This is a genomic window from Dactylosporangium sp. NPDC000244, assembly GCF_040300725.1.
Lineage (GTDB): Bacteria > Actinomycetota > Actinomycetes > Mycobacteriales > Micromonosporaceae > Dactylosporangium.
Genome location: NZ_JBEPEH010000004.1, coordinates 275055 through 387777, shown reverse-complemented (window position 1 = coordinate 387777; position 112723 = coordinate 275055). Strand labels below are relative to the sequence as shown.

Below are 112723 nucleotides of genomic sequence, written 5' to 3'. Positions count from 1 at the left end.
CGCAGGCCAGCCCGACCAGATAGACCAGCAGCGCGCCGCCCCGGCGTTCACCGGCCGGTCTCGTCGGTGCAGCATGCGCCGGTGCGGCCGGGACTGCATAGCCGCTGGCGAGCGTGGCGCCGATGAAGGCGCCGGTCGATGTCCTGGCGACTACAAGATGCGGCGATCGACCTGTTCAACCTTGACGGCTACGCGGGCACCACCTCCACGGCCATCGCCGAACGCGCCGGTGGAGCTCCCGTTGACGACCATTGGCTTTACTGCTTTACTACGCCATTAGTAAAGCCAGGGAGGTCCTTTGTTCCACTTCCGGCTCGACACCGGCTCCGGCATACCGCCGTATCTGCAGCTGGTCCAGCAGGTCCAGCAGGCAGTCCTGCTGGGTTTCCTTCAACCCGGCGACCGCCTGCCCCTGATCCGAGAGGTTGTCGAGTCCCTCGCCATCAACCCGAACACCGTGGCGAAGGCATACCGCCAGCTGGAGCAGGAGAATCTCGTCACCGGCCGGCCGGGCCACGGCACCTTCGTCAACGACACCCTGCCGGCTGCGGTGCCCCCGGCCACCTACACCTCGCTGCGACACGGCCTGCAAACCTGGCTGCGCCGTGCGTACGCCGCCGGGCTCGACGATCACACGATCGCCGCGCTCTTCTCCAGCGTCCACCACCAGACGAGGACGGCGACGGAGACGGCATGACGATCCAGCCCGCGCTGCGTACCCGGAACGTCGGCAAGCGCTACCGCAAGGCCTGGGCCTTGCGCAACTGCACGCTGGAACTGCCGCCCGGTAGTGTCACCGCACTCGTCGGCCCGAACGGCGCCGGCAAGACCACCTTGCTGCGAATGTCGGTCGGTCTGCTCACGCCGACGGTGGGATCGGTCGAGGTGTTCGGCGAATCGCCCGCCACGAACAGCGTGCAGGCCTTGACCCGCATCGGCTTCCTTGCGCAGGACCACCCGCTCTACCGCCAGTTCACCGTAGCGGACCTGCTGCGCTTCGGCCGCTCGTGCAACGTGCGCTTCGACCACGAACTGGCCGCACGGCGCCTGACCCAGCTGGGCATTTCGCTGGACGCCCGCGCCGGCGCGCTCTCCGGAGGGCAGCAGTCCCAGGTGGCGCTCGCGCTGGCGCTGGCCAAGCGACCCAATCTGCTGGTGCTCGACGAGCCGATGTCCAGTCTGGATCCCTTGGCGCGGCAGGAGTTCCAGCAGACCCTTATGAGCGCGGTCGCCGACGGCGAACTGACCGTGTTGTTCTCCTCCCACGCCGTCCACGAGCTCGAACGGGTCTGCGACCACCTCGTAGTAATCAACCACGGCCAGGTCATGCTCAGCGGCGACATCGACACGCTGCTCGCCGAGCACCGCCTGCTCGTTGGTCCGCGGGTCAAGACAGACCCCCGTGGCTCCCGGTCCGTGGTCGAGGTCAAGCACAGCGACAGACACACCACCATGCTGGTACGCCAAGCAGCGGCGCCGATCATGCCGGGTTGGCAGGCAAACCCCGTCGGGCTGGAAGAGCTGGTCCTGGCCTACCTGCGCCGACCCGTCGACGCCGAGGCCGCCGAGTCCCAGGAGGAGACGGCATGACGTGGATGATGTGGCGCCAGCATCGCACCGAGGCCCTAGCCCTGACGATCTTCGTCGGCGTCATCGCCGTGGCGCTCTTCGTACTCGGCCGGCCGATGCACGCCCTGTTCCCGCTGGGCTCGGCGCACTGCCTGGTACCACCGCTGGACCAGGCCTGCCGCTCCGCGCTGGTTCGGCTCCAGCAGGACTACGGCTACACCACCACTGTGCTGATTTTGCTCAACTTCGCGCCGTACGCGATCGGCGGATTCCTCGGCGCGCCGCTGCTCGCCCGTGAACTGGAGGCGGGCACCTGGCAGCTGGTCTGGACTCAGGCAGTGCCCCGCAGGCGCTGGCTGGCCGTCAAGATCGTGGTGCTCGGCACCGTCAGCGTCCTTCTCGCCGCAGGCCTGTCCGCAGTGATCGCCTGGTATCGGCGACCGCTTGATCTGCTGGGCGGCGGGTTGGACATCACCGCCTTCGATCTCACCGGCATCACGCCCATGGCGTACACACTGTTTGCGTTTGCGCTGGGTGTCGTGGCCGGAGCGGTGCTGCGCCGCAGTCTGCCGGCGGCCGCCGGGGCGCTCGTGTCCTTCCTGGCGGTGCGCGTCACCGTCGCCGGCTGGATCCGTCCGCACTTCGTCATGCCGGTCACCCGCATCGAGGCGTTCGTGCCAGGGTCCGGCGACATCACCGACGGCACGTCCAACGCGCGGGACATGATCCTGGACCAAGGGTTCGTCGACGCCGACGGCCGGCGCATCACCGGACTCGGCGCCGTCATCATGGAGGGCAAGGCTCGTGAAGGGGGCGGCGACCCCACCATCTACCTCCACGACCACGGTATCCAGCATTGGGTCGTCTACCAGCCCATGGAGCGATACTGGACCTTCCAGCTCATCGAGACCGTCATCTTCGTCGGGCTGGCCGTGCTATTGCTGGCGCTGGTCTTCCGGCGGATCCGGCGTCCCGCGTTCTGACCCAGAAGGACTGACGCGACCGTCAATCGGCGCGAGCCACCAGACCAGCTGTCCCGTCGCGTTGATCCGGGACTAACTCAACGTCCGCTATGCAGCAGACAACGCGCTCCCAGCTCTCCGTGGATCGTCAACATGGGTGAGCGGATGGCTGGTTCGGCGGCCAGGCAAGACCGGCGTCCAGGGTGGCCGAAACGCACGAACGTCGAGACCGGCCAGATGCCGCCATCCAGTCAAGAAGCATCCTGGAGTTCGTCCCGAACTCAGCCAGCGTCCCGACCAGCAACCGGTGGGTGGCCCTGGAGTTCCCGGGTGCCACCCTTCAGATTTCCTGAACTCTCGCAGGTCGGTCGAGTGGGCGTTCACGCGCGCCGGGGCCGGCGACGACCGCGGCCGCGACTCGGACTTCGTGCCGTTCACGGATGCGGGCGGGCCGGCCGTGTTCGGGGTCTCCGACGTGATCGTGGTCGCCGGGGGCGGGTCCGTCGTGCTCGACGCGGGGCTGTACCGGCGCCCGGTGCTCGCCGTGACCGGCGTGAATGTGGCCGGCGTCGGCGGGACCGGGCTGGCCCTGGTGGGCGTCGGCTTTGTGCTGGTTCGGGCCGCGCGGCGGCGGGCCTGATCCTTCCGGGCGAACGCGTCCGGGGACACTTGCGGCATCCGCGGCGGACGACGACCGCCGCGGATGCCATGATGTCTCGCGAAGGTCCGGACACCCTAGGAAGGGGCCGCGGTCGGATGGCGCGGTTCGAGGCGGTGACATCGGTCGACGGGCTCCGGGCGGCGGTTGCGCTCTCCGGGGAGTGTGACCTGTCGGCCCGTGAGGAGTGCACGGCGGCCCTCATGACGGCGGTGGACACATCGCCGCAGGTCGTGGTGGACCTGGGCGGGCTCACGTTCCTGGACTCCAGCGGCGTGCACTCGCTGGTGACCGCCTTCCGGGCGGCCCAGGACCGCGGCGGGCGGCTCAGCGTCGTCGGCGCGGCCGGGATGGTCGCGCACGTCCTGGAGATCACCGGCGTCGGCGGGCTGCTGAGCCCCGACGGCGACGGGGACGGTGCCCGCGATGGTTGAGCATCCGGCCCTTCCCGGCGAGTCGATCGCCTACCAGCTGGTGTCCGACCTGGCCGCCGTCCGCGCGTTCGTGACCGCCCGCGCGCTCGCGCTCGGGCTGTCCCGCGACCGGGCCGACCTGCTGACGCTCGCCGTGAACGAGCTGGCGACGAACACGCTGCAGTACACCGAGGAGGGCGGCGAGGTCCAGCTGTGGTCCGAGTCCGGGCAGGTCTTCTGCGACGTGCTCGACCAGGGACCGGTGCTGCACTTCGGCGCGGCCATGCCCGCGGCCGACGCTATGCGCGGGCGCGGCCTGGCGATCGTGGCGATGGTGTGCGACCACGTGGCCGGCTTCGCGGGCGCCCGGGGCTCGATCGTGCGGCTCCGCCTGGGGATCGGCTAGGGATCGGCTAGCACCTGCACCGCCAGGGTGCACGTGTCGTCGTCCGGGCTCGGGCGGCACAGCAGCTTGCGCAGGCCCGGCAGCGGGTCGGTGACACCCGGCTCGGTCGCCGCCGACAGGGCCGCCTTCACCCAGTCCAGGTGCGTGCCCACCTCCATCGTCCGCCGCTCGACCAGCCCGTCGGTGTAGAGCAGCACCACGTCGCCCGGCTCCAGCGCGGTCCGCACCGCCGGGTAGCCGGCGTCCGCCGCCGCCCCGAGCAGCAGCCCCGGCGTCAGCGGCAGCTCGGCGGCCGTCCCGCCCCGCGCCAGCAGCGGCGGCCTATGCCCGGCCCGGGCCCAGGTGAGCCGGCGGCCGGCGGCGTCGTAGACGCCCACGACCGCGGTGCCGGTGATGCCGAGCTGCACGCAGAGCCGGTTCATGTGGCCCAGCAGCGTCCCCGGCTCGCGGATGCCGATGGACAGCCACGCGACGAGGGCGAAGCGCAGGTGCGCCATGCCGTTGGCGGCCTCGAGGCCGTGCCCGGAGACGTCGCCGACGGCGAGCACGACCGAGCCGTCGGCGAGGGTCTGCGCGTGGTACCAGTCCCCGCCGACCCGCAGCGCGCTCTCGGCGGGCAGGTAGCCGACCGTGGCCCGCAGCCCGTTGAGCGGGAACGGCTCGCGCGGCACCGGCTGGATGAGCTGCTGCAGCTGCGCCGCGAGGCGGTGCTCGGCCAGGGCCGTCATCTCGCGCGTGTGCAGTTGGTCGCTGAGCCGCTCGATGGCGCTGCGGGACCGCTCGCGCGCGGTCACGTCCTGCACGACGGCATAGATCTTCAGCGGCGCCCCGCCGGCGTCGCGGGCCAGGTCGGACAGGACGCGCAGGTGCTTGACGGCGTCCCCGACCTGGAAGCGCACGGTGACGTCGGCCGTCGCGCCGGCGCCCGGGCGCGTGGGGGAGCCGCTGTCGAGGGTCTGCCACGACAGCTGGGCGAGCGGACGGTCCTCGGGCACGACGGCCGCGGACTGCTCGGCGAGCGGCATCGGGCCCAGGGCCGGGTCGCGCTCGAAGATGCGGTACAGCCCCGGCGACCATTCCATCTGCCCGGTGACGAGGTCGTACTCCGACCAGCCGAGACTGCCCAGCGACTCGGTCCGGTCCAGGCGGCGCCGCGCCTCGTCGACGCGCTCCCACCACACGAGCAGCCCGCCGAGCACCGGGTGCGCGCTGATCACGAAGCTCGAGTCGGTGGCCACGCCCGCGGAGTGCTGCGCGAAGCGGAAGTCGTCCAGCGCGGCCGGGGCGCCCGTGCGCAGCACCCGCAGGTAGAGCGCCCACAGCGGGCCGCCGGCGACCGTCGGGTACAGCTGCGTGATCGACCGCCCGACGCGTGCGGCTCCGAGGCCGTAGAGGTCGGCGCCCGCGCCGCTGGTGGCCGCGACGAGGAAGTCCGACACCTCGCCCGCGGCGTCGTGGACGGGGCGCAGCCAGGTGCAGCCGGCTGGTACGACAGCCAGGATCTCCCGCACGACCGCCGTGATCGCGTCGGCGTCGTCTGCCATGCCCGCAGCCTATCGGCACCGGGCGATCGCGGCGGCTGTGCGGTGGTCAGGAGGCCGAGCAGGTGGGCGTCAGGGTGCCGGCGGTGCCGGTGCCCTGGATGCCGAACTCGGTGTACTGGCCCGCGTTCACGTGCCCGTTGTAGGAGACGTTGCTCCAGGTGTTGCCGGAGCGGGTCACGTTCCAGGTGCTGGTGACGGTGGTGCCGCTGGGCAGCGTGAGCCCGACGGCCCAGCTGTTGATGGCGGCCGCTCCGGCGGTGACGCGGACGGTGACGACGAACCCGCCCTGCCACTGGTTGACCGACGTGGTCGCGGTGCAGCCGCCGGTGCCGCCGCCCGGGCTGGAGGGCGACACGGACGGCGAGGCCGAGGAGCCGGACGGACGCGGCGAGGCCGACGAGGACGAGGGCCGGGGCGTGGTGCCCTGGGTGTTGAGGCCCATGAACTCGATCGCCATCGCGGCCTGCCCGGCCAGCGGCAGGGAGTGCCCGACGCCGCTGACGCTGATGCCCTCGACCGGCGGCGCGACGCTCGCGCTGCCGTAGCGGGTGCGGGTCCAGCCCGAGCGCGGGGTGTCCGTCAGCGCCGGCGTCTGGCTGACGCCGAGCACGTTCGTCCACTGCTTGATCTCCTCGCCGAAGTTCGGGTAGGCGAGGGTAGTGTCGGTCGTGCCGTGCCACAGCTGCATCCGCGGGCGGGGGCCCGAGTAGCCCGGGTAGGCGGCCCGGACCATGTCGCCCCACTGCTGCGGCGTGTAGATGCGCTGGCCGCCGGAGCACTGGCTGTTCCACGACGAGCCGTCGGTGGTGGCGAAGCAGCCGAACGGCACGCCCATGAACGCGGCGCCGGCCTTGAACACGTCCGGGTAGTCGCCGAGCAGGACGTTGGTCATCATCGCGCCGGAGGAGGCGCCGGTGACGTAGACCTTGTTCGGGTCGCCGTTGTAGTGCTGCTCGGTGTAGGTGACCATCGACATGATGCCGACCGGGTCGCTCCCGCCGCCCCGGGTGAGCGCCTGCGGCGACGAGACGTCGAAGCAGGCCCCGCTGCGGGTGGCCGACGGATACACGACGATGAAGCCGTACTGCGCGGCCAGCGACGCGAACTCGGTGCCGGAGTAGAACGCCGGGCCCGAGCCGGTGCAGTAGTGCACGGCCACCAGGATCGGCGGCTTCGCCTGCACGTTGTCGGGCACGAAGATGTGCATCCGCAGCCCGCTGGGGTTGGTGCCGAAGTTCGTCACCTCGGTCAGCGTCGCGGCCTGCGCGGGCTGGGCGAGCACGAAGACGCCGGCGAGGGCCATGGCGATGCCGGCGGCGACGGCGAGCAGACGGCGCATGTCAGCTCCCCGAGCAGGTGGGGGAGAGGGTGCCGGCGGTGCCGGTGCCCTGGATGCCGAACTCGGTGTACTGGCCCGCGTTCACGTGCCCGTTGTAGGAGACGTTGCTCCAGGTGTTGCCGGAGCGGGTCACGTTCCAGGTGCTGGTGACGGTGGTGCCGCTGGGCAGCGTGAGCCCGACGGCCCAGCTGTTGATGGCGGCCGCTCCGGCGGTGACGCGGACGGTGACGACGAACCCGCCCTGCCACTGGTTGACCGACGTGGTGGCCGTGCAGCCGTTGCCGCCGCCACCGCCGGGGTTCGACGGCGACACAGACGGCGACACGGACGGCGACGGCGAGGTGCTGCGCGACGGCGACGTGCTGACCGGCGGCGGCGAGGACGTGCCGCCGGCGTTGAGGGCGTCCAATGTGGACGTGTACGACGCCTTCTTGTTGCCGTTGTTGTCGAACAGCAGGGGCGTGTCGCCGCTGCGCCACGAGTCGCTGTCGCGGATGCCCCACACGGTGATGCCGGTGCAGCGGGACACGGCCAGGCAGGCCTTCACGACGCTGGCGTAGGAGCTGGCCTGCGCGGTGCCGGAGCCGGCGATGTCCAGCTCGGTGATCTGCACGTCGACGCCGAGGTTGGCGAAGCGCTGCAGGTTGGCCTGGTAGTCCGACGGCAGCGGGGAGCCGGAGTTGATGTGCGACTGGAAGCCGACGCAGTCGATCGGCACGCCGCGGGCCTTGAAGTCCTGCACCATCGCGTAGACCGCGTTGCTCTTCGCGTTCTGCCCGTCGGTGTTGTAGTCGTTGTAGCACAGCTTCGCGCCCGGGTCGGCGGCCCGCGCGGTGCGGAAGGCGACCTCGATCCAGTCGTTGCCGGTGCGCTGCAGGTTCGAGTCGCGCCGCCCGCCGCCGCTGCCGTCGGCGAAGGCCTCGTTCACCACGTCCCAGGCGTAGATCTTGCCCTGGTAGTGGGTGGCGACGTTGGTGATGTGGTTGACCATCGCGTTGCGCAGCGCGGTGCCGGACATGTTCTGCGCCCACGACGGCTGCTGCGAGTGCCAGGCGAGGGCGTGCCCGCGCATCCGCTGCCCGTGCGCGTTCGCGTGCGCCACGATCTGGTCGGCGCTGCCGTAGCTGAACTGCCCCTGGGTGGGCTCGGTCGCGTCCCACTTCATCTCGTTCTCGGGCGTGATCATGTTGAACTCGCGGTCGAGAATGCCGCTGTAGGTGGCGTCGCTGAGCTTGTAGGCGGCGACGGCGGTGCCGAAGTACCGCCCCTTGTCCGCGGCCGAGGCGCCCAGGGTCGTGGCGGCCTGGGCACTGCTCGCGAGGCCCACGACGACGGCGATCGCGGCCGCGCCGGCCAGTGCGATCGCGCCCCCGGTCCTTGCTCTGTTCATAGCGGGAGTCCTCCGAAACGTATTCTTTCCCGCTGATTCGCGGGCGCTTCCAGCGTTCCCGGAAATGCGCGGAAAAGATACGCTACGGAGGGTCTCACCAGGTTGAACGAGGTATCGAAAACGCAATTGATGAAACTTACAACGGCAAATGTTTCAGCCTTTTACTGAACCCGTTAAGCCGCCCACGATGCGCCGTTCCGCGAACACGAAGAAGCCGATTGCCGGGATCATCGAGGCGGCGGTGTACGCCAGGATGCGCGCGGTGTCCTGGGAGTACTGCGTCTGGAACGCCGCGACCCCCAGCGGCAGCGTGAAGTCCGTCGGATCCGACAGCACGAGCATCGGCAGCAGGTACGCGTTCCAGCTCGTCACGAACGCGAGGATGGCGACGGTGGTCAGCGCCGGCCGGCTCAGCGGCAGCAGGATCCGCCAGAAGAAGCCCAGCCGGCCGGCCCCGTCCATGGCCGCCGCGTCCTCGAGCTCGCCCGGGATCGCGTGCATGAACGGGCGCAGGATCACGATGGTGATCGGCAGCGAGAACGCCGCCTCCGGCAGGGCCACGCCGAGCGGGTGCTCGAGCAGGCCGAGCTGGCGCAGCAGGAGATACAGCGGGAGGGCCGCGGCCGTCACCGGGAACAGCAGCCCGATGGTGAACAGCGTGTACAGGCCTTCGCGGCCCTTGAACGTGTACCGCGACAGGGCGAACGCCGCCATCGCGCCGGTGGCGACCGCGAGCCCGGTGGCGATGACGGCGATGAACGCGCTGTTGCCCATGGCCCGCCAGAAGACCGCCGAGGACAGCACGTCGGTGAAGTTGGTCAGCACCCAGGGGTGCGGCCAGCCGGCCGGGGAGGTGTTGATCTGGGCGTTGGTGCGGAAGCCGCCGAGGATGGTGAACAGCAGCGGGACCACGGTGACGCCGACGACGACCAACGCCACCAGGTAGATGAGCGTGCGCTTGGCCATGCCGTTCACTCCACGATGCGGGTCAGGGCGCCCTCGGTGTCGCGGCGCAGGGCGAAGCGCTGGTAGATCAGCGCGAAGACGAAGCACACCGCGAAGAGCACGACCGCGACCGCGCTGCCGTAGCCGAACTCGTAGCGGCTGAAGCCGTGGTCGAGCAGATAGGTGGCCATCGTGCTGGAGGCGTTCGCGGGGCCGCCCAGCGTCATGATCCAGACGAGGTCGAACAGCTGCAGCGAGCCGATGATGGACAGGAAGATCCAGATCCGGATCGTCGGGCCGAGCAGCGGCAGCACGATGCTGCGCGTGGTCTGCCAGGCGGTGGCCCCGTCGGTCGAGGCGGCCTCGCGCAGCTCCGGCGGGATGCTCTGCAGGCCGGCCAGCAGCAGGATGATGCCGAAGCCCAGGTACTTCCACGTGATCACGACGAACAGCGTGTAGAGCACCAGGTCGCCGTCGGCGAGCCAGTCCTGGATGACCCCGCCGAGCCCGGCCGCCTTGAAGATCTGGTCGACCAGCCCGTCCGGCTGCAGCATGAGCAGCCACACCACGGCGGTGATGGCCTCGGAGAGCACGTACGGCGCGAACACGATGAGCCGCAGCGCCGCCCGGCCCTTGATCCTGCCGTTGAGCAGCAGCGCGATGCCGATCGACAGCGGCAGCTGGATGACCACCGACAGCACCGCGATGACGATGTTGTGCAGCAGGGAGTGCAGGAAGACCTCGTCTTCCAGCACCCGCGAGTAGTTGCCCAGCCCGAACCACGTGCGCGGGCTGAAGCCGGTCCACTTGTAGAAGCTGTAGTAGACGGCCGCCGCGATCGGCAGCAGCACGAATCCGACGAACAGCACCAGCGCCGGGGTCAGCAGCAGCGCGAGCTCGAGCCGCTTGGCCCGGCGCCCGCCCGGCCGGCGGGCCGGTCGCGACGCTGCGCGACCGGCCCTGGCCGGTGGTGCCGCCGCCACGGCGATACCACCCGATTGCGTCACTTGTTCGCGACCGCCTTGGTGAAGGCGTCGACGATGCCCTGCGGCGAGCCCTTGCCGGCGAAGAAGTCCGCGACCGCGTCGTTCAACGCCTGGCCCACGCTCGTCGGCAGCGCCTGGTCGAAATACACCTGGATGTACGGCGCCGAGTTGAGGTACTCCTGCACCGTCTTGAGCGACGGGTCCTGGATCGCCGAGATGGCCTTCGGGTTCGACGGCAGCGTCGCGGTGTTCGTCTGCACCAGCTTCGTCTGCACGTCGGTGCTGGCGATGTACTTGAGGAAGTCCGCGCACGCCGGCCCGGCCTTCACCGCGCAGGAGAAGCCGTCGCCGCCGCCGAGCGCGGTGCCCGGCGTGCCCTTGCCGCCCTCGATGGTCGGGAACGGGAACCAGCTGAGCTTCGAGGCGAACTGCTTGTCCTCGGTCAGCGGGATCATCGTCGGCAGCTCCCAGTCGCCCTGCAGCTCCATCGCGGCCTTGCCGTTGGCGACGAGGCCCGCCGAGCTGCCCGCGCCCTGCTGGGCCGGGGTGCCCAGGAACGCGTTCTGGAACGGGTTGGTGGCCAGGAACGCCTTGAGGTCCTCGCCGGCCTTGACCCAGCACGGGTCGTCCATCTTGAGGTTCTTCACCGTGGCCTTGACGGTGTCGGTGGAGCACTCGCGGATGGCGAAGTACGACCACCAGAACGCGTCCGGCCACTTGTCCTTGCTGCCGATCGAGATCGGCGTGATGTTCTTGGCCTTGAGCTTGGCGACCGCGTCGTTGAGCTCGGTCATCGTCTTCGGCGGCGCGGCGATGCCGGCCTGCTCGAAGAGGTCCTTGCGATACCAGAAGCCCACGACGTGCAGGTCGTAGGGAATGCCGTACTGCTTGCCCTCGACCTGCCAGCCGGTCGCGGCCTGGCCGAGCTCGCCGATCCACGGCTTGACCTGCTCGGTCATGTCCATGATCTTGCCGGACTCGACCTGCGTGGCCAGGGCGCCGCCGCCCCACTGCTGGAAGATGCTGGGCGGGTTCGGTGACTGCAGCGCCACCGAGATCTTCGTCTTCAGCGCTTCGTTCTGGGCCGGCTCGACCTTGAACGTCACGTTGGGGTGGTCCTTGTGGTATTGGTCGGCGACTGACTGCCAGACGCCGAGCGCCGGGTCCTGCTGGCCGTTGTGCCACCAGGTGAGCGTTACCGGAGCGTTGGCATCGGCCGGCGTGTCGCTGCTGTCGTCTCCGCAGGCGGTCAGGGAGGGGAGCGCCATCGACAGTGCGACGGCGATCGCGGCCAGCCTCCGTGGGGTGCTCAGGCGGACGTTCAAAGTGATCATCTCCTGACGGGGGCAGGGGCGAGCTACAGGGCTCGGCCCTCGATGACCGCAGAGTCTGCGCCTTGGTTACGAACGTTGTCAATCGTTGTCGATAACGTTATCGGACGTTATTGTGCCCTCGTGAAACCCAGTTCCCGAGTCACGATCCGTGACGTGGCGGCCACCGCCGGCGTCTCGGTCGCGACGGTGTCCAAGGTCCTCAACGCCCGCTACGGGGTGTCCGCGGCGACCAGCGCGCACGTCCAGGCGGTCATCCGCGAGCTGGGCTACGAGGCCAGCCTGGTCGCGCAGAGCCTGCGCAACCACAAGACCAACGTGATCGGCATCCTCGTGGCCGACCTCGAGCCGTTCTCCACGGAGCTGCTCAAGGGCGCCGCCAAGGCGATCAAGGGCACCGGGTACGAGCTGGTCGTGTACTCGGCCGGCGGGCGCACGGTCGATCACGCCGGATGGGAGCAGCGGTACCTTTCACGCCTGTCCGGCACCCTGGTCGACGGCGCCATCCTGGTCACCCCGACCGTGGTCGAGGTCGAGTTCGGGCAGGCCGTGGTCGCCGTCGACCCGCACACCGGGCCGACCGGGCTGCCGACCGTGGACTCGGACAACCTCGCCGGGGCCCGGATGGGCGTGCGGCACCTGGTCGAGCTCGGGCACCGGCGCATCGCCCTCATCGGCGGCCGCGAGGACCTCGAGTCCGCCAAGCTGCGCGAGCAGGGCTACCGCGAGGAGCTCGCCGCGGCCGGCATCGAGCCCGGCCCGGGGCTCATCCAGCCCGGCAACTACGACGCCGACGACTCCGCGGCCGCGGCCCGGCGGCTGCTGGAGCGCCCGGACCGCCCGACGGCGCTCTTCGCCGCGAACGACACCTCGGCCATCGCGGCCATCGAGGTCGCGGTCGCGATGGGGCTGCGGGTGCCGGAGGACCTCTCGGTGGTCGGCTTCGACAACGTGCCCGAGGCCGCCCTGGCCACCCCGCCCCTGACCACGGTGGAGCAGCCCATCCACGAGATGGGGCACCGGGCGATCGACCTGCTGATCCAGCTCATGAACGGCGAGCCCGTGGACAACACCCACGTCCGGCTGGCCACGCGACTCGTGGTGCGCCAGTCCACCGCGGCCTTGGAAACGGAGCGACGAGCGTGACAGAAGCTTTTCGGGACGCCGGTGAGCCGGTCGCCGTGCGCGTGGCCGACCTCATGGCGCGGATGTCCCTGCGCGAGAAGGTGGCGCAGATGTACGGGGCCTGGCTCAACGTCGACGACACGGCCGGTGAGGTCGCCCCGCACCAGAACGACCAGGCCCCCGACCCCATCGACTGGACCGAGCTGGTCCGCCACGGGCTCGGCCAGGTGACCCGGCTCTACGGCTCCGCCCCGATCGAGCCCGAGGCCGGCGCGCGGCGCGTCGCCGACCTGCAACGGCAGATCATCGCGGGCGGCCGCTTCGGCATCCCGGCGATCGTGCACGAGGAGTGCCTGACCGGCCTGGCCGCCTGGCGGGCGCCGATCTTCCCGTCGCCGCTGGCCTGGGGCGCGAGCTTCGACCCGGGGCTGGTCGAGGCGATGGGCGCGCACATCGGGGCCACCATGCGCCGGCTCGGCATCCACCAGGGCCTCGCCCCGGTCCTCGACGTGGCCCGCGACCTGCGCTGGGGCCGCGTCGAGGAGACCATCGGCGAGGATCCGCACCTTGTCGGCACCATCGGCGCGGCCTACGTGCGCGGGCTGCAGTCCGCCGGGATCGTGGCCACCCTCAAGCACTTCATCGGCTACTCCGCCTCCCGCGCCGGGCGCAACCTCGCCCCGGTGTCGATCGGCCCCCGTGAGCTCGCCGACGTGCTGCTGCCCCCGTTCGAGATGGCGCTGCGGGCCGGGGCCCGCTCGGTGATGAACAACTACACCGACGTCGACGGGGTGCCGGTCGCCGCGGATCCGGCGCTGCTCACCGAGCTGCTGCGCGATCGTCTGGGCTTCGACGGTACCGTCGTGTCGGACTACTTCGCGATCGCGTTCCTCGAGTCGCTGCACGGCGTCGCGGCCGACCGGGCCGAGGCCGCCGCCGCCGCGCTGCGGGCCGGCATCGACGTGGAGCTGCCCGGCGTGAACTGCTACGGCGGCCCCCTGCTCAAGGCCCTCGAAGCCGGCGACGTCGGCGAGGCGCTCATCGATCGCGCGGTCGAGCGGATCCTGCGGCAGAAGTGCGAGCTCGGCCTGCTCGACGCGGACTTCGCGGCCGAGCCCGCCTACCTCGCCGCACCGTCCCCATTGGACGATGCCGAGGGCCGCGACATCGCACGGCGCCTCGCCGAGCGCTCGATCGTGCTGCTGCACAACGACTCCGGCGCCCTGCCGCTGGCGCCCGGCACCCGCCTGGCCGTCGTCGGCCCCGGCGCGCACCGCCCCGACGCGCTGTTCGGCTGCTACTCGTTCCCGCGCCACGTGGGCACCCACCACGAGGGCCTGGAGCTCGGCGTCGAGGCACCGTCCATCGTGGACGCGCTCGGGCTCGGCTTCCCGGTGTCGTACGCGCAGGGCTGCCCCGTCCTCGGCGGCACCGACGAGGACATCGCCGCCGCGGCCGCCACCGCCGCCGGGGCCGACGTGTGCGTGGCCGTGCTCGGCGACCTCGCCGGGCTGTTCGGCACCGGCACCTCGGGCGAGGGCTGCGACGCCCGCGACCTGAGGCTGCCGGGCCGCCAGGAGGAGCTGCTCGAGGCGCTGCTGGCCACCGGCACCCCGGTCGTGCTCGTCGTGCTGGCCGGGCGCCCCTACGAGCTGTCCCGCCAGATCGACCGGCTCGCCGCCGCGGTGTGCACGTTCTTCCCGGGCGAGGAGGGCGCCGGCGCGCTCGCCGGTGTCCTCAGCGGCCGCGTGAACCCGTCGGGCCGGCTCCCGGTCGGCTTCCCTGGCGCCGGCGCGTCCCAGCCCACCACCTACCTCGCCGCGCCCCTGGGCCGGCGCAGCGAGGTGTCGACCGTGGACCCGAGCCAGCTCTTCCCGTTCGGCCACGGCCTGGCCTACGCCGACGCGGAGTGGGGCGTGGTGTCGCTGCACTCGCCGGACGGGTGGGCCACCGACGGGGAGATCGAGCTGACGGTGCCGCTGCACAACCCGGCCGCGCGCGAGGTCAGCACCGTCGTGCAGGTCTACGCCCACGACCCCGTGGCCCAGGTCGCCCGCCCGGTGCGCCTGCTGCTCGCGGCCCCGCGGGTGGACCTCGCGCCCGGCGAGTCGCGCACGCTGGTGGTGACCCTGCACGCGGACCTGCTGTCCTACACCGGCCGCGACGGGCGGCGCATCGTCGATCCGGGCGACATCGAGCTGCTCGTCGCCCGCTCCAGCGCCGATGTCCACACGGCCGTCCGCGTCCCGGTCGTCGGCCCGGCCCGCGAGGTCGGCGCGGCGCGGCGCCTGCATCCGGACTGCACCCTGCTGTCCTGAGCACCTGGCCCGGCCCCGCTCACTCGCATCGGGTGAGTGGGGCCGGGCCGGGAGCGGCCGAGGATCGGGTGAGGAGGTGCGAGATGTGCCGATGGCTCGCGTATTCCGGCTCGCCGATCGCGCTCGAGGAGCTGCTCTACAAGCCTGAGCACTCGCTCATCGACCAGAGCATGCACTCCCGGCTGGGGGTCGGCACCACCAACGGCGACGGGTTCGGCGTCGGCTGGTACACGCCGGGCGCCGAGGCCGAACCGACGCTGTTCCGCGGGACCGGGCCGGCGTGGGGCGACGACAACCTGCGCGAGCTGGCGCGCTCGGTGCGCAGCGGGCTGTTCCTGGCCCACATCCGGGCGAGCACCGGCACCCCGGTGCAGCAGACGAACTGCCATCCGTTCCGCCACGGCCGCTGGCTGTGGCTGCACAACGGGCGCATCCGCGGCTACACCGAGCTCAAGCGCACCCTCACGCTCGCCGTCGAGCCCACGCTGTACCCGTACATCGGCGGCTCGACCGACTCCGAGCTCATGTTCTACCTGGCGCTGACGTTCGGCCTGGCCCGCGACCCGGTCGGCGCGGTGGAGCGGATGGTCGCCTTCATCGAGGACGAGGGCGTGCGGCAGGGCATCGAGCACCCGGTGCAGATGACGGTCGCCACCACCGACGGCGAGGGCCTCTGGGCCTTCCGGTACTCCACCGAGCACGACAGCCGCTCGCTGTACTGCAGCACCGAGCTCGACACGCTGCGCACCATGTACCCGGAGAACCCGGTGCTGCAGCAGGTGGAGGAGCGCACCCGGATCGTGGTGTCGGAGCCGCTGGGCGGCCTGGTCGGCGCCTGGCAGCCGGTCGCCGAGTCCAGCTACGAGCTCGTGACGCCGGACGGCAACGCCGTCGGCTCCTTCCACCCCGACCGCGACCGCGCCCGGGACCGGCGCCGCGACATGCAAGCCGCGAGCGGATGAGCGCCCGCCCGGCTCCGCGGCCGGGGGCCTGAGCCGGGCGGGCGCATCCGATCGATCGCCGCGAGCGCGGTGACCGTGTACCGCCCCGTCAGACCGCGCGGGCGACCGCGATCGTGGCCGACAGGCGCGCGCCGGCCTCGTAGAACATGTACTCCACCCCGCCGTCGGTGCCGAACGACGGGGCCGCGCTGCGCCCGTTGTCCGGTGCCCCCGACAGCGCGGGGTGGAACACGCCCAGGTGCACCTCGCGGTCGAAGGCGTTGCCGACCTCGGTGATGAACTGGTTCCCGCCGTTGCCGTGGTACACGACGTACGCGGTGCCATTGCGCTTGAGCAGGTGCGCGCCCGAGATGTCGGTCTGGCCGTCCGGGCCGGGGTACACCAGCGGGGTCGGATCGAACTGCCAGCTCTTGGCGTCCGAGGACCAGCCCCAGAAGATCTTGCGGGTGCCGCTCGTGACGCCCATGAACAGCATGACGTACTTGTTGCCCAGGCCCGTGACGGTGTGCTCGAAGACGCGGGCGTAGGAGGTCTCGGTCGTGCCGGGCACCATCGATGTGCTCAGTACCACGCCGAAGTAGGTGTAGTGGATGCCGTCGGTCGACCAGGCCATCCGGGTCGTGTTGTTCTCGCCGTGGAAGTAACAGTAGAACTTGCTGTTCGACGCGCTCCACAGCACGTGCGGCGACGACACATGGCTTACCGAGTAGTACGGCGACCAGGTGTTGCTGATGATCGGGTTGGCCGCGTACTCGGTGAACGGGCCGCTCAGCGAGTTGCCGTAGGCCAGGCAGATCCCGCCCGGCTTCTCGTGCGGCGCGTAGTAGAGGTAGTAGCGGCCGAGGCCGCCGCTGATCTTGTCGTAGACGCCCCGGATGCACGGGAAGATCAGCTCGTTGGTGGGGTTGTAGCGCAGTGCCGACTTGTTGAACGGCACGCCGATGTACTGGTAGTTGGGGAATCCGGCCGGCGCGGCGGACGCCGGAGCAGGCAGTTGCAGGGCGCCGATGGCGGCGGCGCCGGTGCTCAGAGCCGCTCCCTTGAGGAGTTGGCGGCGATTCATGCATGGGAGTGTGTGACTGCGCGCGCCCCGGGTCAAGGTGCTAATACGAATTATCAGCGAGAGTCCGGGCTTGACGAAACCTCGTCGCAGGGTCCAGGATCACTGCCAATCGAGTGGTAATGCGCATTAGCACGGATCGGACGGCCCACGTGACCGCAACTCCCCGGCGCCTGACCCAGCGGGACATCGCCCGCATGACCGGCGTCAGCCAGGCGACGGTGTCGCTCGTGCTCAACGGGCGCTCCGACGGCGACGTGCGCATCGCGCCGGAGACCCGCGAGCGGGTGCTGCAGGCGATCCGGGACAGCGGCTACGTCGCCGACCCGATCGCCCGCCGGCTCGCCGCGCGGGACAACCGGATCATAGGTGTGTTCACCTACGAGCCGGTGTTCCCGGCCGGCAACAGCGACTTCTACCACCCGTTCCTGGTCGGCATCGAGGAGCGGGCCGAGGCCCTGGGCAGCGACCTGCTCCTGCTGACCAGCGCCCCGGTGGTGGCCGGGCGCCGGCGCATCTTCCACGAGGGCAACCGGCTGCGGCTGGCCGACGGCTGCATCCTGATCGGTCGCACGCTCGACAGCGACGAGTTGGCCCGGCTGGTGGCGGACGGGTTCCCGTTCGTCTCGGTCGGCCGCCGCGACGACGCCGGCGGGCCGGTGCCGTTCGTCGGCGCCGACTACGCCGGGGCGACCGAGGCACTCGTGCGCCGGGCGGCCGGCCTCGGGCACACCCGCCTGGTGTACATGGGCCAGGGGGAGGGGCCCGAGTCGCACGCCGACCGCAAGGCCGGCTTCGTCCGGGGCGTGGCCGCGGCCGGGGTCACCGGCCTGCACCTGCCGCCCGACGACCTCGACGCGGTGCTGGATTCCGGCGCGACGGCCGTGTTCGCGGAGGAGCACGGCGACGGCGTCGCCCTGGCCGCGAAAGTCGGCCCGCACGACCTGTCGATCGTCACCCTCGGCCAGCCCACCAGGCACGTCACGGACCCCACAGGCACCCAGTTCACCGGCTTCGAGATCCCGCGACGGGCGATGGGGGCCCAGGCCCTGGACGTGCTCACCGCGATCCTCGACGGCCAGAAGACCCAACGGCAGCGCCTGCTGCCCTGCGAGCTCATCCCCGGAACCACCCTGAAGGAAACGCATACATGAGAACTGAAGTCCTGATCGTCGGCGGCGGTCTCGGCGGGGTCGCCGCGGCGCTCGCGGCGCTGCGGGCGGGCCGGCGGGTCGTGCTCACGGAGGAGTACGACTGGATCGGCGGCCAGCTCACCAGCCAGGCGGTGCCGCCGGACGAGCACTCGTGGGTGGAGCGGTTCGGCGTCACGGCCAGCTACCGCGCACTGCGGGAAGGGATCCGCGACTACTACCGGCGGCACTACCCGCTCACCGCCGCGGCGCGCGCCTGGAGCGACCTGAACCCGGGCGCGGGGCACGTGAGCCGGCTCTGCCACGAGCCCCGGGTCGCGGTGGCCGTGCTCGAGGCGATGCTCATGCCCTACCGCAGCAAGGGCACGCTGACCGTCCTGCAGCCGTACGTGCCCGCGGCCGCGGCCACCGACGGCGACCGGGTCACCGCGGTGACCCTGCGCCATCGCGACACCGGCGAGACGATCGACGTCAGCGCCGCCTACGTGCTCGACGCCACCGAGACCGGCGACCTGCTGCCGCTGACCGGCACCGAGTACGTCACCGGCTTCGAGTCGCAGGCCGACACCGGCGAGCCGAGCGCCCCCGCGACCGCCCAGCCGGCCAACATGCAGGCGGTCTCGGTGTGCTTCGCGGTCGACCACGTCGACGGCGACCACACCATCGACCGCCCGGCGACCTACGACTTCTGGCGCGACTACGCCCCGCCGTTCTGGGGCGGCCCGCTGCTGTCGTTCCGCGCGCCGAGCCCGCGCACGCTGGAGCCGACCGAGCGGGTGTTCCACCCGAACCCGGACGACGACCCGCTCGCCGTCGACGCCGACCAGCGCCGCAACCCGGGCGACCACAACCTGTGGACGTTCCGGCGCATCGCCGCCCGCCAGCTCTTCGTGCCGGGCACCTACGAGTCCGACATCTGCCTGGTCAACTGGCCGATGCTGGACTACTTCGAGCACCCGGTCATCGACGTGCCCGACGCCGCGAAGCACCTGGCGGCGGCCCGGGAGCAGGCGTTCTCGGTGCTGTACTGGCTGCAGACCGAGGCCCCGCGCCCCGACGGCGGGACCGGCTTCCCCGGCCTGCGGCTGCGCGGCGACGTGACCGGCAGCGCCGACGGGCTGGCCCAGGCGCCCTACATCCGCGAGTCCCGGCGCATCCTCGCCGAGACCACGGTCGTCGAGCAGGACCTGGCCCTCGCCGTGCGCGGCGACAAGGGCGCGGTGGCCTACCACGACTCGGTCGGCGTCGGGATGTACCGCATCGACCTGCACCCGTCGACCGGCGGCGACCACTACATCGACGTCGGCTGCTGCCCGTTCCAGATCCCGCTCGGCGCGCTCATCCCGCGCCGGATGGACAACATCCTGGCCGCCGGCAAGAACATCGGCACGACCCACATCACCAACGGCGCCTACCGCCTGCACCCCGTCGAGTGGAACGCGGGCGAGGCCGCCGGTGCGCTGGCCGCGTTCTGCCTGGACCGCGCGTGCTCCCCGCGCGCGGTGCGCAACACCCCCGGCCTGCTCGCCGAGTTCCAGGCCCGCCTCGACCGCGACGGGGTCGAGCGGGCATGGCCCGACGTCGCCGGCTACTGACACCCCCACCAAGGAGAACCCGATGAAGTTCCGTGTCGCGATAGCAGCCCTCTCGCTGCTCGCCCTCGCCGCGTGCGGCGACGGCAAGGGCAGCACGCCCGCCGCCGAGGACACCGGCCCGGTCGAGCTGCGCATGACCATCTGGTCGGCCAACGAGGCCCACCTCAAGCTGTTCAACGACATCGCCGCCGAGTACAAGACGGCCCACCCGAACGTCAGCGTCAAGTTCGACCCGCTGCCGTTCGAGTCCTACTCGACCACGCTCACCACGCAGATCGCCGGCGGCAACGGGCCGGACCTGGCCTGGGTCCTCGAGGACTCGGCGCCGGACTTCGTCGGCTCGGGCGCGCTGCTGCCGCTGGACAAGATCGAGCAGGCCGACGACCTCGCCCCGGCCGCCACGAAGCTGTGGCAGAACGGCGGCAAGCTGTACGCCTACCCGTTCTCGACCTCCCCGTTCGGCATGTTCGTGAACACCGACCTGCTCAAGCAGGCGGGCCAGGACAACCCGGCCGACCTCGTCACCGCCGGCACCTGGACCTGGGACAAGGCGTTCGCCGAGGGCGCGGCGGTCAACGCGAAGACCGGCACCGCCGGGATCGTGGTCCGCGACTTCGACTACAAGACCTGGAGCAACCTCTCGACGGTCTGGACCGGCTGGGGCGCGCAGGCCTGGAGCGCCGACGGCAAGACGTGCGGGTTCAACGCCCCCGAGATGGTCGACGCGATGACCGCCCTGCACAAGGCCGTCTTCACCGACAAGGCGATGCCCGGCCCGGGCGTGGCCGCGGACTTCTTCGCCGGGCAGTCGGCGATGACGGTCACCCAGATCTCGCGCGCTTCGCTGCTCAAGGACGCCAAGTTCGGCTGGGACCTGGTGCCCCTGCCGGCCGGGCCCAAGGGCAAGTACTCGGTCGTCGGCCAGGCCGGCCTCGGGGTGCTCAAGAAGAGCAAGCACGCCGCCACGGCCGCGGACTTCCTCTCCTTCTTCACCAACCCGGCCAACAGCGGCAAGCTCGCGCAGTACTTCCCGCCGGCCCGTAAGAGCCAGCTCAACGCCGAGACCATGGCCAAGACCAACCCGCTGCTCAAGCCCGCGCAGCTGCAGTCGGTCGTCATCGACGGCATCTCCACCGGCGTGGTCAAGCCCAGCCACACCGGCTCCGCCGAGATCGCGCAGAACGTCCGCGCGTCGCTCGACCCGCTGTGGAAGCCCGACGCCAACGTCAAGAGCGTGCTGGACAACGTCTGCACCGGCGTGAAGCCCCTGCTGGCCAAGTAACGATGCGTTTCTGGACCGCGCGCCGGCGCGACCATCTGGCCGGCTATCTGTTCATCGCGCCGCAGCTGGCGGGCACGATCGTGTTCGTGCTCGTCCCGCTGGTGCTGGTCGCGTGGTACAGCTTGCACGAGTGGAACGTCCTCGCCGACGAGTTCAACTTCGTCGGCGGGGACAACTACCGGCAGCTCGCCGACGACCCCAACCTGCCGAAGGTGCTCGCCGCCACCGGGCTGTTCTCCGCCGGGCTGCTCGTGCTCAACCTCAGCCTGGCGCTGCTGCTGGCGGTGCTGCTCAACCAGCGCCTGCGCGGCACGGTGGTGTTCCGCACGCTGTTCTTCTCGCCGGTCGTGGTCTCCATGGTGGCGTGGACGATCGTGTGGGGCTTCCTGCTGCAGGACAACGGCGGCGTCAACGGCATCCTCAACACCGTCGGCGTGCACGGGCCCAACTGGCTGCGCGGCGACGTCACCGCGATGATCTCGGTCGTCGTCGTGCAGGTGGTCAAGAACGTCGGGCTGAACATGGTGCTGTTCCTGGCCGCGCTGCAGGGCGTGCCGGGCGAGCTCTACGAGGCGGCCCGCCTCGACGGGGCGAGCGCCTGGCGGGCCTTCCGCAGCATCACCGTGCCGATGATCAGCCCCACGATCATGCTCACGTCGATCATCACGGTGGTCGGCTCGCTGCAGGTGTTCGCCCAGATCGCGGTGCTCACCCAGGGCGGGCCGGGCACCTCGACCACCGTGCTCGTCTACTACCTCTACCAGCAGGCCTTCCAGTTCCATCACTTCGGCTACGGCGCCACGCTCTCGCTGGTGCTGTTCGCCATCGTCCTGATCCTGACCACCGTGCAGTGGCAGCTGCGCAAGCGATGGGTGTTCCATGAGTCATAAGAAGACCTGGCGCATGAAGACGGCGCTCTACGGCCTGCTGTGCGTGCTGGCGATCCCGTTCGTCTTCCCGACCTGGTGGATGGCGACGTCGTCGGTGAAGCCGGTGAACGAGGTCTTCAAGTTCCCGCCCACGCTCATCCCGACCAGCGTCGACTTCTCCGCCTACAAGCAGGTGTTCGAGGCGCAGCCGTTCGCGCAGCAGTACCTCAACAGCATGTACATCGCGATCGTGTGCACGGTCGGCACGCTCGCGGTGTCCTCGCTGGCCGGCTACGCGTTCGCCCGCATCCGCTTCCGCGGCCAGAACGCGCTGTTCCTGCTGGTGCTCACCGGCCTGCTGGTGCCCAGCGAGGTGACGATCGTGCCGCTGTTCCAGATGTTCCAGCGCTGGAACATGATCGACACGCACTGGCCGCTCATCCTGGTGCCGATCTTCGGTGCCCCGAGCGTGCTGGCGACGTTCATCATGCGGCAGTTCTTCATCGCGCTGCCGCCGGAGCTCGAGGAGGCCGGCCGCATGGACGGGCTGAGCCGCTTCGGGCTGTTCCGCCGGATCGCCCTGCCGCTGTCCCGCCCGGCCCTCGGTGCGGTCGCGATCTTCACGTTCCTGCACAGTTGGAACCTGTATCTTGAACCGATCGTGTTCCTCTCCACCCCCTCGAAGTTCACGCTGCCGCAGGCGCTCACCCAGTTCGTCGACGCCTACGGCGGCCCGGCGTGGAACGTGCAGCTGTCGGCGGCGACGCTGACCGCGATCCCGGTCCTCGTCGTGTTCGTCATCGCCCAGCGCCAGTTCATCGAGGGGCTCGCCCACACGGGACTGAAAGGCTGACGACGCCGTGCCGCTGTCCGACCTCACGCACGAGGACTGCCTCGCCTATCGCAGCCGGGCCGTCGAGCCGGCCGGTTTCGACGCGTTCTGGTCGGACGTGCGCACACCCCCGGGACCGGCCTCGTTCGAGCTCGTCGAGACGAGCCTGAAGACGCTGCGGGTGTACGACGTGAGCTTCCCCGGCTACGACGACCACCCGGTGCGCGGGTGGTTCGTCGTGCCGGCCGGGGCCGAGGGGCCGCTGCCGTGCGTGGTGGAGTTCCCGGGGTACAACGGCGGCCGTGGCCTGCCGGAGGACTGCCTGCTCTACGCCTCGGCCGGCTACGCCCACCTGTTCATCGACGTGCGCGGCCAGGGCAGCGGCTGGCGGCGCGGCGACACCGGGGACCCCGAGCCGGAGGGCGCCGGGGCGCAGTTCCCGGGCTTCATGACCCGGGGCATCCTCGACCCGTCCCGGCACTTCTACCGGCGGGTCATCACCGACGCGGTGCGGGCCGTGCACGCGGCCCGCAGCCACCCCCTCGTCGACCCGGCGCGGGTCGCGGTCACCGGGGTCAGCCAGGGCGGCGGGCTGACCCTCGCCGTGGCCGGCCTCGTGCCGGACCTCGCCGCGGCCGCCGCCGACGTGCCGTTCCTGTGCGACATGCGCCGCGGCGCCGAGCGGGCCGCGACCGGCCCCTACCTCGAGGTGGCCGCCTACCTGAAGGTCCACCGCGACCGGGTCGACACGGTGTTCGGCACGCTCGGGCACTTCGACGGCGTGCACTTCGCCAGGCGCGCGACCGCCCCGATCCTGTTCAGCGTCGCGATGATGGACACCACGTGCCCGCCCTCGACCGTCTACGGCGCCTACCACAACTACGCGGGGCCGAAGCGCATCGAGGTCTACCACTTCAACGGCCACGAGGGCGGCGAGACCGTCCAGCACGCCGAGCGGCTGCGGTTCCTGGCCTCGATCCTGCGTCCGTAGATCGGGGTGCGCGCCGGAGCGCCTGACGGCGGCGGGCCGGGCGCCGGCTGCGCCCGGCCCGCACCATCACGTCAGCTCTGGACGTTGACGATCTCGCGGCCGGTGTTGAGGTTCACGTAGCCGATCGAGCCGCTGACGCTCGCGCGGCCGATCGCGTAGGCCACACCGGAGGTGAACGGGGCGCCGTTGCTGGTGACCGGCACCTTGACCTTCTGCGTGCCGCCCGTGCAGGGCTGGTCGTTCACGTAGCCGCTGCCGTTCGTGGTCGTGGTCGGCGTGACCGTCTGGGTCACGTTGACGGACAGCTGGAACCAGTTGCCGATCGGGCAGGTGACGTTCACCGTGACGATGGTGGCCGCCCCGTTCGCCTTGAGGTTGGCCTGCTTCACGATCTTGATCGCCGCGGTGCCGCTCGACTCGGACTGCAGGTTGACCGCCGCGCCGGCCGGCACGGCGAACGCGAGCACCGCGCCGAGCGCCAGCGCGCCCGCGCCGAGGTGGGACTTCTTGAGCTTCACTGTGTGACCTCCCCGTTCGATGGTGGTGCGGACTCTTCTCCGTGGTGCGGGCCCGCCATGCCGGCGAGCACGCCGAGGACCAGCGGGACGACCGCCAGCTCCCACAGGAAGTCGAAGGCGCTGTGCACGGCGAGCGCGGCGATGGCCGCCACCGCACCGGCCCACAGCGGAGTGCGGGCGAACCCGCGGCGCAGGCCCGGCGCGAGCGCGGCCAGCAGGGCCAGCAGCAGCACGAGGCCGACGATGCCCAGGTCGACGAGCCATTGCAGGTACTCGTTGTGCACCCACCGGCTGACCACGAGCCGGCCCTGGAAGTCGAACCAGAAGTACCGCGCCTGCCCGGGCCCCCGGCCGAGCCACAGGTGCGCGCCGGCCTGCTCCAGCGCCGAGTGCCACGCGCCCGATCGCCCCTGCGAGGCGAGCGTGAGGCGGCGCCGGAGCACGGCGTCCAGTGTGGACGGTCGCAGCAGCAGTGCGCCGGTCGCTCCCGCCGCGGCCAGGCCGAGCGCGAGCAGCGGCCGCAGCAGCGCGATCCCGGCCCCGGCGGCGAGCCCGGCGAGCGCCAGGAGCGGCGCGGGCTCGGCGTCCACCGGGAACGACGGCACCAGCGCGGCCACGGCCACCGCGGCGCCGAGCGCGGGCGGGATCAGGCGGCGCACGAGCAGCCGGCGGTCCGGCGCGAACGCGAGCATGACGAGCAGGCCCGCGGCCAGGGCGATGCCGCCGGCCCGGCTGAGCGTGGCCCCGAGCCCGGCCAGGATCAGGAACAGGGCCAGCACGCGCACCCTGGACGCCGGCTCGGCGAGCACCCGGGCGAGGGCGAGCAGCGCGGCGGCCGCGAGGACCGCGGCCGCCGCGTTCGGATAGGTCAGGGTCGACGCCCCCCGATACAGCGTCGACTCGACCAGCACCGACCAGCGCTCGATCCGCAGCGCCACCCCGGCCCAGGCGGTCGCCGCGACGAGCGCGCCGAGGCCGGTGAGCCCGAGGGCGAGGTCGGCGGGGCGCGCCCGGCGGGCCGCGACCACGCCCGCCAGCAGCGTGAGCAGCGCCAGCGCGATGCCCCCGGCGTCGGCGAGCCCGCCCTGCGCCGCCGCCCGCAGCAGCGCCCACCCCGCGATCGCGGCCGCGGCGATCCCGGGCGCCCGCAGGTCGCGCAGGTCCCCGGCGCGCGGCCGGGCCACGACCAGCGTGACGACCAGTGCGACGAGCGCCAGGACGCTCACCAGGATGCGGCCCGGCAGGTAGAACCCGCCCTGCGCCACGACGCCGGCGGTGACCGCGACGAGCAGCGCGAGCGTCGGTGCCGACCGGTCGCCGATCGTCGCCGATCGGGCCGGAATCGCTTGCAGCGCAGGCGAATCCACCACAACCACCCTCCCCGTCAGAGTGTTGAGCCGGGACCGACTCTAACGACTCCTGACGATGTGTGCGGGTGGGATTTCCGACAGGAACCTTTTGGGCTCCCAATGCGTCGCGGTCGATATTCAGCAGCTCACGTCGACGTCCAGCACCGCCACCGAGCGGGCGCCGGTGAGCACGACGGTGCCGATCTCCGCGTCCCCGTCCTGCTCGTCCCAGTCGACGGGCAGGTAGCCGGTGCCGTGCACCGCGACCGGCCGGACGCGCTCGAGCAGGACGTCGAGGAGGTCGTGGGTGAGGTGCGCGGCGATGTGGTCCTCGGGCAGGGCCGGGTAGTCGCCGTCGCCGTCCCGGTCGGCGCCGAGGTCGTTGAGGCCGCCCCGGGCCACGTTCAGCAGCGCGGTGCGGATGTCGTCCGGGGAGTACGCGCGGAAGTCCGGCGCTTCCTCGTCCGGCTCCTCGCGGGTGGCGGTCCACCACGCGCCGGGGCCGGCGTGGGCGTCCGGCTCGCCGAGGAAGACGCGGAACGTCACCGGGTCGTTGTTGTTGATCCACAGCTGGTCGCTGAGCAGGGTCAGCAGGCACGGGATGCGGCTGCCCTCCGGCGGCGGCGCCACGGTGGGCGCGGCCGCGATCGTGATGCGCAGCGTGCGGTCCTTCCAGTCGTGCAGCAGGAGCACGAGGTCGTCGCCCGGCTCGCGGCGCAGCTGGACGTATCGGCTGGCGAGCTCGCCCGCGAGGAACTCGCGCAGGGCGCGCCCGCGGTCGTCGGCGGCCGGTATCCACTCGGCGAGCAGGGCCGCCACGTCCTCGACCGGGTCGCCGTCGAAGGTGCCGGCGTGGGCGAAGTCCGCGCGCCAGCCGGGGCCGGCGGCGGGGGACCACGCGGCGAGCAGCCACACGGCGGCGAGCACCACCGCCTGCGGGTCGGTCGGGCGCGGTCCGGCGGCGAGCGGGCCGGGCAGCGGCTGCGGCTGGTAGGCATCGGTGTAGCTGGTCAAACGGTCCACGGGGAGATCGAATCACACCGGCCGGGGGTCCATTGACAACAATCTTTACTGATCGATATCGTGAGAGCGCTCTCAGGCTCTGCCCCGCCCTCGTACCTCGAGCCGTGAGAGCGCTCTCTGACGCCCTTTCGCACTGGAGGACACCGCCATGCTCCTCAGACGAAGACTGCTCGGCATGCTCGGCGCGCTGGCCTTGGCCGTCACTGCCGGAGCCGTCGCCGCCGCCCCGGCCGCGCACGCCATCGGCCCGAGCCTGCTGCCCGTCACCGTCTCCAACACCACCGGCCGCGGCGACGCGGTCTACCTGTACGTGCTCGGCGTCCAGCTCAGCAGCGGCCGCCTCGGCTACGTCAACGCCGCCGGGACGTTCACCGCGTGGAGCGGCGGGCAGATCCCGCCCTCGCCGGCCCCGGACGTCTCCATCGCCGGCCCCGGCAACGGGGGCTCGAGCACGCTGAAGTTCCCGCGCGGCTTCTCCGGGCGGGTGTACTTCTCCCTCGGCGAGAAGCTGAAGTTCTTCATCACCCCGGACGGGCTCGTGCAGCCCGCTCCCTGGGCGGCGGGGGACCCGAACCAGAACATCCTGTTCGACTGGAGCGAGTTCACCTACAACGACGCCGGCCTGTGGATCAACAGCAGCCAGGTCGACATGTTCGCGGTGCCGCACGCCGTGACGGTCACCGGGGCCAGCGGCGCCACCCAGCGCGAGGGCGACCTCGTCAACGACGGCCGCAACGCGGTCATCAACCAGATCAAGGCGCAGGCGGGCTGGGCGAACACCGTCTACACGCGCTCGGACGGCACCGTGCTGCGCGTGCTGTCGCCGGGCAAGGCGGCCGGGGCCGGGCTGCTCAGCCCGACGCTCATGGACTCCTACATCACGACGGCGTGGAACGCGTACACGTCCAAGACGCTGACCGTGGTGCCGTTCGCCGACCAGCCGAACACGAAGTACTTCGGCCGCACCTCGGGCAGCACCATGACGTTCACGAACTCCTCGGGCGCCGTGGTGGCCTCGTTCAACCGGCCGAGCAGCGCCGACGTGTGGGGCTGCGCGGGCAACCTGCCGGCCCCGAACGACCAGGTCGTCGGCCCGATCTCGCGCACGCTGTGCGCCGCGCTGAACCGGGGCACGCTCGGCACCGTCGACACCCAGCCGGACCTGAACTCGGCCGGCTTCTACAAGAACAACCCGACGAACCAGTACGCGCGGATCATCCACGCGAACATGGCCGACGGGCGGGCGTACGCGTTCCCGTTCGACGACGTCGGGCACTTCGAGTCGCTGGTCACCGACTCCGACCCGCGCTCGGCCTCCATCATCCTCAGCCCGTTCGGGGCCGGTGGCGGCGGCACGGGCGGGACGATCTCGTCGACCACCTGGTACAGCACCGTGAACAAGACCAGCGGCAAGTGCGTCGACGCTCGCTCGTCGGGCACCGCGAACGGCACCGCGATCCAGCAGTACACCTGCAACAACACGTTCGCGCAGCAGTACCTGTTCCAGCCGACCAGCGGCGGCTACGTGCGCATCAACAACCGCAACAACTCGGCCCAGGTGCTCGACGTCGACGGCGTCTCCACCGCGGACGGGGCGCTCGTGCACCTGTGGGCGTACGGCGGCGGCAACAACCAGCAGTGGCTGCCGGTCTCCGAGGGCGGCGGTTACTGGCATTTTGTCAGCCGCAACAGCGGCAAGTGCCTGGACGTGCCCAGCTCGTCGACGGCGGACAGCGTGCAGCTGCAGCAGTGGACGTGCAACGGCTCGGGCGCCCAGTCGTTCCGGCTGACCGCCCAGTCCTAGCCGGCAGTCCTGGTCATCCGGTGATGCTGAGCCCCGGGCCGGGAACGGTCCCGGGGCTCAGCCCTGGCATCTCGGTCCTAGTCGGCCGATGGTGCTGAGCTCCGGGCCGGGAACGGTCCCGGGGCTCAGCCCTGGAATCGCTCGGGCTCGGCCACCCAGCCCGCCACGAGGACCAGGCCGGTGGCGCGGTGCACGGCGGCGAACCCGAACGGCCGGTCGAACGCGACCGTGACGACCCGGCGGCGGTGGGTTCGCTCCGGGAAGAACGCCCCGGCCAGCCGCATCGCGAACGCGGTCACCGCGGAGGCCTCGAAGCCGCTCGCGGTGAATTCGGCGACGGCGTCCTGCCGGGCCTGGGAGACCGACATCGGCACCGGGCTGATGCCGGGGAAGTGCCCGGTCCGATCGTCGGTGGCGGTGCGCAGCCCGAAGAGCTCCGGCTCCTTGAGCAGGTCGTGCGCGCCGCGGACCGTGAACCGGACCGTGCTCACCACCAGCTCGGGCGTGTCGTCGGTGGCCTCGACCTCGCGCACGGTGACCCCGGGCGCGGCCCGGTCCGGGCTGAAGGGCTCCGCCGTGCCGACGGGCTCCGCCGTGCCGGCGAGCGCCGTGATCGCGGCGGGCAGCACCGCGCCGGCGGCCCGGTCCGGCTCGCCCAGCGCCAGCACCACGTCGACGTCCTCGGCCCCGGCGACGGTCAGCAGGGTGACCGGGCCGGCCGCGGTGTCCGCGACCCGCAGCGCGCCCAGCCCCGCGGCCCCGCGCGTGCGGCGGTGCAGCCCGGCCAGGTCGCGCCCGGCCCAGGGGCCGGTCTCGGGCCGCTGCATGCCGTCGTCGAACGGCTCGGCCCAGGCCGTGCGCACCGACAGCGCGCTGGCGAGGACCATGAGCGTGTCCTGCTCGGCCCGGATCGGCATCGCCGGGATCGCGCCGCGGGTCTGCTCGCTCGCCCAGGCGTCGAGCGCGGGCTGGTCGACGGCCGGGTCGCCGGTGAGCGGGCCGCGCCGGTCCTGCGGCACGGCGGCCGTGAACGCCTCGGTCAGCGGGATCTCGGCGCGCGACCAGACCGCCGTGGCCATCCGGGCGGTGGGCGAGGCCGGGATCTCGAGGGGCTCGGGGGCGACGGCCAGCAGCTCGTCGCGGGCCGGGCCGCAGGCGTTGGGGCCGAGCAGCGCGAGCAGGACGTAGACGCCGGCGCCGGACAGCGCCGTGCCGCCGTCGTCCACTGTGGACGCCCAGCGGGCCGTGAGGGCGTTGGCGTTCGTGGTCGTCATGTCCGCAGCCTACCCACGGAAGCCTACCTGCGGATCAGGCCGACTCGCGGACCACGAGCTCGGTCGGGATGATCACCGCGGCCGGGCTCTCGCCGTCGATCTGGCTCAGCAGCAGGCGCACCATCTCGGCGCCGATGCGGGGGTACGACTGGCGGACCGTGGTCAGCGGCGGCTGCGTGTCCGTGGCGATCCGGCTGTCGTCGAACCCGCCCACCGCCACGTCCCCGGGGACCCGGCGGCCCGCCCGGTGCAGGGCGGTCAGCGCGCCCGCGGCCATCAGGTCGGAGGCGACGAACACGGCGTCGAGGTCGGGGGCGGCCTCCAGCAGCCGCCGCATCGCCGCCTCGCCGCCGGCGCGGGTGTAGTCGCCGTGCGCGACGAGGCCGGGGGAGTCCGCGCCGTCCAGCGCCAGCGCCTCGCGGTAGCCGGCCAGCCGCTCGACGCCGCCGGAGGTGTCCAGCGGGCCGGTGATGGTGCCGATGCGGCGGCGGCCCGACTCGATCAGGTAGGTGACCATCTGCCGGGCCCCGTCGCGGTCGTCGGCGGCCACGTAGGCGGCCTGGCGCTCGTAGCCCAGCGGCTTGCCGCAGGCGACCACGGGCAGGCCGCGGGCGAGCAGCTCGGGGATGAGCGGGTTGCCGCTGTGCGTGGAGACCAGCAGCGCGCCGTCGACGTGGCCGCCGGTGAGGTACCGCCCGAGCCGCTTGCGGTCCTCGAGGCTGCTCGCGAGCGTCAGCAGCAGCGTGATGTCGTGCTTGGCGAGGGCCTGGGTGCAGCTGTGCAGCAGCACGTTGAAGTTCGGGTCCTCGAAGAGCCGCTCCTGCGGCTCGGACAGGATGAACGCCACGGACTGGGAGCGCTGGGTGACCAGGCTCCGCGCGTGCTGGTTGACGACGTAGCCGGTCTTGCGCATGGCGCGCTCGACCGCCTCCTGGGCCGCGTCGCTGACGTCGTGGCCGCCGTTGAGCACCCGGGACACCGTGCCCCGGCTCACCCCGGCCGCCGCCGCCACGTCGTTGATCGTGGGGCGGCGGGCGGGGCGGCGCCGGGTCTCGCGAGGTTCTGGCACGGGAGCCATTCTGCCCCAGCGTCAGCCTTTGACGGCGCCCGAGAGCAGGTCGACGCGCCAGTACCGCTGCAGGGTCAGGAAGAGCGCGACGAGGGGTGCGATGGACAGCAGCGCGCCGGTCACCACCAGTGTGTACAGCACCGGCGTGGTGTTGCCCTGCTTCAGCAGCGTGTACAGCCCGACCGTCACCGGGAACTTGTCGTCGGAGGTCAGCATGATGTACGGCAGCAGGAAGTTGTTCCAGATGGCCACGAACTGGAACAGGAACACGGTCACCAGCCCCGGCACCATCGACGGCACGGCGACGCTCGCGAAGATGCGCACGTCGCCGGCCCCGTCGGTGCGCGCCGCCTCGACCAGCGAGTCCGGCACCGCCGCGGCCGCGTAGATCCGGGCGAGGTAGATGCCGTACGGGCTGAGGATGCTCGGCAGCAGCACCGACCAGTACGTGTCGGTCAGGTGCAGGCTCGCCAGCAGCAGGTACTGCGGGATCGCCAGCACCACCGCGGGCACCAGGACCCCGGCGAGCAGCACGTTGAACACGGCGGTGCGGCCCGGGAAGCGGTACTTCGCCAGCGTGTACCCGCTGATCGCCGAGACCGCCGTCGACAGCAGGGCCCCGGCGCCCGCGAAGAGCGCCGTGTTGAGCATCCACCGCCAGTAGATGCCGTCCTGGTACTGCGAGAGGTCCGCGATGTTCGCGAACAGCGCCGTGCCGGGGGCGAGGGTGAACGTGCGGAACAGCTCGCCGTTGGTCTTCGTGGACGCGCTCACCACCCAGACGATGGGCAGCAGGCAGTAGAGCGCCCCCGCGACCAGGACCAGCGACGGCAGCGGCGAGGCCCGCCTCACGACTCGGCCCCGAACGCGCGGCGCTGCACGAGGCGCAGGAAGCCGAACGACAGCACGAGGGTGGCCGCCGCGACGACGACGGACGCGGCCGCGGCGGTGTGGATGTCGTCCTTCGCGAACGCGTCCTGGTAGATCTTCATGAGCGGGGTCCAGTTCGACGGCAGGGCGTTGGTGAGCGGGCGCAGGGTCGTCGGCTCGCTGTACACCTGCAGCGTCGCGATGAGCGAGAACACGAAGGTCATGATCAGCGCCGGGACCAGCATCGGGATCTTGATCTTCCGGGCGATCTGCCACTCGCTCGCCCCGTCGATGCGGGCCGCCTCGTAGAGCTCGGTCGGCACCGCCCGCAGCGCGGTGAACAGCACGATCATGTTGAACCCGGTGCCGCCCCACAGCGCGATGTTGGCCACCGAGAAGTAGATGCTCACCGGCCCGAGCAGGTCGACGGGTCCGCTGCCGGCCTTCGCGAGCAGGTACTGGCCGGGGCCGACCGACGGCAGGTACATGAAGCCCCACATGAGGCTCGCGATGACCGCCGGCACCGCGTACGGCAGGAAGATCGCCACCCGCGAGAAGCGCCGGGCCCGGGCCCGGGGCAGGTCCAGCAGCAGCGCGAAGAGCAGGGCCAGGCCGAGCATCGTGGGCACGAGCAGGCAGCCGTAGACGAACACCCGCAGCGCGCTGTGCCAGAACTCGCCGTCGGCGAGGACGGCGCGGTAGTTGGCGATCCCGGCCCACGACTCGATACGGGACGCCGCGCCGAGGCCCAGGCCCGTCACCTGGACCCGGCGCAGCGAGAGGTATCCCGTGTAGCCGATCGGCACCACCATGAACACCACGAACAGGACGATGGCGGGCGACAGGAACGCGTACGGGACCCGGTGTCTCATCCGACCTTGAAGCCGTTCTTCTTGAGGTCGTCCACGGTCGCCTGCTGCATCGCCGTGAGCGCTCCCGGGAACGCGGTCTTGTCGGTGACCGCCTTACCGAAGGCATCCTTGTAGGTGGCGTACGTGACGTTGACGTTCGGCCCCCAGGTGACCCCGGCGGCGGTGCCGGCGATGGTCTGCGCGAGCGTGTAGAACTCGGGCTGGTTGCTGAAGAACGCCGGCGGCTTGGCCAGGGCGCCGCCCGACTGCGCGGCGGTGGCGGCGGGGTAGATGCCGCCCTCGGTGATGAGCCCGGTCACGGCCGCGGCGTCGGTGTTGAGCCAGATCGCGAACTCGGTCGCCTCCTTCTGGTGCTTGCTCTTGGCCGCGACCGCCGTCGAGGAGCCGCCCCAGCTGCCGGTCTTGTGCTCGCCCGCGCTCCACTGCGGCAGCTCGGCGATGGCCCACTTGCCCGCCGTGTCGGGTGCGTTGCCGGACAGCACGCCCGGGCCCCAGACGGCGCTGGGCCAGGCGATGAGGGTGCCGTCGTTGAGCGCCTTGTTCCACTCCGGGGTGTACATCGGCTGCTTGTCGATGTCGCCCGCGGCGACCAGGCCGCCCCAGAAGCCGGCGACCTTCTTCGTGGCCTCGTCGTCGACGTGGACGCTCCAGGTGTCGCCGGAGATGCCGAACCACTTCGCGCCCGCCTGCTGGGCCAGGCCCGCGAACCAGCCCGGGTCGCCGGCGGAGAACGTGGTGAGGTAGCGCTTCGGGTCCTTCTGGCGCACCTGCTTCGCCGTCTGCGCGAACTCGTCCCAGGTGGCCGGCACCTTGAGCCCGAGCTGCGCGAAGACGTCCTGGCGGTAGTAGAGCATCATCGGGCCGGAGTCCTGCGGGATGGCGTAGACGCCCTCGGTGCCCAGCGTGATGGTGCTCCACACGCCGGGGGCGAACTTCGCCTTGGCGTCGCCGGCGTACTTCGCGATGTCGCCGGCCGCCCCGTTGCTCACGAGCGTGGGCAGGGCCTGGTACTCGGCCTGGAAGAGGTCCGGCGGGTTGCCGGCCTTGTTGGCGGTCAGGACCTTGGTGACCTCCTCGTCGCCCTGGGCCTGTTTGCTGACGGTGACGTGGATGTCGGGGTGGGCCGCGTTCCAGGTGGCCACGACCTTGTCGATGCCGGGCACCCAGGACCAGAAGGTCAGCTCGACCTTCCCGCCGGAGGTGGATGTCTCGTCGCCGGAGCCGGAGCAGCCGGCCGTGCTGAGCAGCAGGAGGGAACATGCCGCCGCGAGGAATGCGCGCTTCATGGGATGTCTCCAGTGGGGGGTGTACGACTGGGAGCGTTCACAGTTTTGGCTCGCTTGTAACTCGTGTCAAGAGGGCTATAGTGCGGAGACACGTACTGGGAACGTTCACGGTAGGAGCACAACAGTGGGGGATCTGCGGCTCGACGGCCTCGCCTACGGCGGGGACTACGCCCCCGAGCAGTGGCCCGAGGAGGTGTGGGCCGAGGACGTCGCGCTCATGCGGCAGGCAGGCGTCAACCTGGTCAGCGTCGGCATCTTCAGCTGGGCGCTGCTGGAGCCGTCGCCGGGGGAGTACACCTTCGGCTGGCTCGACCGCGTGCTCGACCTGCTGCACGGGGCCGGCATCCGGGTCGACCTGGGCACGCCCACCGCCGCGCCGCCGCCGTGGTTCGCCCGGCGCCACCCGGGCGCCCGGCTCGTCGACCGGGCCGGGCACGTGCTCGGCCAGGGCGGGCGGCAGAGCTTCTGCCCGAGCGCGCCCGAATACGCCGCGGCCGCCGCCGGCATCGCCGAGCAGCTCGGCCGCCGCTACGGCGACCACCCGGCCCTGGTCCTGTGGCACGTGCACAACGAGTTCGCCGGGGTCAACGCGCACTGCTACTGCGACACGTGCGCCGGGGCGTTCCGCGGCTGGCTGCGCGACCGCCACGGCGACCTGGCCACGCTGAACGCGGCCTGGGGCACCGCCTTCTGGGGCCAGCGCTACGGCGAATGGGACGAGATCGAGCCGCCGCGGCTGGCCCCGACCGCCGTGAACCCGGCCCAGCAGCTGGACTTCCTGCGCTTCTGCTCCGACAACCACCTGGCCAACTACCGGCGCGAGCGCGACGTGCTGCGGGCGCACTCGCCGTCGGTACCGATCACGACCAACTTCATGATCGCGAACTGCAAGTGGGTCGACTACTGGAAGTGGGCCGGCGAGGTCGACGTCGTGGCCAACGACCACTACCTCGCCTCCGAGCGCCACGACCGCCACGTCGAGCTCGCGATGTGCGCCGACCTGACCCGCAGCCTCGCGGGCGGCGCCCCCTGGCTGCTCATGGAGCACTCCACCAGCGCGGTGAACTGGCAGCCGCGCAACATCGCCAAGCGCCCCGGGGAGCTGGCCCGCAACAGCCTCGCCCACGTGGCCCGCGGCGCCGACGGCGTCATGTTCTTCCAGTGGCGGGCCTCGCGCTTCGGCGCCGAGAAGTTCCACTCGGCGATGCTGCCCCAGGCCGGCACCGGGACCCGGATCTGGCGCGAGGTCACCGGCCTGGGCGAGCGGCTGGCCGGGCTCGGCGAGCTGCGCGGCAGCCGGGTCGCGGCCGACGTCGCGGTCGTCTGGGACTGGGAGGCGTGGTGGGCGCTGGAGCTGGAGTGGCGCCCGTCGGCCGACGTGACGTTCCGCGAGCGGGTCGAGGCCTACTATGCCCGGCTGTGGGAGGCCCATCTCACCGCCGACTTCGTGCACCCGGAGGCGGACCTCGGGCGCTACCCGCTCGTCGTGGTGCCGTCGCTGTACCTCACCACCGCCGCGGCCGCCAAGAACCTCGACGCCTACGTCTCGGGCGGCGGGACGCTCGTGGTGTCGTACTTCTCCGGCGTCGTGGACGCCAACGACACCGTGCCCGACGGGCCGTACCCGGGCTCGCTGCGCGACGTGCTCGGCGTGACGGTGGAGGAGTTCCTGCCGCTGCGCGCGGGCGAGCACGTGCGGCTCAGCGACGGCTCGGCCGCCGACGTGTGGGCCGAGGACGTGCGGCTGGCGGGAGCGGTCCCGGTGCTGGCGTACGTGGACGGGCCGGCGCCCGGCGGGCCGGCGGTCACCCGGTACGAGCGGGGCGGCGGGGTGGCCTGGTACGTCTCGACCCGCCTGGCCGACGCCGACCTGGGGCGGCTGCTGGAGCGGGTGTACGCCGACGCGGGGCTGGGGGCGCGGCCCGCCGTACCGTCCACCGTGGAGCTGGTGTCCCGGCCGCCCTATCTCTTCGCCATCAACCACGGCACCGAGCCGGCCGAGGTGCGCGGGGTGGCCGTGCCGGCCGGGGAAGTGGTGGTGAGACGTGATCATTGAGATGCGCCGGGCCGAGATCCTGGCCGCCGCGCGGCAGTGCGGCGGGGTCGGGCTGCGCGAGCTGAGCCGGCGCTTCCATGTCTCGATCCCGACCATCCGCCGGGATCTGTCCGCCCTCGCCGAGCGCGGGCTGGTGCGGCGGGTGCACGGCGGGGCGGTGCCGCTCGTGGCCGACGCCGCGCCCGAGGATGTGCGGGCCGCGGCCGCCCTGGTCGAGCCGGGCATGGCGATCGGGATCTCCGGCCGCTCGCGCGGGCCACGGCTGGCCGCGCTCGTGGACGGGGTGACCCTGGTGACGCCGATGCTCGCCGTGGCCCGGGCCGTGCGGGGCGAGTCGGTGACGCTGCTGCTGGTCGGCGGGGTGCGCACCCCGTCGGGCAGCCACGCCGGGCCGCTCGCCGAGCAGACGCTGCGGAGCCTGCACCTGGACATCGCGTTCGTCGAGCCGTGCGCGAGCGGGGATCTGCTCGCCGCCGCGACCGACCAGGCCATGCTGCGCCGGGCACGTCGGCGGATCACCCTGTAGTGCCCGTTTCTTCACCATATGATGGGCTTCATGTCGCCCGACGTCCGCGCCGCCTATGAGGAGATGCTCGCCGCGCAGGTCATGCCGCGGCTGCGGGACCTGGGATTCGGCGCGGACTTACGGCGGGACACCCCCGGCGAGGGGACCGTGGCGATCGGGTTCGCGGGCGAGCGGGCCACGTTCCCCGGGCAGGTCGCCTTCGCGATCGAGGTGCGGGCCGCGACCGGGCGATGGGTGTCGTACGCGCGCGAGACCGGCGCCGACGAGCCGGCCCAGATCTGGGGGCGGGTCGCGCCGCCGGCCGGGTTCGGCTTCCACCTCGGCAGCGACGACTGGAACCTGCGCACGGCCGCGGACGCGCCCGGCTACGGCGCGCAGATCGCCCGGCTGCTCGGCGACGTCGTCGTGCCCGGGATCGAGCGGCACCTCGAGCTGAACGCGGCCCTGGAGCGGGCGTTCGCCGACGGGGAGGCCGTCGCGGCGTTCGGGCCACCGCCGGCGCTGCCCGGCATCATCAACCGGATGTCGTACGCCGAGCCGGACGACCCGTACGTGGCGTGGCTGCGGGCCGGTGCGGTGCACACCGGCCCGCCCTCGGGGGTCACGCCGTCCAGGCGACGTTCGGGTTGATGTGCCCGGTCCAGTCGAACAACGCCATGTTGTCCCACTGGTCGCCGGTGCCGTTGATGTTCGCCGGGTCCCAGCCGTTGCCCTTGACGGCGTACCAGGTCGGCTCCCAGTAGAAGACCCCGACCGCGCCGGCCGAGCGGGCCGTGTTCTGCACCGCGGTGAACTCCGCGCCCTGGCCCTGCCACGTGGCCGGGTAGCCGGAGCACGGGGCCGAGCCGCCGACGGAGTTGGCCTCGGAGTCGGCGTTCGCGGCGGTGAACGGGTAGGCGGTCTCGGCGAGGATGACCGGCTTGCCGTAGCGGGTGCGCACGTCGCCGATCACCGCGGACAGGTTGGCCAGGGTGCCGTGCCACATGCAGTAGTACGACAGGCCCGTGATGTCCCAGGTCACGCCCTTGGCCTTGATGCCGTCGTAGAACCAGCGGGCGTTCGCGTCGCTGTCGGCGTCCGCGGTGTGGATGATGACCTGGGTGCCGCTGTTGCAGGCCTTGGTCGCGTTGTACCCGGACTTGAGCAGCAGGCTCAGGTTCGTGAAGTCGTTGTTGACGACCTTGCCGTCGTTCCACAGCATGCCGACGTTGATCTCGTTGCCGATCTGCACGCTGTCGGGCGTCGTGCCCTGGGCCTTCAGCGCGTTGCAGACCGACAGGGTGTAGTTGTAGACGTCGGTCTGCAGGGCCGAGATGGTGTGCGAGGCCCAGGCGGCGGGCTTGTACTGCTTGCCGGGGTCCGCCCAGGTGTCCGAGTAGTGGAAGTCGATCATGACCTGGAGGCCCTTGGCCTTCGCGGCCTTGGCCTGGATCAGGACCTTGGCGAGGTTGTTGTAGCCGCTGGCCGGGTTGTTCCAGATGCGCAGGCGCACGTAGTTGACGCCGACGCCCTTGAGGATGTCGAGCGGGTCGGCGGCGGTGCCGGCCGCGTTGTAGTACTTGGCGCCGAGGTCGAGGCTGCGCTGCAGGGACGACACGTCGGCGCCGCGCATGCTGATGGTGGCCGCCGCGGCGGGGGCGGCGTTGCTGACGGCGATGGCGGCGCCGAGTGCCACGACGGCGACGATGGCGGTTCTTCGCACGGGCTCTCCTTCGCTGGCTGGGCTACTGCTGTGGGCGCTCCCAGTGTTCTGTTGCTGTGAGCGCTCCCAGTGTTCGAACCCCGCCGCCGCCGTGTCAACCCAGTGACAGATGTTGATTGATTCTGGGACCGTTCACGGCCGTTCGAGGCCGAGCTGCGCCAGCCAGGAGTCGACGGGGTGGCCGAGATCGTCGGCGCGGTCCAGCCACTCGGCGGCGCGACCCTCGTCCGGGTCGACGTCGCCGCCCATGAGGTACATGACGCCGAGCGTCGCCGCGGCCCGCGCGTTGCCGGCCAGCGCCGCGCGCTCGTAGTAGCCGACGGCGAGCCGCGTGTCCTTCGGGGCGCCGTTGCCGGTCGCGTGGGCGGCGCCGAGGTTGTACAGCGCGCGCGGCTGCCCCAGCTCCGCGGCCCGGTGCAGCCACCGGCCCGCCTCGGCGTCGTCGCGCTCCACACCGGTGCCGGTGGAGAACAGGACGTAGAGCTCGAAGGCGGCGTCGGCGTCGTCGCGCTGTGCGGCCCACAGGTGGTGCTCGACCGCCGCGCCCGGGCGGCCCAGCCACTGCTCCAGCAGGCCGTACTGGTAGGCGGCGGCCGGGTCCAGCCGCGCGTGCGGGCGCAGCAGGACCCGGGCCGACTCGCGGGCCGGGGCCGAGGCCTCCCGGCTGCACTGCGCGAACAGCAGCGCGCCGTCGCGGTCGCCGAGCGCGGCGGCCTCGGCGAAGCAGCGCAGCGCCCGCCCGCGCGGATGCTCGGCCGGATCGGCGAACGGCAGCTCCGGCGACCAGGGCGCGGCCGGCAGCCGGTCCCCGTCGGTGCCCAGGTAGCACAGGCCCAGCTCCCGCCATGCCCGCGCGCTGCCGGACCGGCCCGCGGCCCCGAGCCCCGCGACGACCGCGTCGGCCGCGGACAGGGGCAGGATGCCGATCATCATGTCGGCGCGGTTGATGCGGTGCGCCAGCTCCACGTACTCGTCCTCGGTCACTCCCCGATTTTGTCGTACCCCGTCGGTACGCTGCGGACATGGCCGAGGCGTTCGACACCGTTTCCGAGTACCGCTCCGCGATCGAGCAGATCAGGGAGGCCGCCGCCGCGTATTACAGCGGCCCCGACCTCGCGATGGACGACGCGGACTACGACGAGCTCATGCGGCGCGTCGCGGCGACGGAGCAGGCGCACCCGCAGTGGAAGCCCGAGGACTCCCCGACGGAGGTCGTGGCGGCCGGCGAGGGCGTGGCCGGCGACGTGGTGCACAGCGAGCCGATGCTCAGCCTCGACAACGTCTTCGACGCCGAGACGCTCACCAGGTGGGCGGCCCGGCTCGACAAGCTGCTCGGGCGCCCGGCCGCCGGCTACACCGTCGAGCCGAAGATCGACGGGCTGGCCATCGCCGCCCGCTACGAGGCCGGGCGGCTCGTGCAGGTCGCGACCCGCGGCGACGGGCGGGCCGGCGAGGACGTCACCGGCCAGGCCAGGCGGGCCGCCGGGCTGCCGGAGACGCTCACCGAGCCGGTGACGATCGAGGTGCGCGGCGAGGTGTTCATGACCGACGCCGACTTCGAGGTCGCCAACGCCATGCGCACCGCCACCGGAGAACCGCCGTTCGCCCACCCGCGCAGCGCCGCGGCCGGCACCCTGCGCGCCCAGGACCGCACCTACGACGCGCCGATGTCGTTCCTGGCCTACGGGGTGCGCGGGCTCGGCGACGGGCCGCACTCGGCCGCGATGGCGCGGCTCGGCCGGCTCGGCGTCGCCTCCACCGCCGGGATGCCGGTGTGCGCGAGCATCGGCGAGATCCTGGTCGCGGTGAAGGAGCTCAACGAGAACCGGGCCACCCTCGGCTACGGCATCGACGGCGCCGTCATCAAGGCCGACGACCCCGCCGACCGGGACCTCGCCGGGTCGGGCAGCCGGGCGCCGCGGTGGGGGATCGCGTACAAGTTCCCGGCCGACACCCGCACCACCCGGCTGAAGGCGATCGAGGTGCAGATCGGCCGCACCGGCGTCATCACGCCCGTCGCCGTGCTCGAGCCGGTGCAGATCAGCGGCGTCATCGTCACCTCGGCCACCCTGCACAACTTCGACGACCTGGTGCGGCGCAACGTCCGCCCCGGCGACACCGTCTTCGTCCGCCGCGCCGGCGACGTCATCCCGGAGATCACCGGAGCCAAGCTCGACGAGCGCCCCGCCGGCGCCGAGCCCTTCGAGCCGCCGGTCATGTGCCCCCGCTGCGGCGGCGAGATCGACCGCAGCCAGAAGCGCTGGCGCTGCACCACCGGCCGCGCGTGCGGCGCCCGCGAGGCCCTGTCCTACTACGCCAGCCGCGACTGCCTCGACATCGAGGGCCTCGGCGGCAAGATCATCGACATGCTCATCGCCGCCGGCCGCGTCACCGACCCCGCGGACCTCTACGACCTCGACGTCCCCACGCTGCTGACCTTCGAGCGCATGGGCGAGACCTCGGCGGGCAAGCTCGTCGCCGCCATCCAGGCCTCCAAGGCCCAGCCCCTCGGCCGTGTGCTGACCGGCCTCGGCGTGCGCATGACGGGCCGCTCCATGTCCCGCCGCCTGGCCGCGCACTTCGGCACCATGGACACCCTGCTGGCCGCGACCCCGCTGGAGCTGCAGGAGGTCGAGGCGGTCGGCCCGGAGCGCGCGGTGACCATCGCCGCGGAACTGGCCGAGCTGCGCCCGGTCATCGACCGCCTCGCCGAGCGCGGCGTGAACATGACCGAGCCCGACTTCCGCCCGCGCCCCGCCGCCGCCTCCTCCTCCCCAGACGGCGCCGCCTCGTCTCCGGACGCCGCTGCGGTCCGGCTGCCGCTGCAGAAGGAGGACGGCACCCCGATGACGGTCGTCGTGACCGGCTCGGTCCCGGGTCTGACGCGCAACGAGGGCAACGAGGCGGTGGAACGGCTGGGCGGCCGGTCGTCGGGCTCCGTGTCGAAGAAGACGGACCTCGTGGTGGTGGGGGAGGGGGCGGGCTCGAAGGCGGCGAAGGCCGAGGAGCTGGGCGTCGAGATCATGCCGGCCGAGACCTTCGCTGAACTCCTGCGCACCGCGGGCGTCTAACCCACCGCGGCGCCGCGGTCCGCGTCACGCTGCTGGCGCCGTGCGGGGTGGCGCGGCTCGCTTCGCCGTTCGCCGTTCGCCGTTCGCGGCTCGCGGCTTGTGGTTCGCGGCTCGCGGCTCGCGGCTCGCGGCTTGCGGCTTTGTGGTTCGCGGCTCGCGGCTTGTGGCTTGTGGCTCCGCGCCGTGCGTCGTTCGCCGCTGCGGCTTGCTCGCCGTCGCGGCGTCGCTGTGTTGCGGTCGTGGTTCGTCGGTCGCGGCGTCGCTGTGTTGCGGTCGTGGTTCGTCGGCCGCGGCGGTGTTGGGTCGCGGTTGGGCGCGGTCGAGGTTCGTTCGTCTGCCGGGGCGTTGCCGGTCGCCGCCGGTCGTAGTCGAGCTCGCCAGTCGCGTCGCACGGCTCGCTCTGTGCAGGCCGCTGTCTCGGCTTCGTGTGGGCTGCCGTTTCGGTTCCGTGTGGGCTGCTGTCTCGGTTCCGTGCGGCCCGCCGTGCCGCACGGCCCGCAGCCGGTGACGACCGCCGGCGCGTGTTGACCAGGCCCGGCCGTGCCCGTATGACCGCAGGGCGTGGCCGGTCGGGTCGGCGCTCGCCTGCCCTTGTTTTTCTCGCCGGCCGTGCACTGCGCACCGCCCCTCGCACATCGGCCCGCGACCCTCGTCCCGTCCGCCGATCCGTCTGAGCCCGGGACTCCTGCTCGCACGGTGAGGCTCGCGTTCTCGGGACGTCGCCGGCTTCCGGGCGGTGCGGCCTGCGCCCTCGGAGCCGTCGGCCGGCTTCCGGGACTATGCGGCCCGCGTTCTCGGAGCCGTCGGCCGGCTTCCGGGCGGACCTTGTTCGTCCGGTGTCGTCGAACCCGTGACGTGCCTGGTTGGCGCCCGCCGAAAATCTCTCTACACTGTAGAGAGATTTTTTCGACACGGGAGGTTGCCAGTGCGGGTGAGTTCGTCTGCGGTGTCGTTCAACGTCGCCGATCCGGTCGCGTCCGGCGCGTTTCTGCAGGAGCACTTGGGGTTTTCCGAGGCGATGTCGGCCGACGGGTTCGTGTCGCTGACGCGCGAGGACGTCGGGATGCACGTCATCTTCCTGCGCTGCGGGCTGGCCACGCTGCCGGAGGATCAGCGGGACGTGCACACGGCCGGCGTCATCCTCGCGTTCGTCGTTGACGATCTCGAGGGGGAATTGGGGCGGCTCGAGCGGGCGGGGGTCGCGATCACGATGCCGCTCACCGAGGAGGAGTGGGGTGAGCGGGCGTTCCAGGTGCGTGATCCCAATGGGGTCATCGTGCAGCTCGTCGACTGGAACGGCACGCAGGGCGGCTGATCGACCGAGAGAGGGTGCCGTCGTCGCGGCGGCGGCACCGACCCGGCGTGTGGGGCCGGGCCCGCATTCCGGGCCGTGAACGTTCCCAGGCGTTCCGCCGGGTCGCATTCGGGCCGGTGGCGCGCCCGGGGGCCGGGGCGAGCGGCACCGTAGCGGCGGCCGGGTGTCTCACCGGGCCGGGGAGCGTGTCCGGGGCGCCGCTGCAACGGCCGGGCGTCTGCCGGAGTCGGGGCCGGGCCGTCCGTCGTCATCGCGGTGGAGGACGTGAGGCGGGGTCGAAAGCGCGGGCGCCGTCGGCAAGGTGGCTGGGTGCCTCGCGAGGCCGAGCGGCGGGTTAGCCGTCGAGGTGGCTGAGGGTCTCGCGGGGCTGGGTGGCGGGCTCGCCGGCGAGGCGGCTGGGAGACCGCGGCGAGAGTTCGCCGGCGTGGGGGCTGGGAGGCCGCGGGGAGAGTTCGCCGGCGTGGGGGCTGGGAGACCTGCGGGCCGCTCGCGAGTGCCGGCCGTCTTAGTGGCGGCGGCACTCGCTGGCGGCCCGTTGTCAAAGCGGGGGCACTCGGCCGTCGTGTGTCAGTGGTTCACCTTCCACACCCAGACGTCGACGATGTGTTTGCCGGTGCCGAAGAGCTGGTCGGCGGTCTGGCGTACGGCCTCGCTGTTGTTGTGCTGGTCCGGCACCACGATGTAGTCCGCCTGCCAGAACGACAGGTCGACCTTCACCTGGGCCAGCTGGTCCGGGGTGATCTGGGGCACCGTCCCGTCGTTGGCCGCGTCGTTCATGATCTGCATGGTCGGGCGCGTCGGGGCGCTGAATGTGGCGGCCTTCTTCGGGTCGTCCGGGTTCGGGATGAGGAAGTAGCCGCCCGCGATGCGGAAGTCCAGACCCGCCGCGGTGCTCCAGCGCATCGCGTCCAGGCCCTCGAACCAGCCCAGGGGCGCGGCCACGACGACCGAGTTCTCCGGGATCTCGGCGCGCCAGGCGTCCGTGCTGAAGAAGGCGGGGATCGGGGAGCGCGGGGAGGCGGGCTGGGGCGTGGGGATGAGCGGTACGAGGGCGATGAGCAGGGCCACCGCCCACAGCCACCGGGCCGCCGGGGTCGTGTCCTCGAACTCGGGGCGAATGTCTGTTTTTACACCCACTGCGCCATCCGACTTTTCCGGCGCCGCGGAGGCGACGAGGACGCCGCGGCGGGTGGGGCGTTCGCCCGTCGCGGCCGAGCCGTCGTCGGGCTCGGGGGCGCCGCCGGTGCCGTGCGGGGCGTCGGCGGCGGTGTCCGCCGCGTCGTCGTGCGGGCCGTCGGCGTCGTGGACCCCGACCACCCCGGCCGCCGTGAGCGGGCCGCCGGCGGGCAGCGGGCCGCCGGCGGGCGTGCCGTCCGGCGCGGGTGATTCGTCGTGGGCGGCATCACCGTCGGCGTCGTGAGGCTTGACGGGCTCCCGGACGCCGACGATGAAGCGGTCGACCAGCATCGCGAGGATCACCCCCAGCAGCGGGGCGATCGCCAGGCCGAGCCGCGTCGGCACCACGGAGTCGAACAACGGCAGCTCGTGGACCCACTTCCAGGGCCCGTGCCAGGAGGTCTCCCGGCCGTTGTACTTGATCACCGTCCCCAGCGACAGCACCGCGAACACCAGCGCCGTGGCGAACAGCGCCCGGGCGGCCCGCTGCCGCCACAGTGCCACGGTCGCGGCGAGCGTCAGGCCCAGCAGCGGCAGGCCGAGGAAGGTGTTCTCCTCCGTCGCGCCGCCCATTTTCTCGATCACCCCGAGATCGTCCGGCGCGAGAATGGAACGGCGGCTGAATGCCTGGAACGAGCCCAGGTCGCTGGAGAAGCCGTGGACGAAATCGGGCAGGCCGCGATAGGCCTGCGGGCCGAAGAACTGGTGGTAGAGCGGCACGGCCAGCAGCACGCCGGCGGCCACGGCGCCGACCAGCACGGCCGGCAGCGCGGCCCGGATCGCCGGGAGGTAGTCGCGCGGGTGCAGGTACACCAGCAGGAACACCGCCATCGCGACCGCGGTGAGGAAGAGGACCTCCTCGTTGATGAAGCACTGGTAGAGCACCACGGCGCCCAGCACCAGGCCCCGGCGCAGCACCGGGCCGGGCTCGCGCAGGCGCAGCACGTTCCACACGATGAACGGGATCAGGAACTGCCCGGCGATGTTCGGGTGCCCGGTGCTCTGCGAGATCATCGAGGGGGCGAACCCGCAGAAGAGTCCGCCGACCCACGCGGCGGCGCGGGAGGTGACAACATGGCGGGAAAGAATGAAATACCAAGCGGCCGCGGTGCCGGCGAGAGCGATGGTGTCGATGAGCACGAACGTGACGCCTGCGCCGAACAGTAACGTGATCGGAGCTAAGGGTAATGCGAGTCCGAGAACGGAGGTGTTCGCCATCAGATTGACGCCCACCGGTGCATTCAACTGATCAGTGAAGAACGGATTGTCACCGTGCGTGAAGAACCGTGCCGCATGCGTCAGCACCCACTCGAAGAAGATCTGATCCTGGGTGTTGTCGGCGAACATCCGGCCCTGTGGATCGGCCCACAGATGCTGGAGCACCAGCACGGCGCACACGACATATGTGAGCAGCGCAACGGCCGCGGCCCGGACCTCGCGGGTCTTCTCCCCGAATTTCACGGTGACACCATAGTTGCCGCCCGAAGTGCGCCGCAGGGGCTGGCGGGGGACTATCAACGCCGATACACTACGCCAGTTCTGGCAGACATGATCAGTATTCACGTAGGGGTGCAGAGTGCCGAATCCGGACGCGGCAATCCTCGGAGACCAGGCCATCCAGTCGGAGGTGCTCGAAGGCCTGGCGATGGCGGTGAACCACCGCAAGTGGTTCGTGGCGTTCGCGACGCCATACCTCGGTGACCATCCGATCGAGGTCTCGGCCGGTCTCGGTGACTACGCCGCGGAGTGGCTCGAGCACACCGGGAAGATGACCCTGACCGAGGCGGAGCACAGCCGCATCGTCGCACTCAAGGAGCGCTTCGCCGACCACGCGGGCGTCAGCGTGCGCGAGCTGCTGCTGCCCAGTGACGTGAGCGCGGACCACAGCGCCGCGATCTCATACAACGTGCTCGAGCACATCGACGACGACATCGGCGGCCTGCGCACCATGCGCTCGCTGGTCCGCCCCGGCGGCTACGTGATCAACGTGGTCCCGGCGTTCCCGTTCGCCATGGGGCCGGCCGACATCGCCACCGGCCACGTGCGGCGCTACACCAAGAAGACGATGCGGGCGGCCATGCACGAGGCCGACCTCGAGATCGTCAAGCTGCACTACGCCAACTCGCTCGGCCTGATCGGGTACTACGTGTCGACGTGCCTGCTCAAGCAGATGCCCGGCCCCGGCCCGATGGTCAAGTTCTACGACACCACGGTCGCCCCGATGACCCGGTTCATGGAGCGCGCCTTCCGGCCGCCCTTCGGCCAGTCGGTCATCGCGATCGGCCGTCGCCCGCTGCAGGGCTGACCCGGCGCTTCACCGTCGCCCCAGGGCCCACGGGCCCTGGGGCGATTTGCGTCTGCCGGTACCGTCGGGCCCGTGCCCACCCGCCTCCGCCGCCTGGTGCTGCCGGCGTCCTGCGCCGGCGTCGGGGCGCTCGCGTGGTGGCTCGGCGCGGCCGAGGGCTACCCGATCGTCCGCTGGGCCGGGGTAGCAGTTGTGGCGCTGTCGGTCCTCGCCGCGGCGTACGCGCTCGCCGAGGACCGGCTGCCGGGCGCCCACGGGGCCGGGATCACCGCGGCCGACCGGCGACCGCTCGCCGCCACCCGCGCCGAGCTCGCGGCCCGGCTCGGCTGGGAGGTGCGCAACAGCGACCCCGGCCTGCTGGACTGGGCCCGCGACGGGCTGCTCACCGACGGCGCCGAACGCCGGGCCAACCACGTGCTGACCGGGGTGCTCCGGGGGTTGCGGTTCGCGGTGTTCGAGTACGTGCGCCGCCGCCCCGGCGACGACGGCCTCGTCGGCACCACGGTCTGGATGGTGCTCCTGCCCTCGGCGCTGCCCTCGTTCGAGCTCCGGCGCGCCCGGCCCGGTGCCGAGTGGTCCGTGCGAGCCGCCGATCCGGCGGTCGTACGGCCCGTGCTGACCGCCCCCGTTCTGGCCCGGCTGCGAGCGGGCGGCCTGCTGCACCTGCAGGCGGAGGGCCCGACGCTGATCACGCACCGGCCCGGGTTCGCCTCGGGCGGCGCCGCCCAGTCCATCGTGGTCCGCGAGACCGAGTCCCTCCTGGCCGCCGCCGAGGCGCTCCTGCCGCGGTGACAAGCGCCGCGAGCCCGTCACGACCCCGCGCGGGACGACGGCGTGACAAGCGCCGCGAGCCCGTCACGACCCCGCGCGGGAGGACGGCGCCCAGCCCAGGGCCGGGCCCAGCCGGGTCGCGATGTCGGTCAGGATCTGCACGTAGTCGGCGTGCTCGAAGGTGAACGGCAGCGCGAAGGCGACCTCGTCGATCTCGCGGAAGGCCGCGTGCGCGTAGAGGCGCTCGGCGATCTCCTGCGCCGGGCCGACCAGGTCCGGGGCGAACATCAGCCGCGCCGGACCCTGCGGCGTGGCCGTGCGCGGGGTGCGCTTGGCGGCGTACTCGGCGTACTTCTCCCGCTGTGCCGGCGTCGCGCTGTCGGTCGGGATGACGACGAGGCCCTGCGACACGCGCGCCGCGGCGCCGTCCGGGTGCGCCGCGCGGAACGCCCGCACGTGGGCGAGCTGGACGGCGGCGAAGTCCGGGGCGGGGTCCCCGGCATCCTCGGCCTTCACGACGCTGCTCGTGAGCAGGTTCATGCCGTGCTCGCCGGCCCACTGCGCCGAGCGGAGACTGCCGCCGCCGTACCACATCCGCGACCGCAGCCCCGGCGAGTGCGGCTCCACGCGCCGGGAGAAGACCTCGAATCCCTCGGTGCCCTCGAAGTCGCTGGCCGCCTCGCCGGCGACGAACGACAGGAGGCGCTCGACCCGCGCGTACGTGAAGTCCTCGGCGTCGGCGGTGTCCGGATACAGCGCCGCGCGGACCCGGTCGTAGTGCATCGGCGGCCCGACGCTGAGCCCCGGGTTGAGCCGCCCGCCGCTGAGCAGGTCGACGGTCGCCAGGTCCTCGGCCAGGCGCAGCGGGTTCTCCCAGCCCAGCGGCATCACCGCGGTGCCCAGCTCGATCCGGGCGGTGCGCTGCGACGCCGCCGCGATCACGGTCAGCGGCGAGCTGATCCCGTGCTGCAGGTGCCGGTGGCGCAGCCAGGCGCTGTCGAAGCCGAGCCGCTCGCCGAGCGCGATGACCTCGAGCGTGGACTCGTGCCCGGCCGCCGGATCGTCCGGGTCGAACAGGCCGATGGTGAGAAAACCCAGCTTGCGCAGGGGCTGATCGGGTGCGGGCATGCGCGTGCTCCTCGAGTGTTTCATGTGGACGGTGCCGGGGGTATGGATCGACCAGTCCGAACCCCCCAACCCCGGAGGCTGTCGTGTCGGCTCAGGCCGTGCTCTACCTCATCGCCATTGTCCTGCTCGTCGTCGCCGCGCTGCCCGTTCCCGTGCGGGGCGTGAACCTCGCCTGCCTGGCGGGCGCCTGCGCGCTGCTGGCCTTCGCCTGGCCGACGATCACGGCGTGAGCCGGGCGGCGCCCGGCCGCCCCGCCAGGCGGCCGCGGCGCCACCCGCGCCGGCGGGCGAACGCGTTCGGGGCATCGACCCACCCGCGCAGTACCACGTGCCGGTCCCCAGGTCGGAGCCGATCAGGCGATGTCATATGACCGACTTGCCGATCATGTCCCCGGCGAGCAACAGGTACAAAAGGCAGGTAGGCCGGTTGCTCTCGAATAGGGGTTTGTCGCCGATGGCTGGCATGGTGCCGTTCACGAACAACTACTCGGACCACTCGACCCGCGAGGGGTACCAGTTCGAGTTCAACTGCATGCGGTGCGGAAACGGGTACTCCTCCTCGTTCCAGCACTCCGTCACCGGCTTCGGCGGGCGTCTGCTGCGCATCGGCGGCGACCTGCTCGGCGGTGACATCGGCAACAAGGCCTCCCAGATCGGCTGGGATGCGCAGTGGATGCGCGACGGCGTGCGCGGCTCGACCCGCGACAAGGCCCTGGCCAAGGCCGCCGAGGAGATGCAGGTCCACTTCACTCAGTGCCACCGCTGCGGCCAGTGGGTGTGCCAGCAGGTCTGCTGGAACCACGAGCGCGGCTTGTGCACGAGCTGCGCCCCGCGCCTCGACCAGGAGATCGCCGGCATGCAGGCGGCCGCCCAGGTCAACCAGCTGCACGAGCAGATCAACCAGGTCAACTGGACCCAGGGCGTCAACTACCGCGACCAGGCCGTGGGCCGGTGCCCCTCGTGCATGAACGAGACCGGCGGCGGCAAGTTCTGCCAGCACTGCGGCACCCCGCTGGCGGCGGCCCCGGCTCAGCAGAAGAAGTTCTGCGGCAACTGCGGCACGCCGGCGAGCCCGGGCGCGATGTTCTGCGCCGAATGCGGCCAATCGACGGCCTGACGTGCACTATCGCCTCATCGCCGACGGCGGTGCCCTGCTCGACGAGGGCGGCGGCACCGCCGAGATGGCCGGCGGCGCGCTGGTCGTGACCCCCGAGCAGGGTGCCGTCCTGCGGGTCGCACCCGGGGACGTGGCCGAGATCCAGGAGCCGCAGCCGTACGTCGTGCTGCTCGTCCTCGCCGACGGCGCCCGGCTCGAGCTGAGCCGCCTCGGCGTGATGCGCACCCAGCTGCTCGCGGAGCTGTCCGAGGCGCGGGTCGCCGACACCGAGCAGGTGCTGCTCCTCGACGGCGTCGGCTCGGCCGAGGCGTTCCCCGGGTGGGCCGACGGCTCCCCGGCCGAGCTGCGGCTCTACGACGACGCGCTCGTGATCGTCCCCGACGCCGGGCTCGCCGAGAAGCTTCCGTACGCGTTCATCAAGGGCGTGACGACCGACAGCAGCGGGTACACCATCGGCATCGACGTCCCGGGGCGCCCCCCGATCGCCGTCGGCCGGCTCGCCCGCCGCACCAGCGAGTTCCTCGACCTGCTGCGCGCCCGCACCGCCGCCGCGTCCGGGCGCACCAGCCACTTCCTCGCCGCCCTGCTGCCCGGCCTCGGCCCGGTCGCGCTGCGCTCGGTCGCGGCGCTGCTGCGCGACGGGCTCGCCGCCCCGCGCGAGGGCCTCGAGGCGGTCGAGGCCGGCGTGTTCCCCGCCCTGATCAACGCGGCCACCCGGCCCGAGCGGGTCGCGGGCGCCCAGCACCTGCTCGGCCTGGGGCGGGTGTGGCTGGGGTTCAAGCAGACGGTGTCCGTGCAGCGGGAGGGCTCCGGCGCCGGCCCGTGGCGCGACTCCGCCCGGCCGCCGGTCCTCGACCACGACGGGCGGGCGGGCTACTTCGGCTCCGGCCTGCCGGGGATGCTCGCCGCGGGCCTAGTATCGGGCGCGGGATCGGGCTTCGACGGCCCGTTCGACGCCTACGGCCCCGGGCTCGCCTACGGCATGCTCGGCACCATGGGCGGCTTCCAGAGCGGCAACTCCGCCGGCCCCCACCTGCCCCGGTCGGTCTTCCCGCACGAGTCCGTCACCCCGGCGCACACCGACCACGCGGCGCTCACGGACGCGGCCGACCCCGCGGTGCTCGCGTTCCTGCTGGTCCTGACCCCGTCCGGGCACCTGGTCCACGAGGTGCTCAACGCGGCCGACCACGCCACCTACGTGTTCACCTGCCGCGACGCCGACCAGGCGGCCCAGCTCAACCGGGCCCTGGACCTGCTCGGCTTCCGCGTCGAGGGGATCTACGCCGACGCGACCTCGGCCGCCTCGCAGTATCGCAAGACCGCCCAGCGCCTGCCGGCCCTGCGGGTCCTGCGGGAGCGCTTCGCCGGCCGCGTGATCCACACCGACGGCTGGACCGAACAGCTGAAACTGGCGATTTCACGGATCCCGGGCCCCGCCTGACCTGGACACACTGACGCGCATCGAAGTATCCCCTCGTCAACCGGGAGACAACGGTGCGAAACACCTCCGCCATCCGGCTCGCGCTGCGCGTCGGGCTGCTCCTCACCCTCATGGGCTCGGCCGTCGCCGCGGTCGCGTCCCCGGCCCTCGCGGACGAGATCGGCCAGGCGCCGACCGCGTCCAACATCACCGGCAACGGTAGCTTCGCCACCACCTCGGCGAGCATCCCCAGCACGGTCAGCGGCTTCGGCGGCGGCCGCGTGTACTACCCGACCGCCGCCGGGCAGTACCCGGTGATCGCCATCTCGCCCGGGTTCACCGCCACCTGGTCCAGCCTCGCCTGGATCGGCCCCCGCCTGTCCTCGTGGGGCTTCGTGGTGGTCGGCATCGAGACCAACTCGATCTACGACCAGCCGGCCAGCCGCGGCAGCCAGCTCCTCGCCGCGCTCAACTGGGCGGTCGGCTCGTCGCCGACCGCGGTGCGCTCCCACGTCGACGGCAGCCGCCGCGGCGTGGCCGGGCACTCCATGGGCGGCGGCGGCACCCTCGAGGCGCTCGCCGCCGACACGACGGGCCTGGTCAAGGCCGGCGTTCCGCTCGCGCCCTGGAACACCGACAAGACCTGGAGCACGGTGAGCGAGCCGGTGCTCATCGTCGGCGGCCAGTCGGACACGGTCGCCCCGCCGTCGAGCCACGCCATCCCGTTCTACAACACCCTGGCCGGTCCCAAGACGTACGTCGAGCTGACGGGCGCCAGCCACTTCTTCCCGCAGACCACCAACCCGACCGTGTCGCGGGCGATGGTCTCCTGGTTCAAGCGGTGGGTCAGCCAGGACTCGCGCTTCACCCCGTTCACCTGCGGGTTCACGGGCACGGCGGTGTCGAGCTTCCGCAGCAACGCCTGTTAAGGCACGTGCAGCGGATGGTCCCGCGCCTCGCGCACCTCGCCGATGCGCGGGAACATCCGCCGCAGTCGCGGCAGCCGCCGGGCCACCTCGCGGGGATCGTCGAAGTCCCACGACGGCCCGGCCGGTGCCGCTCCCGCGGGCGGCGCCGACCGCGGCCACTCGGCCTCGTCCCAGTCGCGGGTCTCCCGCCCTGCGAGGCGCCGGATCTCGGGCACCTCGGCCAGCGTGTCCGGCTCGGCGAGGACCCGCGCGGCGGTGGCCGGGTCCAGGGTGCTCACGAGCCAGTGCCGGAAGGCCCGGAAGTCCTCGCCCGAGCAGCGTCCGTCCATGATCTGGTAGGCCGCGCCCCAGAGGTCGGCCGTGGCGTCGTCCACGGGCGCGGAGCCTAGGGCGCGCGGGTGTCCGGGACCTCGACGGTGGTCGTGATCCGGGCCAACGACGGGTGGCGCGGCGTCGAGGCGAACCCGAAGCGCACCGGCGGCTCCACGTCGGTCAGCGGCCCGAGATCGCGCCCGTCCCACGTGGCGGTGGCGGCGGCGACGGGGTGGAGGTCCCGCACGCCGTACCATTCCCGCCGCCCGTTGCCCGCGCTGCCATATGTGCGCACGCCCCGCAGTGCCGGGCGCGCCGGCAGGTCCACGAGGCGCACCCAGCGCGGGCGTCGCGCCAGTCTCGCCGGTACCGCGCGCAGCAGCCATCCCAGCCCGCCGCGACGGCCCACGGTGAAGTCCAGCCGCAGCGGCCCCGCCCCGACGTGCCAGGCCCGCCCGGCGCTCACCTGCATGGCCTCGACCCGCACCTCGTCGAAGGCGTAGGTGGCGGCCACGAACGCGGCCAGCTCCGCGGTCTGGGCCAGCAGCACCCGGTGGCCGCCGGGGTGCTCCACCATCACGTCGCTGACCGGCCCGAACGGCGAGCGCGGCCAGTGCCCGAGCACGAGCCGCGTCCCGCTGCCGGTCCCGATCCCGGCGATCCACCCGTCGAAGCGCATGCGCACGCGATCCTCATACCCCGCGGGCACCGTGGATCTCTAGAGCTCCGCGAGGGCCGCGCGGATCCGCTCCGCGGCGTCGTCCAGCGCCGCCGGGTCCGGGTTCTGGTCGGCCCGGGCGAAGTCGAAGTCGTCCATGCCCCACGTCGGGAAGACGTGGATGTGCAGGTGGGGCACCTCGAACCCGGCCACGACGAGCCCGGCGCGCGGGGCGTCCCAGGCGCGCTGGACGGCCCGGCCGATGGTCTGCGCGACCGCGGCGCACTTCGCGAACAGGTCCGGGTCGGCGGAGGTCCACTGGTCGACCTCCCGGCGCGGGACGACCAGCGTGTGGCCGGGCCGCAGCGGCGCGATGCTGAGGAACGCGGCGACGTCGTCGTCCTGCCACACGAATCGGCCGGGAAACTCACCGGCGAGGATCTTCGAGAAGACGCTGCTCATGAACCCCCACCCTACTGGCCGCGCGCGGGCGGGGCGCCCTCGTCACCGGCGGCGGGCCAGTTCCACCGTCAGGACCCGGCGCAGGGCCGCGACGACCTCCGCGGGCGGGAAGCGGGTCAGGGCCCGCGTCTCGGCCCGGCGCAGCGCCGTGCCCAGGGTGGCCGGCTCGGCCCCGCGGGCCACGGCGATCAGCCAGGCCTCCAGCAGGGTCGGGTCGGCCGGGAGCTCCGGGTCGGCCGGCGGTGGCGGGGCGGGCGCCGGCTCCGTCGGCAGGGGCGCGCCGGCCGAGGCGTACCGGGCCGGGGGCACGCCCACGCGGTACGGGTGCACGCACGTCGGGGTGCCCGTGGCCGCGTGCACCCGGAAGCCGAGCGCCGCGTCGTAGGGGATGCCCGGGCCGGGGCGCTCGGCCACGTCGAAGGAGCCGAGCGGCAGCGACTGGCCGGGGCAGGCCACGCAGGTCGCGTCCCGCAGCTCGTCCTCGCTCGGCAGGGGCATCGGGCCCAGGGTACCGTCCGCGCCATGAGTATCGGACGGGCCCGGCAGGGCGTGGTGTACCGGCAGGGCTCGCTCGGGCGGCGGCCCGCGGTGCCGACCGACGCCGCCGAGCTGGAGCGGGCGGCGCGGCGGCGGATGTCCCGGCGGGCCTGGGCCTACGTGGCCGGGGGCGCCGGCGAGGGCGCGACGATGCGGCACAACCGGGCCGCGTTCGAGCGCTGGCGGGTCCAGCCGCGGATGCTGCACGGCGTCACCGAGCGCGACCTGCGCACCGAGGTCTGCGGCACGCCCCTGGCCGCGCCGCTGCTGCTCGCGCCCGTCGGGGCGGGGGCGCTGGTGCGGCGCGACTCCGACGTGCTCATCGCGCGCGGGGCAGCGGCGGCCGGGGTCCCGTACGTCTTCTCCAACCAGGGCTGCAGCCCGATGGAGCGCACCGCGGAGGCGATGGGTGAGACGCCGTTCTGGTACCAGCTCTACTGGTCCACCGACGAGCGGCTCGTCGACTCCCTGATCGGGCGGGCCGAGGCGTGCGGGGCCCGGGCGCTCGTCGTCACCCTCGACACCACCATGCTCGGCTGGCGGCCGCAGGACCTCAACCTCGGCTCGCTGCCGTTCGCGCGGGGGCAGGGCATCGCGCAGTACACCTCGGATCCCCGGTTCATGGAGATCGTCCGGGAGCGGGGCCGGGCTCCGGCGGCCAAGGCTCAGGTCACCCTCGGCGCGCTGCGCACGCTGCTGTCGATCGCCCGCGAGCACCCCGGCAGCACGTGGGCCAACCTGCGGGCCCGGGAGCCGCGCGCGGCCGTCGAGACGTTCCTCGACATCTACTCCAACCCGGGGCTGAGCTGGGACCACCTGGCGACGCTGCGCGGCCGGACCCGGCTGCCGATCCTGCTCAAGGGCATCCTGGACCCCGCCGACGCCCGGCGCGCCCTGGACGCCGGCGTCGACGGGATCATCGTGTCCAACCACGGCGGCCGCCAGGTCGACCACGCCGTGGCCGCCCTCGACGCCCTGGTCGCGATCCGCTCCGCCGTCGGCGCCGGGCCCACGCTGCTCTTCGACAGCGGCATCCGTACCGGCGCGGACGTGTTCCTCGCCCTGGCCCTCGGCGCCGACGCGTGCCTGCTCGGCCGCCCGCACCTGTACGGCCTCGCGCTCGCCGGCGCCGACGGCGTCCGCCAGGTGATCGAGAACGTGCTCGCGGAGCTGGACCTGACGATGGCCCTCGCCGGCGTGGCGAACCTCGCGGGGCTGACCCCGGACGTGCTGCGACCCGCGCCCTGAGGGCAGGATCGACGCATGAGAGTCACGGGGGTACCACTGCTGGCGCTGCTGCTGCTCGCCGGCTGCGCACAACCTGGCCTGGAGCCGCAGAACACCCTGCCGACCACGACCTCGGCCCGCCCGAGCGTCACCCCGTCCGCCGAGTCCACGGCCTGCCCCGACGGCGGGCTGCGACTCTCGGCCGACCGCGGCGACGCGGCCATGGGCTACCGCGAGATGGGCCTGCACCTGCTGAACTGTGGCGACCGCCCGGTGACCGTCAGCGGCCGGCCGGAGGTCGTCGTGCTCGGCAAGGACCGCGACCCGCAGGACATCGCGATCGTGCCCGGCCGGAGCCACAGCGAGTCGGCGCACCCGGTCGCCCTGGCCCCCGGCCAGAGCACGGTGGCGGTGCTGGCGTGGCGCAACACGTACGACGACATCAGCAAGCCGCCGGTGAGCGGCGTCTATCTCGCCGTGACGCCCACGCCCGGCGCCGCGCGGCAGATCGTGCAGCCGCCCGTCCCGCTGGATCTCGGCTCGACGGGGAAGCTGGAGGTCAGCGTGTGGCTCTAGCATGCGGCCCGGCGCGCCCGCGGAAGGTGTGCGGACGCGCCGGGCCGGGGTGACCAGGGCTGGGGTGGCTAGGGCTGGGCGACCAGCCGGAAGGACTGGGCCGGGCCGCCGGTGCACGACCACTGCTGCAACTGCGCCCCGTCAGCCGTCGACACGTCCTTCACGTCCAGGCACTTGCCGCTGTTGCGGGCGATGAACCGGAAGGACCCGTCGGCGTTCGCGACCGCCTGCCACTGCTGGTTCGTGGCGCCGCCGTAGGCCCACAGGTGCACCTGCGCCCCGTCGCCGGTCGCGCCGGTGCCGCCGTTGACGTCCCACGACAGGCCGGTCGCGTAGCGGTTCACGACGTTGTAGTAGCCGCCGCCGACCGAGCGGAACTGCCACTGCTGGTTCGTCGCCGCCGGGCTGCTGCACGACCACTGCTGCAGCGCGGTGCCGTTGGCGGTGCCCCAGCCGGTGTCGTCGAGGCACTTGGCGCTGTTGGCGTTGATCACCTGGTACCAGGCGCTGGTGCTGGGCTGGCCGCCCCCGCCGCCGCCCGTGGTGGGCGGGTTCGACGTCGGGGTGACGGTGCCGCCCGGCCACGTGAAGGTGGCCATGGCGCCGGCCGGGAGGTTCGTGCCGAACGAGGAGCCGCCGTAGGAGACCTGGAAGTTCTGCGCCCCGCCGGAGTTGACCGCCACGAGCACGATCGAGCCGTCCGGGTTGCGGAAGGCGACGTTCTCGATGCCGCCCTGGCCCTGGTTCGTCGAGTCGATGCGGACCGCGCCCGGCTTGACGAACTTCGCGAGGTGCCCGAGCACGTAGTACTCGGCGTTGTACGTGATGGTGCCGCCGTTGACGGTCACCACGCCCATGCAGTTGGTGCAGGAGCCGATCACCGGGCCGTGGTTGGTGTCCAGGGCCATGTTCCACGTCGTGACCGTCCTGGCCCAGTTGCGGGTCGCGCCGATCGCGAGGTTGCGGCCCTGCCACAGCAGCGAGTCCGCGAACGTGTTGCCCGACTCGGTGCCGGAGCACTCGGTGAAGAAGATGTCCTTGGCCGGGTACGCGTTGTGCACGGTCGTCTGCCCGCTCGGGGTGCCGCCGTAGCAGTGCCACGCGGTGCCGGCCACGTTGTTGCCGGCGCTGGCGAGCACCTGCTGCGGGAACGACGTGTTGTCCCAGTTGTGGTCCCAGGCCAGGATCTTCGTGCCCGTCCCGGCCGAGGCCAGCTTCGGGGCGAGCGAGTTGATGATGCGGGCCTGCTGGTCGGACTGCATGAGCATGCCGGGGTAGCCGGGCGGGGAGAACTGCGGCTCGTTCTGGATCGACAGGTACTGGATCGGCACCCCGGCCGCCTGGTACGCCTGGATCGACTTGACCAGGTAGTCGCCGAACGCGCCCTCGTAGCCGGTCGACAGCGAGCCGCCGACCATGTTGCCGTTGGTCTTCATCCAGCCCGGCGCGCTCCACGGCACGCCCATGACCTGCACCTGCGGGTTGATCGACTTGGCCTGGGTGAGCAGGGGCAGGATGTAGGCCTGGTCGTGCGAGACGGAGAAGCGCGACAGGCTCGGGTCGGCCGCCCCGTCGTCGTAGCTGTAGAAGCTGCGCGAGAAGTCGGAGGCGCCGAACGGCTGCCGCAGCCAGTTCAGCCCGATGCCGGAGGACGGGCTGAACAGGTTGTTCATGACGGTGTTGCGGGCCGGGGAGTTGGAGATGAGGTAGGCGCTGGCGTCGGTCAGCGAGGCGCCGAAGCCGACCATCGACTGGTAGGTGGTGTTCGGGTTCACCGTGATGACGGCGCCGCTGCCCGCGGTACCGAATGGGATGGCGCTCTTCTGGGACAGCAGGTTGGCACGGTCCGGGGTCGTCAGCCACACGCTCGCCGAGGTGGCGGCGAGCGCGGGGGCGGGTTGGGCGACGACGTAGGCCACGCCGGCGACGAGCACGGTGGCGGCCGTGCTCATCGCCAGCAGACGCAGGCGCATGGCGGTGCTCCTTCGTTGTGGTGGGGCGGAACTAGGCGTACAGGCGGATGTCGGCGAGGCTCCACCAGTTCCCGGCCGCGGCGGTCGAGGCGATCCGCAGGTACCGGGCCGTGGTGGGGCGAACGTCCACATTGGTCAGCTGGCCGGCCCCGGCGCCCTGGGCGAGGGTCGTCCAGTGGGTGCCGTCGGCGCTGGTGGACAGCTGCCAGCCGCGGGCGTAGTCGCCGACGCTCGCGCCGCTGTCGATCGCGACCCGGCGGAAGGTGCGCGCCGAGCCGAGGTCGACCTGGAGGTACTGCCCCGGCTCCTGCGCCGCGCCGCTGGACCAGCGGGTCGTGGCATCCTCGTCGACGGCGAGGGCGGCGTCGGGGCTCGCGGGCGACGACGACGCCGTCGCGCCCGCGATGGACAGCAGCTTCAGCCCGTCCTCGAGCACCTTGCTCTTCGGCCAGGTGAACGTGGCGAGCGAGCCGCCGGGCAGGGTGTAGTCGAACGAGTGGCCGCCGACCGCGACCGTGAACGTCCGCGGCGCGTCGTTCTCGTTGTGGGCCACCAGGACCGTGGACCCGTCCGGGTTGCGGAAGGCCACGTCGGTGACCTCGCCGTTCCAGGCGGGGTTGCCGAAGCTGGTGCTGGCGATGCGGACCGCGCCGGGCTTCACGAACTTGGACAGGTGCCCGATCGTGTAGTACTCGGCGTCGGTGGTCCAAGAGCCGTCGGGCTGGACCGTGATGAGGCCGGTGCAGGTGCCGCAGCCGCCGAGGTGCGGGCCGCCGGTCGAGTCCAGGGCGAGGTTCCAGGTGACCGCGGACTTGGCCCAGTTGCGGGTGACGCCGACGGTGATGGTGCGCGCGTGCCACTTCAGGGTGTCGGTGAAGTACTGCGCCGGGGTGTCGTTCGCGCCGTGCGAGCCGGAGCACTCGGTGAACCAGATGCCCTTGCCCGGGTCCGCGTTGTGCAGGGCGGTCATCGCGCTCGGGTCGCCGTAGTAGCAGTGGTACGCCGTGCCCGCGATCCAGCGGCTCGCCGGGTTCCGCAGCAGCCTGTACGGGTAGTCGGCCTCCGGGTCCTGCCCGGGCGGGGTGTTGGCGATGTCGTTCGGGTGCGTCTGCCAGTTGTGGTCGTAGCCGAGGATCTTCGTGCGCGGGCTCACCAGGCGCAGCAGCGGCCCGAGGATCTCGATGACCTTCCCGGCCTGGGTTGTGTTGAGCCCCATCACCGGGCCGCCGCCCGCGTCGCGGTTCTGCGGCTCGTTCTGGATCGTCAGGTAGTCGACGGGCACCCCGGCCGCGGAGTAGGCGAGGACGAACCTGGTCAGGTAGAAGGCGTAGCTGGCGTACACCTTCGGGTCGTCCTTGAGCTCCCCGCTGGCGAGGGAGTCACTGGTCTTCATCCAGGCCGGCGGGCTCCACGGCGTCGCCATGATCTTCAGCTGCGGGTTGAGCCGCTTGGCCTCCCGCAGCAGGGGCAGGATCTGCGCCTGGTCGTGCGCGATGCTGAAGCGGGTGAGCAGATAGTCCGTCTGTCCCGGCGGCATGTCGTCGTACGTGTAGTGCTCGGGCTGCGCCGTGAAGTCCGACGCCCCGATCGGCTGCCGCAGGAAGCTCACGCCGACCCCCTTGGCCGGGTCGAAGAGCGCCCGCATCGCCTCGGCCCGCTTGGCGGGCGAGAGCCGGTAGAGCACGGCCGCCGACGAGTCCGTGATCGAGGCGCCGAAGCCGTCCATGCTCTGGTAGGCGCGGCTCGGGTCGACGGTGATCGTCGTGCGGCTGCTCGCGTTCGTGGTGAACGCGACGGCGGCCCGCTCGTGCATCAGCTCGGCCCGGTCGATCGTGGTGACCCAGACGCGGGCCGAGGGCGCGGCGCTCGCCTCGGCCGCGGTGGCCCCGGTGAGACCGGCCGCGACCGCCGCGCCGGCCGCGACGAGACATAACACCCTGCGCTGCATACGCATCTCCCACGCTTGTAACAGATGAAACAAGAATGTAACGTGATGCGTGAAGCACAGCATCGGCTACGACTGATGTCAAGAAATTGCCGGGCGCTCGTGCGGGGGCCGCTGCTACGGTCATCGCCAGTGCGAGCCGGGGGCCCGGTGCGCAGGTATCGGATACTTCCTTAATCCAGGTGTCGCGGGTTCGAGTCCCGCCCGCCGTGAACGCGGCGGTAGCTCAGGTGGCAGAGCATTGGGCAACCACCGGTGCCGCTCGGATCTCGGGCCCCCTTTACGGTGTCGGCATGACCGTCGATCCGCTGGACGCGTGGGCCGCCGAGACCGGGCGGCTCGCCGAGGCGCTTGCGGGACGTGCCCGAGGCGGACTGGGCGCGGCCGAGCCCCTGCCCGCCGTGGAACGCCGCGGAACTGCTCGGGCACGTCGTGGCCGGCGTCGCGCGGGTGCCGGGCATGCTCGACGCCCCCGCGCCCGGGCGGGCCGAGATCGACGCCGCCGGGTACTTCCGGGCGGACGAGCGGTTCTCCGGCGGTACCGATGCCGAACGGATCGACTCGGGCCGGCGGGCCGCGGCCGAGGCGGGCGGCCCCGAGCTGGTGCGCCGGCTCGCCGCCGCGCGCGAGGACGCGGTCGGGCGCTGCCGCCGCGAGCCGGCCGGGCGGGTCGTGCGCACCCGGCACGGCGACGCGATGCTGCTCACGGACTTCCTGGTCACACGCGTGCTGGAGGCCGGCATCCACGGGCTGGACCTCGCCGGCGCGCTCGGCCGGGAGCCGTGGCTGACCGCGCCCGCGGCGCAGTTGCTCGTCGGGCTGTACGGCGGCGCGGAGCTCGGCTGGGCGCCGCTCGCGCTGCTGCGGGTCGCGACCGGGCGGGCCGAGCCGACCCCGCAGCAGGCCGCCGACCTCGAGCGGCACGGGGTGCGCCGGCTCACGCTCGGGCGGTAGGCATACTTCGAGGGTGGTGTTGTCGCGTCGCTGGTCGGTGTTTCTCGTGCTCGTCGGGGTCTGGACCTGGGTCATCTGGCCCCGGTTCCTCGTCGCCATCTGGCAGGACGACCGGGCCTGGGACACCGCCGGGCACCCCACGGCGTTCTTCACCGTGCACGCGGTGCTCATCGCCGTGTCCCTGATCATCGGCACGGCCGTCGGCGTGCTGGGCGTCCGCGGCTGGCGGGCGAGCCGCAGGTCGTAGGCGGACCCGCGGAACCTTTCGCGACCCCGCGCAGTAGAGGAGGGGCGAAGGGTCACGACGGGGAGGGGCGGCCGGCACATGCGAAGAGCCATCGAAGCGGACCGGGACCAGCAGTTCCAGGCGTTCATGGACCGTGCGACACAGCGGCTGTACCGCGTCGCCTGCCTGCTCACCGGGGACGCCGGCGAGGCCGAGGAGCTGACCCAGCACACCCTCGTGCGCACCTACGCGGCCTGGGAACGGCTCGACGGCGGGGACCCGTACGCGTACGCCCGCCGCATTCTGGTCAACCTCCACAGTGACTGGTGGCGGCGACGGCGACGGCGGGAACGGCCGATGCCACAGGTCCCCGAGCGCGTCGCGGCCGGACCGGACCCGGCCGACGCGGCGCTGGACCGGGCCAGCCTCACCCGGGCGCTCGCGCATCTGTCCCGCCGGGAGCGGGCGGTGATCGTGTGCCGCTACTACCTCGACCTCACCGAGCAGCAGACGGCCGCCGAGCTCGGCGTGGCCGTCGGCACCGTCAAGAGCGCCTGCTCCCGGGCGCTGCGCAAGCTGCGCGTCGACCCCGAGCTGCGGCCGATCGCGCACCACCAGGAGGCGCAGTGATGTTCACGACCGAAGACCTGCGCCGCGCCCTGGCCGAGGCGGCGGCCCCCCGCACCACCGGCCTGACCTTCGCCGACGTCAAGAAAGCCACGGTCCGGCGGCGGTACCGCACGTTCCTGGCCGGCATCGCCGTCGCCCTCGCGCCCGTGCTCGCCGCCGGCGGGGCGGTCGCGCTCGCCCCGGCCGCGACCGGCCCGTCGCCCGACGCCAAGAGCACCGTCAGCCCGCGTGTGCTCACCTCGGCCCGCTACTCCGCCTTCCCCGCCGACCCGTCGTTCCCCGTGCGCACCAACACCCTGGTCGCGACCGGCCTGGCGTTCGGCGACCACGAGGAGCTCGTGCTCTGGTACGACGACCCGATCAACGGCGTGCGCGGCGGCCTCTACGACGAGCGGACCGCCCGGCTGCGGACCCTGGCCTGGGCCGGGATCCGCGGCGAGGGCTTCGGCACCATCGGCGAGCTCGACGACCGCAACGGCGGCATCCTCGACTACGGCGTCGTCGGCGGCGACGACACCAGGGTCACGGTCAAGGCGGGCGGCCGGACCGCCGAGGCGACCACCGCGCCGGTCCCGGGCGTGCCGGGGCACACCATGTTCTGGATCCGCCGCGGCGGCGTCCTGGCCGGCACGACCGCCGAGCCGAACCCGGCGACGCCCGACGCCGTGTTCACCGCCTACTCCAGCGGCGGCAGGAAGCTGGCCGAGTCCAACTCGTCCGGCATCCAGCGCGCCGACACCATCGTGAACCGCGACGACGTCTCGAGGCGGATCGGCGACCCCATCGACACCGGCGTCATGATGGCCGACGGCAGCCAGCTCCAGCTCTGGTTCGACGGCGACGACCACACCGCCCTGCTGCGGGCCAGCACCGCCCCCGACCGGATCCTCACGACGCTGAGCCGGCCGCCGAGCGACCCCGGGGGCTTCTACCACGCGGTGTTCACCGTGGACGGCGCGGCCGGCGGGCGGAAGGTGAAGGTGTGCATCTACATCGGCGACGGGGTGCGGGTGCAGATGGGCGGCGAAGGCGTCGAGCAGCGCGGCTCCCGGGCGTGGAGCGCCTACCCGCGGCTGAAGGTCGCGTGGGCCAAGACCACCGACGCCGCGGTGTCGGCCGTGGCCTTCGACGCCGCCGACACCATGGTCGCGGCGACCGACTTCCGGTGAGCCGGAAATCGGGGGGCGGGTCCGCGACCGGCGACGGTACATTGATCCGGCCGGTCGCGGGACTGTCGTGCGACTTCCGGAACCCGCCTCTGAAGCGATGCTTCGCAGTTCGCGCGCCGAACTCCCCGACCGGCCCCGATCCGCCGTGCCGCGAAGGGAAGGCCGTGGAGCTGTCGGAGCTGACCGCGTGCGAGGACGTCGTCATGTTCGTCAACGCCGCCGTCGCCGCGACCGGGCAGCGCGAGTTCCACGCCGAGGCCGCCGAGCAGCGGCTGTCGCTGGAGTTCCTGCACGACTACGTGCGCACGAACTACCGCGAGATCTACGCCGCGACCCTCGCGCTCGACATCAACGACCACAACGCCGCGGCCATCGTGCTCGGGCTGCTGCGCAGCGCCGGGGAGGTGCCGCTGCCGCAGCGCCGGCGCGAGGGTGCGCTCATCGCCGCCCGGCTCGCCCGGCTGCCCCCGCAGCGGGTGTACCGCCTGCTGCGCACCCTGCGCGCGGAGGGCATCAACAACCGGCGGACCCGCGCCATCGTGCGCGACTGGGTCGCGGGGCGGCCCGATCTCGCGTTCGACGCGGTGAAGTACCGCCGCGGCCTCACGACCGCGGCCGGCCACGCGCACCTGCGCCTGCCCGCCGAGGTCGGCACCGCGCTGTTCGACTGGCGCCGGCCCGCCCGCTACGAGACTCCGATCCTGGAGACCTGGCGGCGCGCGCACTACGACAAGCAGGCGCTGTTCGACCTGCCCTACACCGTCGCCGAGGGCCTGGCCTCGACCCGCCGCCGCGACCTCGACCGCGCCGAGTTCCTGCGCGCGATCGCCCCGCGGCTCACCGAGCTCGAACGCCTGCGGCTGCAGCGCTCCGGCGCGGCGGTCGACGGCGTCGGCGGGCAGGACCTGGGCCGGGTGCCGCTGACCCGGCTGGCGCTCTACGCGCTGTCGCTGCCGCGCCCCGGGCGGGCGCGCCGGCGCGAGGAGCTCACGGACGCGCTGCGCGCCGCGGCCCGCCGGGCGGCCGGGCGCCGCGCGGGCACCTGGGGCGACGTGGTCGGGCTGCTCGACGACAGCTACTCGGCGTCGGGCTCCGCGGTGAAGCGCCGCCGGCCGCTCGCCGTCGCGCTCGCCACGCACTATCTGCTGGAGGCGCTGGCCTCGCGGTACCGAACCATCTGGCTCAACCACGAGGGCGATCCCCTGCTCGTGCACCCGATCGGCGCCACGCCGCTGGGGCGGCGGCTCGTCGACGCGCTCGAGCTGCGGCCCGAGCGGCTCGTCGTCGTCTCCGACGGCTGGGACAACGCCCCGCCCGGGCAGGCCGCCGAGGTGCTGCGGATCTGGCGGCAGCGGCTCGACCCGGCCGCGCGCACGTCGATCGTGCACCTCAACCCGGTGTTCGACGGCGACGCCTTCGACGTGCGCCGGCTCGCGCCGTCCGTGCCCAGCGTCGGCGTGCGCGCCGCCGAGGACGCGGCCGCGCTCGTGGAGCTGGCCCGCTTCGCCACCGGCACGGCGACCTTCGCCGAGCTGCGAGTGTTCCTCGACGACCGCGTGGAAGGGTTCCTGGCGTGATCACCGGCCTGCGCGCGGGCCCCGCGCAGACGTGGGGCGCGATCCGGCTCGTGCCGCTGCTGCGCGACGAGCCGATCACCGACCTGCGCCTGCACGCGCGCCTGCACGACGACGAGCTGTCCATTGTGGAGCTCGGCCCGCGCTCGGCGTACATCTCCTACGTCCCGCACGCGTTCGTCGCCGAGTGGACGAACGACGGCGGCCCGGCCGCCGCCTACGGCACCCAGCTGTTCGACCCCCGCGAGGCCGGCCTGCCGCGCGTCGCCGGCCTGCGCTTCCGCCGCCGCATGACCCGCCGAGAGGACCGCAACCGCCTGCGCTTCCTGCCGCTGCACCTGGCCCTGGAGGGCTTCCTCGACCTGCAGTTCGGCGGCCCGCCGATCGCCTGGCAGGAGTGGACCCGCGAGGCGGTCACCCGCGGCCTGTCCCCGCGGGTCGAGGAGTCCTACCGCGGCGCGGCCGTGCGCGGACTCGACGACGCCCTGCGCGTGTTCGAGATCCACCCGGACCAGTGCGGGGTCGTGCTGTACGCGGCCGACGCCCTCGTGAGCGTCTTCGTGGTCCCGCACCCCGGCGACTACCGCGCCCTGCACCCGAGCCTGCTGCGCGACTGCTACGGCGAACTGCTGTACCACTACACCCAGCTCTACCCGGCCGTGCCCGGCTTCGCCCAGCCGCTGGACGCCGCCCGCGTGCACACCGTGGCGGACCTGCGCGCCGAGCTCGCCCGCGCCGACGCCTCCTGGGCCGCGTTCCACAACGAGGTGATGTTCACGGCCGAGGCGATGACGAGCACGCCGGTGTACCGCCTGGGCCGCTTCACGCTGTCGCGCTTCCTGCCGCCGTTCCAGCTCGACACCGACAACCACATCGGCGAGACGATCACGACTGCCGACGGCACCGTGGCCTATCTGAAGACGTTCCGCCTCTCGGCCGCCCAGGCGCGGCGCGGGCATCTGCTGTCGCGTCTGGCGGCGCACGACTGGTCGCTGGAGCGCACGGCGGAGGCGCTGAACACCGACCGGGCCGGGTTGGCGCTGCGCCTGGATCGGGCGGGGTTCGGGTACCTGCTGCGGCCGGGGATTTTGGACGCGGCCCGGGCCGCGGCTCGCTCCTGAACTGCCGCTTGCTCCTTCTTGGCCTTGAGCGAACCCGCGCTTGGCCTTGAGCGAACCCGCGCGCCGCTCCTCCCAACGCCGTCATCGATGTCGATTGGCTCCGTCTGCGCGCCGTCGCGGAGAACTAGCCCGATATGTCGGGCGCTCCGCGCCGCGACATATCGGATTTTTCGCCTGTCAGGGTATATGTCGTATTCTGGGTCGGCAGTACGGGCATGGCGCCGGTCGCGGGCCGTGGATGCGGCCGGCGCCATACCGCCGCGTCGTGCCGTCCCCCGCGGCCACCGGGGGAGGTCACCTGGCTGCCGGTGAGCTTGTGCGATCGCGTGCTTCGCTTCCGGTACCACCAGTCTCGGCAGGCCGCTCCCGGCACGCCGCCGATTTCCCCCGACGCCACCCGATCGATGTGGTGTTTGGTGCACCCGGCCGAGGGGCATCAATGAGTCGACCGGAAAAACGAGAGTCTTCGAGGAGGAGCAGTGACTGTCACCGGAATCATCACGGCGCTCATCGTCGGTCTGATCGTCGGTGCGCTGGGTCGGCTGGTGGTTCCCGGCCGGCAGAGCATGTCGATCCTGGTCACGATGGTCGTCGGCGTCATCGCCGCGCTGCTGGGCACCGTAGTCGCCAACGCCATCGGCATCTCCACCGACACCCCGGGTGTCGACTGGGGCGAGCTGCTGGTCCAGGTCCTGCTCGCGGCGGTCGGTGTGGCGCTCGTCGCCGGCCTGAGCGGCCGCAGCCGCCGGGCTCTGTAACGAGTACCGCCTAGCGCGAACCTCACGATCCCCGGCCCGTGCGGGCCGGGGATCGTTGTGTCTGCGTACAGTGCGGGGTATGGCCACCGTCCCCCCGCACCCGGTGCGCATCGAACTCGCGGACCTGGTGCTGCGCGCACCCGTGGACGCCGACGAGCCCGCGATCGCCGCGGCGTTCACCGACCCGCCGCTGCTGCAGTGGAGCCCGCCCCCGCCCGGCACCGACGTCCTGACCTGGATTCGCCAGCGCGCGGACTGGTCGAGCGGCACGAGGGTCGGCTGGGTGGTGTCCGACCCCGACGGTGGCCCGGTGCTGGGAACGGTCTCGGTGCGCGTGGACGCCGCGCTGGACCACGGCATGATCGGCTACTGGACCGTCCCCGAGGCCCGGGGCCGGGGCATCGCCACCCGAGCCGTGCGCGCCGCCGCGCGGTTCGCCTTCGACACGGTCGGCCTGCACCGGATCGAGCTGTGCCACGCGGTGGCCAACCCCGGCTCGTGCCGGGTGGCCGAGAGCGCGGGCTTCCCCTTGGAGGGCGTCCTGCGTCAGTCGTACCGCTACGGCGACGGCGGCCGCCACGACGAACACCTGCACGCGAAGCTGCGCACCGACCCCGACCAGGCCCTGCCGCCGCTCGCTAGGTGAGGGGCGGCAGCGACTGCTGTGTGTGCAGTACGGGCGAGAAGAGATCGCCGTGGGTGGACAGGCGCTCGCCGATGGTGCGGATGGTGAACGCGTCCGGGCGTAGGGCGGGGTCGTCGAGCTCGTCCCAGGCGATCGGGGCGGAGACCGGTGCGCCCGGGGCGGGGCGCGGGCTGTACGGCGCCACGAGCGTCTTGTTCACCGCGTTCTGCGTGAAGTCCAGCCGCGCCCGGCCGCCCCGCTCGGCCTTCTCCCACGCCCAGCTCACGAGGTCGGGCACCACCGCGCCGATCGAGCGCGACAGCCCCTCCACCCACGCGCGCGTCTCGGCGAACCCGGGCCCGTGCGAGATCGGCACCCAGATCTGGATCCCGCGCCGCCCGCTGACCTTGGCCCGGGCCTCGACCCCGAGATGCTCGAACGCGGTGCGGTGCAGCCGGGCCAGCACGAGCAGATCCGCCCAGGCGGTGCCGTCACCGGGATCGAGGTCGACGAGGGCGTACGACGGGCTGCCCGGATGGTCCACTGTGGACGTCCATGGGTGCCACTCGAGCCCGCCGTAGTTCGCCGCCCACACGAGCGCGGCGGGCTCGTCCGCCACCAGGTACTCGGTGCCGGACCCCGGCTCCCGCCACCGCGTCAGCCACTGCGGCGCGTGCGCCGGGAGCGCCTTCTGCCAGAACCCCGGCGCGTCCGAACCGTTCGGGAACCGGTGCAGGTTGAGCGCGCGCCCGGCGAGATAGGGCACCACGGCCGGCGCGATCCTCGCCGTGTACCGCAGCAGCTCCCGCTTCGTGACCGCCTCCTCGTCGCCACGCCCGGGGAAGAGCACCTTGCCGAGGTTGGTGACCCGCAGCCGGCGCCCGAACACCTCCCACGTGCCGTTCTCACCGATCGCGTCGAGCCCGGCATCGTTGCGGAGCGAGTAGAGCTCCCCGGCTGCGCTCTCGCCCGCGCTCGTTTCCCCGCGTTCGCGTTCGCGTTCATGTCCGCTCGCGTCAACGCCCGCACGTCCCCGCTCGCGCTGATGTCCGTCCGCGCTCGCTCCTACACCTTGGCGCTCGTGCACGCTCGCTCGCGCGTCCCCGTCCATTCGCTCACGCGTGGCGGCGCGTCCCTCCGCATTCTCGCGTGGCCGCGCGTTCGTGCGATCGTTCTTGCTCGTGCGCTCGCCTTCGGCTGTGACCCGGACGGCCGCACGCTCGGCGGGCAGGTCGGAGCGCCACTCCCACTCGGGGTCGGCCTTCACCTCGTCGCTGGATCGTCCACTGAGGACGGAGAGCGGATGCTCGGCCGGCTCCCACCCGGCGACGGCGTGCTCGTCGCGCTTCTTGAGCAGCAGCCACTCGTCACGGCGGGTCCGCACGATGACGAACCGGCCGCGCAGCTTCTCGCCGAAGAGTTCGACGTGCAGTTCCCCGGCCTCGAGCGCGGCCCCCGGATCCGGGTCCTTGTAGGGCACCCAGGCGCCGGTGTCCCACACGATCACGTCTCCGCCACCGTACGTGCCGGCCGGGATCACACCCTCGAACGCGACGTACTCCATGGGATGGTCCTCGACCTTGAACGCCGCCCGGCGCACCTTGGGGTCGAGGGTCGGCCCCTTGGGGACCGCCCAGCTGACGAGCACCCCGCCGACCTCGAGCCGGAAGTCGTAGTGCAACCGCCGGGCCCGGTGCAGCTGCACGACGAACCGCAATTCGGACACCCTCCCAGTGTCGCGCACCTGGCCCTGCGACCCTGCCCGCCGCCCCGGTCGCGGCGCGGGATGGTCATACGGCGGCGGAGGTGTCCGATGGGCGGTGGATCGCCGCGCTCGTGCCGGTCGCCGCGTGGGCGGGCCGTGCGGCGGGGACGTGTCCGGTGAGCGGCGTCTCGCTGCGCTCGTGCCGGTCGCGGTGTGGGCAGGGCCGTGTGGAGGGCGTCGGTTCACCGCGCTCGTGCCGGTCGTGCGGCGGCGGGCGTGTCCGGTAGGTGGCGCCCGACCGCGCTCGTGCCGGTCGCGGCGTGGGCGGGCCGTGCGGCGGGGAGGTGTCCGATGGGCAGCGCCTCACTGCGCTCGTGCCGGTCGCGGCGTGGGCGGGGCCGTGTGGAGGGCGGCGGCTCGCCGCGCTCGTGCTGGCCGTGCGGCGGCGAACGTGTTTGGCGCGCGGCGCCGCACCGCGTTCGTATGGCCACCGGCGTCGAGGCCCGGCACACCGCGTGACCGGGCACTCTGCAGGCCGTGGCAGCAAGGACCGCACCGCCCGTCGAGCGGTGTGCGGCGAGGCGCGCCAGGCGGCTTTTGATCACCTCCTGTAGGTGTGTCGTCGTCGGGGACGGGTCAGGCCGAGGTCGAGCGGCGGGCGGCGGTCTCGGCTCGGACCGGGCTCGCTCGGCTGCTTTTGATCAGCGCCTGCAGGCACACGGCCGCCGTCGGGGACAGGTCGGTCGCGGCCAGGTCGTCGGCCAGGATGCCCGCGTCGCCGAGGTCGTGGCGGCCCGCCAGGACCGTCAGCTCCACGTGGGGCGCTCGGCCCGTCACGTCCGGCAGGGTGCCGTGCCAGTGGTGGTGGAGCCGGTCCGTGTACTCGATGCCGGCCTCCTCCGCCAGGGCTCGCCGCGCGGCCTCCTCCGCCAGGCCGCGGCGGGTGAAGGCGTTGGTGCCGGGGTCGACGGGCTGGACGCGCGCGACCGGGGGAGACCACTGGCCGGGCTCGAAGGCGGCGGTGGGGGAGCGGCGGAGCAGTACCGCACCCGCTGGATCGACCAGCAGCGCCAGGGCCAGCCGTAGGGGTGGCGCGGCCGGGTCGGGGGCCGGGAGACGGCCCAGGGCGGTGAGCACGCGGTGGCGCAGGATCGCGTGCTGGCCCCGGCAGCGGTTCGGCGGGCCCTCGGGCGGGGCCACGACGGTGCCCGGGGTGACGAGTTCGCCGGGGCGGAACTGGTCGCGGGTCAGGTCGAGCTCGGTGCCGTCGGGGAGGCGGTTCCAGTAGTGGACGCCGGCCGGTTCCCCGCCGGCCGTGACCCGGCCGAGGAGCAGGTCGCCGCCGAGGACCTCGCGCACGACCAGGGCGGTGGTGCCGCACTGGCCGCGGGACGGGTTGCCGGGGTGCCAGTCGGCGAGGTCGGACGGGTCGCATGTCTCGGGACCCCAGGAGCGCTGCAGGAGGGGGAGCAACATGGCCGCATCATGCCGGAGGGGTACGACAAAAACGCGTCGCCGCAGGTCAGGAGCCTAGCAAACCGACAAATCGCCTGTCGGGGTATAAATCCGAAAAGTCCGATCACGAAGTGTCGGACTTTTCGGCAGGCCGGCCGGCACCGCACCCCGGATCCCGCTCGCCGGCCGCAGCGACGAACGCGCCAGGCCGAGATCGAGCGCGCCGGCTGAGACCGAGCGCGTGGGGCCGAGGCCGAGCGCGCCGGGCTGGGGCGAATGCGTGGGGCCGAGGCCGAGCGCGCCGGGCTGGGGCGAATGCGTGGGGCCGAGAGCGACGCCGAGCTGAGAGGAACGCGCCGGGCCGAATCAGCGTCCGGCGTGCGATCGGCGCAGCAGTGCCAATCGCCGCCCGGCTGTGGCGCCAGAACGTGCCGAGCCCAAGAGCCGTCGGCCCGCGAGCCGGCCGTGGCGGCAGCACGTGCCGCGGCCGAATCAGCCCTCGGCGTGCCAGCGGCGGAACAGCGCCAGCTTCTCGCCGGCCCGCTCGTCCACCGCCGGCCCCAAACCGTTCGCCTCCGTGAAGAACGTGACGGCCGCGATCACGTCCGCGCACTCCTCGATGAGCCGCACCCGCAGGTCGGTGCCGTCGTAGTAGGTCTCGCGGCCCGAGGCGCCGACGAGCTTCGCCAGGATCTGCACGAGCTCGCCGGCCTCCTCGGTCAGTTTGGCCAGGCCCGGCCAGGTCGTCGAGCCGATCTCGTACGGGCCGGCCGGAGGGAAGGCGCGATCAGTCACGCGGGCAGCGTAGTCACACCTCGGAGGGCATGAGGATCCACAGGATCGGGTAGACCAGGATCTGGCTGCCGGGGATGATCAGCAGCGCCAGGACGAACAGCAGGCGCGCCACCCACGGGTCCAGGCCGAAGCGCCGGCCGAGGCCCGCGCACACGCCGCCGAGGAGCCGGCCGTGCATCGGCCGGACGAGACCCTGCCGGCGCATCGAGCCGTACACGCTGTCCATTGTCGTTCTCCTATCGCTATCGGGGTACTACCAGCATCGGCGCACCAGCACCCCAGCCGCATCAGGGAACAGCCCCGGCAACCCCCTGACCGCGCGCCTGACAGGATGGGCGGCATGGACCCCGATCCGATCCGTTCCGCCGTCGAGCAGGCGCCCTTCGTCCTGCTCGTCGCCGAGGGTCCCCAGCTGCGGATTCTCGGCGTCAGCCGGGCCACGCTGGCGATGACCGGCGAGCGGGACGTCATCGGCCGTCCGCTGCGCGAGGCGCTGTCCGATCTCGCCGGGCAGGGCTGGCTCGACGCCTACGACGAGGTGTACCGCACCGGCGTCCCCGTCGCCGGGCAGCGCTGGCGGGCGCATCTGACCCAGCCGGACGGCACGGTCCGCGAGTTCTACGCCGACTTCAGCATCAACCCGTGGCTCGAGCCGGACGGGACGGTCCGCGGCGTGATCGCGGGCGGCATCGACGTCACCGAGATCGTCCAGGCCCGCCTGGAGGCCGAGCGGGACGCGGACGACCTGCGCGAACAGTACCGTCAGGCCCGCGACGTCGTCGACGCGCTCCAGCAGGCCCTGCTGCCCCGCGGCCTGCCCCTGCTCCCGGGTGCCCGGGTCGCGGCGAGCTACCTGCTGGCCGGCGCCGGGACGGCCGCGGGAGGCGACTGGTTCGATGCCGTACCGCGCGCGACCGGCACCCTCGCGCTCGTCGTCGGCGACGTGGTCGGCCACGGGGTCGCCGCCTCGGGCGTGATGGGCCAGCTGCGGGCCGTGCTGCAGGACCGCCTCGACGACGGCGCCGGTCCGGCCGAGGCCCTCGCCGCCGCCGACCGGTTCGCGCGCCGGGTGCCCGGGGCCCGGGCCGCGACCGTCTGCGTCGCGGTGCTGGACACCACGAGCGGCGCCGTCGAGTACTGCACCGCCGGCCACCCGCCCCCGCTGCTCGTCACCGCCGCGGGGGAGCCGCGTTTCCTGGCCCCGTCCGGCGCCGGCCCGCTCGGCACGGGCGGCACCTTCCCCGTCGCCACCGCGCGGCTGGACGTCGGCGACGTGCTGCTGCTGTACAGCGACGGCATCGTCGAACGCCCCGGCCGCACGGTCGCCGCCGCCTCCGACGAGTTCGCCCGGGTCGCGGCCGACGCGGTTGCCGGGCGGGCCCTGCACGCGCCCGACGTGACCCCGGCCGAGCGCGCCTGCACCCAGACCGTCGAGCTGCTCGTGCGGACCACCGGCTACCGCGACGACATCACGCTGCTCGCCGCGCAGCGCACGGTGCCCGTCGAGCCGATGCGCACCGACGTCCCCGCCGACCTGACCCGCCTCGGCGCCCTGCGCAAGACGCTCGGCTCCTGGCTCGAGGCCGTCGCCGTGACCGGGGAGGACGCGTTCGCCGTCCAGCACGCGGTGGGCGAGGTGGCCACGAACGCGGTCGAGCACGCCCCGCCCGGCGGCAGCGTCGCGGTCACGGCCCGCCTCACCCCGCTCGGCGTCGCCGAGATCACGGTGGCGGGCCCGGGCCCGTGGCGCGAACCCCGGCGGGTCTCCGAGCGCGGCCGCGGCCTGGCCCTGTCCTCGCAGCTCGTGGACGAGCTCACGATGGATCGTTCCGGCCGCGGTACCGTCGCGACGCTCCGTCACCGCGTCACCCGCCCCGCCGCCCTGCTGGGCGCGGCCGGACCCGGGCCCGCGGACGTCGCGGAGCCGGACGAAGACATGTCCATTGTGGACTCGCAGGACGGCTCGACGGTCCTCGTCGCCGGCCCGGTCGACGCCGCGACGGCCGAGCGGCTGCAGCACGAGCTGCTGTACCGCTCGCGCGGCGGCACGGTGCCGCTGACCGCCGACCTGTCCGGCGTGACCCACCTGGCCAGCGCCGGGGTCGCGGCCCTGCACGCGATCGCGGCCCGGCACCGCGCCCACGACACCGCGCTCACGCTGCTGGCCCCGCCCGGCAGCCCGGCCCGGCACGTGCTCGCCCTGGTCGCACTCCCGCACACCTGACCGCTCCCGCGCCGGAGGTACCTATGATCACGCCCGCGCTCCGGCGCAATGTCACCGCCACGTGGGGCGAGCCCGGCGCCCGCTGGCTCGACGAGCTGCCCGCGACCGTCGCCGCCGTGGCCGGCGACTGGGGGCTGACCGTCGGGGCGCCGTTCGACCTGTCGTACCACTACGTCGCGGCGGCCACCACCGCCGACGGCGAGCCGGCGGTGCTCAAGCTCGGGGTGCCGGGCGGCGGGTCGCTGGCGGATGAGTCGCGGGCGCTCGCGGCGTTCGGCGGGCGGGGCGCGGTACACCTGCTGCGGTCGGATCTCGAGCGCGGCGCCCTGCTGATCGAGCGCGCCGTGCCGGGCGTGCGGGCCCGCGACGTGCCCGACGCCGAGGCGACCGCGGCCGTGGCGGAGGCCATGCGCGCCCTGCACGTGCCCGTGCCGGAGCGTCCGGCGCGCGGCCGTCCGGCGATCGCGGCCGTGGCCGACGCGATGCGCGCCCCGCATGCGCCGGTCCCGCAGCGTCCGGCGCCCGGTCGTCCGGCGATCGCGGCCGTGGCCGACGCCATGCGCGCCCCGCACGCGCCCGCCCCGGTTCCGGCCCCGGCCCCGGCGGCGCCCGTGCTGCCGGACGTGCTCGGGCAGGCGCGCGCGTTCGACGCCCACCTGGCCCGGTTCCCCGGCGACGACCCGCTGCCGCGCGCGTTCGTGTCCACCGCGGCCGGGCTCATGCGCGAGCTCTGTGCGTCGGCCCCGTCCCGGGTGCTCCTGCACGGCGACCTGCACCACGACAACCTGCTGTCCGCGCGGCGGGCCCCCTGGCTGGCGATCGACCCGCACGGGGTGAGCGGCGACCCGGGGTACGAGATCGGCTCCTGGCTCTTCAACCCCGACCCCGGCGACCGCGACCCGGCGCTGCTCGCCCTGGTGCCCGGCCGGCTCGAACGGCTCGCCGACGGGCTCGGGCAGCCGCTGGACCGCCTGGTGGCGTGGGGCTTCGTCAAGGCCGTGCTGTCCGACGTGTGGACGGCCGAGCACTGGAGCCCGGGCGACGCGTGGACCCCGGCGAGCCGCGGGCTCGACGTCGCCACGCTCCTGCGGCCCCGGCTGTCGTGACGTACCTCGCTTGCGCCTGATACCCCCCTGGGGTTTATCGTGACGTAGGCTGAAGGTACCCCCAGGGGGTACACGACACGAGGAGTGCGCGATGCTGACGACCTACACCGTGACCGGGATGACCTGTTCGCACTGCGTCAACGCGGTGACCGAGGAGCTCGGGCGCCTCGAGGGCGTCTCCGCCGTCGAGGTCGACCTGCCGACCGGCGCCGTGACGGTGACCAGCGACCGCCCGCTCGACCCGGCGGCGGTGCGCGAGGCCGTCGACGAGGCCGGCTACGCGGTGGCGGGCTGAGCCGTGCCCACCCTGAGCGCGCCGGCCCGGCTCGGCGCGTACGCCGCCGGGCTGGCGGGACTGTTCGCGGTCGCGTTCGGCGCGGGCCACCTGGCCGGCCCGGTCGCGCCGCCGCCCGCCCCGGCGCACGCGGACATGCAGCCGCACGCCGCCCACCTTCCCGCGGGCCTGCAGATCGCCGAGGACGGCTACACGCTGGTGCCGCTGGTGCCCGAGCTGCGCGACGAGTTCCGGTTCCGCGTCGACGGGCCCGACGGCCGGCCGGTCACCGCGTACACCACCGCGCACGGCAAGGAGCTGCACCTCATCGTGGTGCGCCGCGACCTGAGCGGCTTCCGGCACCTGCACCCGGCGCGCGACGCGAGCGGGGTGTGGAGCGCGCCGGTGCCGCTGGCCGGGGCCGGGCCGTACCGGGCCTTCGCCGACTTCGTGCCCGCCGGCCGCGCCGAGGGGCTCACGCTCGGCGCCGACGTCGACGCGCCCGGCGACTACCGGCCCGTCCCGCTGCCGGCGCCGGCCCGGACCGCGAGCGTCGACGGGTACACGGTCACGCTCACCGGTGACCTGCACCCCGGCGCCGAGTCCCCGCTGGGCCTGCGCATCGAGCGCGGCGGGGCGCCGGTCACCGACCTGGAGCCGTACCTGGGCGCCTACGGGCACCTCGTCGCGCTCCGCCAGGGCGACCTCGCCTACCTGCACGTGCACCCCGAGCCGGGCGCGGCCGGGCCCGAGGTCAGGTTCACCGCGGAGGTGCCCTCGACCGGGCGGTACCGGCTCTACCTGGACTTCCAGCACGGCGGGACCGTGCACACCGCCGAGTTCACCGCGGAGGCGAGATGAGCACCGTGCAGCGCATCGAGCTGTCGATCGGCGGCATGACCTGCGCGTCGTGCGCGTCGCGGATCGAGAAGAAGCTCAACCGCCTCGACGGGGTCACCGCCTCGGTGAACTACGCGACCGAGACGGCGAGCGTGCAGTACCCGGCGACGGTCACGCCGGCCGACCTCGTCGCGACGGTCGAGCGGACCGGGTACACGGCCGCGTTCGCCGAGCCGGCCGCGGAGCCGGCCGCCGAGCCGCGCGACGAGCTCGACGACCTGCGGACCCGCCTGCTCGTCACCGCGGCGCTCAGCATCCCGGTCATCGTGCTGGCGATGGTGCCCGCGTGGCAGTTCACCTCCTGGCAGTGGGCCTCGCTCACGCTCGCCGCGCCCGTCGTCGTCTACGGGGGCTGGCCCTTCCACCGGGCCGCGTTCGTGAACCTGCGGCACGCGGCCGCCACGATGGACACGCTGGTCTCCGTCGGTACCGTGGCCGCCTTCGGCTGGTCGCTGTGGGCGCTGTTCCTCGGCAGCGCGGGCGAGCCCGGGATGACCCACCCGTTCACGTTCGCGATCGAGCGCACCGACGGCAGCGGCGACATCTACCTCGAGGCCGCCGCCGGCGTGACCCTGTTCCTGCTGGCCGGGCGGTACTTCGAGGCCCGCGCCAAGCGCCGCGCCGGCTCCGCGCTGCGCATGGTGCTCGAGCTCGGCGCCAAGGACGCCGCGGTGCTGCGCGACGGCGCCGAGCACCGGGTGCCGGTCGCGGGGCTGCGGGTCGGGGACCGGTTCGTGGTGCGGCCGGGCGAGAAGATCGCCACCGACGGCGTCGTGGAGGAGGGCAGCTCCGCGGTCGACGCGAGCCTGCTCACCGGCGAGTCCGTGCCGGTCGAGGTCGGGCCGGGCGCCGCCGTCACCGGCGCGACCGTCAACGCCGGCGGCCGCCTGCTCGTGCGGGCCACCCGCGTCGGCGCCGACACCCAGCTCGCCCGCATGGCCGAGCTCGTCCGGCAGGCCCAGAGCGGCAAGGCCGCCGTGCAGCGCCTCGCCGACCGCATCTCCGGCGTGTTCGTCCCCGTCGTCATCGCGCTCGCCGTGGCCACGCTCGGCTTCCGGCTCGGTACCGGCGGCGGCGCCACGGCCGCGTTCACCGCCGCCGTCGCCGTGCTCATCATCGCCTGCCCGTGCGCGCTCGGCCTGGCCACGCCGACCGCGCTGCTCGTCGGCACCGGCCGCGGCGCGCAGCTCGGCGTGCTCATCAAGGGCCCCGAGGTGCTCGAGCAGACCCGGCGGGTGGACACGATCGTGCTGGACAAGACCGGCACCGTCACCACCGGCCGCCTCACGCTGCTGGGCGTCGACCCTCGCCCCGGCGAGGACGCGGCCGAGATCCTGCGGCTGGCCGGCGCGGTGGAGCACGCGTCGGAGCACCCGGTGGCCCGGGCGGTGGCCCGAGCGGCTTCCGAGGCCTCGGTACTGCCCGCCGTCACCGACTTCCGCAACGTCCCCGGCCTCGGCGTGCAAGGAACCGTCGACGGCCGCGCGGTCCTCGTCGGGCGCGCCGGTCTGCTGCGCTCCCACGGCATCGACACCGACGCCGACGGCATCCTCGTCGCGTGGGACGGCGCCGTGCGGGGCGGCCTGCGCGTCGCGGACGCCGTGAAGCCGACGAGCGCGGAGGCGGTACGGCGGCTGCGGTCCCTCGGCCTCACCCCCGTCCTGCTCACCGGCGACTCGCCCGAGGTGGCCCGGTCGGTCGCCGCCGAGGTCGGCATCGAGGAGGTCATCGCCGGGGTGCTGCCCGAGGGCAAGGTCGCCGCGGTGCGGGACCTGCAGGCCCGCGGCCGGGTGGTGGCCATGGCCGGCGACGGTGTCAACGACGCCGCGGCCCTGGCCCAGGCCGACCTCGGCCTCGCGATGGCCACCGGCGCCGACGCGGCCATCGAGGCGGCGGACCTGACCCTCGTGCGGCCCGACCTGCTCGCGGCCGCCGACGCCATCCGCCTCGCCCGCGCGACGCTGGGCACCATCCGCGGCAACCTCTTCTGGGCCTTCGCGTACAACGTGATCGGCCTGCCGGTGGCGGCGCTGGGCCTGCTGAACCCGATGCTGGCCGGCGCGGCGATGGCGTTGTCCTCGGTGTTCGTGGTGGCCAACAGCCTGCGGCTGCGCGCCTTCCGCTCGATCGCCGCCTGACCGCCGTCGCCGCCTGCCTACCCACCCGTCCGACGCGCCCGTGCGACGGTCGGGTGGGTGGGTGGGCGTGGCGCTCGGTCGCCGGGTCGTGGTCCGGCCGTGCGATTCAGCCGTGTGATCGTCGCTGGCGGGCGTGGGCGCTCGGTCGCCGGGTTGTAGTCCGGCCGTGCGATTCGGCGTCTCGGGCCCGTCGGCCGATGGGTGTTCGGGCGCGGTTTTTGTCGTACCCCGTGGCTAAGGTGCGGCCATGAACGCCCTCGACGTGACCGCTGCGGTCCGCCCGCTCGCCGATGCCGCCGCCTTGGCCGTGCGCCTGCTGACCGCCCGCTCCTCGGAGCCGGTCCACGCCGCCGTCCTGCTCCACGCCGCCGGCACGACCCTGACCCTGACGGCAACGGACGGCTCCCTGACCGTCCACCTGGAGGTCGAGGCCACGGTGCACACACCGGGCCAGGCCCTGATCTCCCGCCGAGGCCTGGCCGAAACGCTGACCGCGCTGCCGTCCCCGGAATCCCGGCTCGTAGCCGAAGGCTCCCGCCTGGCCGTGAAGGTCCCGGGCGCCCGCTTCGCGCTCCCGATCCTCGCCACCACCGCCGAGTCCCCGGCCACGCCGCCGCCCGGCAGGGTCCACGCCACGGCCCCGCTCGGCAACGAACCCCGACCACCGGCCACGTCCGCACCGGCCCTGCCCCCGACCGGTGACTCGGCCCCGGGCGGTGACTCGGCCCCGGGCGGTGACTCGGCCCCGGACAGTGGCCTGGCTTCGGGCGGTGGCCCGACTGCAGGTGACGGTTTGGCGTCGGGTGCCGGCTCGGGTGCGGGCGGGGGCCGAGCCCTTGGCGGTGGCTGGGCGTCGGACGGTGGCCGGGCGCCGGACGGTGGCCGGGGTTCCGGTGGTGGCCTGGCCCGGCGCGGCGCCTGGTCCTCGGCGCCAGCGCTGCCGCCCGAGGCAGCCCGCGTCGACGGCCCGTCGCTGCGTGCGGCCGCCGCCGCCGTGGCCGGGGCCGCCTCACGCGAGCACGCCCTGCCCATCTTCACCGGCGTGCGGTTCCGTGCCACCGGCGAGACCCTGACCCTCCTGGCCACGGATCGCTACCGCCTGGCGGTGGCGACCGTCCCGGCCGTCTCCACCCCGTTCGAGGCCCTGATCCCCGCCTCCCTCCTGACCCGCGTCGCCCCGGTCCTGGGCCGCGCCGGCTCCGTCGCCCTGCACGCCAGCGGCGATCTGTTCGCCCTGTCCTGGCCCGGCGGCAGTGTGGTCACCCCGACCCTCGGCGACGCGTACCCCGATGCGCAGTTCGAGCGGCTCCTCGACGTGGAACCCGAGTGCGTGCTCGAGCTCGACGCCGACTCCCTCGCCGCCGCCGTCGAGCGGGCCGCGGGCTATGCCGGTGAGCACGGGCGGGTGACGCTGCAGAGCATCGAGGGGGCGGTGCTGGTCCGGGCCGCCGATCCGCTGCGGGGCGAGTCGGAGGAGAGCGTCAAGGCCGCGGTGCGCTCGGGGCAGGCCACCCGCGCCTATCAGGCCCGGCTGCTGGCCGAGGCGCTGCACGCCTTCGCCGGCGCGACCGTGACCGTGCGCATCCAGGCGGCGCTGCGTGCCACGGAACTGAGCGCGCCGGCGTCGGGGCTTCGTTACTTGGTCGTCCCGATGCGTGCGCCCGGTCAGTGCTGAGCATGCGTGATCGTGCGCATTCCGGCGGCGCTGCGCGCCATGGAACGCGGCGCTGCGCGCCATGGAACTGAGCGCGGCGGCGTCGGGGCTTCGTTACCTGGTCGTCCCGATGCGCGCGCCCGGTCAGCCCTGAGCGCGCGTGGCGTGCGCATCCAGGTGGCCCGGCTCGCGTGGTGGAGTGTCACCCGCCGGGCCACTCGTCCAGGAGGTGTAGGCGGATCAGGGCCGCGTGGGACAGCGGCTTGGACAGGTCGGACACGTCGCCGTTGGTGGTGTAGTCCAGCAGGGCGACCGGGCCGGCGGCGGCCAGGCGGCGCAGCTGGTTCAGCTCGGCGGTGAGGTTGTGGGCGAGGACGTGGCGGTAGGAGGGCAGGTAGATGCGGCGGCGGGCGGTCTCGTAGTCCAGCAGGGCGGTGCCGTCCAGGCCGGCGCGGTGGCCGCGCACGGGACCGTAGCGGCGCACGGTGCGCTTCAGGCCGGTCATGCGCGTCGCCTGCAGCAGGGGGCGGTCCACGTCGGCGGACTCGAAGACCTTCAGGGCCTGCCAGATCGCCTCGACGGAGGTGCCGGTCGTGCCCGGGCTCAGGGGGGACCGGGATGCCGCCGTGGGGGTAGAACGGGCTGAACCGGACCCACGGGTGCGGACCGCGTGAGGTGACGTCGACGACGGTGGCGGTGGCCGCGGCGGCGGTGTGACGGCCATGGTGCACGACCCGGATCTCCATGCCCCGCATCCTGCCCCAGGGGTACGACATTTTCCCGCGACGCAGAGCGCCGCGACCGCCCGAAGCCGTGAGCAGGCAAGGCCGGAAACCGCTCGGGAAAATCGCCCGGCAACGCTGCGTGCGAAGCGCGCTCCGGAACGCGCGGGATGCCGCTCGCGAAACGCGTGAGCGACAGCCCGGGAAGCAAGCCCGGAACGGCCCGGAAGCCGGTGCGGTTTTCGGCGCGCGTGTGGTGGGTACGCCGTGGACGCGATGAAGGAGGAAGATGTGCCGCAGCACGACATGCGCCTGCAGTTCACGCTCGAGCTCCCGCGCGACGCCGCTCTGGTCCGCGACGCCCGCCGGACGCTCGACGGCGCCCTCGCCGGGGCCGGCGTGACCCAGGAGTGCCGCGACGACATCCGGCTCGCCCTCACCGAGGCGTGCGGAAACGTCGTGTCCCACGCCAGCCTCGCCAGCGACTATCACATCGACGTGACGGTCGAGGGCGGCGAGTGCGTGATCGAGGTCACCGACGACGGCGGCGGGTTCGACCCGGCCCGGGCGCCGGTCGCCGAGCCCGTCCGGCCCGAGACCGAGCTCGGGCGGCTGGAGGAACACGGCCGCGGGCTGCACGTGCTCGCCGCGGTGGTCGAGAAGCTTGACGTGGTCTCCGTGGAGGACACCGGCACGCTGGTGCGGTTCAGCAAACACCTCCAGTGGGACCCGTCTGGACGAGAGTAATCCGACGTTCGGACGTATGCTTGCCCGGACGAACGGCCGAACACTACGGATAGTGCACATAATCGTGACGGATGATGTCCCCGGCAGCGGGGCGTGGAGAAGGGGCGGGACGCCGATGCAGGTCACCTCGACGGTCGAGGGGTCGCGCGCCGTGGTCACGGCCAGCGGCGAGCTGGATGTCGCCACCGCCCCGGAGCTGCGCGCCTACCTGCACAAGGTGGTCGACGACGGGGCCACCACGCTGGTCGTCGACCTCAGCGACGTCGGGTTCCTCGACTCCACCACGCTCGGCGTGCTCATCAGCGTGCACAAGCGGCTGGCCGAGTCCGGCGGCGTGGTCGAGCTGGTCATCCCGCACGCGCGGCTGCTGCGCATCTTCCAGATCACCGGCCTCGACCGGGTGTTCACGATCCACAGCTCCCTAACCGGGGCCGCTGCCCAGTGACGGCGGGCCGTAGGCGGCGTTGAGCACCTGCATCGCCGCCCCGGCCGCGATCACGTCCCCGCCCAGCGCCGACACGGACACGGACACCGTGAGCCAGTCGGCGCGGGGCACCTGAGACCGCACGGCCGAGCCGACCGCGGACACGTAGACCGCGCGATGGCGCAGCAGGTCCGCGCCCGCCAGCACCACGTGCCCGACATCGGTCGTCTGCAACAGGTTGACGACCCCGATGCCGAGCAGCCGCGCGGCGAGGGGCACGTCGCCGCGGGCCACGGCCGCGTCGTGCAGCACCTCGAGGCACCCGGACCGCCCGCACACGCAGCGCGGCCCGTCGAACTGCACGACCGTGTGCCCGAACTCGCCCGCGTTCGTGTGCGCCCCGCGATACGCGGCGCCGCCCAGCCACAGCCCGGCCCCGATGCCGGACTCGACCATGATGAGCACCCCGTCGCGGAAGTCGCGGCCGCGGCGCCAGGCCTCCGCCGTCACGCCCGCGGTCACGTCCTTGTCGAGGTGTACGGCCACCCCCAGCCGCGCCGCCGCCAGTTCCCGCAGCGGCACGTCGTGCCAGTGCCGCAGCCGGTGCGCGTCGCGCACGATCCCGTTGGCGTGGTCGAGCGGCCCCACCATCCCGAGCCCCAGCCCGGCGATGCGCGCGGGGTCGACGGGGTGGCGCCGCAGCAGCTGCGCGCGCGCCGAGGCGACGGCGGTCAGCAGCTCGTCGGGCGTGAAGTCGGCCGGCAGCGGCTGCGACGAGCCGGCCAGCACCGAGCCGAGCAGGTCGGTGAGGACGAGCCGCACGCGGGTGCGGGCCACGTGCACCCCGATCGCGAAGCGGCTCGCGGCCACGATCCGGTAGATGGTCGCCGGCTTGCCGACCCCGCGGCGGCGCACCCCGCCCGGCTCGATCAGCCCCTCCGCGACCAGCCGCGCGAGCACCTTCGAGACCGCCTGCGGGGTGAGGCCGGTCGCGGCGGCGACGGACGCGCGGTCGAACTCGGGCATGGTCCGGGCGAGGCCGACCACCAGCGCGTCGTTGTACCCGCGCAGATAGCCGAGGCCGGCGCCGGGCGTGTCCATGGCCACAGTCTATAACGCAACAGCGTTGCTAAACTGTCCCGCGTGGATGACCTGACCGCGGTGCGCCGCTATACCGCACTGGCGGCCCTGTCCCTGGGCGGTTTCGGCATCGGCCTGACCGAGTTCGTGGCCATGGGCCTGCTGCCCGACATCTCGCGGGATCTCCTGCCGCAGCTGTACTCCCAGTCGCCCGCCAAAGCCGTGGCGCACGGCGGCTGGATGATCACCGCGTACGCGCTGGGCGTGGTCGTGGGCGCTCCCACGATCGCGGCCCTGACCGCGCGGCTGCCCCGCAAGACGCTGGTCGTCGGGCTGCTCGGGCTCTTCACGTTCGGTACCGTGGCATCCGCTCTCGCTCCTGGTTTCGGCCTCGTGCTGGTCGCGCGGTTCGTGGCCGCCCTGCCCCACGGCGCCTACTTCGGCGCGGCCGGGCTCCTCGCGGCGGCCATCCTCGGCCCGGGCAGCCAGGCCAAGGGCTTCGCCGCGGTCCTCGGCGGGCTCACCGCCGCGAACGTCTTCGGCGTCCCGCTCATCACGCGGCTCGGGCAGGCGGCCGGCTGGCGGCCCGCGTACCTCGCGATCGCCGCCATGTTCGCCCTCACGCTCGTGTTCGTCGCGCTCACCGTGCCCCGCCAGCCCGCCGACCCGGCCGGATCGCCGCGCGCCGAGCTGCGCGCGTTCCGTAAACCGCAGGTGTGGCTCGTGGCGGTCACCGCGGCCCTCGGCTTCGGCGGGTTCTTCGCCATCGACAGCTACATCGCGCCGGTGACCACGCACGTCGCCGGGCTCGGCGAGAGCTCCGTGCCCTGGGTGCTGGTCGCGGTCGGCCTCGGCATGACGGTCGGCAACGCCCTCGGCGGATGGGCGTCGGACCGCAACCTGCGCCGCAGCCTGCTGTCCGGGTTCGTCGTGTTCATCGTGAGCATGGCGGCGTTCGCGGTGCTCGCCCACAACCGGTACACGCTCTTCGCCGGCGCCTTCCTCATCGGCGCCGCCGGGCTGTTCCTCGGCCCGGCGATGCAGTCGCGGCTCATCGGGGTCGCGCCGGGCGCGCAGCTCATGGGCGCCGCGGTGAACCAGTCGGCGATGAACATCGCGAACAGCCTCGGCGCGGCGCTGGGCGGCCTGGTGATCGCGGCCGGCTGGGGGTACATCGCGCCGAGCTGGGTCGGCGTCGGCCTGGGCGTGCTCGGGCTCGGCCTGGCCGCGGTGAGCTTCGGCCTCGAGGCGCGCTCGTCGCGCCGAGCCGCCGGGCAACCGGAGCCGGAGCTTCAGCGGGTGCGGTAGCGCACGCGTTGCGTCGGGCGGAAGGGGCCCAGGACCAGGCCCCGGTTCGCGCCGCCGCGGACCGCGAACTGGGCGCCGGGCCGCATCGCGACGCCGTAGATGCGCACCGGGCGGCGGACCTCGTAGAGCGGCGAGAACGGCGGCTCGAAGTAGCAGGTGTCGCCGACCTGCGGCACGTGGTACCACAGATCGCCCGTCTGCAGGCACGTGTCGATCTGGGCCTGGATCGCCAGGGTCGCGGCCGGGTTCGGGTCGGTGCGCCACATCTCGACGAGCGCGTGGCGGGCGTGCGGGTCCTGCTTCCAGCGGGTCAGCGTCGCCCGGTCGGTCATGCACCACACGTCGAAGCGCGGCCCGGCCAGCAGTGACGGCATCGCCGCGAGCTGACCGACCCGGAACCACAGCTCCAGGGCCTGCTTGAGGTTCTGCTCGATGAGCTCGTGCAGCCCGGCGTGGTGGCGCCCGGTGCGCAGCCCGGCCGCGTAGTCCACCGCCGCCGAGGCCGCCGCGGTGTCCTGGTGCAGCCGGTTGACGGCGGACTCGTACTGCGGCGGCACCCCGGTCTTGACCAGCGCGTGCAGGGTCACCTCGACGTGCTCGCGCACCGGCGTCACCGCGGCCTGCAGCGCCGTGAGGTGCTCCGGCGGGCAGGTGAGCACCTCCGCCCACGCCGGCAGCGGCGCGGGCAGGACCGTGTGCATGGCGATGTCGTACTCCGGGTTGGCCCGCGCCTGCCGGGCCCGCGACACCCAGTCGCCGACCGCGTGCAGCCAGGCGGCCGCCTGGTCGTAGGTGACCGGCGGCACGTAGCCGGCGGTGCCCGGGCGCGCCGCGTAGTCCGCGTCGAGGAACGTCTCGCCGAGGGTCTGCAGCACGAACGCGTTCCACGCCGCGAGCAGCTGGCTCGCCGCGGCCGGGGGCGCGTTCCACAGGCTCGGCAGCTGGTCGCGCAGCGTGTCGGCGGCCAGCAGCTCGTCGTACGCCACCCGCCCGGCCGAACGCAGGGCCTCCAGGTAGACCGTGTCCCGCTCGCCCGCCAGCCCCGCGCGCAGGCGCGTCAGGAAACCGGGCTGCTGGGGATCGGACACCACCACAAGGTAACGCCTGGCGGCCACCTCAGCCGGCTCGCGCGGACGGGGTGTCCACCTCCGTGAGCTCGCCCATGTCGACCCCGGCCTGCGCCAACAGCTCCGCGACCCGCCCGATGGTCAAAAAGTCGACGATGTTCTCGCCGTGGATGAGGCGGTACCAGCGGGAGCCGCTCGGGTGCCGCACGACCTCGACGCGCCAGGCGCCGCCGGGCGTCTGCATCGCGCCGATGACCTTCACGCAGCGAGGCTACTTCGCGGCCTGACCTGCACAAAGGCCGGCTCGGCAACTACGCCGGTGTAATTTCAGTTCCCCGTGTTCGAGCGGGTCCCGGTGCCGCGCGGGCAGCGGCCGGTGCTCAGCACCGTGCCGGTGGTGGCGTCGAGCAGGATGTACGTGTCGTTCTGCACGAGATTCAGCCGGCCGCCGGGGCGCGGGATGCCGGTGCAGTAGCTCGGCAGCGGCAGCGGGCGGCCCCCGCTGAACGGCATCGGCGCCGTGCCCTGCGGCAGCCCGACGGCGAGGGCCAGGGCCAGCATCACGAGCAGCCGGACGGCGGGGGTGCGCCGGCTGATCGGCGCGCGGGCAGCCGCCGGCCGCGAGTCCTGCGGGCCCGGCGCCGCGTCGAGGTCGATGACACTCATCACCGTCGAGCTTAACCTTGGGGGCGATGTTCTACTTCGTGTACTGCGCCGACCGGCCCGGCTCCGCCGCGCTGCGGGACGAGCTGGCCGAGGCGCACTGGGCGTACATGGACGGATTCGCGCAGCAGCTGTACGCGCGCGGCCCGACCCTCACCGCGGACGGCGAGACGGCCACGGGCAGCCTGCACATCGCCGATCTGCCGTCGCACGACGCGGCCCGCGCGTTCGGGGAGCTCGAGCCGAACTGGCGCGCCGGGGTGTATTCGTCGATGGCGGTGTACCGCTTCGAGGACCTGCTCGGCCGGTCCATGTGGGCGTTCCCCGGCCCCGGTGGCCCCCGGTTCCTCGTCGTCGCCCTCGGCCCAGGCGACGCCGGCGCGGTCGACCGGGCGGGAGACGGGCTGATCGTGCTCGGCCGCCTGCGCCCGGCCGGCGACGGCGCGCCCCTCGGGGTCGCCGCCTGCGTGCAGGCGCCGGACGCGGCCACGGCCGCCGCGGCGCTGGCCGGGTTCGCGGCCGACGAGCTCACCGTGCGCCCGTGGCGCTTCGGCGGCCGGCCGGCCGCGGAGGACTGATTCGGGGAAGTCGGACGCACCCTGTCAGGTTTTCCTGCGAGGTTGAGGGCATGACCCAGAACCGCATCGCGCTCGTCGCCGGGGCCACCCGCGGCGCGGGCCGGCAGATCGCCGTCCAGCTCGGCGCCCTCGGCGCGACCGTCTACTGCACCGGCCGTACCACGCGGACGCAGGCCTCCGAGTACGGGCGGCCCGAGACGATCGAGGACACCGCCGAACTCGTCACCGCCGCGGGCGGCACCGGCATCGCGATCCGGGCCGACCACCTCGACCCGGCCCAGGTCCGCGCGGTCGTGGACCGCATCGACGCCGAGCACGGGCGCCTCGACGTGCTCGTCAACGACATCTGGGGCGCCGAGGGCATGTTCGCCTGGGACAAGAAGCTGTGGGAGGACGACCTCGAGCGCGGGCAGCGGCTGCTGCGCCTGGCCGTCGACACCCACATCATCACCAGCCACGCGGCGCTGCCGCTGCTCGTGCGCAACCCCGGCGGGCTCGTGGTGGAGATGACCGACGGCACGGCCGAGTACAACCACCGCCGGTACCGTGTCTCCTTCTTCTACGACCTGGCGAAGGCCTCGGTGAACCGGATGGCGTTCGCGCTGTCCGAGGAACTGCGCTCCGTCGGCGGCACCGCGGTGTCGGTCACGCCCGGCTTCCTGCGCTCCGAGCTCATGCTCGAGCACTTCGGCGTCACCGAGGCGACGTGGCGCGACGGCATCGCCAAGGACGCGCACTTCGCGATGTCGGAGTCGCCGGTGTACGTCGGGCGCGGTGTCGCCGCCCTGGCTTACGACCCGGACAAGGCGCGCTTCAACGGCGCGTCGCTGTCGAGCGCGGGCCTCGCGAAGGAGTACGGCCTGACCGACGAGGACGGCAGCGCGCCGGACTTCTGGGCGTACGAGCAGGGCGGCTTCACCCGCCCCGAGGACTACCGTTAGCCGGTGCGCGTCTCCCGGCTCATCTCGCTCGTGCTGCTGCTGCAGTCGGGCGGTTCGCGCACGGCCGCCGAGCTCGCCGCGCAGCTCGAGGTCTCCGAGCGCACGATCTACCGCGACATCCTGGCCCTGTCGGCCGCGGGCGTGCCCGTCTACGCCGAGCAGGGCCGGGCCGGCGGGTACCGGCTGCTGGACGGGTACCGCACCCGGCTCAACGGCCTGAGCCGCGCCGAGGCCGAGGCCCTGTTCCTGTCCGGGCTGCCCGGCCCGGCGCGCGACATGGGCCTCGGCGAGGCGCTCGCGGCCGCGCAGCTGAAGGTCGCCGCGGCGCTGCCCGACCCGCTGCGGGAGGCCTCGTCCCGCGCGCGGCAGCGCTTCCACCTCGACGCGCCCGGCTGGTTCCGCGACGCCTCGCCGCCGCCGTTCCTGGCCGCGCTGGCCGGCGCCGTCTGGGAGGACCGCGCCGTCCAGCTCACCTACGCCGGGCGCAAGGGCGAGGTGACCCGCACCGTCGCGCCGCTCGGGCTCGTCCTCAAGAACGGGATCTGGTACCTCGTGGGCCGCGCCGAATCCGGCCCGCGCACCTATCGCGTGGACCGTGTCCGCTCGGCGACGGTCACCGAATCGCCCTTCGACCGCGACGACGGGTTCGACCTGGCGGCGTTCTGGGCGCAGCGGGCGGCCGAGTTCGAGCGGGGCATGCTGACGGAGACGGTCACCGTGCGGCTGAGCCCGCACGGGCTGCGCATGCTGCGCTTCGCCGTCGAGGCGGTCGCCTACCGCGCGGCGCTGGACGGCGCCGGGCCGCCCGACGCGGCGGGCTGGGTCATCGTGGCGCTGCCGGCCGAGTCGGCCGACGTCGCCTACTCCCAGCTGCTCTCCCTGGGCCCCGACGCGGAGGTCCTGGCGCCGGTGTCGCTGCGGGCACGGCTGGCCGAGGCGGCCGCGCGCACGGTCGCGTTGTACGGCGCCTGACGCCCGCGCTCCTCCGGGGCGTCAGACCCGCGCGTGCGGCGTTGCGCGGGCCGCACCCGGGGGCGTCGCGCGCCCGTGCGCCGCCGTCAGACCCGCGCGTGCGGCGTTGCGCGGGCCGCGCTCGGGCGCGTCGCGCGCCGGTGCGCGGCGGCGCTGAGCCGGCGCTGGTGCGACAGTGCCGCGACGAGCAGCGCCCACCCGTACCCGCCGGCCGCGAGCGCCCCCGCGCTGACCGTGCCGTGCAGCAGGAGCGTGCCCGTGCCGTACACCGTGAGCAGCCCGGCCGCGGCCCACACCGCAGGCAGCGGCACCGCCGCCGCGGTGGGCCGGACCAGGGTGAGCAGCAGCGCCCACGCCGCCATGGCCGCGCCGAGCACGACCGCCGTGCCGTACCAGGGCAGCCGGAACCCGGCCACGACGAAGGGCACGACCGCCAGGCAGCCCGCGTACGCGTACCAGCGCACGATCCTCGATGCTTCCCCGATCGCCATACGCTCAGGTTCCGCCCGCTCGATGTGACCAGCCTGAGGAAACCTGTGGATCTGCTCAGTCGCGGCGGACGTGCCCGGGCCTACGCGGCCGCGTCGGTGAGGCGGTCGAGGAAAGCCGTGAGCTTGCCGCCCAGCCGGTCGACCTGTTCCTCGACGGTGAGCGTCTCGTCCAGCCGCCCGCCGGTGCTCGGCTTGCGCAGCCCGCGCACGTAGAGCGAGCAGCCGAGGTCCGTGCACAGGTACACGCCCACGGAGTCGCCGTTGCGCCCGGCCTTGCCCGTCCGGCGCCCGGTCATGAGCGAGACGCCGTTGCCCGGGTGCACGGTGAGGCACAGCGAGCACATGCCGCGCGCGAGGTACCGCCGCTGCTGTTGCGCCACGCGCAGCGACACGGCGACGAGGCGGCCGCCGTGCTCGGCGGCGAGATACGAGCGCTCGGGCGCGCCCGGGTCGCGCCAGCCGAGGAAGTCGAGGTCGTCCCACCGGCGCTCGGCGAGATCGCGCGGCACGTGCGCGCGCTGGGCCTCGCCCTTGGAGCAGTTGACGAAGGCGGCGCGGAGGTCGGGTTCGGTGATCGGTTCCACGCTCTCGACGGTACGACTCCCTAATGCTCTTAGGCAAAGCATTAAGGCGCTTAGGCTCTCACGCCGGTCTGGAACATATCGGACTCGTCGCCCGGCAGGGGATAAATCCGAAAAGTCGCGGCGCGCAGCGCCCGGCTTTTCGGGCCCGAGCGGGGGAGCGCCCGGCCCGTCGCAGTGGCGGTTGCGACGGGCCGGGCGCGGTACCAGCGACGTCAGCAGCCGATGCGCGAGGCGCCGATCGCCACGTCGTCGTACCAGAGGGTGTCCGCGCCGTCGCCGTAGGCCTCCCAGCCCAGGCGCAGGTCGGTCACCTGCGGCTTCCACGAGCGCGCCAGCCACTGCTGGTCGATGTCCGCCGTCGGCGTGCCGTCCGCGGTCAGGCCGGGCACGGCCGTCCCGTTGAGCCACGTCGACAGCAGGCCGCGGCCGTCGACCATGAACTCCACGCAGTTCCAGGAGTTCGTGGGCAGCGGCTTGGACTGGGCCACGCCGGCCGGGCTCTGCGCCGGCAGGGTGGCGTCGTCCGACTCGCGGTTCCACTGCAGGGCGCCGTTCTGCCCGCCCATGCGCAGGTCCTTGCCGCCGTCGCCGTTGTCCTTCAGCGCCGCGAACGCGACGTGCTGGGTCGGCAGGGCGGTGGTGTGGCGCACGTAGAACCGGCCGTACCACACCGACCCGAGGCCGCTGAGGTCCTTGGTCGGCTTCACCAGGACGTGGTTGCAGTAGCCGGCCTGGCCGTTGATGCGCACCGACTTGCCGCCGCTGTGCGCGACGGACGTGTCGACGGTGGCGGTGCCGGAGCCCTGGCAGTTGGCGAACGACGTGGTCCAGTCGCCGGAGACGGTGGTGCCGCTCTGGTTCTCGAACCCGTCACAGAACGCGGCGCCGGTGCACGCCGTGCCGCCGCCCGGGCCCGAGGGCGAGGGCGAGGGCGACGACGAGCGCGAGGGCGACGACGAGGTGCCGGCGCTCGGTGACGCCGGGCTGCCGCCGTTCGCGGCGCAGGACAGCGTGGGCGTGGTGCCCGCGGTGCCGTTGCCGAGCAGGCCGAAGTTCGTGCTGCCGCCGGCCGGGATGGTCCCGTTCCAGGAGACGCTCGCGGCCGAGACCGCGGTGCCGGTCTGGGTGACGGTGGCGTTCCAGCCCTGCGTGACGGTCTGGCCCCCGGTGTAGTTCCAGCCGACCTTCCAGGAGGAGATCGGCGCGGAGCCCGGGTTGGTGACCTTCACGTCGGCCTGGAAGCCGCCCTGCCAGCTGCTGGTGACCGTGTACGTCGCCGTGCAGCCGCCGCTGCCGCCGCCCCCGTTGCCGGGGCTCGACGCCGACGCCGACGGGCTCGACGGGTTCGACGGCGGCTTCGAGGTCGGGCCGCTGGACGTGGGGCCGCCCGTCGGTCCGCCGCCGGTGCCGTCGCCGACCCCGGTGACCTGGCCGTTGCCGCCGTCGAAGGTGACGTCGGAGCAGCCGTAGAAGGTCTCCTGGCTGTCCGAGCGGGCCCAGACCGAGTAGATGATGTGCCGGCCGGACTTGGCCGTCGGCAGCTTCCCGGTCCAGTAGTAGTGCCCGTCCGCCGTGCCCGGCGAGCCCACCTGGGACGGGTTGGTGACCTGCAGGAACGGCGTCGACTCGAGGTCCGACCAGCTGATCTGCTTGCTCGGGTCGAAGCCGTCCTTGGTGACGTACAGCGAGAACGTGCCCGGGTGGGCCGCCCAGTTGCTGTAGTCGAACTCCATCGACGCGCCCGCGGTCAGATGGGTCAGCGGCCAGTCGGTGCGGACCAGGTCGAAGCCCGAGAAGTCGTACACCTTGGCGTCGGCGCTGCACAGCTTCCCGTCCGGGATGAAGCCGGACGTGCGCCCGGCCCCGTCGGAGCGCAGCATCGCGAACCAGTTGTAGAGCGCGTTCGGGCCCATCTGCGCCACGGCCGCGGCGCACGCCGGGTTCTTCGGCACGATCTGGCCCGTGGAGGTCAGGCCGTCCTTCCAGCACAGGTACTGGCGGCTGCCCGGCTGCATCATCGCACCGTGTGCGGAGGCCGGGGCCGCGAACACCGCGACCGAGCCGGTTCCGGCCAGGACCGCGGCAAACCACAGCGCGAGCCTTCTTCGTCGGTTCATGCCCACCTTCCATCCCATCGAGGGCAGTCCATTGACCGGATTGAAGGCCGCTGACCAGCGGATTGACAATTCCGAAACAGGTTTCGCACGCGAGTCCTGGCAAATGCGATGAAAGATTCATCACCGGACGCTGGAATCCTGCACGTGCGGATGGATAGGCTTCCGTCGCCCCGTGGGCCATTTGTCCGTGTCACATTGTCGATATCTCGTACACGTGGAGTACTCGATGGGTTCGTCACCGCTGCGCGTCGCCATCGTCGGTTCCGGCATCGGCGGCCTCGCCGCCGCGATCGCCCTGCAGGCCAAGGGCCACGAGGTCGAGGTGTACGACCAGGCCGGCGAGCTGAGCGCGATCGGCGCCGGCATCGCCCTCGGCGGCAACGGCATGCGCGTCCTGGACGACCTCGGCGTCGGCCAGGCCACCCGGGACGTGGCGAGCAACCTGCAGCGCATCCAGTTCCACCACTGGCGCTCGGGCGAGATCTTCTACGAGCACCCGATGGGCGACTGGTACGACGAGCGCATGGGCGGCCCGTTCCTGGGCATCCACCGCGCCGACATGCACCAGGTCCTGCTCGACGCCTACCAGGGCACACCGCACCTCGGCCGCCGGGCCGCCGCCGTGCACGAGGCGCCGGACGCCGCCGAGATCGAGTTCGCCGACGGCACCAAGGTCTCCGCCGACGTCGTCGTCGGCGCCGACGGGCTGCGCTCCGCGGTCCGCCACCACGTCGCCGGGCCCGACGAGGCCGTGTTCTCGGCGATGAGCTGCTTCCGCGGGCTCGTCCCGGCGCAGAAGGTCCCCGGCTCCGAGTCGATGGGCCTGACCTTCATGCTCGGCCCCGGCCGGCACCTGGTGATCTACCCGGTCCGCGGCGGCGAGCTCGTCAACTTCGTCGCGTACGTGCCGGACCCTGAGTGGACCCTCGAGTCGTGGTCGTCCAAGAGCGAGCCGGCCGAGGCGGTCGCGGCGTTCGACGGCTGGAACGACACCGTCGTGTCGATGCTGTCCAACGTCGAGGAGGTCGGCCGCTGGGCGCTCTACGACCGCGAGCCGCTGCGCAAGTGGAGCACCGACCGGGTCACGCTGCTCGGCGACGCCGCCCACCCGATGCTGCCGCACGCCGGGCAGGGCAGCAACCAGGCCATCGAGGACGCGGCCGCCCTCGCGCACTACCTGTCCGCGGACGGGCTCTCGGTCGCCGAGGGGCTCCAGCGCTACGAGCACCTGCGCAAGGCCCGCACCCGCCAGATCCAGATGGGCTCGCGCGGCAACGCGGCCTGCTTCCAGCTGCCCGACGGCCCGCCGGCCGACGAGCGCAACGCCCGCCTGCAGTCGCTGCCGGACAACGTGGCCTGGATTCACGGCTACGACATCTTCTCGGACCTGCGGGAGACGAAGTAGACCCCGCGCTCCCCGAGTGCCCGCCGGGGCTCGACCCCGGCACGCTGCCCGCCCGGCTGCACCGCTGGGCGGGTTCGCCGGCCATGCGAGACCTCGTCGCCGCGTTCGGCGGCGAGGTCCCGGCCGCGCAGACCGGCGAGCTGCTCGCCTGGCTCGACGCGTTCTCCGACGCCCACTGGAACTTCCGCGGCCGCCTCGGCGGCGTCGAGCGGGACCGGATTCGCGTCGACCTGCCGGCGCGGCTCGCGGCCGCGGCCGGGACCGCGGCCGCCGCGCTCGGGCTGACCGGCAGCGCCGAGCCGCCGCACGACGAGTACGCGCACGTGCTCGTCCTCGGCGGCCTGGCCCGCGCCTGCCTGCAGCGCACCGAGCACGCCGCCCGCCTCGCGGCCGCCCGCCGGGTGGGCGCGATCGCGGCCCTGGGCAGCCTGCGGCCGCTCGGCCCCGAGGAGCGCGTCGTCCCCGGCGCCGAGGGCTGCCGGACGGAGGCGGACGCGCTCGCCGCCGGAGTCCGGGCCGCCTTCGGCACGGGCGTCCCCGTGCTCGTCGCCCCGCCGCGGGACCCGGCCGCGCCCCGGGCGAACACCGCGGACACCTACGAGCACTGGGCGGCCGCGGCCCGGCCCCGCGCCGAGGAGCGCATCCTCATCGTCACCTCGCCGATCTACGTGCCGTTCCAGCACTGCGACGCGATCCGGATCCTCGGGCTGCGGTACCGCTGCGGCATCGACACCGTCGGCTTCGACCCGCACCGCGCGAGCACCCCGCAGCCGCCCGGAGCCGCGGGCCCGGACCGCTGCCTGCAGGAGATCCGCTCCGCGATCCGCGCCGCCCGCGCCCTGCACGCCGCGGTCGCCTGAGATGTGGCTCGACGACCTGGCCGCCCGGGCGCCGATGCCGGCCGTCGCGGTCGCCGTGTTCGGCCGCGACCGCGTCCTGGCGCGCACCGTGCACGGGATCGCCGACCTGAGCACCGGGCGCCCGGCCACGCCCGAGTGCTGGTGGGACCTCGCGAGCCTCACGAAGGTGCTCGTGACCCTGCCCGCCGTGCTCGCGCTGGGGCTGCCCCGGGACCGGCCGATCGGGCGCCTGTGGCCGCGCGCCGCGGGCACGGCGGCGGGCCGGGCGAGCATCGACGACCTGCTCGCGCACCGCGCCGGCCTGCCCGCCACGGCGCGCTTCCACGAGACCCTGCGCGGGCCCGCGATCGTCGGCGCGGCCCTCGCCACCGAGCCGTCCGAGCCGCATCCGGTGTACAGCGACCTCGGGTACATCATCCTCGGCGCCCTCGTCGAGGACCTCACGGGACGGCCGCTCGACGGCGGCGGGCTGCGCCTCGGCGGCCCGGTCGAGCCCGCGGTCGCCACCGAGCGGTGCCCGTGGCGGGGGCGGCTCGTCTGCGGGGAGGTGCACGACGAGAACGCGTCGGCGATGGGCGGCTACGGCGGCCACGCGGGCGCGTTCGGGACCCTCGAGCTGGTGACCGCGGCGGCCCGCGCCGCCTTCGGGCCCACGCCGCCGTGCCTGGCCGAGAACCCGGCGGGGGAGCGGTTCGCGGCCGGGTGGTGGCTGCATCCGGCCCGGGGCATCGGCGGCCCCGGCGCCGGGGCGGACGGGTTCGGCGCCTCCGGATTCGTCGGCAACCGGATCTGGTTCGAGCCGTCGCGCGGGTACGGCCTGGTCGTGCTCAGCAACCGCGTCCACCCGGTCCGCGGGGACCGCCGCCCGTTCGCGCGGTGGTGCGACGAGCTGTTCGCCCGGGCCGCCGCCGAGGTGCGCTGAACCGTCATCGGGGTGGCGGTTCCGGGTCGCGTCCGGGTTTCGCCCGGATGTCCGGGTCGGCCCGGGCGACGACGCTCGTGGCATGACCTCCTCTCCGCTCGTGCGCACCGGGGCCGTCGCGGCGCCGGTGCTGCTGTTCGGCTACGGCGTGCTGCGGCTCATCGACGGCCTCGACGGGCACCGCGACAAGGGCGCCTGGATGTGGAACACCGGCCACGTCATGTTCTTCGCCGCGATGGTGCTGCTCGGCGCGCTCGCCGTCGGGGCCCGCCGGATGCTGCCGTCGCGCGACTTCGGCAACCGGCTGGCCTCGAACCTGGCCGTCATCGGCGCGCTCGCCGGGACGGCCGCGTTCCTGTGGGTCATCGCCGGCGACCTCGTGCCGTCGTTCGCCGACGCCGCCCCGCTGCCCGGCCCGCTGTCGATCGCCGGCAACGCGGTCTTCGTGCTCGGCCTGGTGACCCTGCTGTTCCAGCTCGTCCGCGCGCACCGGCTGCCCGCCTGGAGCCCGGTCGCGGTGCTGTTCGCGTTCCTGCTGATCCCGGTGAGCCTCGACCTGATCCCGGCCGCCGCGGTGCTGCTGGCCGCCGGCCTGCTGCCGCTGGCCGGCGGCCGGGCGAGGCTCAGCCCAGCCGCTTGAAGAAGAAGCTGCAGTCCTCCAAGGTCCCGGCCGGGTCGGTGGCATAGCCGGGGACGACGCCGTAGCGCGTCCAGCCCGCCGACGCGTAGAGCCGCTCGGCGGGGCTCCCGGTAGCGGTGTCGAGCAGCAGCAGCGTCGCACCGGACCCGGCGGCCGCCGCCTCGGCGGTGCCCAGCAGCGCGCGGCCCACGCCGCGGCCGCGCGCCCGGCTGTGCACGAGGAGCTTGAGCACCTCGGCCCGGTGCCGGCCGTTCGGCTTGGGTTCGAGCGCGAGGCTGACGGTACCGACGACGGCGTCCGCGTCGGCGGCCACCCAGACGTGCAGCGAGCCGTCCCGCACGGCCGGCTCGCGGGTGCGCCACCACGCGGCGGCGTCGCCGGGGCCGAACGGGGAGCGGAAGCCGACCGAGGCGCCGTGCGCGACCGCGTCGGCGAGGACCTCGGCGAGGGCGTCGACGTGGCCGGGGTACACCGGCGGGGTCAGTCGCGTGATCGTGGGCATCGCAGCCATCCTCAGGGCAGGACGATGAGCAGGACGTAGCGGACCGCGGCCGGGCCCGGGTTGACGAAGCGGGACGGGCCCCACAGGCGGTACCGCAGGCAGTCCCCGGCCCCGACGGCGTGCGCGACGCCGCCGACGGTGAGCTCGAGGCCGCCGTCGAGCACCCACAGGTGGTGCTCGAGGCCCGCGACCGGCGGCTCCTCGTAGGTGATGTCGGCCCCCGGCTCCAGCACCGCCTCGACCACCTCGCCGCGCAGCCCCGGGTGCGGCGGGGAGACCGAGCGGCGGGTGAAGCCGGTCGCCCGGTCCCGCCACACCGGCTGGGCCGCGGCCCGCACGAGCTGCGGGGGCTCCGGCTCGACCTCGGCGAGCAGGCGGGACATCGGCCTGCCGTACGCCGTGCACAGCCGGCCCAGCAGCGCCGCCGTCGGGCTGATCTCGCCGCGTTCGAGCCGCGACAGCGTCGAGCGGCTCACCCCGGCCCGCCCGGCGAGGTCGTCGAGCGACCAGCCCCGCTCGGCACGCAGCTCGGCCAGGCGGCCGGCCAGCCGCGCCTCGAGCTCGTCTCCCATGTCCGGGACGATATCTCAGATCTGGGATGCACGCCTGTGGTGGTCGTCACCCGAGCCACGAGCCGTCGGCCGCGGACGCCCGGACCCGGATCATGGACCTCTTCCGCGAGCACCCCGGCTGAGGCGGCGACGCCGGCCGGCGGCCGTTCACGCCGCTCGGGTGACGACGCCTCACGCCCGCCCCGGCGAGCGTTGACCCGTGCCGGCAGCAGCCGGGCACACCCCGACGCGAGGGAGCCTTCCATGACCAGTGCGACCGCCGAGCGCCACGAGAGCAGCATGGAGCATCCGGGGCAGGGCATCGAGCACCCGCTGCTGCTCGCCGCGCTCATGTCCCGTCACGAGGAGTCCGAGAGCATGATGGAGCATCCGCTGATGCTCGCCGCGCTCACCCGCCGCCGCCGCGGCGCCCGGCACACCGGCATCGAGCACCCGCTGCTCATGGCGATGCTCATGCACCGCCGCGGCGAGGAGAGCGAAGGGATGCACCCGCTCCTGCTCGCGGCCCTGCTGGCGCGCCACTGAGATGGCCGGCGACGAGAACGGGGGCCAGGCGCCGGTCGAGGGCATGATCGACGACCTGATCCGCGACATCCTCAACGAGGCCGGCCGGGCGACCCACGGCGGCACCTCGGTCATGCCCCAGCTGCCGCGGGGCGCGCCGCTGCTGGAGCGGGTGCTGCTCACCGAGGTGATGGCCGGGGCGCTCGCCGACGCGCTGGCCCCGGCCCTGGCCACCGCGCTGGCGCCGCGCATCCTGCAGATCATGGACGGCGGCGAACCGGAGCAGGCCAAGCGCCCCGGCGCTACCGGCGGCACCGGCACCGGCGGCACCCAGACCCGATCCAAGACGTCCGGCAAGTAACGCGACGGGCCTCCCGGCGGTTGAACCCGTCGGGAGGTGGCACATGCGGGCTCTCGGGGCGGTGGTGGCGGTCGTGCTGGGCGGCCTGGCGGCGGGTGTGCTGCCGGCCGCGGCGGACACGGTGCTCGGGCACCCGCCCGGGCCACCGTCCGCGCGGGAGCGGCTGCTGCTGCTCGCCGCGGCCGCCGGGCCGGCCGCGGCCGACGGCAGCACCGGGCGGTACAGCCGCGTCCACCTCGTGCGCTGGGTGCGCTCCGGCACCGCCGTCGCCCGCATCGACAGCGAGCGGTGGCGCGCCCCGGACGGCTCCGGCCGCGTCAGCGAGCGGCGCGTCGACCCGCCCGGGCCCGGCTCGACCGTCGACTACTCCTCCGGCGAGCTGCCCATGCCGCCGGTCGACCCCACCGCGGACCCGACGGCGATCGTGACGTCCCTGCTCGACATGATCGGGGTCCGGTACCTCGACCGCCCCGAACGCGCCGCCGCCCTGCGCACGATCGCCGGGCTGCCGGGCCTGGCCGCCGCCGGCCAGGGGTTCTCGGTGCCGGTCGGGGCGACCCGCCTCACGATCGAGCTCGACCCCGGCACCGGAGAGATCGTCGCCTGGCAGTACGGCGACGCCGAGCGCGTCGAGGTGCTCAGCCGCGAACGGGTCGCCGACCTGCCCTGAGCCGCGGCCGGACGTAGGCTGCACGGCATGTCGTACGCGTCGTTCAAAGAGGCCCGGGACCTCCTGCTCGCCACGCGGGAGGACTACGCCACGGCCGTCGAGCGGTTCCGCTGGCCGCGGCTCGGCGAGTTCAACTGGGCCCTCGACTGGTTCGACGCGGTGGCCGCCGGCAACGACGCGCCCGCGCTGTGGATCGTCGAGGAGGACGGCCGGGAGGAGCGCTACTCCTGGGCCCAGATGTCCGAGCGCTCCAACCGCCTCGCCAACTGGCTGCGCAGCGTCGGCGTGGCCCGCGGCGACCGGCTCGTGCTCATGCTCGGCAACCAGGTCGAGCTGTGGGACACGATCCTGGCCGCGATGAAGCTCGGCGCGGTCATCATCCCCGCCACCCCGCTGCTCGGCCCGGCCGACGCCCGCGACCGGGTGCTGCGCGGCGGCGCGAAGCACGTCATCGCCGCGGCCGCCGCGGCCGGCAAGTTCGACGGCGTCGACCCGGCGGTGACCCGCATCGCGGTCGGCGACACCCCCGGCGCGCCCGGCGGCTGGCTGCCCTACACCCTCGCCGACGACGCCGCGTTCACCCCCGACGGGCCCACCCAGGCCTCGGACACGCTGCTGCTGTACTTCACCTCCGGCACGACGGCCCGCCCCAAGCTCGTCGAGCACACCCACGCCTCCTACCCGGCCGGGCACCTCTCCACGATGTACTGGATCGGCCTGCAACCCGGCGACGTGCACCTCAACATCTCCTCGCCCGGCTGGGCCAAGCACGCCTGGAGCAACGTCTTCGCCCCCTGGAACGCCCAGGCCTGCGTGTTCATCTACAACTACACGCGCTTCGACGCCGCCGCCCTGATGCGGCAGATGCAGCGCTGCGGCGTGACGAGCTTCTGCGCCCCGCCCACCGTGTGGCGGATGCTCATCCAGTCCGACCTGTCCGCGCTGCCGACCCCGCCGCGGCTCGTCGTCGGGGCCGGCGAGCCACTCAACCCCGAGGTCATCGAGCAGGTACGGCAGGCCTGGGGCGTGACGATCCGCGACGGCTTCGGCCAGACCGAGACCACCGTGCAGATCGCGAACCCGCCCGGCCAGCCGGTGCGGCCAGGCTCGATGGGCCGCCCGGTCCCCGGCTACACCGTCGCCCTCATCGACCCGGCCACCGGCGAGCCCGGCACCGAGGGCGAAATCTGCCTCGACCTGAGCGCCCGCCCGCTCGGGCTGATGACCGGCTACCACGGCGACCCCGACCGCACAGCCGAGGCGATGGCCGGCGGCTACTACCACACCGGCGACATTGGCGCCCGCGACGCCGACGGCTACATCACCTACGTGGGCCGCGCCGACGACGTGTTCAAGGCCTCCGACTACCGCATCTCCCCGTTCGAGCTGGAGAGCGTCCTCATCGAGCACGACGCCGTCGTCGAGGCCGCCGTCGTGCCGTCACCGGACCCAGTGCGCCTCGCCGTGCCGAAGGCCTACGTGGTCCTCGCCGCCGGATGGGAGCCGACCGAGGAGACCGCCCGCGCCATCTTCGAGCACTGCCGGGCGCACCTGTCGCCGTTCCAGCGCATCCGCCGCCTCGAGTTCGCCGAACTCCCGAAGACCATCTCCGGCAAGATCCGCCGGGTGGAGCTGCGCGGGCAGGAGCACGACAAGCACCCGGACCCGGCGGTGCCGGCCGAGGGCGAGTTCTGGGACGTCACCCGGTGACCCTCTCCGGCGGCGCGGCCCGGACCGGCCGGAGATCCGCGGCGATCAGGCTGTAGACGGCCATGTCCGCCCGGGTGCCCTGGCGGGTCGGCGCGAGGCTGCGCAGGACACCCTCGAACTGGAAACCCGCGGCCTCGGCCGTCCGCCGCGACGCCGGGTTGGCCGTGTCGGCCTGCAGGTGCACCCGCTGCAGGCCGCACTCGGTCAGCGCCCACCGGGCCACCGCCGCCGCGCCCTCCGCCGCGTAGCGCCGGCCCCGCGCCCACGGCGCCGTCCAGTAGTGGATCTCCGCGGTGCGCGCCTCCCAGTCGGCGCCGAACAGCGACACGTGCCCGGCCAGCCGCCCGCCGTCCCGCGGCACCAGCGCGAACCCGACCCCCTTGCCGTCCAGCCGCCGCTGCTCGATGCCGCTCGCGCACCAGGCGACCGCCGTGGCCAGGTCCGCCGCCGCATACGGGTAGCCGACCGGCGCGCTGTCCACGAACGCCGCGTCCTGCCAGGCCTCGTGCACGTCGGGCGCGTCGGCGGCCGTGAACGGGCGGACGAGGAGCCGTCCGGTGCTCAGCACGGTGCGGGGGAAGGTCTCGGCGGGCCGCATCATGCCCGAAACATAGCTCGTGTCCGGGGCGGCCGCGGCCGCCAGCGACGTCACCGTCACGTACTACGCCCCCTACAAGTGGGCGATCGTCACCCGCGCCTACGGCCCCGACGCCGACGCCCTCACCGGAACCCTCGACAAGGGCCGCCGCGACATGCTCATCACGTTCGCCGTCGCCGCGGTGCTGCTCGCGCTCGTCGTCGGCGCGATCGCCTGGTACTGGGCGCGCCGTGTCGCCGGCCAGCTCACCGGGCTCACCGGCGCCCTCGCGCGCATCGCCGCGATCCGGGCCGACACCGAGGGCGCGGTCGCGGCGATCGACGCGATCACGGAGGCGATCGACCGGGTGAGCGAGTACCAGCGCGCCATCGCCGGCGCCGTGGAGGAACAGACGGCCACGACCGACGAGATGCAGCGCAACGTGCAGCGGGCCGCCACCGCGTCCGGGGCGATCGCGGCCGACATCGACGGCGTGAACAGCAGCGTGGCGACGGCGCAGCGGGCGGTGGAGACGTCCCGGGCGGCGGCGTCGCGCCTGAACGCCAACGCGGCCACGCTGACGGCCCTGGTCAGCCGATTCCGGCTATGACCGCCGCGACCCGCTCCGGCAGCGGCGCGGGCGGGATGTCCACGAGGGTGTACCCGAGCCGCCGGTAGACGACCTCGTGGATCCGCTCGAAGCGGCGCGAGTCCTCCAGGCCGATGCGCCGCGCGGCCGTCGGCACGATGAAGCCCATGAGCCGCACGAAGAAGACCGTCCGCTCGTACACCCCGTCCTGCTCGGCCGCGCTCGTCAGCTCCCGGCTCGGCCGTGCCCCGAGGTATTCGGCGAGCGCGAGCGTGCAGACCGGCGACCGGTCGAAGATCTGCAGCGCCCCCGTAGCGGCCTCGTGCCGCTGCCGCTGAACGTGCAGAATCCGCGCGAGAAACGCCGCCCCGTCCTGCTCGATCTCGGGCGTCTCGGCGATGACGTCCGTGGCGGCCTCGTCGACGACGGTGTACCCACGCTCGCGCAGCGCGAGGGCGATGGTGGTCTTGCCGGCTCCCGGGGCCCCGGTGAGTACGAACCTGCGGGTCATGGCGGCTCCTATAGGTTGGTGGGCATGGTTTCGGTGGCGATCGTCGGCCCCGGCGGGGTCGGAGGGCTGGTGGGTGCGCTGCTGGCGCGGGCCGGCGAGGACGTGGTCTACGTGGCCCGGCCCGAGACCGCGGCGGCGCTGAACGCGCACGGCATCGCGGTGCAGAGCGTGCGATACGGAGATTTCACCGTGCCGGCGCGGGCCGTGACGGCCCTGGCTGCTCCGGCTGCCCTGGTGGTGGTCGCGACGAAGGCGACGACGCTGGGCGACGCGCTGGGGCGTGTCCCGGCGGGCGGTGCGGACCTCATTCTGCCACTGCTCAACGGCGTGGACCATGTGGGGCTGCTGCGGTCGCGCTACCCGTCGGCGCGGGTGGTGGCCGGCTCGATCCGGGTGGAGAGCACTCGGGTGGCGCCTGGGCGGATCTCCCACACCAGCGACTTCTGCCGGGTGGAACTGGCCGGCTCGGGCCCTATCCCCGGCTCCGGCTCCCTCTCTGGCTCCGGCTCCCTCTCTGGCTCCGGCTCTGGCCCTGGCTCCGTTCCCGCTCCTGGCTCCGGCTCCGGCTCCGGCTCCGGCTCCGGCTCCGGCTCCGGCTCCGCGGAGATTGCCGCCGTGCTGTCTTCGGCCGGCCTGGACGTGACCGTCCGCGAGTCGGAGTCCGCCCTGCTGTGGGACAAGATGTCGCTGCTGGCGCCACTGGCCCTGATCACGACGGTGACCCGCTCGAGCGTGGGCACAGCGCGGGAGATGCGCCGCGACGATCTGGTGGACATCGTGTCGGAGGTGGCGGCGGTGGCCCGGGCGAACGGCACGCGGACGGACGCGGCCCAGATGCTCGACGTCATCGACCAGATCCCGGCCCCGATGAAGTCCTCAATGCTGCGCGACGCGGAGGCGGGCCGGCCCTTGGAGCTGGACGCGATCGGCGGCGCGGTACTGCGCGCGGGCAAGGCGGCGGGCATCCCGACCCCGGCCACGGCTAGGGTGGTGGCGGAGCTGAGCGGGTGACTACGTTACGTCGTTGCTCGCCTACCTGGCGTGCTTCGATCGATGATCGATTAGATCGGCCGTGGTACGGTTTTTATAGACGGAACGGCCAACCGACCTAGCCGCGTTGTGTAGTTCTCGGCCGCAGCGCTTCCGGGATCTGCTCTGCTGTGTTCTTGGGATCTGCTCGGCTGTCACTAGTCTGCAGCGGGTCTACGGGTCTACGGGTCTACGGGTCTACGGGTCTGCAGCGGCGTCGGCGCGGTTGATCTCGTTTCGTTCGCCGGTCACGCGGTGGCTCGCTTCGGCGCCGGCGGCGTCTTCTCGCGGATGGCGAGTTCGCTGACGGTTGCGGTTGCGTCGCCCACGCGCGTGTTGGCGTCGTCGGCGTGTGCCTGTGTGTTGGCGTTGGCGTGGGCGGCGTGCGCGTGCGTGTTTGGGTGTGCGTGTGCGTGCGTGCTGACGGCGGGGGCGTGCGCGTGTGTGTTGCTGTCGGGGGCGGCCGTGGAGTCCGGACGGCGGAATGCCCGCGCCAGGAGCAGCGACACCACGATCGAGGCCACGGCCATCGCCGCCATCGCCCGGCCCGGCGGCATCAGCTGCGCCACCGCGCCGGCCAGGGTCGCGCCCACCGCCTGCATCGTGAACATGCCCGAGCTGTGCAGGCCCAGGGAGTGCCCGCGTAGCTCCGGCGGGGTCAGCTCGACCAGGCGGTCCTGGAGCAGGAGGCTGCCGCAGTACCCGATCGAGGCCACCGCCGCCACGGCGATCGCCGCCCACAGCGGGGGAGTCGCGGCGAAAAGCAGGTACGGCACGGCCAGCAGCAGCTGCACCGGCGTCGTGAGCGGGCGGCGGAGGCGGGCGGGCAGGAGCCGTCCCGCGAGGACGTCGCCCGCGAGCATGCCCAGGGCCGCGGCCACGAACAGGGCGCCGGCGGAGCCCGGGGAGTACGGGACGAACAGCGCCTCGCAGCCGACGATCAGGCCGTTGGGCACCCACAGTCCAATGTAGACGGCGCGGCGCGCGGGCGAGGACAGCAGTTCGCGGTTGCCGCGCCAGGTGGCCCGGATCGACGGCCGGCCGGCGGCGCGCGGGGCTCGGGCGGACAGGCCTAGCCGCGCCACGATCGCGGCGAGCAGGTTCAGGGCCGCGCCGATGAGCAGCACCGACGACGGGGTCGCGGCGGCCAGGAGCAGGCCGCCGGTCGCGAACCCGGCGATCTGCATGGCGCCGACGGACATGTTCAGCAGGGAGCGGCCCAGGAGGTACCCCTGCGGCGGCACGATCTCGGAGAGCAGCCCGAAGCGGACTCCGCCGCCGATCGACGCGGCCAGGCCCTGGACCAGCACCACGGCCAGCACCGCGCCGATGGGCAGACCCGGCAGCGCGAGCGCGGCGGTGGTGAGCGCGGTGAACGCGGCCAGGCCGGTCAGCGCCGCGCGGGGCGGGAGCCGGTCGGTCGCGGACAGCAGCGTCGCCGCGCCGACGACTTGAGCGAACGAACTGCCGAACATGCTCAGTGCGGACAGCAGGGGCGAGCCGGTCCGGCCGTACACGAGCGTCGCCAGGGCGATGCCGCTCACCGTCTGGGCCGCGACCTGCGCGGAGACGGTGGCGAACAAGGCTCGGAACTCGGCTGTGGCGAACAGTTCGCGGTACGTGCGCATGATGCGCAGTCTGCGGGTGCGCGAACGTGCGGCCGTAGAGTTTCGTGTGGACGCGAAACCAAAGGCGAACCGTTGTCGTGCGGTTCTGCCGCGGCGCGGGGACGTCGGACGTGAACTGCGGCCGTGCGGTTTGCGCGGTGGGGCGGGATCGGACGTGAACGTGCAGCCGTAGAGTTTCGTTTGGGGGCGAAACGAACATGGGGCTCTGGCGGATCGATGCGGACGTGCTGGCCAACAGCCGGTTCGTCGTGTCGCCCATGGCCGAGACCGTCGGTGCACTCGCTGCGCTCAACGGGCTGCACCGCGTCTCGCCCGCCCAGCGTGAGTGGCTCGCCGAGGCGATGCCCGCGTTCCGGGCGCGCTGGGCCGGCGACGACTTCGCGCTGCCGTTCCTGCGCGACGCGATCCGCCCCGGCTGGCTCGCCGATTTCCTGGTCAAGCCGCCGCGGGCCGACGCGCCCGGGTTCGCCGACGACCTTGCCCGCGTCGCCGCCACCACCGACGAGCAGGCGCGCCGCGACATCCTTGAGACCCTGGATCGCCCGCTTGCCCCGGTCCTGCTCGAACCGGGGCTGGTCGAACGCGCAGTGGAACTGCTCGATTGGGTGTGGCGGCACATGGTACGGCCCGGCTGGCCCCGTCGCCGCCGCGTGCTCGAGGCCGACATCGTCGCCCGCACGGACCGGCTGACCTCGGGCGGCTGGGCGGCGGTCCTCGACGGCATGCGCCCCGGGATGCGCTGGCTCGGCGACGGCCGGCTGCAGATCAACACCTACGACTACCCGCCCCGCGATGTCAGTGGCAGCCGCCTCCTGTTCGTCCCGACCACGGCCTATCGGGGCTGGGTGAGCTGGGAGGAGCCGGGTGACGTGCACGCGGTCATCTATCCGTGCACGGGCTGGCTCGCTCAAGACCCGGACGTCGTACCGCCCGGCGCCCTCGCCCGCCTCATCGGCCCCGCCCGCGCGCGCATTCTGACACTCCTGGCCGCACCGAAGAGCACGACGCAGCTCGTGGCGCTGACCGGCCTCCCCCTGGGCTCGGTCGGCGGCCATCTGCGGGTCCTGCGCGACGCGGCCCTGACCGCGCGGCGCCGGGCCGGCCGTTCGGTGCTCTACTACCGCACCGAGCTCGGCGACGCCCTCTGCACCGGCCACGGCGAATAGGCGAATGAGCGCGGCGAACGGTCCGCGAGCGTGCAAGAAAGCAAGCAAACGACCGAGTCGGCGAAGGGGCGGGGACTGCGGGCGAACGGGCGGGTGGATAGGCCGGCGCGTGGTCAGGCGAACAGGTACCGGAGGAGGAGTGTCTTCAGCTCGTTCAGCACCCACGGGTCGCCGTCCGGGTTGGTGCGGAAGGCCTGGTTCAGCATGAACTCGGTCAGCCGCACCGCCAGGAGCAGCCGCCGGCTCAGGTCGTCCGTCGCCGGCATCTCGTAGTGCTCGACCAGCACCGTCCGCAGGCGGCCCGCGAGCTGCTCGTCGTTGCGCGCGCCCGAGCCCGGGGTCATGCGCAGCGTCTGGCTGCCCAGCGAGACCTGCCGGTAGCCGGGCTCGGCCCGGAAGAACTCCGCGAACGCCTCGACCACCCGGTTCACCAGCTCGGCGACCGTCGGCGGCGGGGCGGCGAGCTGGCCGTCCATGAGGTCCAGGACCTTGTCCAGCCAGGTCGCGGACAGGGCGTAGAAGATCGCGTCCTTGTCGGGAAAGAAGCGGTACAGGGAGCCGACCGACACCCCGGCCCGGTCCGCGATCTGGCGGGTGCCGATGTCGTCGAACGGCAGCTCCTGCAGCAGCGCGGCGGCCGCGGCCAGGACCCGGTCCCGCTTGTCGCGGCTGCGTTGCTGCTGGGGTTCCGACCGCGTCTGCATGATGCCGCCGATTGTCGCACGCGGGTCTTGACGGACCGCGATATCTGAACCAGACTCCGGTTCATGTTCACCCGTGCAAGGGAAGACCGCCCCGCGCTTGGGCACCGGCGGTCCGGAGGGTTCGCGCTGCTCTGGCTCGCCTCCGTCACCTCCGCGCTCGGCAACGGGATGCGGTGGGTCGCGCTGCCGCTGCTCGCCGCGGGGCAGTCCGGCGACCCGTGGACGATCTCGCTCATCACCGTGGCCGAGGAACTGCCCTGGCTGCTGTTCGGCCTGTTCGCGGGGGTCCTCGCGGACCGTTTCGACCGCCGGCGCCTGGCGCTTTGCGCCGATCTGGGCCGGGCCGCGGTGATGGTGGCGTTCACGGTCGCCGTGGCCTGCGGCTTCGCGCCGGTCGGGCTGATCGTGGTCCTCGGGTTCGTGCTGACCTGCGGTGACACGGTCGCCGCCCCGGCCCTCGCCGGGCTGCTCCCGGCCGTCGTACCGCCGGTGGAGCGGCCCGCCGCCAACGGCCGCCTGCTCGCCGGAGTCCAGATCACCGACACGCTCATCGGGTCCACGGCGGGGGCCGCGCTCTTCGCCGCCGCGGCCGTGCTGCCGTTCGCCGTCGACGCCGCGACGTTCCTGGCCTCGGCCGCCTGCCTGATCCTGTTGCGCGTCCCCGCTTCAAGCGTGCCGGCTTCAAGCGCGCCGGCTTCAAGCGACCCACGACCCGGGCGCGGCGGCGGCATCCGGGCCGGGATCACCGCGGGGCTGCGGCTCATGTGGGCCGACCCGGCGGTGCGCGGGCTGTGTCTGCTGCAGGCGGTGACCAGCGTGGCGTACGCGGGCATCGTCGCCGTCCTCGTGCTGTTCGCGACCCGCGTGCTCGGGTTCGGGCCGGCCGGGTTCGGGCTGCTGCTCGCCGTGTACGCGGTCGGCGGCGTGGCCGGGGGCGTGGCCGGGGGCGTCGCCGCCGGGCGGCTCGCCCGGTGGCTGGGGCCGCGGCGGTGCCTGGTCGTGGCGGTCGCCGGCACCGCGGTGTGTGTCGCGGCGCTCGGCGGGGCGCGCGGGACGGCCGTGGCCGTGGCCGCGGCGGGGCTGCTCGGGGTGGCGACGACGCTCGGCGACGCGCTCGCGGCCACGCTGCGCCAGTCGCTCGTGCCGGACGCCTACATCGGCCGCGTCACCAGCGCGTTCCGCATCGTCGGCCGCGGCGCGGCCCCGGTGGGCGCGCTCGCCGCGGGAGCGCTGGCCCACGCGTACGGGCTGCGGACCCCGTTCTACGCCGGCGCGATCCTCGTCGCCGCCGGCCTCGCGGCCTTCGCGCCGCTGCTGCGAAAGGTCACCGTCAACCCGGCACAGCCGGTGTGAGAGCCGCTGTTGCAGAAGGTCACCGTCAGCCCTGCACAGCCGGCGTGAGAGCCGCTGTTGCAGAAGGTCACCGTAAGCCCCGGTGTGAGAGCCGCGCTGAACAGGCGGCGCACCAACAACGAGACGCTCACCACCAGCCCTGGCGCTTCGCCCAGCCCAGCAGCGTCGCCGACATGACCGCCATCAGCAGCAGCACCGCGACCAGGTGGTTGACCTGGGTGTGGTCGCTGACGATGAGGTTCATGCCGTACACCGACGAGACCGCGGTGATGGGCAGGGTGATCGCGGCGATCACCGCCAGCCGCTCGGCCGCGATCGTCATCTTCGTGTCGGTGCGGGCCTTGTAGAACTCGATGACGCCCTGGAGGTACTCCCGCTCCCCGTCGGCCACGCTGCGGACCCGGCCGAACTGGTCCACCACGTCGGTCACGAGGTGCTGGGCGTCGGGCGGCACGGCGGCGCGGGGCAGGGTCGCCATGCGGCCGTAGATCGCGCCGCCCAGCGCCGCCATGGTGCGGACCGCCAGCAGGCCGTGGCGGGCCTGGAACAGCTCCTCGAGGAACTGCTCCGGGTTGCCGAGGTGCCCGGCCGTCACGCGCTGCTCGAGCCGCCACACCTCGGCGGTGACGTCCTCGACCATGGTCTCCTGCAGGCGGGTGATGGCCGAGACGATCGCGTAGGACAGCTCGAACGCCGAGGCGGGCGCGAACCGGCCGGACTCGATGCGCCGCAGCACGTCGCGGGTCTGGCGCAGGGGCACGTCCGGGGGCACGGCGGGGTTGACCGGGCCGTGGACCGTCACGAGGTACCGCGGGCCGATGAACTGGTCCAGCTCGATGTAGTGCACGTGCCCGCGGGCGCCGAAGTGGGGCGCGTGCAGGATCACGAAGACGTGGTCGGGGTACGGGTGGATCTTCGGCACCCGGTTGCGGACGGCGGCGTCGCGCAGGGCGAGGGGATGGAACCCGAACGCGTCGCGCAGCACGTGCGCGGCGTCCTCGTCGCACGTGGCGACGTCGACCCAGACGAAGCCGTCCTCGCGGGCCAGCAGCGCCGGCAACTCCTCCGGGGTGTGCGTGGTAAGCGCGCCGGGCCGGACCAACCGGACGTCCATGCGCGCAGCATGCCAGCGATCACCCGCACCCGCCAGAGGAGGCGGATGAACTCACGGTCAGCGCCGCGGCGGCCGGCTGCTGGCCGTACCACAGGCAGAACATCAGGACCGTCCAGATCTTGCGCGAATGGTCCACGCCGCCCCGGCGGTGCGCGGCCAGCAGCCGCTGGACGTGGGCGATGTCGAGGAGATGGTCGACGTCCGCCGCCGCGAGCACGTCGCCCGCCCACTCCCCGACGCGCCCGCGCAGCCAGACCCGGGTCGGGGTCGGGAAGCCGAGCTTGCGCCGGGTCACCACCGCGTCCGGGACGAGGCCGCGCACCGCCTCGCGCAGGGCGTGCTTCGTCGCGTGCGGGCTCACCTTGAGCTCCGGCGGCAGGGCGGCGGCCGCGGCGTACACCGCACGATCGAGGAACGGCACCCGCAGCTCCAGCGAGTGCGCCATCGACATCCGGTCGGCCTTCGTGAGGATGTCGCCGGGCAGCCAGGTGTGCAGGTCGACGTACTGCATCGCGCTCACGTCGTCCAGCCCCTCCGCCGCGGCGTAGAGCGGCCCGGTGACCGTGGTGTGCGGGTCGGCGGGGCCGCGCATGAGCCGCGCCTTCTCCACTGGGCCGAAGATGCGGGCGTTGCCGTAGTACCGCTCGCCGATCGGGGTCGTCGCGCGCTCGAGGAAGCTCTTGCCGCGCACCCCCTCGGGCAGCACGCCGGCGACCGCGCGCAGGCCGCGGCGCACCGGGTCGGGCAGGCCCGCGACGCGCGCGAGGGCGGCCGGCTCGCGGTAGATCTCGTAGCCGCCGAAGAGCTCGTCGGCGCCCTCGCCGGACAGCACCACCGTGACGTCCTGGGCGGCGGTGCGGCACAGGAAGTACAACGGGACGACCGCGGGATCGGCGACCGGGTCGTCGAGGTGCCACACGATGCGGGGCAGCGCCTCGATGACGTCGTCGTCGCGCACCAGGGTCGCCTTGAGCCGGACCCCGAGCGCCGCGGCGGTCTGCGAGGCCGCCTCGATCTCGCTGTACCGCGCGTCGTCGAACCCCGCCGTGTAGGCGCACAGGTCCGGGTGGCGCTCCCGGGCCAGCGCGACGACGGCGGAGGAGTCGACGCCGCTGGACAGGAACGCGCCCAGCGGCACCTCCGACTGCAGGTGCGCGTGGACGCTGTCGCGCAGCGCCGCGCGGATCGCCGCGACCGCCTCGGCCTCCGGGCGCGGCACGGGGCGCAGGGTGTGGCCGAAGTACCGCCGCACGACCGGCGCCTCGCCCGGCCGGCACGTGAGTGTGTGCCCCGCGGCGAGCCGGTGCACGGCGGGGTGCAGGGTCGCGGGCTCCGGGACGTACTGCAGCGTCAGGTAGTGCGACAGCGCCGCCGTGGCGATCCGCCGGGCCCCGCCGGCGAAGGGCAGCAGGGCCTTCTTCTCGCTCGCCAGGTACAGGCCGTCGGGGGTCTGCAGGTGGTACAGCGGCTTGATCCCGAACGGGTCCCGGATCGCGTGCAGCGTCCGGGTCGCGGCGTCCCACAGCACCGCCGCGAACATGCCCCGCAGCCGGCGCACCGCCGACGGCCCCCAGTGGTGGAACGCCGCGGCGAGGACCTCCGCCTCCCCCTCGGTGGCGAAGGTCGCGCCGTGCTCGGCCGCCAGCTGGGCCCGCAGCTGCCGATAGTTGTAGAGCTCGCCGTTGAAGACCACGGTCCAGGTCTTGTACCGGCAGGGCTGGTGACTGCCCGCCCGGTCGATGATCGCCAGGCGGGTGAAGCCGAACACGGCACCGTCGGCGGCGACGAGTGCCGTCTCGTCCGGGCCGCGGTGCCCGAGCCGCTCCAGCGCGGCGGCGAGCGCGTCCCGGTCGGCGGTCCCGTCGCAGCTGAGGTACACCAGGAGTCCACACATGGCGGGGACGGTAGGAATCCGCTGGTTGGGAACCGGTGAAGAACCCGTTGCCGGATCGAAACCCGAACCCGATTTCGCAGGTTCCTCACATTCGGCGGGTCACAATGGCCGGGATGAGCGCACGAATCCTGGTCGCCGACGACGACCCGAAGCAGGCCGAGCTGATCCGGCTCTACCTGGAGCGCGACGGTCACAGCGTGCTCACGGTGCACAACGGCCGGGCCGCCCTGGAGCAGTGCCGCTCCCGCAAGCCGGACCTGCTGGTCCTCGATGTCATGATGCCGCAGGTCGACGGCCTCGACGTGTGCCGGATCATGCGGGCCGAGTCCAGCGTGGCGATCCTGCTCGTCACCGCCCGCTCCACCGAGGACGACCTGCTGCTGGGCCTGGACCTCGGGGCCGACGACTACATGACCAAGCCGGTCAGCCCGCGCGAGCTCGCCGCCCGGGTCCGGGCCCTGCTGCGCCGCTCCGGCATCGGCAGCCCCGGCCACCAGCGGGTGCTCACCGTCGGTGACCTCGTCGTGGACGCCGGGCGCTTCGAGGTGCGCGTCGCCGGGGAGACGATCGTGCTCACCGCGAAGGAGTTCGGCATCCTGGAGCTGCTCGCCGGCGAGCCCGGCCGCGTGTTCACCCGCGGCGAGATCATCAACCGGGTGTTCGGCTTCGAGCGCGACGTGTCCGAGCGCACCGTGGACGCGCACGTGGTCAACCTGCGCCGCAAGCTGGAGGCGGAGCCGGTGCAGCCGCGGTACGTGCAGACGGTGTACGGCCGCGGCTACCGGCTGGCGGAGCAGGCCCTCCCGGACGGGCGGCCGTGAGCTTCCGCCTGCGCGTGTTCCTGCTGACGCTGGTCGTCGCCGTGGTGGCGACCGGGGCGACGGCCTGGTTCAGCCTGCGGTTCATGGCCCAGCAGATCGACCGCTCGCAGCAGGAGGCGACCCGGCACGTGGCCGACATCGCCGACACCGTGCGCGCGTACGGCCGCCGCCACGGCACCTGGGCCGGGGTCTCCGAGCGGGTCCGGCAGCTCTCGGCCGACAACAAGCAGCGCATCCGCCTGGTCAACCTCTACGGGCAGGTGACCGTCGACAGCGACAACCTGGCCAAGCGGGCCGCCCGCCCGGTCGTCGGCGCCCCCACCCTGATCAACCCGCGCCCGGCGCTGGCCCTCGACCCGCGCCAGATGGGCCTCATCGCCGCCAAGGCCGACGGGCTCGTCCTGGACGAGCTGGCCAGGTACCGGCGGGCGACCGTCTACGCCCGGTGCCTCACCGACATCGGGCAGGACCCGCCGCCGGTGACCCCGGACGCGTACGGCATCCCGCTGCCCTCCGCCGAGCCGGAAGGGGGCGAGTGCGCCACCCAGGCCCGCGACGCCCAGGAGTACGCCCGGGCCGACGACAGCACCGCGGTCACCAACTGCCGCAGCGCCGCCGACCACGGCGCCTGCCTGGTGCAGGCCTTCGGCAACCAGGTGGAGACGTTCGCGCCGGAGCCGCTGCAGCTGTTCCTCGGCGCCGTCGACGACGACGCGGTGACCCTGCTCGGCCGCCCGACCGCCGGGGCGATCGGCGCCGTGCTGGTGCTGTCGGTGATCGGCACCGCGCTCGTCGCCCGGCAGCTGGCCCGGCCGCTGCGCTCGCTCACGACCGCCTCCCGCCGCCTCGCCGACGGCCACCTCGACACCCGCGTGACGACCACCGGCCGGGACGAGGTCGGGGAGCTCTCGCGCTCGTTCAACCGCATGGCCGAGGCGCTCGAGGGCGCCGAGACGGCCCAGCGGCGCCTGCTCGCCGGCGTGGCCCACGAGCTGCGCACGCCGATGTCGAACGTGCTCGGATACCTCGAGGCCCTCCAGGACGGCGTGGTGCCCCCGTCGCGGGAGCTGTTCTCCTCGCTGCACGAGGAGGTCCTGCTGCAGCGGCGCATCCTCGACGACCTGCAGGACCTGACGCTGGCGGAGGCGGGCCACCTCGCGTACCGCCGCACCGGCTTCGACCTCGCCGAGCTCGTCGAGGTCAGCCGCGTCGCCCACCTCGCCGTCGCCGAGCACGGCGGCGTCCGGCTCACCGCCGAGGCGGCCGGCCCGCTGCCCGTCCACGGCGACCAGGACCGGCTGCGGCAGGTGCTGGGCAACCTGGTGACGAACGCGCTGCGGTACACCGATCCGGGCGGCGCGGTCGTCCTGCGCGCCTTCCCGCTGCCGGGCCTCGCCGTGGTGGAGGTGCGCGACACGGGCTGCGGCATCGCCCCGGCCGACCTGCCCTTCGTGTTCCAGCGCTTCTGGCGCGCGGACCCGGCGCGGGACCGTGAGACGGGCGGCAGCGGCCTGGGCCTGACCATCGCCCGGCAGATCGTGCTCGACCACGACGGCACCATCGAGGTGACCAGCACCCCGGGCGAGGGCTCGGTCTTCCGCGTGACGTTCCCGCTGCGGGCGGGCTAGCGCGGCTCACACCTCGACGTGGGAGCCCATGATCACGGTGCGGTCGCGGGGCAGGCCGAAGTGCTCCGCGGCGTCGGCGGTGATGTACGACGTGGCGATGAAGAGCCGCTTGCGCCAGGCCGCCATCGTCGGGGTGTCGCCGCGGCGCAGCTCGATCTTCGACAGGAAGTACGACGCCTGGTCCAGGTCCAGGGAGCCCTCGGTGCGGGCGGGGTCGAGCAGGCCCAGCGCGGCCGGGAGGTTCTGGGTGTCCATGTAGCCGTAGCGCACGGTCACGAAGACGATGCCGTCGTTCGCGTAGCCGAGGTCGTCCATCGTCACGCGCTCCTCGTCGGGGACGCGGGGGACCGGCTGCGTCTCGATCGACAGGATGAGCACGTGCTCGTGCCGGACGTGGTTGTGCTCGACGTTCGCGCGCATGGCCAGCGGCGCGGACTCCTTGCCGCGGTTGAGGAACACCGAGGTGCCGGGGACCCTCGTCAGGGCCTTGTCGGCGTGCAGGCCGTCGATGAACTCGCGCAGCGAGCCCTCCTGGGAGCGGCGCCGGGCGGTGACGATCGAGCGGCCCCGCTGCCAGGTCGTCATCACCGTGAACGTGGTCAGCGCGATGAGCAGCGGCAGCCAGGCGCCGTGGACGATCTTGGTCAGGTTGGCCGCCACGAACAGCAGGTCGACGGCGAGCAGGATCGCGCCGCCGGAGTACAGCAGCCAGGTGGGTGTCCGCCAGGTCCGGCTCGCGATGTAGAGGAACATGAGCGTGGTGATGGTGATGGTGCCGGTGACCGTCATGCCGTAGGCGTAGGCCAGGGCGGCGGAGCTGCGGAACGCGAACACCAGGGTGAGGACCGAGACCATGAGCAGCCAGTTGATCCACGGCACGTAGATCTGCCCGATCTGCTGGGCCGAGGTGTGCGCGACCCGCAGCCGCGGCAGGTAGCCCAGCTGCGCGGCCTGGGACGCGACCGAGTACGCGCCGGTGATGACGGCCTGCGCGGCGATCACCGTCGCCGCGGTGGCCAGCAGCACCAGCGGCAGCCGCAGCCAGGACGGCACGAGCAGGAAGAACGGGCCGGCGATGTTGGCCGGGTCGTCCAGGATGAGCGCACCCTGGCCGAGGTAGCTCAGCGTGCACGCGGGCAGGACCAGCCACAGCCAGCCCGCGGCGATCGCGCGGCGGCCGAAGTGGCCCATGTCGGCGTACAGGGCCTCGGCACCCGTCACCGAGAGCACGATGGCGGCCAGGGCGAAGAAGGCGATGCCGAAGTGGCCGGCGAGGAACTCGATCGCGTAGGCGGGCGAGAGCGCCTTGAGGATCGCCGGGTGGCGCGTGACGCCGGCGATGCCGAACCCGCCGATGGTGACGAACCAGGCGATCATCACCGGGCCGAAGACCTTGCCGACGGCCTCGGTGCCGCGCCGCTGCACCAGGAACAGCACCACGATGATGACCGCGGTCAGGGGCACGACGACCTCGTCCAGCGACGGCTGCACCAGCTTGAGGCCCTCGACCGCGCTCAGCACCGAGATGGCCGGCGTGATGATGCTGTCGCCGAAGAACAGCGC

108 protein-coding genes and 3 pseudogenes (1 of these 111 running past the window's edge) are annotated in these 112723 nt (G+C 73.2%); 63 read left to right on the top strand and 48 right to left on the bottom strand.

Annotated features, from left to right (window positions below; all coding sequences use genetic code 11):
• The first annotated feature begins 298 nt into the window (after positions 1–298).
• The 6 genes from ABT369_RS08390 (at position 299) to ABT369_RS08365 (ending at position 4008) form a co-directional block, all read left to right on the top strand.
• Positions 299–697 carry a GntR family transcriptional regulator gene (locus ABT369_RS08390; protein WP_350611043.1) on the top strand — a complete coding sequence of 133 codons (399 nt, stop codon included), beginning with the start codon at positions 299–301 and terminating at the stop codon, positions 695–697.
• Entirely contained in the window at positions 694–1590 is an 897-nt protein-coding gene (locus ABT369_RS08385) for an ABC transporter ATP-binding protein (protein WP_350611042.1), read from the top strand. The genes ABT369_RS08390 and ABT369_RS08385 overlap by 4 nt, the downstream gene beginning before the upstream one ends.
• Positions 1587–2552 (top strand): ABC-2 membrane transporter-related protein, encoded by a 966-nt coding sequence (locus ABT369_RS08380; RefSeq protein WP_350611041.1) that lies wholly within the window; start codon positions 1587–1589, stop codon positions 2550–2552. The genes ABT369_RS08385 and ABT369_RS08380 overlap by 4 nt, the downstream gene beginning before the upstream one ends.
• Before the next feature lie 406 nt (positions 2553–2958).
• Positions 2959–3171: a hypothetical protein gene (locus tag ABT369_RS08375; protein WP_350611040.1), complete on the top strand. Its 213-nt coding sequence runs from the start codon at positions 2959–2961 to the stop codon at positions 3169–3171.
• 116 nt (positions 3172–3287) lie between these two features.
• Complete coding sequence (locus ABT369_RS08370; RefSeq protein WP_350611039.1) at positions 3288–3623, top strand: STAS domain-containing protein; 336 nt, start codon at positions 3288–3290, stop codon at positions 3621–3623.
• Positions 3616–4008: an ATP-binding protein gene (locus tag ABT369_RS08365; RefSeq protein ID WP_350611038.1), complete on the top strand. Its 393-nt coding sequence runs from the start codon at positions 3616–3618 to the stop codon at positions 4006–4008. Before ABT369_RS08370 ends, ABT369_RS08365 begins: the two co-directional genes overlap by 8 nt.
• On the opposite strand, the gene ABT369_RS08360 is transcribed toward ABT369_RS08365, so the two are convergent.
• From ABT369_RS08360 to ABT369_RS08335, 6 genes are all read right to left on the bottom strand, one after another.
• On the bottom strand, positions 4005–5552 hold the full coding sequence (locus tag ABT369_RS08360; protein ID WP_350611037.1) for a PP2C family protein-serine/threonine phosphatase: 1548 nt from the start codon (positions 5550–5552) through the stop codon (positions 4005–4007). The two genes, ABT369_RS08365 and ABT369_RS08360, sit on opposite strands and share 4 nt — an antisense overlap.
• A gap of 46 nt (positions 5553–5598) precedes the next feature.
• Positions 5599–6891: an extracellular catalytic domain type 1 short-chain-length polyhydroxyalkanoate depolymerase gene (locus ABT369_RS08355; RefSeq protein WP_350611036.1), complete on the bottom strand. Its 1293-nt coding sequence runs from the start codon at positions 6889–6891 to the stop codon at positions 5599–5601.
• Position 6892: 1 nt separating this feature from the next.
• Positions 6893–8281 (bottom strand): glycoside hydrolase family 10 protein, encoded by a 1389-nt coding sequence (locus ABT369_RS08350; protein ID WP_350611035.1) that lies wholly within the window; start codon positions 8279–8281, stop codon positions 6893–6895.
• A gap of 153 nt (positions 8282–8434) precedes the next feature.
• A complete protein-coding gene (locus tag ABT369_RS08345; RefSeq protein WP_350611034.1) occupies positions 8435–9247 on the bottom strand; it encodes a carbohydrate ABC transporter permease in 813 nt (270 codons plus the stop codon).
• Between the two features lie 5 nt (positions 9248–9252).
• Complete coding sequence (locus tag ABT369_RS08340) at positions 9253–10209, bottom strand: carbohydrate ABC transporter permease (RefSeq protein WP_350611033.1); 957 nt, start codon at positions 10207–10209, stop codon at positions 9253–9255.
• 20 nt (positions 10210–10229) lie between these two features.
• Positions 10230–11546, bottom strand: coding sequence for an ABC transporter substrate-binding protein (locus ABT369_RS08335; protein WP_350611032.1), 1317 nt, complete (start codon positions 11544–11546; stop codon positions 10230–10232).
• Positions 11547–11699: 153 nt separating this feature from the next.
• Between ABT369_RS08335 and ABT369_RS08330 the strand changes: the two genes are divergently transcribed.
• From ABT369_RS08330 to ABT369_RS08320, 3 genes are all read left to right on the top strand, one after another.
• Positions 11700–12689 (top strand): LacI family DNA-binding transcriptional regulator, encoded by a 990-nt coding sequence (locus ABT369_RS08330; protein ID WP_350611031.1) that lies wholly within the window; start codon positions 11700–11702, stop codon positions 12687–12689.
• A complete protein-coding gene (locus ABT369_RS08325; protein ID WP_350611030.1) occupies positions 12686–14986 on the top strand; it encodes a beta-glucosidase family protein in 2301 nt (766 codons plus the stop codon). The genes ABT369_RS08330 and ABT369_RS08325 overlap by 4 nt, the downstream gene beginning before the upstream one ends.
• 83 nt (positions 14987–15069) lie before the next feature.
• A complete protein-coding gene (locus ABT369_RS08320; protein ID WP_350611029.1) occupies positions 15070–15948 on the top strand; it encodes a class II glutamine amidotransferase in 879 nt (292 codons plus the stop codon).
• An 88-nt stretch (positions 15949–16036) separates the two neighbouring features.
• Here the strand turns inward: ABT369_RS08320 and ABT369_RS08315 are convergent, their stop codons facing one another.
• On the bottom strand, positions 16037–17011 hold the full coding sequence (locus tag ABT369_RS08315) for a twin-arginine translocation signal domain-containing protein (RefSeq protein ID WP_350611028.1): 975 nt from the start codon (positions 17009–17011) through the stop codon (positions 16037–16039).
• A gap of 149 nt (positions 17012–17160) precedes the next feature.
• On the opposite strand from ABT369_RS08315, the gene ABT369_RS08310 reads away from it, so the two are divergent.
• Genes ABT369_RS08310 through ABT369_RS08285 form a run of 6 tightly spaced genes read left to right on the top strand, consistent with a single transcriptional unit; the run spans position 17161 to position 23728 of the window.
• Positions 17161–18162 carry a LacI family DNA-binding transcriptional regulator gene (locus tag ABT369_RS08310; RefSeq protein ID WP_350611027.1) on the top strand — a complete coding sequence of 334 codons (1002 nt, stop codon included), beginning with the start codon at positions 17161–17163 and terminating at the stop codon, positions 18160–18162.
• Positions 18159–19754, top strand: coding sequence for an FAD-dependent oxidoreductase (locus ABT369_RS08305; RefSeq protein ID WP_350611026.1), 1596 nt, complete (start codon positions 18159–18161; stop codon positions 19752–19754). The genes ABT369_RS08310 and ABT369_RS08305 overlap by 4 nt, the downstream gene beginning before the upstream one ends.
• Positions 19755–19776: 22 nt before the next feature.
• Positions 19777–21036, top strand: coding sequence for an ABC transporter substrate-binding protein (locus ABT369_RS08300; protein ID WP_350611025.1), 1260 nt, complete (start codon positions 19777–19779; stop codon positions 21034–21036).
• A 2-nt stretch (positions 21037–21038) separates the two neighbouring features.
• Positions 21039–21926 (top strand): carbohydrate ABC transporter permease, encoded by an 888-nt coding sequence (locus ABT369_RS08295; RefSeq protein ID WP_350611024.1) that lies wholly within the window; start codon positions 21039–21041, stop codon positions 21924–21926.
• Positions 21916–22758 carry a carbohydrate ABC transporter permease gene (locus ABT369_RS08290; protein WP_350611023.1) on the top strand — a complete coding sequence of 281 codons (843 nt, stop codon included), beginning with the start codon at positions 21916–21918 and terminating at the stop codon, positions 22756–22758. The genes ABT369_RS08295 and ABT369_RS08290 overlap by 11 nt, the downstream gene beginning before the upstream one ends.
• Positions 22759–22765: 7 nt before the next feature.
• The gene (locus tag ABT369_RS08285; RefSeq protein WP_350611022.1) at positions 22766–23728 is read left to right on the top strand and encodes an acetylxylan esterase; all 963 of its coding nucleotides are present in this window, start codon (positions 22766–22768) and stop codon (positions 23726–23728) included.
• A gap of 71 nt (positions 23729–23799) precedes the next feature.
• Here the strand turns inward: ABT369_RS08285 and ABT369_RS08280 are convergent, their stop codons facing one another.
• From ABT369_RS08280 to ABT369_RS08270, 3 genes are all read right to left on the bottom strand, one after another.
• A complete protein-coding gene (locus ABT369_RS08280) occupies positions 23800–24246 on the bottom strand; it encodes a hypothetical protein (protein ID WP_350611021.1) in 447 nt (148 codons plus the stop codon).
• The gene (locus tag ABT369_RS08275; protein WP_350611020.1) at positions 24243–25613 is read right to left on the bottom strand and encodes an O-antigen ligase family protein; all 1371 of its coding nucleotides are present in this window, start codon (positions 25611–25613) and stop codon (positions 24243–24245) included. The genes ABT369_RS08280 and ABT369_RS08275 overlap by 4 nt, the downstream gene beginning before the upstream one ends.
• Positions 25614–25733: 120 nt before the next feature.
• On the bottom strand, positions 25734–26618 hold the full coding sequence (locus tag ABT369_RS08270) for a hypothetical protein (RefSeq protein ID WP_350611019.1): 885 nt from the start codon (positions 26616–26618) through the stop codon (positions 25734–25736).
• A 148-nt stretch (positions 26619–26766) separates the two neighbouring features.
• Between ABT369_RS08270 and ABT369_RS08265 the strand changes: the two genes are divergently transcribed.
• Positions 26767–28422 (top strand): beta-1,3-glucanase family protein, encoded by a 1656-nt coding sequence (locus ABT369_RS08265; protein WP_350611018.1) that lies wholly within the window; start codon positions 26767–26769, stop codon positions 28420–28422.
• Between the two features lie 125 nt (positions 28423–28547).
• On the opposite strand, the gene ABT369_RS08260 is transcribed toward ABT369_RS08265, so the two are convergent.
• From ABT369_RS08260 to ABT369_RS08240, 5 genes are read right to left on the bottom strand one after another with little or no spacing between them, the layout of a single operon-like run.
• Positions 28548–29696 carry a serpin family protein gene (locus tag ABT369_RS08260; RefSeq protein WP_350611017.1) on the bottom strand — a complete coding sequence of 383 codons (1149 nt, stop codon included), beginning with the start codon at positions 29694–29696 and terminating at the stop codon, positions 28548–28550.
• 34 nt (positions 29697–29730) lie between these two features.
• A complete protein-coding gene (locus ABT369_RS08255; RefSeq protein WP_350611016.1) occupies positions 29731–30774 on the bottom strand; it encodes a LacI family DNA-binding transcriptional regulator in 1044 nt (347 codons plus the stop codon).
• A gap of 12 nt (positions 30775–30786) precedes the next feature.
• Positions 30787–31617: a carbohydrate ABC transporter permease gene (locus tag ABT369_RS08250; protein ID WP_350611015.1), complete on the bottom strand. Its 831-nt coding sequence runs from the start codon at positions 31615–31617 to the stop codon at positions 30787–30789.
• Positions 31614–32507 (bottom strand): carbohydrate ABC transporter permease, encoded by an 894-nt coding sequence (locus ABT369_RS08245; RefSeq protein ID WP_350611014.1) that lies wholly within the window; start codon positions 32505–32507, stop codon positions 31614–31616. Before ABT369_RS08245 ends, ABT369_RS08250 begins: the two co-directional genes overlap by 4 nt.
• The gene (locus tag ABT369_RS08240) at positions 32504–33793 is read right to left on the bottom strand and encodes an ABC transporter substrate-binding protein (protein ID WP_350611013.1); all 1290 of its coding nucleotides are present in this window, start codon (positions 33791–33793) and stop codon (positions 32504–32506) included. The genes ABT369_RS08245 and ABT369_RS08240 overlap by 4 nt, the downstream gene beginning before the upstream one ends.
• Positions 33794–33917: 124 nt before the next feature.
• Between ABT369_RS08240 and ABT369_RS08235 the strand changes: the two genes are divergently transcribed.
• From ABT369_RS08235 to ABT369_RS08225, 3 genes are read left to right on the top strand one after another with little or no spacing between them, the layout of a single operon-like run.
• Positions 33918–35849, top strand: a complete 1932-nt coding sequence (locus ABT369_RS08235; protein ID WP_350611012.1) for a beta-galactosidase — start codon at positions 33918–33920, stop codon at positions 35847–35849.
• Positions 35839–36375 (top strand): DeoR/GlpR family DNA-binding transcription regulator, encoded by a 537-nt coding sequence (locus ABT369_RS08230; protein ID WP_350611011.1) that lies wholly within the window; start codon positions 35839–35841, stop codon positions 36373–36375. Before ABT369_RS08235 ends, ABT369_RS08230 begins: the two co-directional genes overlap by 11 nt.
• A 30-nt stretch (positions 36376–36405) precedes the next feature.
• Complete coding sequence (locus ABT369_RS08225; protein WP_350611010.1) at positions 36406–37005, top strand: hypothetical protein; 600 nt, start codon at positions 36406–36408, stop codon at positions 37003–37005.
• Here the strand turns inward: ABT369_RS08225 and ABT369_RS08220 are convergent.
• Positions 36977–38077 (bottom strand): glycoside hydrolase family 53 protein, encoded by a 1101-nt coding sequence (locus ABT369_RS08220; RefSeq protein ID WP_350611009.1) that lies wholly within the window; start codon positions 38075–38077, stop codon positions 36977–36979. The two genes, ABT369_RS08225 and ABT369_RS08220, sit on opposite strands and share 29 nt — an antisense overlap.
• Positions 38078–38209: 132 nt before the next feature.
• Complete coding sequence (locus ABT369_RS08215; protein ID WP_350611008.1) at positions 38210–39061, bottom strand: tetratricopeptide repeat protein; 852 nt, start codon at positions 39059–39061, stop codon at positions 38210–38212.
• A gap of 38 nt (positions 39062–39099) precedes the next feature.
• Here ABT369_RS08215 and ligA point away from each other — a divergent pair, with 38 nt between their 5' ends.
• Together ligA and ABT369_RS08205 are read left to right on the top strand one after the other, a co-directional pair.
• Positions 39100–41148 carry an NAD-dependent DNA ligase LigA gene (gene ligA / locus ABT369_RS08210; RefSeq protein ID WP_350611007.1) on the top strand — a complete coding sequence of 683 codons (2049 nt, stop codon included), beginning with the start codon at positions 39100–39102 and terminating at the stop codon, positions 41146–41148.
• A gap of 925 nt (positions 41149–42073) precedes the next feature.
• Positions 42074–42463 (top strand): VOC family protein, encoded by a 390-nt coding sequence (locus ABT369_RS08205; protein ID WP_350611006.1) that lies wholly within the window; start codon positions 42074–42076, stop codon positions 42461–42463.
• 567 nt (positions 42464–43030) lie between these two features.
• Here the strand turns inward: ABT369_RS08205 and ABT369_RS08200 are convergent.
• Positions 43031–45100: a DUF6311 domain-containing protein gene (locus tag ABT369_RS08200; protein WP_350611005.1), complete on the bottom strand. Its 2070-nt coding sequence runs from the start codon at positions 45098–45100 to the stop codon at positions 43031–43033.
• A 184-nt stretch (positions 45101–45284) separates the two neighbouring features.
• Here ABT369_RS08200 and ABT369_RS08195 point away from each other — a divergent pair, with 184 nt between their 5' ends.
• Together ABT369_RS08195 and ABT369_RS08190 are read left to right on the top strand one after the other, a co-directional pair.
• Complete coding sequence (locus ABT369_RS08195) at positions 45285–45944, top strand: methyltransferase (RefSeq protein WP_350611066.1); 660 nt, start codon at positions 45285–45287, stop codon at positions 45942–45944.
• 72 nt (positions 45945–46016) lie between these two features.
• Positions 46017–46736 (top strand): hypothetical protein, encoded by a 720-nt coding sequence (locus ABT369_RS08190; RefSeq protein ID WP_350611004.1) that lies wholly within the window; start codon positions 46017–46019, stop codon positions 46734–46736.
• A gap of 63 nt (positions 46737–46799) precedes the next feature.
• Here the strand turns inward: ABT369_RS08190 and ABT369_RS08185 are convergent, their stop codons facing one another.
• Positions 46800–47843 (bottom strand): LLM class flavin-dependent oxidoreductase, encoded by a 1044-nt coding sequence (locus tag ABT369_RS08185; RefSeq protein ID WP_350611003.1) that lies wholly within the window; start codon positions 47841–47843, stop codon positions 46800–46802.
• 83 nt (positions 47844–47926) lie between these two features.
• On the opposite strand from ABT369_RS08185, the gene ABT369_RS08180 reads away from it, so the two are divergent.
• From ABT369_RS08180 to ABT369_RS08165, 4 genes are all read left to right on the top strand, one after another.
• Positions 47927–48073, top strand: coding sequence for a hypothetical protein (locus ABT369_RS08180; protein WP_350611002.1), 147 nt, complete (start codon positions 47927–47929; stop codon positions 48071–48073).
• A 223-nt stretch (positions 48074–48296) separates the two neighbouring features.
• Entirely contained in the window at positions 48297–48959 is a 663-nt protein-coding gene (locus ABT369_RS08175; RefSeq protein WP_350611001.1) for a zinc ribbon domain-containing protein, read from the top strand.
• Between the two features lies 1 nt (position 48960).
• The gene (locus ABT369_RS08170) at positions 48961–50400 is read left to right on the top strand and encodes a hypothetical protein (protein ID WP_350611000.1); all 1440 of its coding nucleotides are present in this window, start codon (positions 48961–48963) and stop codon (positions 50398–50400) included.
• 53 nt (positions 50401–50453) lie between these two features.
• Complete coding sequence (locus tag ABT369_RS08165) at positions 50454–51308, top strand: alpha/beta hydrolase family protein (RefSeq protein ID WP_350610999.1); 855 nt, start codon at positions 50454–50456, stop codon at positions 51306–51308.
• Here ABT369_RS08165 and ABT369_RS08160 read toward each other — a convergent pair.
• From ABT369_RS08160 to ABT369_RS08145, 4 genes are read right to left on the bottom strand one after another with little or no spacing between them, the layout of a single operon-like run.
• Positions 51305–51682, bottom strand: coding sequence for a DUF4240 domain-containing protein (locus ABT369_RS08160; RefSeq protein WP_350610998.1), 378 nt, complete (start codon positions 51680–51682; stop codon positions 51305–51307). The genes ABT369_RS08165 and ABT369_RS08160 overlap by 4 nt on opposite strands.
• 11 nt (positions 51683–51693) lie before the next feature.
• A complete protein-coding gene (locus ABT369_RS08155) occupies positions 51694–52305 on the bottom strand; it encodes a hypothetical protein (protein WP_350610997.1) in 612 nt (203 codons plus the stop codon).
• Positions 52306–52338: 33 nt separating this feature from the next.
• Positions 52339–52740: an HIT family protein gene (locus ABT369_RS08150; protein ID WP_350610996.1), complete on the bottom strand. Its 402-nt coding sequence runs from the start codon at positions 52738–52740 to the stop codon at positions 52339–52341.
• Between the two features lie 42 nt (positions 52741–52782).
• Positions 52783–53238 (bottom strand): hypothetical protein, encoded by a 456-nt coding sequence (locus ABT369_RS08145; RefSeq protein ID WP_350610995.1) that lies wholly within the window; start codon positions 53236–53238, stop codon positions 52783–52785.
• A gap of 24 nt (positions 53239–53262) precedes the next feature.
• On the opposite strand from ABT369_RS08145, the gene ABT369_RS08140 reads away from it, so the two are divergent.
• Entirely contained in the window at positions 53263–54525 is a 1263-nt protein-coding gene (locus tag ABT369_RS08140; RefSeq protein WP_350610994.1) for an alpha-hydroxy-acid oxidizing protein, read from the top strand.
• A 15-nt stretch (positions 54526–54540) separates the two neighbouring features.
• Positions 54541–55080, top strand: coding sequence for a DUF4232 domain-containing protein (locus ABT369_RS08135; RefSeq protein WP_350610993.1), 540 nt, complete (start codon positions 54541–54543; stop codon positions 55078–55080).
• 68 nt (positions 55081–55148) lie between these two features.
• Here ABT369_RS08135 and ABT369_RS08130 read toward each other — a convergent pair whose 3' ends face one another.
• Both ABT369_RS08130 and ABT369_RS08125 read right to left on the bottom strand, forming a co-directional pair.
• Positions 55149–57053 (bottom strand): RICIN domain-containing protein, encoded by a 1905-nt coding sequence (locus ABT369_RS08130; protein WP_350610992.1) that lies wholly within the window; start codon positions 57051–57053, stop codon positions 55149–55151.
• 31 nt (positions 57054–57084) lie between these two features.
• A complete protein-coding gene (locus tag ABT369_RS08125; protein ID WP_350610991.1) occupies positions 57085–59001 on the bottom strand; it encodes a discoidin domain-containing protein in 1917 nt (638 codons plus the stop codon).
• 357 nt (positions 59002–59358) lie between these two features.
• On the opposite strand from ABT369_RS08125, the gene ABT369_RS08120 reads away from it, so the two are divergent.
• From ABT369_RS08120 to ABT369_RS08085, 8 genes are all read left to right on the top strand, one after another.
• Positions 59359–59952: a maleylpyruvate isomerase N-terminal domain-containing protein gene (locus tag ABT369_RS08120; protein WP_350610990.1), complete on the top strand. Its 594-nt coding sequence runs from the start codon at positions 59359–59361 to the stop codon at positions 59950–59952.
• 13 nt (positions 59953–59965) lie between these two features.
• Positions 59966–60199 carry an SCO4848 family membrane protein gene (locus ABT369_RS08115; RefSeq protein WP_350610989.1) on the top strand — a complete coding sequence of 78 codons (234 nt, stop codon included), beginning with the start codon at positions 59966–59968 and terminating at the stop codon, positions 60197–60199.
• Between the two features lie 78 nt (positions 60200–60277).
• Positions 60278–60808 carry a SigE family RNA polymerase sigma factor gene (locus ABT369_RS08110; RefSeq protein WP_350610988.1) on the top strand — a complete coding sequence of 177 codons (531 nt, stop codon included), beginning with the start codon at positions 60278–60280 and terminating at the stop codon, positions 60806–60808.
• Positions 60808–61977: a hypothetical protein gene (locus ABT369_RS08105; RefSeq protein ID WP_350610987.1), complete on the top strand. Its 1170-nt coding sequence runs from the start codon at positions 60808–60810 to the stop codon at positions 61975–61977. The genes ABT369_RS08110 and ABT369_RS08105 overlap by 1 nt, the downstream gene beginning before the upstream one ends.
• Positions 61978–62141: 164 nt before the next feature.
• Positions 62142–63554, top strand: a complete 1413-nt coding sequence (locus ABT369_RS08100) for a hypothetical protein (RefSeq protein ID WP_350610986.1) — start codon at positions 62142–62144, stop codon at positions 63552–63554.
• Entirely contained in the window at positions 63551–64672 is a 1122-nt protein-coding gene (locus ABT369_RS08095; protein ID WP_350610985.1) for an ARPP-2 domain-containing protein, read from the top strand. Before ABT369_RS08100 ends, ABT369_RS08095 begins: the two co-directional genes overlap by 4 nt.
• Before the next feature lie 479 nt (positions 64673–65151).
• Positions 65152–65430, top strand: coding sequence for a GlsB/YeaQ/YmgE family stress response membrane protein (locus ABT369_RS08090; RefSeq protein ID WP_350610984.1), 279 nt, complete (start codon positions 65152–65154; stop codon positions 65428–65430).
• Between the two features lie 79 nt (positions 65431–65509).
• On the top strand, positions 65510–66076 hold the full coding sequence (locus ABT369_RS08085) for a GNAT family N-acetyltransferase (protein ID WP_350610983.1): 567 nt from the start codon (positions 65510–65512) through the stop codon (positions 66074–66076).
• On the opposite strand, the gene ABT369_RS08080 is transcribed toward ABT369_RS08085, so the two are convergent.
• The 4 genes from ABT369_RS08080 to ABT369_RS08065 form a co-directional block, all read right to left on the bottom strand.
• Positions 66069–67781 (bottom strand): DNA polymerase domain-containing protein, encoded by a 1713-nt coding sequence (locus tag ABT369_RS08080; protein ID WP_350610982.1) that lies wholly within the window; start codon positions 67779–67781, stop codon positions 66069–66071. The genes ABT369_RS08085 and ABT369_RS08080 overlap by 8 nt on opposite strands.
• Positions 67782–68396: 615 nt before the next feature.
• Positions 68397–69236: a YunG family protein gene (locus ABT369_RS08075; RefSeq protein WP_350610981.1), complete on the bottom strand. Its 840-nt coding sequence runs from the start codon at positions 69234–69236 to the stop codon at positions 68397–68399.
• Positions 69237–69707: 471 nt separating this feature from the next.
• On the bottom strand, positions 69708–70010 hold the full coding sequence (locus ABT369_RS08070) for a hypothetical protein (RefSeq protein ID WP_350610980.1): 303 nt from the start codon (positions 70008–70010) through the stop codon (positions 69708–69710).
• Positions 70011–70023: 13 nt separating this feature from the next.
• Positions 70024–70236, bottom strand: coding sequence for a PspC domain-containing protein (locus ABT369_RS08065; protein ID WP_350610979.1), 213 nt, complete (start codon positions 70234–70236; stop codon positions 70024–70026).
• A 114-nt stretch (positions 70237–70350) separates the two neighbouring features.
• Here ABT369_RS08065 and ABT369_RS08060 point away from each other — a divergent pair, with 114 nt between their 5' ends.
• The 6 genes from ABT369_RS08060 (at position 70351) to ABT369_RS08035 (ending at position 78327) form a co-directional block, all read left to right on the top strand.
• Complete coding sequence (locus ABT369_RS08060; RefSeq protein WP_350610978.1) at positions 70351–72234, top strand: SpoIIE family protein phosphatase; 1884 nt, start codon at positions 70351–70353, stop codon at positions 72232–72234.
• Positions 72235–72257: 23 nt separating this feature from the next.
• Positions 72258–73340 carry an aminoglycoside phosphotransferase family protein gene (locus tag ABT369_RS08055; RefSeq protein WP_350610977.1) on the top strand — a complete coding sequence of 361 codons (1083 nt, stop codon included), beginning with the start codon at positions 72258–72260 and terminating at the stop codon, positions 73338–73340.
• 91 nt (positions 73341–73431) lie between these two features.
• Complete coding sequence (locus ABT369_RS08050) at positions 73432–73635, top strand: heavy-metal-associated domain-containing protein (protein WP_350610976.1); 204 nt, start codon at positions 73432–73434, stop codon at positions 73633–73635.
• Positions 73636–73638: 3 nt separating this feature from the next.
• Positions 73639–74475, top strand: coding sequence for a DUF8832 domain-containing protein (locus tag ABT369_RS08045; protein WP_350610975.1), 837 nt, complete (start codon positions 73639–73641; stop codon positions 74473–74475).
• Positions 74472–76652 carry a heavy metal translocating P-type ATPase gene (locus ABT369_RS08040; protein WP_350610974.1) on the top strand — a complete coding sequence of 727 codons (2181 nt, stop codon included), beginning with the start codon at positions 74472–74474 and terminating at the stop codon, positions 76650–76652. Before ABT369_RS08045 ends, ABT369_RS08040 begins: the two co-directional genes overlap by 4 nt.
• Before the next feature lie 247 nt (positions 76653–76899).
• Entirely contained in the window at positions 76900–78327 is a 1428-nt protein-coding gene (locus ABT369_RS08035; RefSeq protein ID WP_350610973.1) for a DNA polymerase III subunit beta family protein, read from the top strand.
• Positions 78328–78508: 181 nt separating this feature from the next.
• Here the strand turns inward: ABT369_RS08035 and ABT369_RS57935 are convergent, their stop codons facing one another.
• Together ABT369_RS57935 and ABT369_RS57930 are read right to left on the bottom strand one after the other, a co-directional pair.
• A complete protein-coding gene (locus ABT369_RS57935; protein ID WP_502891714.1) occupies positions 78509–79030 on the bottom strand; it encodes a DUF6939 family protein in 522 nt (173 codons plus the stop codon).
• Positions 78930–79331, bottom strand: a pseudogene (locus tag ABT369_RS57930) (DUF6939 family protein); the annotation flags it as partial. The pseudogene ABT369_RS57930 and the gene ABT369_RS57935, both read right to left, overlap by 101 nt.
• Here ABT369_RS57930 and ABT369_RS08025 point away from each other — a divergent pair.
• Positions 79305–79775 (top strand): ATP-binding protein, encoded by a 471-nt coding sequence (locus ABT369_RS08025; RefSeq protein WP_350611065.1) that lies wholly within the window; start codon positions 79305–79307, stop codon positions 79773–79775. The pseudogene ABT369_RS57930 and the gene ABT369_RS08025 overlap by 27 nt on opposite strands.
• 64 nt (positions 79776–79839) lie before the next feature.
• Positions 79840–80220: an STAS domain-containing protein gene (locus ABT369_RS08020; RefSeq protein ID WP_502891713.1), complete on the top strand. Its 381-nt coding sequence runs from the start codon at positions 79840–79842 to the stop codon at positions 80218–80220.
• Here ABT369_RS08020 and ABT369_RS08015 read toward each other — a convergent pair.
• A complete protein-coding gene (locus ABT369_RS08015; RefSeq protein WP_350610971.1) occupies positions 80197–81300 on the bottom strand; it encodes an ROK family transcriptional regulator in 1104 nt (367 codons plus the stop codon). The two genes, ABT369_RS08020 and ABT369_RS08015, sit on opposite strands and share 24 nt — an antisense overlap.
• Positions 81301–81342: 42 nt before the next feature.
• On the opposite strand from ABT369_RS08015, the gene ABT369_RS08010 reads away from it, so the two are divergent.
• Positions 81343–82587 (top strand): MFS transporter, encoded by a 1245-nt coding sequence (locus tag ABT369_RS08010; RefSeq protein WP_350610970.1) that lies wholly within the window; start codon positions 81343–81345, stop codon positions 82585–82587.
• On the opposite strand, the gene ABT369_RS08005 is transcribed toward ABT369_RS08010, so the two are convergent.
• From ABT369_RS08005 to ABT369_RS07995, 3 genes are all read right to left on the bottom strand, one after another.
• Positions 82572–83675 carry a thiolase family protein gene (locus tag ABT369_RS08005; RefSeq protein ID WP_350610969.1) on the bottom strand — a complete coding sequence of 368 codons (1104 nt, stop codon included), beginning with the start codon at positions 83673–83675 and terminating at the stop codon, positions 82572–82574. The two genes, ABT369_RS08010 and ABT369_RS08005, sit on opposite strands and share 16 nt — an antisense overlap.
• Positions 83676–83703: 28 nt before the next feature.
• Positions 83704–83916 (bottom strand): hypothetical protein, encoded by a 213-nt coding sequence (locus tag ABT369_RS08000; RefSeq protein ID WP_350610968.1) that lies wholly within the window; start codon positions 83914–83916, stop codon positions 83704–83706.
• Between the two features lie 65 nt (positions 83917–83981).
• Positions 83982–84320, bottom strand: a complete 339-nt coding sequence (locus ABT369_RS07995) for a hypothetical protein (RefSeq protein WP_350610967.1) — start codon at positions 84318–84320, stop codon at positions 83982–83984.
• A gap of 26 nt (positions 84321–84346) precedes the next feature.
• Here ABT369_RS07995 and ABT369_RS07990 point away from each other — a divergent pair, with 26 nt between their 5' ends.
• From ABT369_RS07990 to ABT369_RS07980, 3 genes are read left to right on the top strand one after another with little or no spacing between them, the layout of a single operon-like run.
• On the top strand, positions 84347–84895 hold the full coding sequence (locus tag ABT369_RS07990) for a YciI family protein (RefSeq protein ID WP_350610966.1): 549 nt from the start codon (positions 84347–84349) through the stop codon (positions 84893–84895).
• A gap of 50 nt (positions 84896–84945) precedes the next feature.
• Positions 84946–85836: an SDR family oxidoreductase gene (locus ABT369_RS07985; protein ID WP_350610965.1), complete on the top strand. Its 891-nt coding sequence runs from the start codon at positions 84946–84948 to the stop codon at positions 85834–85836.
• 3 nt (positions 85837–85839) lie between these two features.
• Positions 85840–86808: a helix-turn-helix transcriptional regulator gene (locus ABT369_RS07980; RefSeq protein WP_350610964.1), complete on the top strand. Its 969-nt coding sequence runs from the start codon at positions 85840–85842 to the stop codon at positions 86806–86808.
• 86 nt (positions 86809–86894) lie between these two features.
• Here ABT369_RS07980 and ABT369_RS07975 read toward each other — a convergent pair whose 3' ends face one another.
• The 4 genes and pseudogenes from ABT369_RS07975 to ABT369_RS57920 form a co-directional block, all read right to left on the bottom strand.
• On the bottom strand, positions 86895–87299 hold the full coding sequence (locus ABT369_RS07975) for a hypothetical protein (RefSeq protein ID WP_350610963.1): 405 nt from the start codon (positions 87297–87299) through the stop codon (positions 86895–86897).
• An 80-nt stretch (positions 87300–87379) separates the two neighbouring features.
• Complete coding sequence (locus tag ABT369_RS07970) at positions 87380–87883, bottom strand: FBP domain-containing protein (protein ID WP_350610962.1); 504 nt, start codon at positions 87881–87883, stop codon at positions 87380–87382.
• A gap of 212 nt (positions 87884–88095) precedes the next feature.
• A pseudogene (locus ABT369_RS57925) lies at positions 88096–88737 on the bottom strand (cellulose-binding protein); the annotation flags it as partial.
• Positions 88738–88875: 138 nt separating this feature from the next.
• A pseudogene (locus tag ABT369_RS57920) lies at positions 88876–90000 on the bottom strand (lytic polysaccharide monooxygenase auxiliary activity family 9 protein); the annotation flags it as partial.
• Between the two features lie 226 nt (positions 90001–90226).
• Between ABT369_RS57920 and ABT369_RS07960 the strand changes: the two are divergent.
• The 4 genes from ABT369_RS07960 (at position 90227) to ABT369_RS07945 (ending at position 93827) form a co-directional block, all read left to right on the top strand.
• Positions 90227–91405 carry an FAD-dependent monooxygenase gene (locus ABT369_RS07960; RefSeq protein WP_350610960.1) on the top strand — a complete coding sequence of 393 codons (1179 nt, stop codon included), beginning with the start codon at positions 90227–90229 and terminating at the stop codon, positions 91403–91405.
• The gene (locus ABT369_RS07955) at positions 91357–92265 is read left to right on the top strand and encodes a hypothetical protein (protein WP_502891716.1); all 909 of its coding nucleotides are present in this window, start codon (positions 91357–91359) and stop codon (positions 92263–92265) included. The genes ABT369_RS07960 and ABT369_RS07955 overlap by 49 nt, the downstream gene beginning before the upstream one ends.
• Before the next feature lies 1 nt (position 92266).
• Positions 92267–93187 carry a serine hydrolase domain-containing protein gene (locus tag ABT369_RS07950; RefSeq protein ID WP_350610958.1) on the top strand — a complete coding sequence of 307 codons (921 nt, stop codon included), beginning with the start codon at positions 92267–92269 and terminating at the stop codon, positions 93185–93187.
• 82 nt (positions 93188–93269) lie between these two features.
• Complete coding sequence (locus ABT369_RS07945; protein WP_350610957.1) at positions 93270–93827, top strand: hypothetical protein; 558 nt, start codon at positions 93270–93272, stop codon at positions 93825–93827.
• Here ABT369_RS07945 and ABT369_RS07940 read toward each other — a convergent pair.
• Positions 93811–94329 carry a GNAT family N-acetyltransferase gene (locus tag ABT369_RS07940; protein ID WP_350610956.1) on the bottom strand — a complete coding sequence of 173 codons (519 nt, stop codon included), beginning with the start codon at positions 94327–94329 and terminating at the stop codon, positions 93811–93813. The two genes, ABT369_RS07945 and ABT369_RS07940, sit on opposite strands and share 17 nt — an antisense overlap.
• An 11-nt stretch (positions 94330–94340) precedes the next feature.
• On the bottom strand, positions 94341–94901 hold the full coding sequence (locus tag ABT369_RS07935) for a helix-turn-helix domain-containing protein (protein WP_350610955.1): 561 nt from the start codon (positions 94899–94901) through the stop codon (positions 94341–94343).
• 243 nt (positions 94902–95144) lie between these two features.
• On the opposite strand from ABT369_RS07935, the gene ABT369_RS07930 reads away from it, so the two are divergent.
• Genes ABT369_RS07930 through ABT369_RS07915 form a run of 4 tightly spaced genes read left to right on the top strand, consistent with a single transcriptional unit; the run spans position 95145 to position 98146 of the window.
• Positions 95145–95426 (top strand): hypothetical protein, encoded by a 282-nt coding sequence (locus ABT369_RS07930; RefSeq protein ID WP_350610954.1) that lies wholly within the window; start codon positions 95145–95147, stop codon positions 95424–95426.
• Position 95427: 1 nt separating this feature from the next.
• Positions 95428–95766, top strand: coding sequence for a hypothetical protein (locus ABT369_RS07925; RefSeq protein WP_350610953.1), 339 nt, complete (start codon positions 95428–95430; stop codon positions 95764–95766).
• A gap of 43 nt (positions 95767–95809) precedes the next feature.
• Positions 95810–96436, top strand: coding sequence for a hypothetical protein (locus tag ABT369_RS07920; RefSeq protein WP_350610952.1), 627 nt, complete (start codon positions 95810–95812; stop codon positions 96434–96436).
• A gap of 27 nt (positions 96437–96463) precedes the next feature.
• Positions 96464–98146 (top strand): AMP-binding protein, encoded by a 1683-nt coding sequence (locus tag ABT369_RS07915; RefSeq protein ID WP_350610951.1) that lies wholly within the window; start codon positions 96464–96466, stop codon positions 98144–98146.
• Here the strand turns inward: ABT369_RS07915 and ABT369_RS07910 are convergent.
• Positions 98136–98747: a GNAT family N-acetyltransferase gene (locus ABT369_RS07910; RefSeq protein WP_350610950.1), complete on the bottom strand. Its 612-nt coding sequence runs from the start codon at positions 98745–98747 to the stop codon at positions 98136–98138. The genes ABT369_RS07915 and ABT369_RS07910 overlap by 11 nt on opposite strands.
• 16 nt (positions 98748–98763) lie before the next feature.
• On the opposite strand from ABT369_RS07910, the gene ABT369_RS07905 reads away from it, so the two are divergent.
• A complete protein-coding gene (locus tag ABT369_RS07905; RefSeq protein WP_350610949.1) occupies positions 98764–99333 on the top strand; it encodes a hypothetical protein in 570 nt (189 codons plus the stop codon).
• Here the strand turns inward: ABT369_RS07905 and ABT369_RS07900 are convergent.
• Positions 99314–99823: an AAA family ATPase gene (locus ABT369_RS07900; protein WP_350610948.1), complete on the bottom strand. Its 510-nt coding sequence runs from the start codon at positions 99821–99823 to the stop codon at positions 99314–99316. The genes ABT369_RS07905 and ABT369_RS07900 overlap by 20 nt on opposite strands.
• A 24-nt stretch (positions 99824–99847) precedes the next feature.
• Here ABT369_RS07900 and ABT369_RS07895 point away from each other — a divergent pair, with 24 nt between their 5' ends.
• Positions 99848–100834, top strand: coding sequence for a ketopantoate reductase family protein (locus ABT369_RS07895; RefSeq protein ID WP_350610947.1), 987 nt, complete (start codon positions 99848–99850; stop codon positions 100832–100834).
• Positions 100835–101100: 266 nt separating this feature from the next.
• Here the strand turns inward: ABT369_RS07895 and ABT369_RS07890 are convergent, their stop codons facing one another.
• A complete protein-coding gene (locus tag ABT369_RS07890) occupies positions 101101–102480 on the bottom strand; it encodes an MFS transporter (protein ID WP_350610946.1) in 1380 nt (459 codons plus the stop codon).
• Positions 102481–102677: 197 nt separating this feature from the next.
• Between ABT369_RS07890 and ABT369_RS07885 the strand changes: the two genes are divergently transcribed.
• Complete coding sequence (locus ABT369_RS07885) at positions 102678–103646, top strand: ArsR/SmtB family transcription factor (protein ID WP_350610945.1); 969 nt, start codon at positions 102678–102680, stop codon at positions 103644–103646.
• A gap of 113 nt (positions 103647–103759) precedes the next feature.
• Here the strand turns inward: ABT369_RS07885 and ABT369_RS07880 are convergent, their stop codons facing one another.
• Positions 103760–104350: a TetR/AcrR family transcriptional regulator gene (locus ABT369_RS07880; protein ID WP_350610944.1), complete on the bottom strand. Its 591-nt coding sequence runs from the start codon at positions 104348–104350 to the stop codon at positions 103760–103762.
• A gap of 63 nt (positions 104351–104413) precedes the next feature.
• Between ABT369_RS07880 and ABT369_RS07875 the strand changes: the two genes are divergently transcribed.
• The gene (locus ABT369_RS07875; protein WP_350610943.1) at positions 104414–105703 is read left to right on the top strand and encodes an MFS transporter; all 1290 of its coding nucleotides are present in this window, start codon (positions 104414–104416) and stop codon (positions 105701–105703) included.
• A gap of 127 nt (positions 105704–105830) precedes the next feature.
• Here the strand turns inward: ABT369_RS07875 and ABT369_RS07870 are convergent, their stop codons facing one another.
• Together ABT369_RS07870 and asnB are read right to left on the bottom strand one after the other, a co-directional pair.
• The gene (locus tag ABT369_RS07870; protein WP_350610942.1) at positions 105831–106817 is read right to left on the bottom strand and encodes a magnesium transporter CorA family protein; all 987 of its coding nucleotides are present in this window, start codon (positions 106815–106817) and stop codon (positions 105831–105833) included.
• Between the two features lie 19 nt (positions 106818–106836).
• Positions 106837–108711 carry an asparagine synthase (glutamine-hydrolyzing) gene (gene asnB, locus ABT369_RS07865; RefSeq protein WP_350610941.1) on the bottom strand — a complete coding sequence of 625 codons (1875 nt, stop codon included), beginning with the start codon at positions 108709–108711 and terminating at the stop codon, positions 106837–106839.
• A gap of 113 nt (positions 108712–108824) precedes the next feature.
• Between asnB and ABT369_RS07860 the strand changes: the two genes are divergently transcribed.
• Together ABT369_RS07860 and ABT369_RS07855 are read left to right on the top strand one after the other, a co-directional pair.
• A complete protein-coding gene (locus tag ABT369_RS07860; RefSeq protein ID WP_433617587.1) occupies positions 108825–109532 on the top strand; it encodes a response regulator transcription factor in 708 nt (235 codons plus the stop codon).
• Positions 109529–111160 (top strand): sensor histidine kinase, encoded by a 1632-nt coding sequence (locus tag ABT369_RS07855; RefSeq protein ID WP_350610939.1) that lies wholly within the window; start codon positions 109529–109531, stop codon positions 111158–111160. The genes ABT369_RS07860 and ABT369_RS07855 overlap by 4 nt, the downstream gene beginning before the upstream one ends.
• Positions 111161–111166: 6 nt before the next feature.
• On the opposite strand, the gene ABT369_RS07850 is transcribed toward ABT369_RS07855, so the two are convergent.
• Positions 111167–112723 carry the 3' portion of a potassium transporter Kup gene (locus ABT369_RS07850; protein WP_350610938.1) on the bottom strand. Its footprint extends 345 nt past the window's final position, so only the last 1557 of its 1902 coding nucleotides appear in the window; its start codon lies beyond the right edge, outside the window; the stop codon is at positions 111167–111169.

Coding starts and splice junctions, on each gene's coding strand:
- ABT369_RS08385 (WP_350611042.1), top strand. CDS start 694: ATGACGATCCAGCCCGCGCTGCGTACCCGGAACGTCGGCAAGCGCTAC.
- ABT369_RS08380 (WP_350611041.1), top strand. CDS start 1,587: ATGACGTGGATGATGTGGCGCCAGCATCGCACCGAGGCCCTAGCCCTG.
- ABT369_RS08370 (WP_350611039.1), top strand. CDS start 3,288: ATGGCGCGGTTCGAGGCGGTGACATCGGTCGACGGGCTCCGGGCGGCG.
- ABT369_RS08365 (WP_350611038.1), top strand. CDS start 3,616: ATGGTTGAGCATCCGGCCCTTCCCGGCGAGTCGATCGCCTACCAGCTG.
- ABT369_RS08360 (WP_350611037.1), bottom strand. CDS start 5,552: ATGGCAGACGACGCCGACGCGATCACGGCGGTCGTGCGGGAGATCCTG.
- ABT369_RS08355 (WP_350611036.1), bottom strand. CDS start 6,891: ATGCGCCGTCTGCTCGCCGTCGCCGCCGGCATCGCCATGGCCCTCGCC.
- ABT369_RS08350 (WP_350611035.1), bottom strand. CDS start 8,281: ATGAACAGAGCAAGGACCGGGGGCGCGATCGCACTGGCCGGCGCGGCC.
- ABT369_RS08345 (WP_350611034.1), bottom strand. CDS start 9,247: ATGGCCAAGCGCACGCTCATCTACCTGGTGGCGTTGGTCGTCGTCGGC.
- ABT369_RS08335 (WP_350611032.1), bottom strand. CDS start 11,546: ATGATCACTTTGAACGTCCGCCTGAGCACCCCACGGAGGCTGGCCGCG.
- ABT369_RS08320 (WP_350611029.1), top strand. CDS start 15,070: ATGTGCCGATGGCTCGCGTATTCCGGCTCGCCGATCGCGCTCGAGGAG.
- ABT369_RS08315 (WP_350611028.1), bottom strand. CDS start 17,011: ATGAATCGCCGCCAACTCCTCAAGGGAGCGGCTCTGAGCACCGGCGCC.
- ABT369_RS08305 (WP_350611026.1), top strand. CDS start 18,159: ATGAGAACTGAAGTCCTGATCGTCGGCGGCGGTCTCGGCGGGGTCGCC.
- ABT369_RS08300 (WP_350611025.1), top strand. CDS start 19,777: ATGAAGTTCCGTGTCGCGATAGCAGCCCTCTCGCTGCTCGCCCTCGCC.
- ABT369_RS08295 (WP_350611024.1), top strand. CDS start 21,039: ATGCGTTTCTGGACCGCGCGCCGGCGCGACCATCTGGCCGGCTATCTG.
- ABT369_RS08290 (WP_350611023.1), top strand. CDS start 21,916: ATGAGTCATAAGAAGACCTGGCGCATGAAGACGGCGCTCTACGGCCTG.
- ABT369_RS08265 (WP_350611018.1), top strand. CDS start 26,767: ATGCTCCTCAGACGAAGACTGCTCGGCATGCTCGGCGCGCTGGCCTTG.
- ABT369_RS08260 (WP_350611017.1), bottom strand. CDS start 29,696: ATGACGACCACGAACGCCAACGCCCTCACGGCCCGCTGGGCGTCCACA.
- ABT369_RS08255 (WP_350611016.1), bottom strand. CDS start 30,774: ATGGCTCCCGTGCCAGAACCTCGCGAGACCCGGCGCCGCCCCGCCCGC.
- ABT369_RS08245 (WP_350611014.1), bottom strand. CDS start 32,507: ATGAGACACCGGGTCCCGTACGCGTTCCTGTCGCCCGCCATCGTCCTG.
- ABT369_RS08240 (WP_350611013.1), bottom strand. CDS start 33,793: ATGAAGCGCGCATTCCTCGCGGCGGCATGTTCCCTCCTGCTGCTCAGC.
- ABT369_RS08225 (WP_350611010.1), top strand. CDS start 36,406: ATGTCGCCCGACGTCCGCGCCGCCTATGAGGAGATGCTCGCCGCGCAG.
- ligA (WP_350611007.1), top strand. CDS start 39,100: ATGGCCGAGGCGTTCGACACCGTTTCCGAGTACCGCTCCGCGATCGAG.
- ABT369_RS08195 (WP_350611066.1), top strand. CDS start 45,285: ATGGCGGTGAACCACCGCAAGTGGTTCGTGGCGTTCGCGACGCCATAC.
- ABT369_RS08185 (WP_350611003.1), bottom strand. CDS start 47,843: ATGCCCGCACCCGATCAGCCCCTGCGCAAGCTGGGTTTTCTCACCATC.
- ABT369_RS08175 (WP_350611001.1), top strand. CDS start 48,297: ATGGCTGGCATGGTGCCGTTCACGAACAACTACTCGGACCACTCGACC.
- ABT369_RS08150 (WP_350610996.1), bottom strand. CDS start 52,740: ATGAGCAGCGTCTTCTCGAAGATCCTCGCCGGTGAGTTTCCCGGCCGA.
- ABT369_RS08145 (WP_350610995.1), bottom strand. CDS start 53,238: ATGCCCCTGCCGAGCGAGGACGAGCTGCGGGACGCGACCTGCGTGGCC.
- ABT369_RS08140 (WP_350610994.1), top strand. CDS start 53,263: ATGAGTATCGGACGGGCCCGGCAGGGCGTGGTGTACCGGCAGGGCTCG.
- ABT369_RS08135 (WP_350610993.1), top strand. CDS start 54,541: ATGAGAGTCACGGGGGTACCACTGCTGGCGCTGCTGCTGCTCGCCGGC.
- ABT369_RS08130 (WP_350610992.1), bottom strand. CDS start 57,053: ATGCGCCTGCGTCTGCTGGCGATGAGCACGGCCGCCACCGTGCTCGTC.
- ABT369_RS08125 (WP_350610991.1), bottom strand. CDS start 59,001: ATGCAGCGCAGGGTGTTATGTCTCGTCGCGGCCGGCGCGGCGGTCGCG.
- ABT369_RS08110 (WP_350610988.1), top strand. CDS start 60,278: ATGCGAAGAGCCATCGAAGCGGACCGGGACCAGCAGTTCCAGGCGTTC.
- ABT369_RS08105 (WP_350610987.1), top strand. CDS start 60,808: ATGTTCACGACCGAAGACCTGCGCCGCGCCCTGGCCGAGGCGGCGGCC.
- ABT369_RS08085 (WP_350610983.1), top strand. CDS start 65,510: ATGGCCACCGTCCCCCCGCACCCGGTGCGCATCGAACTCGCGGACCTG.
- ABT369_RS08075 (WP_350610981.1), bottom strand. CDS start 69,236: ATGTTGCTCCCCCTCCTGCAGCGCTCCTGGGGTCCCGAGACATGCGAC.
- ABT369_RS08065 (WP_350610979.1), bottom strand. CDS start 70,236: ATGGACAGCGTGTACGGCTCGATGCGCCGGCAGGGTCTCGTCCGGCCG.
- ABT369_RS08060 (WP_350610978.1), top strand. CDS start 70,351: ATGGACCCCGATCCGATCCGTTCCGCCGTCGAGCAGGCGCCCTTCGTC.
- ABT369_RS08055 (WP_350610977.1), top strand. CDS start 72,258: ATGATCACGCCCGCGCTCCGGCGCAATGTCACCGCCACGTGGGGCGAG.
- ABT369_RS08050 (WP_350610976.1), top strand. CDS start 73,432: ATGCTGACGACCTACACCGTGACCGGGATGACCTGTTCGCACTGCGTC.
- ABT369_RS08040 (WP_350610974.1), top strand. CDS start 74,472: ATGAGCACCGTGCAGCGCATCGAGCTGTCGATCGGCGGCATGACCTGC.
- ABT369_RS08035 (WP_350610973.1), top strand. CDS start 76,900: ATGAACGCCCTCGACGTGACCGCTGCGGTCCGCCCGCTCGCCGATGCC.
- ABT369_RS57935 (WP_502891714.1), bottom strand. CDS start 79,030: ATGGCCGTCACACCGCCGCCGCGGCCACCGCCACCGTCGTCGACGTCA.
- ABT369_RS08025 (WP_350611065.1), top strand. CDS start 79,305: ATGAAGGAGGAAGATGTGCCGCAGCACGACATGCGCCTGCAGTTCACG.
- ABT369_RS08015 (WP_350610971.1), bottom strand. CDS start 81,300: ATGGACACGCCCGGCGCCGGCCTCGGCTATCTGCGCGGGTACAACGAC.
- ABT369_RS07995 (WP_350610967.1), bottom strand. CDS start 84,320: ATGAGTGTCATCGACCTCGACGCGGCGCCGGGCCCGCAGGACTCGCGG.
- ABT369_RS07990 (WP_350610966.1), top strand. CDS start 84,347: ATGTTCTACTTCGTGTACTGCGCCGACCGGCCCGGCTCCGCCGCGCTG.
- ABT369_RS07985 (WP_350610965.1), top strand. CDS start 84,946: ATGACCCAGAACCGCATCGCGCTCGTCGCCGGGGCCACCCGCGGCGCG.
- ABT369_RS07975 (WP_350610963.1), bottom strand. CDS start 87,299: ATGGCGATCGGGGAAGCATCGAGGATCGTGCGCTGGTACGCGTACGCG.
- ABT369_RS07960 (WP_350610960.1), top strand. CDS start 90,227: ATGGGTTCGTCACCGCTGCGCGTCGCCATCGTCGGTTCCGGCATCGGC.
- ABT369_RS07950 (WP_350610958.1), top strand. CDS start 92,267: ATGTGGCTCGACGACCTGGCCGCCCGGGCGCCGATGCCGGCCGTCGCG.
- ABT369_RS07945 (WP_350610957.1), top strand. CDS start 93,270: ATGACCTCCTCTCCGCTCGTGCGCACCGGGGCCGTCGCGGCGCCGGTG.
- ABT369_RS07940 (WP_350610956.1), bottom strand. CDS start 94,329: ATGCCCACGATCACGCGACTGACCCCGCCGGTGTACCCCGGCCACGTC.
- ABT369_RS07935 (WP_350610955.1), bottom strand. CDS start 94,901: ATGGGAGACGAGCTCGAGGCGCGGCTGGCCGGCCGCCTGGCCGAGCTG.
- ABT369_RS07930 (WP_350610954.1), top strand. CDS start 95,145: ATGACCAGTGCGACCGCCGAGCGCCACGAGAGCAGCATGGAGCATCCG.
- ABT369_RS07925 (WP_350610953.1), top strand. CDS start 95,428: ATGGCCGGCGACGAGAACGGGGGCCAGGCGCCGGTCGAGGGCATGATC.
- ABT369_RS07920 (WP_350610952.1), top strand. CDS start 95,810: ATGCGGGCTCTCGGGGCGGTGGTGGCGGTCGTGCTGGGCGGCCTGGCG.
- ABT369_RS07915 (WP_350610951.1), top strand. CDS start 96,464: ATGTCGTACGCGTCGTTCAAAGAGGCCCGGGACCTCCTGCTCGCCACG.
- ABT369_RS07910 (WP_350610950.1), bottom strand. CDS start 98,747: ATGATGCGGCCCGCCGAGACCTTCCCCCGCACCGTGCTGAGCACCGGA.
- ABT369_RS07900 (WP_350610948.1), bottom strand. CDS start 99,823: ATGACCCGCAGGTTCGTACTCACCGGGGCCCCGGGAGCCGGCAAGACC.
- ABT369_RS07895 (WP_350610947.1), top strand. CDS start 99,848: ATGGTTTCGGTGGCGATCGTCGGCCCCGGCGGGGTCGGAGGGCTGGTG.
- ABT369_RS07890 (WP_350610946.1), bottom strand. CDS start 102,480: ATGCGCACGTACCGCGAACTGTTCGCCACAGCCGAGTTCCGAGCCTTG.
- ABT369_RS07885 (WP_350610945.1), top strand. CDS start 102,678: ATGGGGCTCTGGCGGATCGATGCGGACGTGCTGGCCAACAGCCGGTTC.
- ABT369_RS07880 (WP_350610944.1), bottom strand. CDS start 104,350: ATGCAGACGCGGTCGGAACCCCAGCAGCAACGCAGCCGCGACAAGCGG.
- ABT369_RS07875 (WP_350610943.1), top strand. CDS start 104,414: ATGTTCACCCGTGCAAGGGAAGACCGCCCCGCGCTTGGGCACCGGCGG.
- ABT369_RS07870 (WP_350610942.1), bottom strand. CDS start 106,817: ATGGACGTCCGGTTGGTCCGGCCCGGCGCGCTTACCACGCACACCCCG.
- asnB (WP_350610941.1), bottom strand. CDS start 108,711: ATGTGTGGACTCCTGGTGTACCTCAGCTGCGACGGGACCGCCGACCGG.
- ABT369_RS07860 (WP_433617587.1), top strand. CDS start 108,825: ATGAGCGCACGAATCCTGGTCGCCGACGACGACCCGAAGCAGGCCGAG.